The following is a 115343-nucleotide window of genomic DNA, read 5'->3' as shown; positions in this document are numbered from 1 at the left end:
CATCCACTCGGTGACGACGGCGTCGAACGCCTGGCCCTGCAGCGCGTCGACGAACGTGCCGACACTGCCGAAGCGGGCCGTCACGAAGCCTTGCTCGTCGAGATAGCGGCAGACTTCGTCGGCGCTCACGCTGTCGGCGTCGATCACGGCGACGAGCAGCCTGTCGCTTTCCGCGCGGCGCGGATAGATTTCGATCTTGTGAACGTCGTACGCGTTCTGGTAGAGCACGCCCGTGTGGCGCAGCACGCGCCAGCGGCCTTGCTGCTCGTACGCGACGAACTCGGGGCGCGCGCCGGAGTCGAGCAGGCCGCCGATCCATGCAGTGCACGGAATCTCGGCGATGCCCGCATACAGCACCGCGTCGCGCGCGCATGCGCCGACCATGCCGGGGTCGAGCGCCTGCGCGCCGAACAGCTGCGCGGCGGGCTCGCCGTAGGCTTCGGCGACTTTCTTGATTTGCGCGAGCGTCCAGGGACTGCTGCCGCGCAGTTTGCGATGCCCTTGCGAGAAACTCAGGTCGAGAATGCGACAGAGCTCGGTCGTCTGCTGACGCTTGCCGATGCCGTGTCGGGTCATCAGCTCGCGCACGCGCTCGGCGACCGCAAGGGAATCCGTGGTGATTGCTTCGTTGGCCATACTGCGGGAACGGATCGGTTCGAATAATTCAGAACGGAGCGCCGGATGGCGCACGGTACGGCATCGTTCGATGCCGTCGGATGAGGCGAGCCGACCGGCCACGCGTAGAAAGATAACTTTACCGCAAAACAAAGTTCGTCCTGCGCACTAGTGTGCGTTTTTCTGTGAAAGGTGTTTCCTCAAGTTACTGTGACGGGTTTTCGCCGATGGCGCTTTCGTCAGAACTACCGACATGACCACGACCTATCCGCTTTACAACACGCTCGCTCGCGCCGACGAGCCGTTTCCGTCGCAAGCCGACGTCGCGATCGCGGGCGCCGGCATCATGGGCTGCGCGGCCGCCTATTATCTCGGTTTGCGCGGGATAAAGGCGGTCGTGTTCGACAAATCCCGCATTGCGGGACAGCAGTCGACGCGCGCGTGGGGCTTCGTGCGCCAGCAGGGCCGCGAAGCCGCCGAAGTGCCGCTGATGATGGCCGGCATGCGCCTATGGGAAGGCCTCGAGCGCGAACTCGACGCCGATCTCGAATGGCGGCAGGGCGGCTGTCTCTATATCGCCGGCAACGACGACGATTGGGCGTCGTTCCAGCAATGGACGGACATCGCGCGCACGCACGGGCTCGACACGCGCACGCTCGCGCGCGCCGAGATCGACGCGCGCGTAAGCGGCCTCGCCGCGCCCGCGCTCGGCGGCCTCTACACGGCGAGCGACGGCCAGGCGGAGCCGCGCCGCGTCGCCGCCGCGTTCGCCGCGCGGGCGGCCGAAGCCGGCGCGCGCTTCTTCGAAGGCTGCGGCGTGACCGCGATCGATACGTCGGGCGGCTCGGTGACGGGCGTCGTCACCGAGCGCGGCGTCGTGAAGGCGCGGCGCGTGATCTGCGCAGCGGGCGCGACGAGCTTTCACCTGCTGGACGGCGTCGGCATCCGGCTGCCGCAGCAGGCGGTGCGCGGCACCTGCATGCGTACGAACGCGCTGCCCGCCGTGTCCGTGTCGACGATCTGGGGGCACGGCCTCGGCATCCGGCAGCGCGCGAACGGCGCGATCAATCTCGCGGACGACATGCAGGTCGACGTCGACGTGACGCTCGGCCATCTGCGCGGGCTGAGCCTGTTCCTGCCCGAGCTGTGGGCGCAGCGCGAGAAATTCCGCTTCCATCTGAACGGCGCGGCGTGGCGCGATCTGACGACGCGCGTCGCGGGCCGCGCATCGGCGATCGAGCCGCGCGATCCGAATCCGCAGCCGAATCCGGCTCATGCGCCGCGCGCGCTCGCGAAGCTGAAGGCGATCTTTCCGGCGCTGCGCGACGCGCAGATCGTCGAGGCGTGGGCCGGCCTGATCGACGTGCTGCCCGACGGCATTCCGGTGATCGACGCGCCGCGCACGCCGGACGGGCTCGCGGTCGCGACCGGGTTCTGCGGGCACGGCTTCGCGATGGGGCCGATCGTCGGCCGCCTGCTCGCCGAGTGGGTCGACACCGGCGCGACGTCGCTCGATCTGTCCGCGTTTCGCGCGGCGCGCTTCGTCGACGGCACGATGCGGCGGCCGACGAGCATGCTGTAGCGTCGGCGAGAGGAGCGCGCGCGACGGCCATCATGATAACGGCGGCGTCGCCGTCGGCGCGGCGCACGTCAAAGATCGTCAAACCTTGGGCGTTCGCACGCGGCGCACGCCGCGCGACGACGGTTTGCGCCGCGCGCGGCGGCGTTTCGCGGCGTAAAATCGCGACGCCCCGTTCTGGAGAAGATACTTGCCGTCGCCATCCGATCATCGCAAGTCGCTGCGCTTTCGGCTGCGCCGCGCGCGCGCGCCGTGGACGGCGCCGCGTGCGCGCACGCTGTTCACGCGGCCCGCCGCGTCGCCGCTGCGCACGCTGACGTTTCGCCTCGCGCTCGTCGTCGGCCTGTGCACGCTCGCGTTCCTCGTGCTGTATCTCGATCGCGACGGCCTGCGCGACTCGACGAAGAGCGTGCCGATGAGCATCGCGGATCTCGTCTATTTCACGATGGTCACGGTCGCGACGGTCGGCTACGGCGACATCGTGCCCGTCACCGCGCGCGCGCGGCTCATCGACGCGTTCTTCATCGTGCCGATCCGCATCGGCATCTGGTTCATTTTTCTCGGCACGGCTTATCAATTCGTGATTCAACGGGTCATCGAGGAGTTCCGCATGAAGCGCCTGCAAAAAAATCTGCGCGATCACATCGTGATTTGCGGCTACGGGCTGAGCGGCTCGATCGCCGTGCGCGAGCTGCTCGAAAGCGGTGTCGATCCGGCGACGCTGATCGTCATCGATTCGCAGGAGCAGGCGCTCGAGGCGGCCGCCGCGCTCGGCGTGACGGGGCTTTGCGGCGATCCCGCGCACGAGGACCTGCTGCAGCAGGCGCAGGTGCGCAGCGCGAAGGCGGTCATCATCTCGGTCACCGACGATCCGACCGCGATCCTGCTCACGCTGTCCGTGCGCAGCATCGCGCCGGATACGAAGATCGTCGTGCGGATTCAGGAGAACCTGTATCAGCGGCAATTGCGGCAGGCGGGCGCCGACGTGATCGTGTCGTCGACGAAGATCGGTGCGCTGTTGCTCGCCGATGCGGTCGCGAGCCGCTACATCGTGCCGTTCGTCAACGACATGCTGTCGACACGCGGCCGCGCGACGCTCGTCGAGCGGCCGGCCGCCGCGCACGAGATCGGCTGCATGTCGAACGAGGTGACGGGCGCGCTCGTCGTCGGGCTCGACCGCGCGGGCAAGATCCTGTCGTTCTACGAAGATTCGCCGTGCCGGATCGAGGCGGGCGATACGCTCGTCGTGATCCAGTCGACGCGCGCGATGGAGCGCGCGGGTATCGCCCCGACGGACTGAGCCCGGCGCTGCGGCACGCCGCGCCGCGCGCCCGGCGAACCGCCGATCAGCTCGCCGGCGCGGCCGCGAGCGGGCCGGGCGCCGGGCCCGGCCGCACCGCGATCGATTCGCGCACGAGCGCGGCGAGCTTGTCCGCGTCGTGCTCGGGAATCCAGTGCGTCGCGTGCGGCAGCACCTCGAGCCGATATGGCCCGCTCACGAAATCGCGCGCGAGCTCGGCGCCGCGCCGCGACAGCGCCGCATCCCGCGCGCCCCAGATATGCATGACGGGCACGGGCACCTTGCGGGTCAGGTAGCCGGGCGGCGTCAGCGCCATCGCGCGATACCAGTTGAGCGACGTCGTCAGCGCGCCCGTATCGACGATGTCGGCATAGACGGCGTCCACTTCGTCGCGCGTCATCCCGGTGCTCGCCAGCATTTTTCCGAACAGCCCGCGACAGCGCGTGACGAACAGTTCCGGCAGCTTCGGCAACTGGAACAGGCCCATGTAGTACGAGCGGAACAACTGGTCGCTGCTGAGCATCGAGCGCATGAACGCGCCCGAGTGCGGCACCGACACGGTCGTGAGCGTGCGCACGGCGGCCGGATGCCGGCCCGCCAGCGCCCACGCGACGGCCGCGCCCCAGTCGTGCCCGACGACGTGAACCGGGCCGCCGCCGAGCCGCTCGATCAGCGCGACCACGTCGCCGACGAGATGCTGCATCCGGTATGCGCCGACCCGGCGCGGGCGGGCGCCCGGCGAATAGCCGCGCTGGTTCGGCGCGACGGTGCGGTAGCCGTCGGCGTTGAGCGCGGCGGCGACGCGCGCCCAGCATTTCGCCGTCTGCGGCCAGCCGTGCAGCAGCACGATGATCTCGCCGTCGATCGGGCCCGTATCGACGACGTCGAAAGTCAATTCGTCGTGACTGAACGAAGTCACGCGGCGTGCATCATCCAAGGTCGGATCTCCTGAATTTTGACTTCGGTATCTTGTCTTCCACACGCGAGCGGCGCTCGCGACGCGCTCGAAGCGTCGGCCGTCGGCCGTCGGCCGTCAGCCGCCAGCCGGCGTGCTCGCGTGCGGCTGCCGTCATCGTGCGCCCGGCGGTCGGCGCAGGTGTGCGTCGCCGACGCACGAGTTGCAGAAAGTCTAGACGGCGATTGCCGGTTTGCCTATTCGATATTCGTGATGTGATTCATTGACGATCCGGAATTCGCTTGCGGGGGGCGCGTGGCGGCGTGCGCAACGCACGCGAGCGACGACGTCGCCGCAATTGGGGAAAGACCTCGAGCGCGAAGGGCGGGCGACGGGATTGAAGCCGTGTAGCATCTGAGCCGAACCGGATTCCACTACGATCATCCCATTCAGGACAGGAGAGCGGCATGAGCGAAGCAGACCGCGAGCGGGGCAAGGCGCGCCGCACGCAGGTGATGGGCGACGCGTTCGTCGAGCGCGCGATGAGCGATCTGGACGGCTTTTCGCGGCCGTTGCAGGAATGGCTGAACGAGCACGCGTGGGGCAGCACGTGGCAGCGCGGCGGCATCGACCTGAAGACGCGCAGCCTTTGCACGTGCGCGATGCTCGCGGCGCTCGGCCGCGGGCACGAGCTCAAGGGGCATATTCGCGGTGCGTTGAACAATGGCGCGAGCCTCGTCGAGATTCGCGAGGTGCTGCTGCACAGCGCGCTGTACGCGGGCGCGCCGGCGGCCGTCGAGGCGTTTCGCAACGCGCGCGAGGTGATCGACGCGCTCGGGCTCGACGTGCCCGACGATGGCGTGTGATGGCGTCGGGCGGTGTGTTGGCCGCGTGCGAGCCGGGTCCGAGGCCGGGCGGTGCGGCGAGGCGGCGCCGGCCGGGCGCGATCGCTGCGGTCGAGGCCGAACGCGCGCCGATCGACGTTCGTCGTCAATGCTGATGTTTCGGGGTTGGGCGTTCGGCGATTTGTCGATTCGGAGATGCGTGATTCCGGGTTTGGAGTTTGGAGCTCGGAGATTCAGGGGCTAGGGGGGCGAGGCGCCGAGGCGAATCGCCGAATCATTGAACCGACGCCGACGCATCGACGAAGCCGGGAACGCCGACGTCGACGACACGAAACGCGAAGTCGGATAGCAGCACCGAAACGCACATGGGAACTCGAAGTGCGCGAAGCCCCGAAGCCCCGAAGCCCCGAAGCCCCGAAGCCCCGAAGCCCCGAAGCCCCGAAGCCCCGAAGCCCCGAAGCCCCGAAGAAGCAAAGCCTCCGACTCCGAAGCCCCTTCGAGAGGACAAACGATGACGACAGCGGTTTTCGACGCGGCGCAGACGGCGCGCCTCACGCCGTTCGCCGAGCTGGTCGACGCATTGCGCACCGCGGCGCTCGACGCGGCCGACGGCCGGATCGCGAGCCCCGCGCGGCTCGTCGTGCCGCTCAACGAAGGCGGCGCGATGCTGTCGATGCCCGCGTCGGCGAGCGATCTCGCGATCCACAAGCTCGTGACCGTGTGTCCGCGCAATCGCGGCGGCGATTTGCCGACGATCCAGGGGCAGGTGAGCGTCTTCGAGCCGACGACGGGCGAGCCGCTCTTCGCGCTCGACGGCCCGACCGTCACGGGCCGCCGCACGGCCGCGGTCACGCTGCTCGCGATCCGCACGTTCCTGCGCGCCGCGCCGCGCGACGTGCTGCTCATCGGCACCGGCACGCAGGCCGCGCACCACGTCGACGCGCTCGCCGCGCTGTTTCCCGGCTTGCGCGTGCGCGTGAAGGCGCGAACGGCCGCGCAGGCCGCGGCGTTCTGCGCGCGTCTGCGAGCGGTGTTGCCGACGCTCGAGCCGTTCGAGCCGTCCGAGCCGCTCGACGGCGATACGTTGCCCGACACGCTCGACGCAGTCATCACGTCGACGACGAGCGCCACGCCCGTCTACGACGAGGCGGCGCGAGCGGGGAGGCTCGTCGTCGGCGTCGGCGCGTTCACGCCCGACGCGGCCGAGGTCGGCGCGCGGACGATCGCGGGCAGCGCGCTCTACGTCGACGATCCGGCGGGCGCGCGCCACGAAGCGGGCGACCTGATCGTCGCGGGCGTCGACTGGACGCGTGTGCGCTCGCTTGCCGACGCGCTGCGCGCAAAGGAGCAAACGTACGCGACCGCGTCCGCGACCGCATCAGCTTCGAAATCGACACCGACACCGACACCGACACCGACACCGAGCGAGCCGTTGCAAGGCACCCCGGTCTTCTTCAAGAGCGTCGGCTGCGCGGCCTGGGATCTCGCCGCGTGCCGCGTCGCGCTCATTTCACGCACTCGAGCGTGTACTTGAGCGCAGGCGCGATCAGGCGGCGCCACACGTCCCACGTGTGCGCGCCGTCGACGATCCGCAGCGCGGCCGGATTCTGCGCGCGCCGCAGGCTCGTGTAGAGCACGCTCGACTCGGCCTGGATCGACAGATCGTCGTCGCCGGCGGCGATGAACATCCGCAGCCGCAGTGGCTGCGCGAAGTAGCTGCGCCACAGCGCCGGGTAGTTGAGCTCGTGCCAGACCTTCGGGTCGAACTGCTTGTCGCCGAACACGCCGACGTAACGCGCGGCCGAGCCCGTGGGCGGCTCGTTCGCGTAGACGGCCGGGCTCAGCAGCATCGCGCCGCAGAAGCGCTCCGGCTCGAGGAACGCGAAACGCAGCGCGCCGAAGCCGCCCATCGACACGCCGCCGATCGCGCGTCCCGCGCGCTGGTTCGACACCGCGTAATGCGCTTCGACGTCGGGCATCAGATCGTCGAGAAACGCGCTCTGCATCTTTTCCTTGCGGTCGACGTACCAGTCGGTGCCGCCTTGCGGCATCACGATCACGACGGGCGGAATGTCCCGGCGCTCGATCAGCGCGTCGGCGGTGAGTTGCAGGCGGCCCTGCGTGATCCAGTCGTTCGCGTTGCCGGCGTTGCCGTGCAGCAGATACAGCACCGGATAGCGCGCGCCTTCCGGGTTGTAGCCCGCGGGCAGGTAGACGGTGTAGGACCAGTCACGGTGCAGCGCTTGCGAGCGGAACGTGCGGGTGACGATGCTGCTGGCGGGCGCCGCGTGCGCGGCGAGATGGAGCGCGGCGGCGAGCAGCGCGGCGAGAGGCAAGACGAATCGGCGCATGACGGCGTAATGGGAATGGGCGCCGATATGCTAGCAGCAGCGAATGACGGCCGTATGCGGATTTTCAGCGCCGCGGGCGGCGCAGCGGCAGCCGGGGCGGCCGCTGCGGGAGCCGCCATTGCCTGACGAACTCGGACGCCCGCGCGACGAGCGGCGCGTACAGCTTCGCGACGACGTACAGCAGGCCGACTGCGGCGGCGTCGGCGACGAGGCCGAGCGGCACGTTCAGATAACCGTCCGTCGCCGCGTACAGCAGCGAATCGACGAGCAGCGAGATGCCCGTGCCCGCGACGAAGCAGAGCAGGCCTTGGCGGCCGATCGTGCCGATCCACGGCATCGCCTGCGCGATCCGATGCATCCAGCCGAGGTGGACGAGCTTCGCGGCGAGCCACGCGATCGCGATGAAATTCGCGAGCCGCAGCACGCCGAGATTCTGCTTGATCGACGGATCGGCCGGGAACGGTTCGATGCGCAGCCGGTAGTACGCGCCGGCCGCGACCACCACGATCGCGGCCGCGGTCGCGAACCAGCCTACGGGCCGCCGCGCGAGCACCGGGTAGATCGGCTGGCAGCGCGCGACGATGCCGAGCAGGAACAGGAACTGCCATGCGAACGGATTGAAGTCCCAGGGCACGCCGTCGACGGTCGGCAGATAGCCGGCGATCTTGCGCGCCGCGAGCCACAGCGCGGCGCTGGCGGCGACGAGCAGCCACCACCAGCGGCTGCGCGCGACGGGCAGCGCGAGCGGCACGAGCAGCGCGAAGAACGCGTACATCGGCAACACCGACGCGAGATACGGCTGGCGCCGTAGCAGCAGGATGTCGCGCAGCGCGGCGAGCGGCGCGTGCATCAGCCCGTCGAGATCGTTGGTCGGCATGTTCGGCGCGTCGATCGCGAACGCGTTGAGCATCGCGGTGATGAAAAGCATCAGGCCGGCCGTGAACAGGAACGCGCGATAGATTTCGAACGCGCGCTTGATGAAACGCTGGCGCGCGGCGGACTCGGTGTGGCGCGCGGCGAGCGAGTTGTACGCGATCGCGGTCGCGAAGCCGCCGAGGAACACGAACACTTCGGCCGCGTCGCAGAGCGCGTAGGCGTGCAGCGTGACGCGCGACAGCATGCTGCCGCCGATATGGTCGACGACGATGATGAGCAGCACGAGACCGCGAAAAAAGTCGAGCTCGGCGTAACGTTGGGCTGGCGCGGCGTTCATGCGGCGTCGCGGGCGCGCGGCGACGCGCGGCGGACGCGGTGCGTGGCTCGAACGGCGAAAACGGGGGCGGACAAATGGCGCATGGTGGGGGGCGGCACGCTACATGATCGGATTCAGACAACGATGCTCGCGCATTGTGCCATCGATGGCGAGGGTTACGGGTTTACGCGAAGTTACGGACGAGTCTGACGAATTCCCGACACGGCAGTTGGCAATACGCAACGAAATGTAAAAAAGTGATGCACCAACATGGACGTTGCATTTTTTGCATGACAGTATTTCCCCCAGTGCAGCAATCCCGAGGCGTCGGCCGTACGAGGCGGGATGCGCCCGAGATGCCCCCCGAAATGAAACGCCCCGAAAGGGGGCGCCGAAACGTCACATGCGTCGTGGCGGCTTCGCATGTGCGAGGCCGCCGAACACAAGGTCTGGAGATATCGATAATGAAAAAGCAAGCCATTTCCGCCGCCGCACTGCTCGCGTTCGCCGCGCCGGTCTTCGCTCAAAGCAGTGTCACGCTGTACGGCGTGATCGACGAGGGCTTCAACTACACGAGCAACGTGAACGTCAACGGCATCGGCAAGAGCAACTACCAGCTCGCGAGCGGCTTCGCGCAAGGCAGCCGCTGGGGCCTGCGCGGCTCGGAAGACCTGGGCGGCGGCCTGAAGGCGATCTTCACGCTGGAAAACGGCTTCGACCTGAATAGCGGCAAGCTCGGCCAGGGCAGCCGGATGTTCGGCCGCCAGGCGTTCGTCGGCCTGTCGCACACGCAATTCGGCTCGCTGACGCTCGGCCGTCAGTACGATTCGGTCGTCGACTACCTCGCGCCGCTGACCGCGAACGGCAACTGGGGCGGCACGCTGTTCTCGCACCCGTTCGACAACGACAACACGGACAACTCCTTCCGTGTGAACAACACGATCAAGTATGCGAGCCCGGACTGGAACGGCCTGCAAGTCGGCGGCACGTACAGCTTCAGCAACGCGACCGGCTTCTCGAACAACCGTCAGTACAGCATCGGCGCCGCTTATACGCTGGGCGGCCTGCAACTCGCCGCCGCATATCTGCAGGCGAACAACCCGGGCAAGACGGCGGGCGGCGCGATCGCGGACAACGACGCGAACTTCACGGCCGATCGCCTGCGTATCTTCGGCGGCGGCGTCAACTACACGTTCGGCCCGGCGACGGTCGGCTTCGTGTACACGAAGGCGGACATCAAGAATCCGGTCTCGACGGTGTATCTGCCGTCGTCGACGTTCACGGGCCTCGGCCTGACCGCGACGAAGTTCCAGAACTTCGAAATCAACGGCAAGTACCAGCTGACGCCGGCGCTCTTCATCGGCGCGCAGTACGTGTATACGGACGGCAAGTTCGACGCGGCCGCGGGCACCGCGAAGCCGAAGTACCACACCGTCGGCCTGATGGCGGACTACAACCTGTCGAAGCGCACCGACGTCTATCTGCAGGGCGCATGGCAGAAGGTCGCGGGCGACAAGACGGGCACCATCGCGGACGGCGGCTATGTCGTCGGCACGGACGGCCCGTCGGCGTCGGCGAACCAGTTCGCGGTCCGCGCGGCGATCCGCCACAAGTTCTGATCGCACCGGCCGAGCGGGCGGCGCGCGATCGATCGACGTGCCGCCGCCGGCCGGTTCAAATTGGAGTTTTGCATTCAGCCGGCTCGTTCGGGCCGGCTGAACGGCTTTATCGATCAGGCGGGGACGGCTGCATCGCCTGATGCGTGGGTTTTGCTTTTGCGTGCGCGGCCGGCGCGAAACGGCCCGATGTGTGCCGTCGCGGGGGCGTTTCAATCGATGTTTCGCGACATCGCCGACGCTCGGGGCCGCCGAGCCTCACTTCGTTTTCCTCCATTTCCTCCTGATTGACGGCAGGCGCGTGCGCCATGCGGGACGCGCGTCGGCGGGCTGTCGCCTCGCCGTGTATCCGGCTGTTCGCTGACGCTCGAAGCGGCGTGCGACGACCGTAATACGACCCGCCCGTCGGGGCCTGCCTTGTCCATCTCGAGCGACTGCCGATCCAGTGCAGGCCGATTCGAGAATCGAGTGATTTGGCCGACGCGTCAGGTTTGCGTTTGCTGCGCGACGCAGATCAATCGCAGCGCGTATGCGCCGTTCATGTCCGCCTGCGAATTCGGATCGTGCGTATCGGAATTGAAATGCTCGCGTCGACTCGCTGCGCACAGCGGTCGATCTGTTGGTTCGACTCGAACGAGCGGCCGCCGACCGACGCACCGCGGCCGAACCGCCTATCCGCCTATCCACCTATCCACCTATCCACCTATCCGCCGCCGAGCTCAAGCCGCGCACGACTCGTTCTTGCCCGGATCATGCGCGAGAAATGCGATGAAGTCGCGCGTGTACTTGGGCAATTCGTCGAAGCTGCGCGCGCAGATCGTCAGCCGGCGGTGCGCCCACGGATCGGTGAGCTCGATCAGGCGGATCTGCATCGTCTGCTGCGCGCGCAGCGCCGCGTGGCGCGACACGATGCCGATCCCGACGCCGCGCTCGATCAGCCGGCAGATCGCGTCGAAGCTCTTCAACTGGACGCGGTAGTCGATCCGTTTGCCAAGCGCCTTCGCCTGCTCGGAGAGGTGGACCTGCAGCGCGCTGCCGTCCGTCATGCCGATGAAGTCCGCGTCGACGAGCTCGGCGAACGCGACCCGCTCGCGCGCGGCGAGCGGGTGGTCGACCGCCGCGACGGCGATCAGCCAGTCCTCGCGAAACGGCATCTGCTCGAGCCCGTCGAGCCCGACCGAATCGGCGACGATCCCGAAATCCGCGGTCTTGCCGCGGATCGCATGAACGATCTCCTGGCTCGACCGCTCCTCGACGCTCACCGACAGCTTCGGGTGACGCGGCAGGTATTCGGCGAGCGCGTCGGGCAGATATTCGCTGAGCGCGGCGGTGTTGCTGAGGAGGCGGATGTGGCCGCGCAGCCCGGCGCCGAACTGTTGCAGTTCGCCGCGCATATGGTCGATCTGTTGCAGGACGACGCGCGCATGGTGCTCGAGCGCGCGGCCGGCTTCGGTCGCGCGCGTGCCGCGCTTCGCGCGCTGCAAAAGCGGCACGCCGAGCTCTTCCTCCATGCCGCGGATGCGCTCGCTCGCGGATTGCAGCGTCATGTGCGCGCGCTCGGCGCCGCCCGTGATGCTGCCGGCCTCGCAGACGTGCAGGAAAAGTCGCAGATCGGTCAAGTCGAATCGCATGGAGCTTGCTTGCGTTGTCGTTGTAATGGCCGATACGGTAACAGGATTGCGGGGCGCCGCGTTCAGGCGGTGCCTGAGGCCCGCTTCGCCGGTTCCGCATTTTCGTGCGACGAATTGCCGCGCATCATGTCCACTCGTTCGTCGGCCCGGAGGCGCGCATGGGTAGCAACCCGTCTTGGCAGTTGGCGTTCAAGATCGCATTGCACATCTTCTTTCTCTGTTGCGGCATCGCTTTCGCGTTTTCGACGCTGAGCGTGCAGTACCTGTGACGCGCGTGACCGAGGCCGGCGCGGCGCGCGAATTCATCATGCGGCGCGCCGGGCCGCGGTTGTGCGAGCCGTCGAGCGGCGTGCCTGAAAACGCGATCGATCGGCGGAAATGGGCTTGGATCGCCTGTTTTTGCGCGCTGAACATGTATTTTTCGCTCGGCGTCAAAAGAGGGTTCGTGTCGCCGCGCCGGCGAATTATTTCGTTCGCCGTGAGACTCGATCGATTCAATTCCAGCATCGGCAATGCTCGCTGCGATTTTGTCATCATTCTTGCATCCGGTTACACGCGCTTCCGGCGATTTTTGAGATGCTCGAAAAATTCCATGACCGGAGTTGTCTCGAGCATGAGCAAGAGCGAGATCGACCGCAGTGTCGCGTGGCTGTCCGGCGTGGCGGCAGCGCTCGTGGTCGCGGGCTGCGCGACCACGTCGCCCGTCGCGCCCACCGATACGCTCGCCGGCGCGGCCGCGTCGTCGGCGAGCGCCGCGCAGGCGGCGTCCGCGCCGCAGCCCGGCGATGCGGCGCAGCATCAGGACACGGCAGCCGCGCCGGCGCCCGTCGTGACACGCTACGTCGTGAAGCGCGGCGATACGCTATCCGCGATCGCGCAAGCGAATGGGTGCACCGTGCGCGATCTGCAAACCTGGAATCGCCTCGGGCGCCGGACCCGGATCGCCATCGGACAAACGCTGCGGATCGCGCCGCCCGGCGCGGAAAACGCGGCCGCTTCGCAGGCGGCGAGCGGTGCCGATGCCGCGCGTGCGCCCGGCAATGCCGCCGACGCCGCTCGCGCAGCCGATGCGGCGAGCAGCGCGGGCGCGGCGCCCGCCGGCGGCGCGACCTCGGCCGGCGCGCCGCAGCCTGCTTCGGCGCCCGAAAGCGCCGCGGATCGCGCGGCGGACCGTCGCGTGGTCCAGGAAACGAAGCGCCACGCGCAGTCGATCGCGCTCGCGTGGCCGGCGAAGGGCGCGATCGTCGAAACCTTCCAGCCCGGCCGCAATCGCGGCATCCGGATTGCCGGACATGCGGGCGACCCCGTGCGCGCGGCGGCGTCCGGCCGCGTGATGTACGCGGGCACGGGCTTGAACGGCTACGGCACGCTGATCCTCGTCCAGCACAACGCGGATTTCCTGACCGCATATGCGCACAACCGCAAGGTGCTCGTGAAGACGGGCGACGTTGTTCAGCAGGGCGAACAGATCGCCGAAATGGGCACGGGCGACGGCGCGCGCGCGGGGATGCTGTTCGAAGTCCGGCGCGACGGCAAGCCGGTCAATCCGATGCAGTATCTGCCGGGCCGGCAGCAGGGATAGCGGCCGGGCACGCCGGGGGCAAGCGAACGGAAGTGGGGCGGCGAGCGGGCCGCGAGCGCGCGTCGCCGTACGCGTGGGCGAGCACGGGACGGCCACAATTTCACACGGATTCGTGCGACGAGAACTGATACGCTCGTGGGCCGCGAGATCGCGGGCGCGAGTGCCGCGCGGCCCGATCCGCTTCTGTTCAATCTTCTCGCTATCCGCTTATGAACCATTCTCCGTTGCGCCGTTCGCTGCTCGCCGCGGCCGTCTCTGTGCCGCTCGTCGGCGCATGCGCGCCGCTGCGCGGCGATTCGAACGGCGTTACCGCCGCCGAGCGGCAATTGCGCGAACTCGAGTCGACGTTCGACGGTCGCCTCGGCTTCGTCGCGCTCGATACCGCGACGGGTACGCGCATCGCGTATCGCGCCGACGAGCGCTTCCCGTTTTGCAGCACGTTCAAGACGATGCTGTCGGCCGCGATCCTCGCGCGCAGCGCGGGCGACGCCGAGTTGCTGCAGCGCCGGGTCCGTTACACGAAGCGCGACCTCGTCAACTATTCGCCGATCACCGAGAAGCATGTCGGCAAAGGCATGACCATCGCCGAGCTGTGCGCGGCGACGCTCCAGTACAGCGACAACACCGCGGCGAACCTGTTGATCGCGCTGCTCGGCGGTCCGCAGGCCGTCACCGCGTACGCGCGCTCGATCGGCGACACGACGTTCCGCCTCGATCGCCGCGAGACCGAGCTGAACACGGCGATTCCCGGCGACGAGCGCGACACGACGACGCCCGCCGCGATGGCCGCGAGCGTGCGTCGGCTGCTCGTCGGCGACGCGCTCGGCGCCGCGCAGCGCGCGCAGCTCGATGCGTGGATGCTCGGCAACAAGACGGGCGACGCGCGGATTCGCGCGGGCGTGCCGGCCGACTGGCGCGTCGCCGACAAGACCGGCACGGGCGACTACGGAACGGGCAACGACATCGGCGTCGCATATCCGCCGAACCGCGCGCCGATCGTGTTCGTCGTCTACACGACGATGCGCGAGAAGAACGCGCAGGCGCGCAGCGACGTGATCGCTTCGGCGGCGCGCATCGCCGCGCGGGCGTTTGCCTGACGGCGTCGCGGAGCAAGCCGTTTCGGCATGCTCGACGTGAACCGCCCGGCGGCCTGCGCGGCGCATGCGGCTGGGTGGTTGCGCCGGGCGGCGCGGGGCCGATGCGCCGGCGAATGTGCGGGGTGCGGGCGAATTCGGCGCTCGATGCATGGATCGGCGCGGCGTTGATGGCCGCGCGCCGTGGCGCTGCAGCGATGCAGTCCGCCGGACTGCGCGCGTCATGAGGCCGCCCGGTAGAGGCGTGGTAGATGCTGCGCGTGTGCTGCGGGCGGCGCGGGTCGGCATCGGCGCATGTCGAATGCGGGCGCGCCGCGCACCGGCCGCCGGTTCGCCGTCGACATCGAATCGACAATACGAAGCGCGAAGCGCGTTCGCCGCTTCGGGCGGACAGCGCGGCATGCTTGTCGCCCGTCTCGCGCTTCATGACGCTGACGCCGATAATCGTCTGTCATAACGGCGCGATGTCGACGCGATTTCCGCATGATTTCGACGTGAGTTCGGCGCGAACGATATGCGAGTCGGCGACGCGCGAATCGCTCCGATGAGGCTCGCCGCAATGGCCGCCTCGGCGGGCTCGGCGCGCACCGAGCCGTTTCGCCGGACGCGTCGCGCAACGGCATGCGGCGTCCATGCTCGCGCAACAGCCGCATTTCGCTTATCGTGACGGCTCGCCCGCAGGCATCGCTCGTCGAATCGCCCGCGCGTCTCCGAATCGCCGAGTTACTTCAGTCCAGCCGTCGACCGCCATGCGCCGCCTCCCGCCCTTGAATGCCCTGCAGATCTTCGCGACGGTCGCGCGCCATCGCAGCTTCACGCGTACAGCCGAAGCGCTGTGCGTGACGCAAGGGGCGATCAGCCGCCAGATCCAGTCGCTCGAAGCGCATTACGGCTTCCCGCTCTTCATGCGCCACGCGCGCGGGCTCACGTTGACGGCGGAGGGCGAGCAACTGCTGCCCGTCGTCGTCGAGAGCTTCGCGCGGATCGAGGACATTTCGTTGAGGCTCACGCGGCAGCGCACCGATCTCGCGCTGAAGGTGCCGACTTGCGTGATGCGCTGGGTGCTGCCGCGCATCATGCGCTTTCAGCGCGAGCATCCGGATTTGCACGTGCAGATGACGACGACATGGCGGCACGACGTCGATTTCAAGAGCGAGCCGTTCGACGCGGCGATCGTCTATGGGATGTCGCCCGGCCCGGACGTGACGGCCGTGCCGCTCTTCGACGAGCGGCTCACGCCCGTATGCTCGCCGGAGCTGCTGAAGGACAAGCCGCTCGCGGGCGTCGACGATCTCGCGGGCCACACGCTGCTGCATCCGACGCGCGATCATCGAGACTGGCGCCGCTGGCTGGACTATGCGGGCGTGACCGGCGTGGACCCGGACCGCGGGCCGAGCTTCGATTCGCTCGATCTCGCGACGAGCGCCGCGACGCAAGGCTTCGGCGTCGCGCTGGGCGACCTCACGCTGAGCGAAGAGGATCTCGCCGCACGGCGGCTCGCGATGCCGCTCGACATCGTGCAGAAGACGGGCGCGCGCTACTACTTCGTCTATCCGGACAGCGTCGCGCAACAGCAGAAGATCCAGCGTTTCAGCGCATGGCTCGACGCGAATCGCGACTGACGAGACAGGGTGTCGGGTTCGATGGCGGTCGTGTCGTTTGACCGATGGAGAACGTCGTGCGCCGAGTGCTGAACACCGAACACCGCATGCTGCCGCGTGCCGCAATCCGCGCAACGGCGAACACTCGTTTCGCGCGGGCCGCTACAGATACGACACGACGGCGACGATGCGCGACGTTTCGCCGGGCCGCCCCGCGGGCAGCGGAATCGCGCGCGACTGCTCGGTGAACTTCACCGTGCGCAGCGCGGCGCCGCTTTGAGGATCGACGAACGTGACGTCGCCTTTGGCCGGACGTGGGCAGGCGGGCTGCAGTTGCGCTTGCGCGCCGGCGCCGCTCGTGATCGAGAACGAGCACGGCGGCTCGACGATCATGCCGCTGAAGCGGATGATCCCCCCGGTCTGCTGGGCGTGGGCTGCGGAGGAAAGCGCAAACATCGACACGGCCAACAGGCTGGACGCAATGAGCGATGAACGTTGCATAGAGTGCTCCACGCGAATGGGCGCTGCGCAACGTTCCGAACGGCGTGCTGCGGATACGCTGCGAAGCTAATTGCGTAAACGGCAGTGCATGCGAAAACTTGATGCGGACGGATTAGAAGGTTGCGTCGACAACGAACGGCTCGGCATCGCTCGAACGACGCCGACGCTTTTAAGATAGAAGCGTCGCGCCGCGAATGCAAGGCGGCATGCGGGCGGGCCCGGGGGGCGTGGGTGCATCGGTGATGCGAGGGCCGCGATGGCGCGTCGGCGCGCTGCGTCGAACGGACGCATGCGGACGCGTCGTTAGCGGTGCGACGTATTGGGTGCGCGTTCGTGACAGAGACGGTTTCGCGCGATGCCGGTCGATCGGGTCACGGATCACGGACCACGGACCACGGCTGCCGCATCGGGCGTGACGGCGGCACGTTGCGCCGAGCGTCGTGTGCCGCGCCGCACGAGTCGGGAACGCATCAAGCGAGCATCGTCAACGTGCCGAACAACGCGAGATCCTCGTGCCTGGCGGAGTGCGGGCGACGGCGAATCACCTGAAGCAGACAATCGGCGAAGCAATGCGCGGCGTGCCGCCCGCGCACGAGCGCCGCCGAGGGTCGGCGCAACCCGCTCGCCCGTCAACCCGCTCGCCGATAGCCTTGCGTCGCGCGCAGCAACGTTCGCGTGTACTCGGAACCGACGCGCGCCGCGCGCACGTCCTCGATTCCGAGCTGTTCGACGAGCGCGCCGTCGCGCATCACCGCGACGCGGCTGCACAGGAACCCGACGACCGCGAGATTGTGGCTGACGAGCATCATCGTCAGCCCGCGTTCACGATGCAGCCGCTTCAGCAGATTCAGGATCTCCGCCTGCACCGATACGTCGAGCGCCGACGTCGGCTCGTCGAGCAGCAGCACGCGCGGCTCGACGATCAGCGCACGCGCGATCGCGACGCGCTGCCGCTGGCCGCCCGACAATTGATGCGGATAGCGAAAGCGGAACGCGGGGCCGAGCCCGACCTCGGCGAGCGCGCGCGCGATCCGCTCGTCCGCATCCGGCATCCGGTGGATCGCGAGCGGTTCGCGCAGCGTTTCGTCGACGGTGAAGCGCGGATGCAGCGATGCGTAGGGGTCCTGAAACACCATCTGCACGTCGCGGCGGAATGCGCGGTCGAGCTTGCCCTCGATCGGGCGCGCGTCGATCGACAGCGCGCCGCCCGCGAGCGGCACGAGGCCCGTCAGCGCGCGCAGCAGCGTCGATTTGCCGGAGCCGGATTCGCCGACGAGCCCGAACGCCTCGCCCGCGGCGACGGCGAGATTCGCGCCGCGCACCGCGTCCACGTGGCCGGTGCGGGTTGGAAAGCGGATCGACGCGTCGCGGATGTCGATCATCGGTGCGCCGCTCATCGTGCCGCCTCCGCAAGCCACGCGGGATCGCGCTCGAGCACCGGCAACTCGTCGGGCGGATTCACGAGCGGCGGCGTCGCGGCGAGCAGGCCGCGCGTATATGGATGCGACGCGCGGGCGAGATCGCGCGCCGCGCACGTCTCGACGACGCGCCCCGCGTACATCACCGCGACGCGATCGCAGAACGACGTGACGAGCTGCAGGTCGTGGCTGATGAACACGAGGCCCGTGCGATGGCGCGCGATCATGTCGTCGAGCACCGCGAGCACCTGCATCGACACCGCGACGTCGAGCGCGGACGTCGGCTCGTCGGCGACGAGCAGGCGCGGGCCCGTCGACACCATCATCGCGATCATCACGCGCTGGCCCATCCCGCCCGACAGCTCGTGCGGATACGCGTCGGCGACGCGCGCCGGATCGCGAATCTCGACCGACGCGAGCGTGCCGACGATCCGCTCGCGCAGCGCGCGGCCGCGCAGGCCGGGCTCGCGCAGCCGGAACGCCTCGGCCATTTGCTTGCCGACCGTCATCACGGGGTTCAGCGAATATTTAGGATCTTGAAGGATCATGCCCATCGCGCCGCCGCACAGCGTGCGCCGCTCGCGGGCGTTGAGCGCGAGCAGGTCGCGGCCGTCGAAGCGCAGCGCCTTCGCGCGCCATTGCGCGGCGGCGGGCAGCAGGCCGAGCAGCGCGCGGCCCGTCAGCGACTTGCCGGAGCCGGATTCGCCGACGACGCCGAGCCGCTCGCCCGGCGCGAGCGAAAGCGACAGGTCGCGCACGGCTTCGACGAGCGTGCCGTCGTGCGTGCGAAAGCCGATCCGAAGACCTTCGATTTCGCAGAGCGGCGGCGTGTTCGGAGAACCGGGGCGAGCGGACATGTCAGGCTCCATGGCGCGGATCGAAGACGTCGCGCAGACCGTCGCCGAGCAGGTTGAACGCGATGCTGACGATGAGGATCGCCGCGCCCGGCAGTGTCGCGACCCACCAGGCGTCGAGCAGCACGTTGCGGCCCGACGCGACCATGAAGCCCCATTCCGGGCTCGGCGGCTGCGCGCCCAGCCCGAGAAAGCCCAAGCCCGCGACGGTCAGGATGATGCCGGCCATGTCGAGCGTCGCGCGCACGATCACCGACGACAGGCAAAGGGGCGCCACGTAGCGCAGCACGATGCGCAGATCGGATGCGCCTTGCAGGCGCGCCGCGTGGATGAAGTCCGCGTTCGCGATGCGCAGCGTCTCCGCGCGCGCGAGCCGCGCGTACGCGGGCCACGCGGTGATCGAGATCGCGACGACCGCGTTGACGACGCTCGGCCCGAGCGCGGCCGCGAACGCGAGCGCGAGCACGATCTTCGGGAACGCGAGCGCGATGTCGGTGATCCGCATCAGCGCGCTGTCGACGAAGCCGCCGCAGTAGCCGGCGGTCGTGCCGATCGCGAGCCCGATCGGCACGACGATCGCGACGACGAGGATCGCGATGCCGAGCGTGACGCGCGAGCCGGCGACGAGGCGCGAGAGGATGTCGCGGCCGAGCTGATCGGTGCCGAGCCAGTGCGACGGCGAGCCGGGCGGCAGCAGCCGGTCGGCGAGCACCTGGCGTAGCGGATCGTGCGGCGCGACGAGCGGCGCGACGATCGCGATCGCGACGAGCGCGGCGAGGATCGCGAGCCCGAAGAGGTTCAGCGGATTGCCGGCAAAGCGGCGCCAACGGCGGTAGGCGAGGCCGAGCGTCGCCTGCCGGCGCGACGCCGGCGCGTCGGACAGGAGCCACGCGCGCAGCGTCGGCGCGGCGGGATTCGGCGTGGAGCGGTGGGGTGAAGCGTTCATGTGTGCGTGTTCGTGGCGGAAACGGTCGGATGCGCGCGGCGGGTCAGCGGGCGCGCGGGTCGAACACGCGGTAGAGCGCGTCCGTCAGCAGATTGATCGTGATGAACATGATCCCGATCACGAGCGTGCAGCCGAGCACCGCGTTCATGTCGGCGTTCAGCAGCGCGCCCGTCAGAGACGAGCCGATGCCGGGCCACGCGAACACGATCTCGGTGAGCACGGAGCCTTCGAGCAGGTTGCTGTACGTGAGCGCGATCACGGTCAGAAGCGGCACCGCGATGTTGCCGAACGCGTGCCGCCAGATCACGCGGCGCTCGGCGAGCCCCTTCGCGCGCGCGGTGACGATGTATTCCTGGCTCAGTTGATCGAGCATGAACGAGCGCGTCATCCGGCTCAGGTAGGCGACCGAGTAGTAGCCGAGGATCGCCGCGGGCAGCGCGATGTGCGACAGCGCGTTGCCGAACACGTCCCATTCGCCGGCGAGCGCCGAATCGATCAGCAGGCTGCCCGTGCGCGTGTCGACCATGCCGTCGTAGACGGGATCGAGCCGTCCCGGCCCCGCGACCCAGTGCAGCCGCGCGTAGAACAGCAGCAGCCCCATCAGCCCGAGCCAGAACACCGGCACCGAGCTGCCGATCAGCCCGACGAAGCGCGCGACATGATCGATCGGCCGGTTGTGCCTGACGGCCGCCGCGACGCCGAGCGGCACGCCGAGCGCGACGCCGATCAGCGTCGCGAGCGTCGCGAGCTCGAGCGTCGCGGGAAACACGCGCTTGATGTCGTCGAGCACCGGGTTCGAGGTCAGCAGCGACATGCCGAGATTGCCGTGCAGCACCTCGCGCACGTAGATCATGAACTGCGCGGCAAGCGGCTTGTCGAGCCCGAGCGCGATGCGCTCGGCCGCGTAGGCTTGCGCCGACGCGCGGTCGCCGAGCACGGCGAGCACCGGATCGATCGGCACCTTGCGGCCGATCACGAACGTGAGCGCGAGGAGCCCGGCGAACGTCACGGCGAGCGTGAGCGCCCAGCGCAGGACGCGCAGCGCCCAGCGCACGCCGGGCCGCCGCGCGGGCAGCGTGCGGAGCGCTTCGAGGGAGGAGGCGGGTGTCGACATGTCGTGGTTCCGGTGCGGCGTCACTGCTTCTTCAGATTACGATACGACACGAGGTCGCTGATCGGGCCGACTTCGAGGCCGCTCACGCCGGGCCGCGTCGCGACCTGCGCGACTTTCTCGAACAGGATCACGAACGGCGATTTCGCGAGCACCTCCTTCTGCATCGCCTGATACGACTGCGCGCGCTTCGCTGCGGACGGTTCCGCGAGCGCCGCGTCGGTTTGCGCGGTGAGCCGCGGGATGTTCCAGCCGTTGCGCCACGCGAGCATCTTGTAGCTGGACTGATCGGAATCGTCCGGGTTCCATGCGAAGCCTTGCGCGTTGCTGTGCGGATCGATGTAATCCGCAGACCAATCGCCGATGTAGATATCGTGCTGGCGCGCGCGGTACTTCGCGAGCGTCTGCTTGTTGTCGCCCGGAATCAACTGCACCTTGACGCCCGCCTGCGCGAAGTTCGCCTGAACGGCCTGCGCGATTTCGGTGTACGGATAGTCGTTGCGCACGTCCATCGTCACAGTGAAGCCGTTCGGCACGCCTGCCTTCGCGAGCAGCGCCTTCGCCTTCGCGACGTCGAGCCGGTACGGATTCGCGTTCAGCGTGCCGAGAAAGCCCTCCGGCATGAACGTCTGATGGACTTTGTACGTCGTCTTCACGACGTGGCTCTGGATTGCGCTGTAGTCGACGAGCCATTTCAGCGCTTCCTGCACGTCGGGTTTCGCGAGCGTCGGGTTCTTCGTGTTCAGGCCGAGGTACAGCAGCGTCGCTTGCGGCGACGGCGTCACCTTCGCCTTGCCGCTCTTCGCGACGGCCGCGAGATCGTCCGGGCTCAGGTCGCGTGCCGCGTCGACGTCGCCGCTTTCGAGCAGGAGCCGCTGGCTCGCCGCCTCCGGCACGTGCCGCAGCACGATCCGCTTCATCGCGAGCGGCAGCCGGTAGCCGTCGTAGCGCTGCAGCACGATGCTGTCGCCCGCCGTCCACTTGACGAGCCGGTACGCGCCCGAGCCGGCCTCGCGGGTCTTCAGCCAGCCGTTGCCGAAGTCGCTGCCCTGCTGGTGCGCGAGCAGCAGCTTCTTGTCGACGATCGACGCGAGCCACGAGCCGAGCACGTTCAGCACGAAGGTCGGCGCGTACTTGCGGTCGGTCGTCACGGACACCGTCACGTCGTCGAGCTTCTGCACGTTCGCGAGCGCGTTCGCCTTCGTGAGGCCGATGCCCGCGAGCACCGCGGCCGGCCCCTTGTCGAGCAGCACCGCGCGCCGGATCGACCAGGCGACGTCGTCGGCCGTCACCGGATTGCCCGAGTGGAACTTGAGGCCGGCGCGCAGCTTGAACGTGAACGTGAGGCCGTCCGGGCTCACGGTCCACGACTGGGCGGCGTCGCCGTTGAACTTCGACGGATCGGCGAGATCGACCCGCACGAGCCGGTCGTATGTGTTCGCGACGTATTCCTGCGGCACCAGCTCGTAGATTTCGCCCGGGTCGAGCGAGATGAATTCGTCGAGCAGCGTGGCCATCACGAACATGTCCTTCGGGGGCGCAGCGCGCGCGTCGAGCGCCGGGACGGCGGCGAACGCGCAGGCAGCGGCGAGCGCCACGGCGAGCTTGGGCATCGAGAGTTTCATACGCGCTCCATGGGGCAGGGATTCGAGGTGAGGGCGGCGGCTCCGGCGCGGGGGCGGGCCGCGTCGCGCGCCGCATGCGCTTCGCATGTATCGCATGTATCGCATGTATCGCGGGCGGGCGTCACATCAACCGCCACGGCGCGCTCGCGTCGTCATGGATCAGCGGCAGCGCGCGCGAGCCCGGCAGCTCGTCATGCCACCACTCGCTCGCGATGTGCGTGAAGCCCGCCGCGTGCATCACGCCGAGCAGCAGCAGCCGGTTGCGTTGCACGGGCTCGGGCAGGCCGTCGTGAAAGTGGTTCGACGCGGCGACCATCTCGTCGAAGCCCGTGCCCATGTCGAGCGCGGCGCCGTTCGCGTCGACGAGCGTCAGGTCGAGCGCGGCGCCGCGGCTGTGGTTCGAGCCGCGGCCGCGATCGGCGACGAAGTTCGGATCGGGCAGGAAGTCCCACAGCACCTGCTGCGCGCGCGGCGGCCGGTACGCGTCGAAGATTCGCAGCCGCAGGCCGATCTGCGCGGCGACCGCGACCGCGCGGCGCAGCGCGGCTTCGGCCGGCTCGAGCAGCAGGCAGTGCGAGCGCCGGTAGATCGGCTTGCCGGTGAGGTTGCGGCAGGTCGCGTAGACGAGATCGATGTCGACGCCGTGCGTGTCCGGCGTGATCTCGACGAGGCGATGGGCGGAGGTCTTCACGGGCGGCGTCTCCGGCGGCTTCAAGATTCGAATTGATCGAGCGCGCGCTGCAGTTCGCGGTTGCGCGCGACGCGCGCGTCGATTGCATCGCCGAGCCGGTCGACGACCGCGCTGATCAGCAGGTTGAACAGGCACGTGAGCGGCGCGAGCGAATCCCAGAACTGGCCGACGTCGGTTTTCACCTGAAGCAGATCGCACGGCAGCTCGCGCGCCCACGGGCAGTAGACGTCGGTGACGAGCGCGAAGCGCACGCCGCGCGCGGCGGCGGCCTCGCAATAGCGCCGCGCGATCCGCGAATACGCGCGCGTGTCGGTGACGATGCAGTACCGATCGGCGAATTCGGAGTTCAGCGAATCGACGTACGAGCCCGACATGCCGTCCGAATAGAACACGCGCGGGCGCAGGTATTCGAGATAGCTGTGGAAGGCGTTGCTGATCCCGCGCGTCGACTGGATGCCGAGGATGAACACCGCGTCGGCCCGCGCGACGCGATCGGCGACCTGCGCGAACGCCGGCGTGCGCGCGAGCCGGTACGCATGGCGGATCGCGTCGAGCTCGCGCGCGAGCGCGTCGTCGAGCGGGGCGTGCGCGCCGTCCGGCGCCGCGCGCGCGCTTGCCGGCGCGAACGCGCCCGTCACGCGGCGGTATTCGTCGAGGCGGTCGGTGATCATCCACGAGCGCTCGGCCGTGCCGCGCAGCTCGCGCTTCAGGTCGTCGAGGTTGCGGTAGCCGACGCTGCGCAGGAAGCGTCCGACCGAGATGCCGCTCGTGCCGGCCTGGCGGGCGATCTGGTCCGCGGTTTCGAGGCCGAGCCGCTCGAGGTTCGCGAGCATGTAGCTCGCGATGCGTTTCGCCGTGGGCGTGAGCTCGGCAAAACGTGCTTCGACGGTCTGGACGAAGGCGGGGGGCATGGATGCGCTGTTAATTAGCTGTCGAAATTGATAGACATGACATTTATCTAACAAAAACAAAATAACGCGCGCCACATCAAAAAATCTATCGAATCCGTATATTCATAGTGCTCTATTATCGGCGACCCGAATCCGACGCGATGAATCGCCATGCGAAGTATTGCGCAGATGATTTTGTTCGTGTCTCATTTCTATTGCATTACTGAACATTACATTGAAATTAAAATCATCGCCCGTTTAATCGTTTTTCCGTGAAGGAATAAGCGGAGCGGCGATGCCGGTTCGGCGCGGTGAACAATTGGCCATGGGCGCGCGCCGCGCCGGATTGGGCCGCTGCGGCGACAAGGCCGGTCGTCGCATGGCCCGGCATGCGTGCGAAGAGAGCGAGGCGGCGCAATTGCGCCGCCAATAAATAAAAAGGAGAAAACCGATGATCCATATTGGCAGGAAGAATAAATTGAAAATCGAGGAGAAACCGAATGGCCCGGCGTAAAAATTCGAAAACGATGAAGCGCGCCGGGTCGAAGCTGCTGGTCCCGGTGGTCGTCGCGGCCGCCGCGGCCGTTGCCCGCCCAGGTTGGGCGCAGGCCGAGCCATACGAGGACCCGGGCCGGCGCGGCGATCCGGCGAGCTGGCGCACGCCGGAATTCACGAAGGAATGGGGGCTCGGCGCGATGCACGCAGAGTACGCGTACGCGGCCGGCTACACCGGCGCGAACGTCTCGATCGGCGTGCTGGACTCCGGCTATTACGCGCAGCATCCGGAGCTGCCCGGCAGCCGGTTCGTTCCCGTGACGGCGGCGGGCGTCTCCGGCGTGCTGAACCCGAGCAACAACAGCCACGGCACGCTCGTGAGCGGCGTCGTCGGCGGGGCGCGCGACGGCGTCGGCATGCAAGGCGTCGCGCCGGACGCGACGGTGTACGTCGGCAACACGAACGCGACGGACGGCTTCCGGTTCGGCGTGTCCGATCCGAAGTTCCCCGCGTCGGACGCGAAGTACTTCGCCGACGTCTACGACGCGCTCGCCGCGAAGGGCGTGCGCATCATCAGCAACAGCTGGGGCTCGCAGCCGGTCGACGAGAATTACGGCACGCTCGCGAACGTCACCGACGCATACAAGCTGCACGAGGCGGTGCGCACCGCCACCGGCCAGGGAACGTGGCTCGACGCGGCGGCGAAGGTGTCGCGCGACGGCGTGATCAACAACTTCAGCTCGGGCAACACCGGCTACGGGAACGCGAGCCTGCGCGGCGCGTATGCGTACTTCCATCCGGAGCTCGAAGGGCGCTGGATGACGACGACGGGCTACGACGAGTTGAGCGGCCAGGTCTACAACCAGTGCGGGATAGCGAAATGGTGGTGCGTGATGGCGCCGACGGGCGTGCCGTCGACGACGTACACGGGCGGCGCGGCGGCGCCGACGGGCGCGACCTATGCGAACTTCAACGGCACGTCGGCGGCCGCGCCGCACGCGTCGGCGGCGCTCGCGCTGATCATGGAGCGGTTTCCGTACATGACGGGCGAGCAGGCGCTGTCCGTGCTGTTTACGACCGCGCAGAACATGGAGCCGGACCCGAGCCGGCCGGACTACACGAACAACGGGCTGTTCTCGACCGTGCATCCGGCGAAGCCGGGCGCGTCGAACGTGCCGAACGGGTTCGGCGGCTGGGGGCTGGTCGACTTGAAGAAGGCGATGAACGGGCCGGGCCAGTTGCTCGGCACGTTCAATGCGGCGCTGCCGTCGGGCGTCGCGGACGTGTGGTCGAACGACATCTCCGACGTCGCGCTCGCCGCGCGCAAGCTGGAGGACGACGCCGAACATCGGGCATGGCTCGACACGCTGAAGACGAAGGGGTGGGAGCGCGGGCTGCCCGCCGGCGCGAGCGATGGCGAGAGGATCGACTATGCGCTCGGGGTCGCGCGCGAGGCGGCGTATCAGGCGCGTGAGTATCAGGGCAGCCTCGTGAAGTCGGGCGGCGGCACGCTGACGCTCGCGGGCGCGAACACCTATCGCGGGCACACGACCGTCGACGGCGGCGAATTGAGGATCGACGGATCGATCGCGGCGGGCGCCGTCGTCAATCCGGCGGGCCGGCTCACGGTGAACGGCCGCGCGGCCGACATCGCGGTCAACGGCGGCGTCGCGACGATCGCGGGGACGAGCGCGAACCTGTCGGTGGACCGGCAGGGGCAGGCGGCCGTGACGGGCACGACGGCGGACGTGCGCGTCGCGAGCGGCTTTGCGTCGCTCGGCGGCACGAGCGGCAATGTCGCGGTGGGCGCGCTCGGCGTCGCGGCGATCACGGGCCGCACCGCCGACGTGTCGGTCGACGGCGGCCGGGCGTCGCTCGACGGCGCGAGCGGCGACGTGTCGGTCGGCAACGGCGGGATCGTGAACGGCAACGGCACGGTGCGCACGCTCACGGCCGCGGCCAACGGCACTGTCGCGCCCGGCCATTCGGTCGGTGTGCTGACGGTGTCGGGCGACGCGCGCTTCGCGCCGGGCTCGACCTATGCGGTCGAGGTGGCGCCGGGCGGCGCGAGCGACCGGATCGTCGCGGGCGGCCGCGCGCGGATCGACGGCGGCGCGGTGACGCTCGCGCTCGAGAACGCGCCGCCTGCGCTCACGCCGGAGCAGTCGCGCTCGGTGCTCGGGCGTCGCTTCGAGATCCTGAATGCGGCGGGCGGCGTCGAAGGCCGTTTCGACGCGCCGGGCCGCTATCTGTTCGTCGATCCGGTGCTGGCTTATGGGCCGACGAGCGTAAGCCTCACGATCGATCGCAATGCGACGCCGTTCGCGAGCGTCGCGCGCACCGCCAACGAGCGCAGCGTCGCCGCCGCGCTCGAGACGGTGAATCCGGGCAGCGCCGTCTACAACAGCGTGCTGCTCGCGGCGTCGGCGCAAGCGCCGCAGGCGACGTTCGCGCAACTGACGGGCGAGATCTACCCGGCCGCCTATGCGGCGCTCATCAACGAGAGCCGACAGGTGCGCGACGCGGCGCTCGACCGGCTGTGGACGGTGCGGGGCGCGCCGGCTCGCCCGGGTGCGTGGGCGCGCCTGCTCGGCTCGTGGGGCAGCGCGAGCGGCAGCGGCGACGTCAACGGCTATACGAGCTCGACGGGCGGCTTCCTCGCCGGCGCGGACGCGGCGCTGCGCGACGGCGTGCGCGCGGGCGGCTTCGCCGGCTACGGTCACACCGGCGTGAACCTGAGGAATCAGCCGTCGTCCGCGTCGTTCGACAGCTTCCACGTCGGCGCGTATGCGGGCTGGCAGCCGGGCGCATTCGGCGTGCGCGTCGGCGCGGCGCACGCGTGGCACCGCGGCGGCGTCGACCGCGCCGTGCAATACGGCGCGGCGGCCGAGAGCGAGACGACGACGCTCAACGCCGAGTCGACGCAAGTGTTCGGCGAAGCCGGCTACCGATTCGCGCTCGGCGCCGCCGGGACGCTCGAGCCTTTCTTCGGCCTCGCGTACGTGCATCTGAAGAATCAGGGGACGACCGAAACCGGCGGCGCGGCGGCGCTGCGCGTTCTGGAAGGCAATCACGACGTGACGTTCTCGACGCTCGGCGTGCGCGGCGAGACGCGCGTCGGCCTGACGCCGCGGCTGCAACTGACGCTGCAAGGCAGTGCCGGATGGCAGCACGCGCTGACGGGCGGCCAGCCGGTCGGCTCGCTCGCGTTTGTGACGGGAAGCAGCGCGTTCTCCGTGTCGAGCGTGCCGGTCGCGAAGGATGCGGCGGTGCTGAACCTCGGCGCGGGGCTCGAGCTCGGCAAGAACGGGCTGCTGCGCATCGGTTACGCCGGGTCGCTCGCGAGCCGTCAATCGGAGCATGCGGTGCAAGGCAGCCTGCACTGGAAGTTCTGACGCGCGCGGCGCGGGGGACGGCCGGCCCGCGTTCCGCGCGTCGTGCATCAGGCATCAGGCATCAGGCATCAGGCGGCGCGTGCGCGGCAGCTTCGGCGGCGCGCGCGTCGCATCGAGCCGTCATCGACATTCACGGAGACACGATGGACATTTCAACTCCGCCGCGCGCGCCGCACGCGTGGCAGGACATCACGATCGTCGACGATCTGCTGCCGCCGCGCGAGCACGCGGAGATCTACCGGTTTCTGTCGACGGGCGAGTGGCGTCACGGCTGGCGCTCGCACGGCGGCGCGGATACGCAGCCTTTCTGGAACCGGCATTTCGCGGGTGCGACGGACCCCGCGCAGCCGCATGTCGGGCCGGGTGCCGCCGACGAGCTGGCGCGCGCCGCGCCGCCGCTGCACGCGTGCTGGCGGCGGCTCGCGCAGACGCACCTGAAGCAGCACGCGCTGCGGAGCTGCTACGCGAACGGTCTGCCGTACGGCGCCGACGGTTCGGTGCATGCGGATTCGCTCGCCGCAGGCGCGTGCACGGCGGTCTATTATCCGCACGAGCATTGGAACCCCGATTGGGGCGGCGAGACGGTCCTCTTCAACAAGGACCGCAGCGACATCCTGAGCGCCGTGTATCCGAAGCCGAACCGGCTGCTGATCTTTCCGGGCTTCGTCTATCACGTCGCGCGGGGCGTGTCGCGCGCATGTCCGACGATGCGCATCACGCTGATGTTCAAGACGCAGTGGCTGCCGCCGCGCACGTGACGCGCGCGCGCGGGTTTCGCGGCGCGGCGGCGAACGCATGCGCCGCCGCGAGCGGGCCGCGGTTTCCCGGCAGGACTGACACGCGGGGCGATGCGATGCCGGATGTCGAGACCGGCGACGATCGCGACGTCGTGACGTCGTGACGTCGTGACGGAGCGCGGCAACGCGGGCATACGGGCATACGGCCGCACGGGCATGCGCGCGCGCCGACGTCGCTACTTCTTCAGCGTCTGATACGACACGAGATCGTTGATCGGCCCGATCTCCGGCCCGGTGACGCCCGGCCGCGTCGCGACCTGCACGACCTTCTCGAACATGATCACGAACGGCGAATTCGCGAGCACCGCCTTCTGCAGCGCCTGATATTCCTGCGCGCGCTTCGCGGTCGACGGCTCGGCGAGCGCGGCGTCGGTCTTCGCGGTCAGCTCCGGCACGTCCCAGCCGTTGCGCCATGCGAGCAGCTTGTGCGTTGCGTTGTCCGAATTGTCGGGATTCCAGGCGAAGCCGCGCGCGTTGCTGTTCGGGTCCATGTAATCCGGCGACCATTCGCCGATGAAGATGTCGTGCTGGCGCGCGCGGTACTTGCCGATCGCCTGCTTCGCGTCGCCCGGGATCAGCTTCACCTTGATTCCGCCCTGCGCGAAATTCGCCTGCAGCGCCTGCGCGATCTCGACGTACGGGTAATCGTTCGGCATGTCCATCGACACCGCGAAGCCGTTCGGCAGCCCGGCCTTCGCGAGCAGCGCCTTCGCCTTCGCGACGTTCTGCCTGTACGGATTCGCGTTCAGCGCGCCGAGGAAGCCGTCCGGCAGGAAGGTCTGATGCACCTTGTACGTCGTCCTGACGATGCCGCGCTGGATGCCGTCGTAATCGACGAGCCACTTCATCGCCTCCTGCACCTCGGGCTTCGCGAGATTCGGATTCCTCGTGTTCAGGCTCAGATACAGCAGCGCGGACACGGGCCATGACGCAACCTTGATCTTGCCCGCCTTCGACAGCGCGTCGAGGCTGTCGGGGCTCAGGTTGCGCGCGGCGTCGACGTCGCCGTTCTCGAGCAGCAGGCGCTGCGCGGACGCTTCGGGCACGTGCCGCAGCACGATGCGCTTCATCGGATAAGGCGTGCGATAGCCGTCGAAGCGTTGCAGCACGAGGCTCTCGTTCGGCGTCCACTTGACGAGCCGGTACGGGCCCGAGCCCGCGTCCGCGTTCTTCAGCCACGCATTGCCGAAGTCGCCGTTCTTCTCGTGCGCGAGCAGCAGCTTCTTGTCGACGATCGACGCCGGATCGGCGCTCAGCACGTTCAGCACGAAGCTCGGCGCGTACTTGCGCTCGGTCTGGATCGATACGGTCATGTCGTCGATCTTCTTCACCTTCTGCGCGACGTTGTCCTTCGTGAGGCCGAGGTCCGCGAGCACGCCGGCCGGGCCCTTGTCGAGCAGCACCGTGCGCTGCAGCGACCACGCGACGTCGTCGGCCGTCACCGGATTGCCCGAGTGGAACTTCAGGCCGGCGCGCAGCTTGAACGTGTAGGTGGTGCCGTCGGCGCCGACGCTCCACGACTGCGCGATCTTGCCTTCGAACTTCGACGGATCGCGCAGATCGACGCGCACGAGCCGTTCATATGCATTCGCGACGTATTCGGACGGCACGAGCTCGTAGATCTCGCTCGGATCGAGCGTCGTGAACTCGCCGAGCTGCGTCGCGATCACGAAGATGCCGGGCGGGGTGGCGGCGTGCGCGCAGAACGCGGGGGCCAGCGCGACGAGCGCGGCGCTCGCCGCGAGCTTGGACAGCAAGTGCTTCATCGAGACTCCGTCGGTAAGGGTGTCGAGCCCGATTCTCTCATTGTCGGGCGTGTTTCAGAAACCTCGGCGGCCGGGATGCCGCGGAGCGGCAACCGCCGCCGCGCGGCCGTCCGAATATTACAAACTTAAAGGGAATCAGATTAATTCATCGGTTCAGGTTAACAAGTCATTTAATTTTTTTTATTATTTGTATTTAACTTGCATGGCGGGATGTCGATTTAAATAAAGTCGAATCGATATTCCGTGGCATTCATTTTTTTGTTAAGACGATCGAAGAGGTGAACATGACGAACCTGTCCCGACGCAAGATGCTCGCCAATACGGCCGGCGCGCTCGCCGCAGCCGGCATCGCGGTTTCCGCGAAGGCCGCTTCGTTCGGCAATCCGGACAGCCCGCCCGAGGGCGCGGTGAATGCGCGCAATTCGCAGAGCCTGACCGATCCCGGGCCGAAAAATCCGGCGCTGATGAAGGAATTTCCGTCTATTCAGAATCCGCCGGCCACCGATATCAACGGAATGCCGATTTTCTGGGCGTCATTCAATAATTCGCACAAGCGAATTCAGAACGGCGGCTGGGCGCGCGAAGTCACGCAGGACGATTTCGCGATTTCCGAAACGATCTCCGGCGTCAACATGCGGCTCACGCGCGGCGGCATTCGCGAGATGCACTGGCACCAGCAGGCCGAATGGGCGTTCATGCTCGACGGCCGCTGCCGGATCACCGTGCTCGACGAGGAAGGGCGACCGTCCGTGCAGGACGTGAAGGCGGGCGACCTCTGGTATTTCCCGCCCGGGCTGCCGCACTCGCTGCAGGGGCTCGGCGTAGACGGCGCCGAATTCCTGCTCGCGTTCGACAACGGGCGCGCGTCCGAATTCAACACGCTGCTGGTGACGGACTGGATCGCCCACACGCCGCCCGACGTGCTCGCGCTGAACTTCGGCGTGCCCGCCGGTGCGTTCTCGAACATTCCGCTCGACGACCTGTGGATCTTCCAGGGCGACGATCCGGGGCCGCTTGCCGACGCGCAGCGGGCGTCGGCTTCGTCGCGCGGCGCGCCGAGGCATCCGTTCATCTTCTCGATGGGCGACATGAAGCCGAACGTGCAGACGCGCGGCGGCGAGGTGCGGATCGTCGACAGCGCGAACTTCGACGTGTCGAGGACGATCGCCGCCGCGCTCGTCACGGTGAAGCCGGGCGGCATGCGCGAGTTGCACTGGCATCCGAACGCGGACGAGTGGCAGTACTACATCCGGGGCGAGGCGCGGATGACGGTGTTCGACACGGGCCCGAAGGCGCAGACGGCCGATTTCCGCGCGGGCGACGTCGGCTATGTGAAGAAGAGCCTCGGCCACTACGTGCAGAACACGGGCGCGACCGATCTCGTGTTCCTCGAGATCTTCAAGGCCGACCGCTACGCGGAAGTGTCGTTGTCCGACTGGCTCGCGCACACGCCGCCGAAGCTCGTCGAGGCGCATCTGAACGTCGCGCCCGACGTGATCGCGCGCTTTCCGCGCAACCGGCCGGACGTGGTGCCGGCGTAAGCGCGGCGCCGGCCGCGCCGCGCGGTCGTGGGGCGGGCGGGTCTCGTGGCCCGCCGCGCCGCGCATTCCGAACGCTTCCAAGCGCTTCGGAATGCTTCAGAACGCTTCAGAACTCGAACGGACAAACACCATGCTTTTCTCCACCACGATGAGCAAATCCGCAGGCGAATTCGCGCTGGCCGGCGAGGCGAGCTCGCGCACCGTCCGCGCGGCGCGCGACGCGCTCGAAGGGCGCCGCAAGGGCGTCGCGGCCGCGCTGCCGTTCGTCGGCCCGGCCGTGATCGCGTCGATTGGCTATATGGACCCCGGCAACTTCGCGACGAACATCCAGGCGGGCGCCGCATACGGCTACGAACTGCTGTGGGTCGTGCTGGCCGCGAACGTGATCGCGATGCTGTTCCAGGCGATGTCGGCGAAGCTCGGCATCGTGACGGGCCACAACCTCGCCGAGCTGTGCCGCGAGCAGTTTCCGCAGCCCGTCGTCTGGGGCATGTGGGCGGCGTCGGAAATCGCCGCGATGGCGACCGACCTCGCCGAATTCCTCGGCGGCGCGCTCGCGTTCGGCCTGCTGTTCCATCTGCCGCTCGTCGTCGGCATGGGCGCGACGGCCGTGCTGACCTGCGCGATCCTCACGCTCGAGAAGCGCGGCTTCAGGCCGCTCGAGGCCGCGATCGCGGCGCTGGTCGGCGTGATCGGCGCGAGCTATCTCGGCGAGCTGCTGATCGCGCCGCAGGACTGGCACGCGGCCGCCTACCATCTCGTCACGCCGCAATTGCGGGACGGCGCGGCGCTCACGCTCGCGGTCGGCATCATCGGCGCGACGATCATGCCGCACACGCTCTATCTGCACTCGAGCCTCACGCAGCGGCGCACGACGCCGCGCGACGATCGCGAGCGCCGGCTGCTGCTGCGTTTCTCGAACCGCGAGGTGGCGCTCGCGCTCGGCGCGGCCGGCTTCGTGAACATCGCGATGGTGATGATGGCGTCGTCGGCGTTCCACGAGACGATGCCGGGCATGGCCGATATCGGCGACGCGTATCACACGCTGATTCCGCTGCTCGGGCCGGCGGCGGGCGCGCTCTTTCTCGTCGCGCTCTTCGCGTCCGGCGTGTCGAGCTCGGTCGTCGGCACGCTCGCGGGGCAGGTCGTGATGCAGGGCTTCCTGCGACGCCAGGTGCCGATCTGGGTGCGGCGCGTCGTGACGATCGCGCCCGCGTTCGCGATCGTCGCGCTCGGTTGCGACGTCACGCGCGCGATGGTGATGAGCCAGGTCGTGCTGAGCCTCGTGCTGCCGCTGCCGATGGTCGCGCTGCTGCTGCTGTCGAGCCGGCGCGCGGTGCTCGGCGACTACGCGCTGCGCATGCCGATGCGGGTCGCGGCGAGCGTGGCGGCCGCGACGATCGTCGCGCTGAACGTGTATCTGATCTGGGCGGCGTGCCATTGACGCGGCATCGCGTGTCGATCGGGGCAATCGGCGCGGGCGCGATGTCCGATGTCGGCTCCCGATTGCTTCTCGCAGTAGTCCCAATGATCAAAGCATCGTTATCGATGAATTCTTGTTTATCGACTAATCATGGATAAAACGCGTCGTATGCGCGATCGACTCTGATTCTATGGCATCATCGATCGCCGATGTCCGATCGACGCCGAATCGATGAAATCGGCCGAAAAGCGGCCGAAACTGCGGCCTCGGCGATGCATCGATTTCACTCTATTTATTTATAAGATGGCCCAATGACAAAATTCAAAAAGCGGATTCTGCTATGCGCATTATTCGGCGTGCTGAGTTCCGTGGTCGCACAGGCGGCGCCGATCGGCGGTGAAGCGGACGAATACTCGCCCGCGACCGTATGGACGCCCCCGAAGGGAGGCGATTTCTCGGGCTGGCGAACCTGCAACGGCAATCAGGCCTGCCTGATCGACTATCTGAAGAAATCGGGCGCGAGCCGGCAGGCGATCGCATTTCTCGAGGCCGACAACGACGGCGGATATCTGAGTTCGTTCAAGGAAATGGGGCGTGTCGATTTGGGCGTGGTCACCTATCCGGGGCGGGCGAACACGAACGAAGCGTACGTGCTGCTGAACGGCGTGCCGCCGCTCGTCACGACCGAGTTGATCGACTCGGTCGATATCAGTCGTGCGCGGGGCTACAGCGCACTCAAGAAGAAGTATCGCGCGCTCGAGATGCGGGGCGCCGGCGCGCGCTTCGTCTCGGCGGCCGATACGCGCGGGCACGGGCAGCGTTTCGTGTTCGCCTACGAGCTCGTGGACGGCTGTCACGCGTGCGGCACCCAGCATGTCGCCCATGTCGCGTTCGATTTCGATCGGGCAGGCCGGTTCAAGGGCACGAAGCTGATCAAGCTGACTCGCGACGCTCGTTGAGCAACGCGCGAGCGTCGCCGTGATCGGCAGGCGCCGATTCGATCGGCACCGCGTCCGGGCGGCGCATCGCCGCCGTCACGTCAGCCGGTGGCTCCCCCCGGCGCGCATTTCGTCCGGCAGCGGCAGGCCGGCCAATTCGAGCAGCGAGCGCTCGATCTGCCGCGTCAGCGCATCGAGCGCGAGATGGTTCGGCCCGTCGCCGAACGGATCGGCGATCTCGCCTGCGATCGCGTCGAGCGCGATCAGCGTATACGACACGAAAACCGAGACGAACGGCGTCGCGATGCCGATCGAATCGACGAGCCCGAACGGCAGCATCACGCAGTACGCGTAGACGGTCCGGTGCAGCAGCACGTGATACGGAAACGGGATCGGCGTGGACGCGATTCGCTCGCAGCCCGCGAGTTTCGCGCCGAGCTCGTTGAGTTGCGCGTCGAGCATCCACAGCTGCGTGTCGGTCAGCGCGCCGCGACGATGCCGGTCGGCGAGCCGGCCGCGCAGCGCGTGCAGGATCGCGTTCGGGCGGAACTGCGCGGCGAGCGTCGGCGCGATCCAGTCGGCGGGCAGGCGGCGGCGCAGGTCGTCCGCCGGATCGGTGCCGCGCAACTGATGCTTGAGCGCGTGCACGAAGCCCGCGGCGGCGCGCGCGAACGCGGCGCCGTCGGCCGTCGCGTCGTAGCCGATCGCCTGCGACGTCAGCGCGCGCGCCGCCGTCAGCACGCCGCCCCACAGCTTGCGCGCCTCCCAGTAGCGGTCGTAGCTCGCGTTGTTGCGGAACGCGGCGAAGATCGCGAGCGCGAGGCCGGCGAGCGTGAACGGCGTCGGATTGAGCGGCACCTTCTCGCCGAGAATGCGCCCGTCCGTCAGCAGCGCGACGACGCTCACGGCGCTCATCAGCGCGAGCTGCGGCAGTATCGATGGGAGCACCGAACCGTTCCAGACGAACAGCATCCGGAACCAGTGCTCGCGCGGCCTGACGATCATGCGGAGCCCGCGTTACGCCGCCCGCGGCGCGTCGGCCGTGCACCGGTGCATCAGCACCGGAATCGACTTCGACGTCGGCGTGTTGCAGACGTCCCCGACGCTGTCGAGCGGCACGAGCGGATTCGTCTCCGGGTAGTACGCGCCGAGACAGCCGCGCGGAATGTCGTACGCGACGAGCAGGAAGCCTTCGACGCGCCGCTCGATGCCGTCGTCCCACACCGTCTCGAGATCGACGCGCTCGCCCGCCTCGAAGCCGAGCATCGCGAGATCGTCGGGGTTCGCGAACACCACGCGCCGCTGCCCGAACACGCCGCGATAGCGGTCGTCGAGCGCGTAGATCGTCGTGTTGTACTGATCGTGCGAGCGCGTCGTCATCAGCGTCATCAGCCGCTTGCCGTGGCGCGCGCGGGCGCGCTGGATCGGCGTGTCGGCGGGCAGCGCGTGGGCGATGAAGTTCGCGCGGCCGCTCGGCGTGAGCCATTCGCGCTCGCGCGACGCGATCCGCAGATGGAAGCCGCCTGGCCGCGCGATCCGCGCGTTGTAGCCGTCGAAGCCTTCGATGCTCGCCTCGATCGCGTCGCGGATCTTCGCGTAGTCGTTCATGTAGCCGAGCCAGTCGATCTTGTCGCCGCCGAAGAGCGCGTGCCCGAGCCGCGCGACGATCGCGATCTCCGACAGCAGGTTCGGCGACGCCGGTTGATTCATCCCGTACGACACGTGGACCATGGACATCGAATCCTCGACGCTCACGCCCTGCGCGACGCCGTTCTGCCGATCGATCTCGGTGCGGCCGAGCGTCGGCAGGATCAGCGCTTCGCGGCCGTGCACGAGGTGACTGCGGTTGAGTTTCGTCGTGACGTGGACGGTCAGGCCGCAATTGCGCAGGCCTTGCCAGGTGCGCGGCGTGTCGGGCGTGGCCATCGCGAAATTGCCGCCGAGGCCGATGAACACGTTGACGCGGCCGTCGAGCATCGCCTCGATCGTCTCGACGACGTCGTAGCCGTGGCCGCGCGGCGGCGCGAAATCGAACGTGCGGCCGAGCCGGTCGAGAAACGCGTCGGACGGCTTCTCCTCGATGCCGACCGTGCGGTTGCCCTGCACGTTCGAGTGCCCGCGCACGGGGCAAAGGCCCGCGCCCGGACGGCCGATGTTGCCGCGCATCAGCATCAGGTTCGACAGCATGTGCACGGTCGCGACCGAGTGCTTGTGCTGCGTGATGCCCATGCCCCACGTCGCGATCACGCGCTCGCCGCGCACGTAGATTTGCGCGAGCGCGTCGATCTGCTCGCGCGGCACGCCGCTTTGCGCGACGAGCGCGGCCCAGTTTTCCGCGCGCAGATCGGCCGCGAACGCGTCGAAGCCCGCCGTGTGCGCGGCGATGAACGCGACGTCGAGCACGCGCGCGTCGCCGTGCTCGCGGGCCGCGTCGTCGAGCTCGAGCACGCGCTTGGCGACGCCCTTGAGCAGCGCGAAGTCGCCGCCGACCTGCGGCTGCACGAACGTCGACGCGATCGGCGTGCTCGACAGCGTCAGCATCTCGGCCGGATGCTGCGGGCTCGCGAAGCGCTCGAGCCCGCGCTCCTTCAGCGGGTTGACCGATACGATCGTCGCGCCGCGCTTCGCGCACGCGCGCAGCTCGCCCATCATCCGAGGGTGGTTCGTCGCCGGATTCTGGCCGAAGATCAGCAGCGTGTCGGCCAGCTCGAAATCGTCGAGCGTGACGGTGCCCTTGCCGACGCCGACCGTGGCCGGCAGCCCGCGGCTCGTCGCCTCGTGGCACATGTTCGAGCAGTCGGGGAAGTTGTTCGTGCCGTAGTAGCGCACGAGCAGCTGGTACAGGAACGCGGCCTCGTTGCTCGCGCGTCCCGACGTGTAGAACGCCGCGCGGTTCGGATCGTCGAGCGCGCGCAGGCGTTTCGCGATCAGCTCGAACGCGGCGTCCCATGCGATCGGCACGTAGCGGTCGCTGGCGGCGTCGTATACCATCGGATCGGTGAGGCGGCCGTGCTGCTCGAGTTCGTAATCGGATTGATCGAGGAGCGACGTGACCGTGTGCTCGGCGAAGAACGCGGGCGTCACGCGCTTCGCGGTCGCCTCCGCGGCCACCGCCTTCACGCCGTTCTCGCAGAACTCGAACGTCGACGCATGCTCGCGGTCGGGCCATGCGCAGCCGGGGCAGTCGAAGCCGTCCGGCTGGTTCTGACGCAGCAGCGCGCGGTAGTTGCCGCCCGGCACCTTTTCCTTGAACAGGTTGATCGCGACGTACTTGAGCGCGCCCCAGCCGCCCGCCGGGTGGGCGTACGGCGCGATGCGCGCGTCTGGTTCCTTGATTTTCATGTCTTCGAGAGTCCGAGCGCCGGTTGGGGACGGCGACGGAACGAAGCGTACGCGCACGGCGGCGCGGCCCGGGAGCACACCTCCCCGGAAAGAAAAAGAATACAGTTCGCAATTCTGGTGCGTTGCGTCAATAAACTGTACTCTTTCATATCGACAAATGAATGAACGGGGCGAGCGGTGAAGCGCTACGAACAACTGGCGGACGACATCGACGCGATGATCCGGCGCGGCGTCTACCGGCCGGGCGAGCGGATTGCGTCGGTGCGGCAGGCGAGCCGCCAGCACCGGCTGAGCGTCACGACCGTCGTGCGCGCGTATCTGGTGCTCGAGAGCCGCGGCGCGATCGAAAGCCGGCCGCAGTCCGGCTACTTCGTGCGTGCGCGGCAGGAGGCGCCGGAGCTGGAGCTGCATGCGTCGGCGCCCGTCGCGGTGCCGTCGGCCGTCGACGTGAGCCGGCTCGTGCTGTCGACGTTGCGCTCGATCGCGCGCGACGACGCGGTGCCGCTCGGCTCGCCGTACCCGGACGCGACGCCGTTTCCCGCGCAGCGCATCGCGCGGCACGCGCACGCGATCGCGCGGCGGCGTACGCGCTGGGGCGTGATCGACGATTTGCCGCCCGGCAATCCGGAGCTGATCCGGCAGATCGCGCGCCGCTACCTGGAAGGCGGCGTCGCGGTCGATCCGGACGAGATCGTCGTGACGATCGGCGCGACCGAGGCGATCAATCTGTGCCTGCAGGCGGTCGCGAAGCCGGGCGACACGATCGCGGTCGAATCGCCGACGTTCTACGCGATGCTGCACGCGATCGAGCGGCTCGGGATGCGCGCGATCGAGGTCGCGACGCATCCGGGCGAGGGCATCGACCTCGACGCGCTCGCGCGGATTCTCGCGCGCGAGCGCGTCGCCGCGTGCATGGTGATGCCGAATTTCCAGAATCCGCTCGGCTTCCTGATGCCGGACGAGCGCAAGCGCGCGCTCGTCGAGCTGCTCGCGCGGCACGACGTGCCGGCGATCGAGAACGATGTCTATCACGAGCTGTATTACGGCGCCGCGCGGCCGAGCACGCTGAAGGCGTTCGATTCGCGCGGGCTCGTGCTGCATTGCGCGTCGTTCTCGAAGAGCCTGTCGCCTGCGTACCGGATCGGCTGGGCGATGCCGGGGCGCTACCGCGATCGCGTCGAGAAGCTCAAGTTCCTGAACACGCTCGCGACGCCCGCGATCGACCAGCTCGCGATCGCCGAATATCTGAAGCACGATGGCTACGACCATCATCTGCGGCGGATTCGCAAGCTCTATGCGCAGCAGGCGAGCATGATGGCGGCGATGGTGCGGCGCTTCTTTCCGGACGGCACGCGGCTGTCGCAGCCGCGCGGCGGCTACGTGCTGTGGGTCGAGCTGCCGCACGACGTCGATGCGATGGAGCTGTACCGGCTCGCGCTCGCGCAGAAGATCACGCTCGGGCCGGGGCACATGTTCTCGACGACGCTCGCGTACCGGCATTGCATCCGGTTGAACTACAGCTATCCGTGGTCGCCGCAGATCGAGGCGGCCGTGAAGACGCTCGGCAGGCTGGCCGCGGTGTGTGCGAAGCGATGACGGCCGAGGCGGCGATGACGGATGCGATGGGCGACGAACGCGACGTGCGCGGTGAACGCGGTGAACTCGTTGAATGCGTTGAATGCGTTGAATGCGGTGAATACGGCGAGAGCGGTAAGCGGGGCGAACGTCCGGCAGGCGATGAACGCTCGACGTCGCCGAACGGCGACGACGGCCTCGATCCGGCGATCGTCGCGGTGCTGCTGCAATTGCGCGAAGCGGCCGACGACGCGCGCGGCGCGCCGTGGTCGCTCGCGAAGCTCGGCAAGCGCGCACGCGTGCCGATGAGCGTGCTGCGACGCACGTTGACGCAGCTCGACGCGTCAGGCCTCACCGAGACGACAATGCGCGACGACGGCACGGGGCGCGCGGCGCTGACCGCGCAGGGGCGCGAGTTGTGCGATGCGCTTTTCGGCGGCGGCACGGCGGCGCGCGGCGACGGCTGACGCGGCTGTGGGTGGCTCGCATGAGCGAAGGAGGGCGCGCGGCCGTCACGAAGCGCCGACGCACGCGCGATGCGGTTCGCGCGATGAAACGAGACCGGCGAAGCAGGGCCGGCGATATAAGGCCAGTGATACAAGGCCAGTGATACAAGCCCGGCGATACAAAAGAGAGCGGGGCGGCCGACAGCCCGCCCCGCCGTCACGCTGCCGCGGCTACGCGGCTCACCACCGCACGGTGATCCCCGCCATCAACGAATGATCGTAGATCTGATCGTTGAGCCCGCGCCGATAGCCGACGTCGAGATCGAGCCAGTCGCGCGGCGTGTAGATCGCGCCCGCGATCACGTACGCCGGATTCGCGCTGGCGCCGCGTTCGGAATTGCGCGAGATGCCGATGTCGATGCCGAGCCGCAGCTTGTCCGTCGCGCGATAGATGATCGCGCCGGACGCCTGCCAGATCGACGTGAGGTTGTCCTGCCGATTCGACTGGTACATGAGGCCCGCGTTGGCGAGCAACTGCACGCGCGCGATGTCGTACTGCGCGAGCAGCGTCGCGCCGGCGTTGACGCGGCCGTTGCCGAGTCCGCGCGCGTCGTGGCCGGCCGGCATCGTGAAGCGAGGTTTCACCGCGATGCTGAACGGCCCATGTTCGAGCACGCGCCACTTCGCGCCGATCTCGACGTCGCCGAAGCCGGAGCCCTGCTCGTCGGAGCGCGTCTGCACGTGCGTGTACGGCGCCTGCACGTACAGGTCGACGCGCTCGCCGAAGCCGCGCGTGAGCGTCGTGTTCCATAGCTGCTGGCGGCCGATGTCGGGCTGCTTCGACGTGCGCTCGACGTTCAGTTCGTACTGCCAGTTGCCGTCGCCCTGCGTGTTCGTGTCGTCGGACGTGAACGGGTGGTCGGCGTGCGCGCCGGCGGGCGTGAAGAGGGCGCCCGCGGCCGCGAGCGGAAGTATTCTTTTCATATCGTCACCTTCGATGAAACGAGCGGCCGGCGCGCGCGGCGCGCGGCCGGATGCAGCGTGGAGGCGTCGCGTCAGAACCACTGCTTGTAGCGACGGACGTAGAGCGTCTTCACGATCTGCGCGAGCGCGATGTAACCGGCCATCGTCGCGACGAGCCACAGCCAGTAGTCGCCGGGCAGGCGGATGAAGCCAAGCGCTTGCCCGAACGACGAGAACGGCAGCCAGCAGCCGATCGCGATCGCGGTCGTCGTCGACAGCAGCACGGGCAGCGATGCGGTGCTCTGCAGGAAAGGAATCTTCTGCGTGCGCAGCAGATGGACGACGAGCGTTTGCGACACGAGGCTCTCGACGAACCAGCCGGAGTTCATCACGAGCTGGCCGGCGGCGCCGCCTTGCGCGTGGTAGAGCGCGCCCGCGCCGAACACGGTCCACATCAGCACGTACGTCGTGATGTCGAACACGGAGGACGTCGGTCCGACCCACAGCATGAAGCGGCCGATGTTCTTCGCTTCCCACTTGCGCGGCTTCTTCAGGAACTCGGGGTCCATCTTGTCCCACGGCAGCAGCATCTGCGACGTGTCGTAGATGAGGTTCAGCACGAGCATCTGCACGGCGAGCATCGGCTCCCACGGCAGGAACGCGCTCGCGACGAGCACCGAGAACACGTTGCCGAAGTTCGAGCTCGCGGTCATGTTCAGGTACTTGAGGATGTTGCCGAACGTCTCGCGGCCCTTGATCACGCCTTCCTCGAGCACCATCAGGCTCTTCTCGAGCAGGATGATGTCGGCGGTTTCCTTCGCGATGTCCGCGCCGCTGTCAACCGAGATGCCGACGTCGGCGTCGCGCAGCGCGGGCGCGTCGTTGATCCCGTCGCCGAGGAAGCCGACCGTGTGGCCGTTCGCCTGCAGCGCCTTCACGATGCGCGCCTTCTGCAGCGGCGTGAGCTTCGCGAACACTGTCGTGCGCTCGACCGCCTTTTCGAGCGCCGCGTCGTCGAGCGCCTCGATTTCGGCGCCGACGAGCGGCTTGCCGGGCTCGAGGCCGACTTGCCGGCACACGTTCAGCGTGACGGTCGGGTTGTCGCCCGTCAGCACCTTCACGGCGACGCCGTTCTCGCGCAGCGCGGCGAGCGCAGGCGCCGCCGATTCCTTCGGCGGATCGAGGAAGGTCAGGAAGCCGCGCACGACGAGGTCGCGCTCGTCGGCCGTCCGGTATTGCTCGCGTTCGTCGCCGCGCGCAATCGCGCGGGTCGCGACGATCAGCACGCGGAACCCGTCTTCGTTGTACGCGCTCGCCTGCGCGAGCAGCCGCTTGCGTTCGACGAAATCGAGCGGGCGCACGCCTTGGTCGTCCTGAACATGCGTCGACACCGCGAGCATTTCCTCGACCGCGCCCTTGCAGACGAGCAGGTGCGTGCCGCGCGGATCTTCGACGACGACGGACAGGCGCCGCCGCACGAAATCGAACGGCAGCTCGTCGATCTTGCGATAGCCCTGCGGCTTGATCCAGTCGCCGAGCTGGTTCGCGCGATTGACGATCGCGATGTCGATCAGGTTCTTCTGGCCGCTCTGATGGAAGCTGTTCAGCCAGCCGAGACGCAGCACGTCCTCGTTCTTGCGGCCGGATGCGTCGAGGTGATGCTCGAGGATGATCTTGTCCTGCGTGAGCGTGCCCGTCTTGTCCGTGCAGAGCACGTCCATCGCGCCGAAGTTCTGGACGGAGTTCAGCCGCTTGACGACGACCTTGCGCCGCGCCATCGCGACCGCGCCGCGCGCGAGGTTCGCGCTCACGATCATCGGCAGCATCTCGGGCGTCAAGCCCACCGCGACGGCGAGCGCGAACGTGAGCGCGCTCAGCCAGTCGCCTTTCGTGAAGCCGTTGATCATGAAGACGACAGGCACCATCACGAGCATGAAGCGGATCAGCAGCCAGCTGACGCTGGATACGCCGCGATCGAAGCTCGTCTCGATCCGCTTGTGGCTGACGACGTTCTTCGCGAGCGCGCCGAAATACGTATCGGCGCCCGTCGCGACGACGACCGCGGTCGCGGTGCCGCTCACGACGTTGGTGCCCATGAAGCACACGTTCGCGAGATCGAGCAGCGAGCCGTCGTGTGCGGCGTGCTCGGCGCGGGACGCGCCGCCGCCGGGGCCGCTCGCCGGTTCGGCGGATTTCTGCGCGACGGCGCCGAGGGTGTCGTATTTCTCGACGGGCAGCGATTCGCCCGTCAGCACGGCCTGGCTGATGAAGAGGTCGCGAGACGAGATGAGCCGCACGTCGGCGGGGATCATGTCGCCGGCGGAAAGATGCACGATGTCGCCGACGACGACGTCGCGCATCGGCACGTCGTGCTTGATCGGCCCATTCGCATCGTCGGTGCGGCGCTGCACGGTCGCGGTGGTGCGGACCATCGCCTTCAGTTTTTCGGCCGCGCGCAGCGAGCGGAATTCCTGCACGAAGCGCAGCAGCACGCTGATCGTGATCATCGACAGCAGGATCGTGATCTTGACGTAGTCGCGATCGTCCGGCTCGGCGAAGTAGACGTCGGTGAGGAAGCTGATCGCGGCGAGCACGAGCAGCACGTAGACGAACGGATTGTTGAACGAGCTCAACAGCTGCCGGGTCCAGTGCGGCGGCTTGTCGTGTGCGATTTCGTTCGGGCCGTCGCACAGCAGGCGGTCCTTCGCATCGGCGGTCGTGAGGCCGCGCTCGCTCGTGCGCAGATTGGCGAGCGTGTCGGCGAGCGGTCGAGCGGATTCGTATTCGATGCGCATTGGGCGGCGATCGTCGCCGTCGCCCCGCGCGCCGTAATGGAGGAATCCGCGTTGCTTGTTTTTTGAAGGAGTGCGTCGTGTCATCGGTCGCTCCGTGTGCCGCGCGCGGCGGGCGGGGAGCGCCGGCGTCATCGAGGGCCGAGCGTCTCCCGCCGCCTCGCGTCGCGCGCGTTCGGCTGAGTGAGTGGGAAATCGGGATCGCTCGCCGGCGCAGCCGACGCGACGCGCGCGTCGCGCGGCATGACGCCGGCGAGCGGTAATCGGCTACTGTCGTCTGCTTCCATCTGGACTCCTGTCGATCGTGGGCCGGACGCGAGGCGGCGTCCGGGAGGAGGACTGCGCACGGCGGGCGCATGCGAAATCGGCGCGCACACGCACGCGGCGGCGGCGCGCGAGCGCATGCGCCCGCGTGCACGGCGCAGGCCGTACATCGTGCGAACGAGCGTGCACGACGCGCGCATGGCGGCGCATGCGTCGTTCGTTCGGAAAATTCGTGGCGGGAAGATCGGGCCGAGACGGCCGGAAAGACGCCGCATCCTGCTGGCCGGGATGCGGCAGAAGCGTTGGGGGCTCTGCGCGAATGCCTCAGTCAGCAGTCAAGCCGGTGCAGGACCGACTACAACTCGCATCGGTGTTCACGGAACACTCCAAGTATCAAGACGGGGGCGATGGTAAAGGGTCGGCGTACGAAGCGTCAAGCTTTTTACAGCGCGCTTACGCGACTTGCGCGCATATTCGCGGGCGGTGCGATGTGCGATTCGTGCCGGGCGACGGCGGCCATGCGTGGCCGCAAGCGCGAGCGGCCGCCCGTTCGGGCGGCCGCCGCATGCGCGCGTGAGTGCGGCGCTCGCCTATTTCGTTGCGGACGCAACCACTACGCCCGCATCGGCGATGCCCGCGCCCGGCGCGCGCGCGAGGCAGGATGTCGTCGATGGCGACGGCCGTGCGGTGCCTGCGAGCTTCTGGGCGATCTGGGCGGGCGTCAGGTTCGGATTCGCCGACAGCATCAGCGATGCGATGCCTGCGATCTGCGGCGCGGCGAGGCTCGTGCCGCTGTGCGTGCCGTACGCGTCGGTGGTCGGAACCGTCGTGCCCGCATTGGTCGTCGACAGGATGTTCGAGCCCGGCGCGCTCAGCGTGATGTCCGTGCCGAAGTTGCTGTACCACGCGCGCTGGCCCGTGCTGTCGGTCGCGCCGACCGCGATCACGCCCTGGCAGTTCGCCGGGCGATCGAGCGTCGTCGCTTGGCCGTCGTTGCCGGCCGAGACGACGACGCTCACGCCTTTCGCGATCACGTCGTTGATCGCTTGCTGGAACGTGTCGCCGCACGTGCCGGTGCCGCCGAGGCTCAGGTTGATCACCTTCGCGGGCGTCAGGTTCGTCGGCGCGCCGGCGACGGGCAGGCCCGCCGCCCAGCGCATCGCGTCGGCGATGTCGCTCGTCGCGCCGCCGCACTTGCCGAGCACGCGCACGGGCAGGATCTTGCCGTACCAGTTGACGCCCGCGATGCCGATGCCGTTGTTCGCGGCGGCGCCGATGATGCCGGCGACCTGCGTGCCGTGCCAACTGCTGTTCGACGGCCCGCTCGCGCATTGATAGAACGGGCTCGACGGATCGGTCAGCTCCTGCTGCGTGACCCAGTCGCCCGGATCGGTCGCGTCCGGGCCGCGGCCGTGGCCGTTGTTGCCGGTGTTGATGTCGGTGATGAAGTCATAGCCGGGCAGCAGGTTCGCGATGAGGTCCGGATGCGGGCGATAGCCGGTGTCGAGCACCGCGGTGACGATGCCCGGCGAGCCGGTCGTCACGTTCCATGCGTTCGGCAGATCGATGCCGGCCGTCGGATCGAAGTAGTTCCATTGCTGCGCGTAGTCCGGATCGTTCGCCACCGTGCGGGCGAACACACGCCGGTCGGGTTCCGCGTACGCAACGTCGGGGTCGGCCGCGAACGTTTGCGCGAGTGCGCTGGCCGTATCCGCGTTCATCTTTTGTCCGAGTGCGAGCAGCGTGGCGCCGCCCGACATCGTCCGCTCGACCTGCACGGCGCTCGTCGGCGCGACGTTTTGCGCATAGGCGCGAGCGGCGCCGCTCTTCGTGTTCCATTGCGACATCACGCGCTGGATCACCGCATCCAGTCGCGTCGCGCCGTTCGTCGCGGCCATGATGCGCGCGCCCGATCCCGCCGTCGCCGCCGCGTCCTGCAGCTTGACGATCAGGTGGTCGACGGGCGCGTCCTGCGAAACGGCGCTGGAGGCGAGCTGCGCGCTTGCGGCTGTCGATGCGGCTTGCGTGACGGGGCAAGCGGCTGTCGATGTCGACGAAGTCGCGGATTGCGACGAACCCGATGAGGGGGCAGGTGTCGGCGCCGGAGCCGGCGTCGGCTGTGCGGCTGCCGAAGGGGTGCTGCTTCCGCCCCCGCCGCCTCCGCCGCCGCAACCGGCGAGCGGAACGAGGAAGGACATGGAGAGAATGCCGGCCACTGCGCGGGCCTGGCCAAACCGCGTCTTGTCAGGATTGCTACGTTTGTTGTACATGGTGCCTCTCCACCCGTGGGTTCGAAACCGCATGCGCGGTCAACGCGGTCAAGGCCATGGCGCGGGAGGTCGCTGAGCATCCTCGTCCTCGTTGCATCCCCGTACATCGCCAGGTCTTGTCCTGAATCCGTCGGGCTCGTGCGCGCCCGATCGGAGTTACTGGTGTGAGTAACGGCTGCGTTTAACAATTCTTGATAGTCTTTCGGAAAATATAGTCGCTTGCCGCACAAAATCACGAGCATTTTTGGTGTACGAAGCGGCCTGGTTCGAGATTATTTTTTGAGATAAGCGGGGGAAACGGAGAACGACCGTATAAAACGGCCAATCGGATGCGCGCTCGGCGCATATTCGGCATGCGGGCGCGTCATCGAGCGGAAAGGCGAGGCCGCCGCGCGTCGGGGCTCGAAGTTTTTGATCGCATTACGATCGCATTTCTTCCGGCTTTTCCCCGCGAAAAGCATGTGCGTTCGTTTCAAACGGATTGCCGCCGCATGCGCGTGCCGGCTCGGCCGCGGGCGCATTCGGTGGATGCGCGCGAACTTGCTGGAGCGCGCGGGAATATCGACGGGGCGGGCGTTGCGCGACTCGACGCTCGCGAAGCGCCGATGCCGTTTCTGATTCCGACGAACCGTGGAGGGGCGTCGGCTATTCGCGCGACGTCGCGACGAAGATAGCAGGCGAATTCGAGCGGCCGATGAAACGCACCGGGCTCGTCGTCAACGCAATTTCGTTCTCGTCGCGGAACCGCATTTCGCTCGTGCGGAACCACACGAGCGACCGTTGGAGCCGCAGCAATGACGAATACGCATGAGCGGCAGAAGCGGGCGGCGCGGCCGAGCGAAATGTTTCCTCCCGGCGGGCATTCGCTTTCGCACGCGCAGGGATTCGGGCATCGAGGATTTCAGCGATCTCGCGGCAAGACCTTCGCGACGGCGGCGGGCACGTGCGGCGCGCGTGCGTTGCGCAAGTCGAGCGAAGGCAAACGTATGAGTATGACGATCGTCGGCGTGGGGGGGGCGCGCCGAACCGTCCAGGAGCGGGGCGATCGAGCGCGAGCGTTCGCGATGGCCGGGCGCCGTCGTGCGGCGCGTTCGTGAATGAAAAGCGTTTCTTCGGCGTATGGATGGCCGCACGTGCGCCGCGTATCCACGATAACGATGCGGGCACGATATGTCGGAACGTTTCCGCGTGCAAAACGTTCCTCGATTCGGCAATCACGCGGCGGCGGGCATAGGGGGAGCGGAAAAGCGCCGTGGCAAACACCTCATTCAGACGATTCCGCCAAGCTGGCCGAATTCGTGAACTGAACCATTCGTTGTCGGCGCTGAAATGCGCGCGCTCTTCAGGAGTCCGGGCAATCGTACGAATGACTGGCATCGGCGCGCGCGGAGGCGGTCGGTGCGATGCGCCGGCGCGTCGAACCGACCGCGCGGCCGATCGAGCGTCAACGGAACAGCCGCGCCGCGCCGCGGCGCGGCTTCCGCCATCGATTCCGGCAGCCTCCGAACGCCGTTTGCGCCGCGCCGTTCGTTCAAGTCATCGGCGCGCGCCTCCGTGATCGCGCCACGCCTTATTGCTGCGTACTCCAGATAGTCCGCAGGCCGCAACGCCGCATTGAGAAACAATTTTTTGCGAAAACTGAAAAAGCCGCCGGAACCCGCATTGCAAGGGAGTGCAAAACGATTCGATGAACTATAAAGGGATTGTTCAATTGGCGGCGAACGCGTACATTTCGGAGCCGCGCCGTAGTTTGAGAAATATCAACACTCGTTTTCCCGAACCCGACGCTTGAGAGAAGGAACGATGAATAACGACACCAATCCCCACGCGCGTCGCCCGAGCGACGCGGTCGAGCCCATGGGTGGGGGGCTCACCCGACGCCAATGGCTGCAGCGCTCGCTCGCGCTGAGCGCCTTGGGCCTTGCGGGATCGCTCACGCTGCGCGCGCTCGCCGATGCGCCGAGCGCCGCGCCGCTCGACGCGTTCATGACGCTGTCCGAGGCGCTGACCGGCAAGACCGGCCTGAACCGCGCAGTCGGCGAACGGCTGCTGCACGCGTTGCAGAAGGGCTCGTTCGAACTCGGCGACGGGCTGCCGAAGCTCGCCGGCGCGCTCGCCGCGAATACGCTCACGCCCGATCAGGAAGCCCTCGCGCTGCGCATTCTCGAAGCGTGGTATCTCGGCATCGTCGACAACGTCGTGATCACCTATGAAGAAGCGCTGATGTTCGGCGTCGTGTCGGACACGCTCGTGATCCGCTCGTACTGCCCCAACAAACCCGGCTTCTGGGCCGACAAACCGATCGAGAGGCAAGCCTGATGTCCGATACACAACAAGCCGACGTCGTCGTCGTGGGCTCGGGCGTCGCGGGTGCGATCGTCGCGCATCAGCTTGCGAAGGCGGGCAAGTCGGTGATCCTGCTCGAGGCCGGCCCGCGCATGCCGCGCTGGGAAATCGTCGAGCGCTTTCGCAACCAGCCGGACAAGATGGACTTCATGGCGCCGTATCCGTCGAGCCCGTGGGCGCCGCATCCGGAATACGGCCCGCCGAACGACTACCTGGTGTTGAAGGGCGAGCACAAGTTCAACTCGCAGTACATCCGCGCGGTGGGCGGCACGACGTGGCACTGGGCCGCGTCCGCGTGGCGCTTCATCCCGAACGACTTCAAGATGAAGACCGTCTACGGCGTCGGCCGCGACTGGCCGATCCGGTACGACGATCTCGAGCACTACTACCAGCGCGCCGAGGAAGAGCTGGGCGTCTGGGGCCCCGGCCCCGAGGAAGACCTGTTCTCGCCGCGCAAAGAGGCGTACCCGATGCCGCCGCTGCCGTTGTCCTACAACGAGCTCACGATCAAGACCGCGCTCAACAACCACGACCCGAAATTCCACGTGGTGACCGAGCCGGTCGCGCGCAACAGCCGCCCGTACGACGGCCGTCCGACCTGCTGCGGCAACAACAACTGCATGCCGATCTGTCCGATCGGCGCGATGTACAACGGCATCGTTCACGTCGAGAAGGCCGAGCAGGCGGGCGCGAAGCTCGTCGAGAACGCGGTCGTCCACAAGCTCGAGGTCGGCCCGCAGAAGAAGATCGTCGCCGCGCTCTACAAGGACCCGAAGGGCGTCGAGCACCGCGTCGAGGGCAAGTACTTCGTGCTCGCCGCGAACGGCATCGAGACGCCGAAGCTGATGCTGATGTCGACGAGCCACGATTTCCCGAACGGCGTGGGCAACAGCTCCGACATGGTCGGCCGCAACCTGATGGACCATCCGGGCACCGGCGTGTCTTTCTACGCGAGCGAGAAGCTGTGGCCGGGGCGCGGCCCGCAGGAGATGACGTCGCTGATCGGTTTCCGCGACGGCCCGTTCCGCGCGACCGAGGCGGCGAAGAAGATCCACCTGTCGAACCTGTCGCGCATCGATCAGGAAACGCAGAAGATCTTCAAGGCCGGCAAGCTGCTGAAGCCCGCCGAGCTCGACGCGCAGATCCGCGACCGCTCCGCGCGCTACGTGCAGTTCGACTGCTTCCACGAAATCCTGCCGCAACCGGAGAACCGCATCGTGCCGAGCAAGACGGCGACCGATGCGATCGGCATCCCGCGCCCGGAAATCACCTATGCGATCGACGACTACGTGAAGCGCGGCGCGGTGCACACGCGCGAGGTCTACGCGACCGCGGCGAAAGTGCTGGGCGGCACCGACGTCGTGTTCAACGACGAATTCGCGCCGAACAACCACATCACGGGCGCGACGATCATGGGCGCCGATCCGCGCGATTCGGTCGTCGACAAGGACTGCCGCACGTTCGACCATCCGAACTTGTTCGTGTCGAGCAGCGCGACGATGCCGACGGTCGGCACGGTGAACGTGACGCTGACGATCGCGGCGCTCGCGCTGCGGATCTCGGACCAGTTGAAGAAGGAAATCTGATGCTGAAACGAACGCTTTCCTTCATGCTGGCCGGCTGCCTCGCGTTGCCCGGCCTGTCGAGCGCGGCGGACGCCGGCGCTGCCGCCGCGCCTGCCGCTGCGGCTTCGTCCTCGCCGGCCGCTGCCGCCGCATCTGCGACGTCGGCGACATCCGCGCCTTCCGCCGACGCCGCGCTCGTCGAGCGCGGCCGCTATCTGGCCGTCGCGGGCGACTGCATGGCGTGCCACACCGCGAAGGGCGGCAAGCCGTTCGCGGGCGGCTTGCCGATGCGCGCGCCCGTCCTCGGCACGATCTACACGACCAACATCACGCCCGACAAGGAAACGGGCATCGGCGACTGGACGTTCGCGGATTTCGAGCGCGCGGTGCGTCACGGCGTCGCGAAGAGCGGCGACAACCTGTATCCGGCGATGCCTTACGTGTCGTACGCGAAGGTCAGCGACGACGACGTGAAGGCGCTCTACGCGTACTTCATGCACGGCGTCGAGCCGGTCAGGCAGCCTGCGCGCAAGAACGAGATCCCGTGGTATCTGAGCATGCGCTGGCCGCTCAAGATCTGGAACCTGCTGTTCCTGAAGGACGGCGCGTACCAGCCGAAGCCGGAGCGCGGCGTCGAATGGAACCGCGGCGCGTATCTCGTGCAGGGCCTCGCGCACTGCGGCACGTGCCACACGCCGCGCGGCGTCGCGCTGCAGGAGAAATCGCTCGACGAGACGGGCGGCAGCTTCCTCGCGGGCTCGGTGCTCTCGGGCTGGGACGGCTACAACATCACGTCGGACGCGAACGCGGGGATCGGCGGCTGGACGCAGCAGCAGCTCGTGCAGTACCTGCGCACGGGCAGCGTGCCGGGTCTCGCGCAGGCGGCGGGGCCGATGGCCGAGGCGGTCGAGCACAGCTTCTCGCAGATGACCGACGCGGACATCGGCGCGATCGCGACGTACGCCCGCACGGTGCCCGCCGTCGCCGACGGCAGCGCGAAGGCGCGCGCCGCATGGGGCAAGCCGGCCGAGGACGGAATCCGGCTGCGCGGGGTCGCGCTCGCGTCGACGGGCGTCGATCCCGCGCGTCTGTATCTCGGCAACTGCGCGAGCTGCCACCAGATGCAGGGCAAGGGCACGCCGGACGGCTACTATCCGCCGCTCTTCCACAATTCGACGGTCGGCGCGCCGAACCCGACGAATCTCGTGCAGGTGATCCTGAACGGCGTCGCGCGCAAGGCGGGCAAGGAAGACGTCGGCATGCCGGCGTTCCGCCACGAGTTGTCGGACGCGCAGATCGCCGCGCTCACGAACTATCTGACCGGGCAGTTCGGCAATCCGGCGGCGAAGGTGAGCGAACAGGACGTTGCGAAGCTGCGCGCCGCGCAGTAACGTACGGGTCGGGTTATCCGGCGATCGAGGAGGACGGCATCGCACCGGGCGGCCGTCCGGTGGCAGGTCGCAGTCGACAGGGAGGCGGCGCGCGGCGCGCGCCGTGGGCCGCCTCGGTTCGCAACCGGCTCGTGCGCGACGCGTCGTCGCAGCGCGCGCGACGCCCGCTTCCCGCTCCGCACGACGATGAGACAAACTTTCCTTGCGCGTCAAAAAGACGCTCTGCTGCTGCTTTCCCGCATTCTGATCGTCATCCTGTTCGTGATTTTCGGCTGGGAGAAACTGCTGAATTTCTCGGGCACGGCCCAGTTCATGGCTTCCGAGGGCACGCCGCTGCCCTCGATCGCGGCGGTCGTCGCGATCGTGATGGAGTTCTTCGTCGGCATCGCGATCCTGATCGGCTTCTACACGCGGCCGCTCGCGCTGCTGCTCGGCCTCTACACGATCGGCACCGCGTTCATCGGCCATCACTATTGGTCGATGGCCGCCGCCGAGCAGATGAACATGATGATCCATTTCTACAAGAACATCGCGATCACGGGCGGCTTGTTCGCTCTGTGCGCGGCTGGCCCCGGACGCTATTCGCTCGATCGCGGTTGAGCGGCGTGCCGGACGTGTGTTGAACCTGAGAGAAGACAACAGGCGGAGAACAATGGTTTTTCATTCGAAGAAAATGATGGCCGCGCTCGTCGCGGCCGGGCCCGCGCTCGCTTGCGCGCAGACGAGCGTCACGCTGTACGGCCGCGTCGACGGCGGCGTCGAATACCTGAATCACATCGCGAATCCCTCGGGCGGCAGCTCGTCGCGCTGGAGCGCCGAGAGCGGCGACTGGGGCACGAGCATGTTCGGCCTGAAGGGCGTCGAGGATCTGGGCGGCGGCACGTCGGCGATCTTCAACCTGGAGACCGCGTTCCAGGTGATGAACGGCACGACGGGCGGCGGCCGGATGTGGTCGCGGCGCGCGTACGTCGGCTTGACGAACGACACGTGGGGCAAGCTGCAGGCGGGCCGCAATCTCTTCATCGACAGCGACGGCGTGTGGGAATTCGATCCGTTCGTCCAGCAGGCGTTCTCGTCGGCGTCGCTCGTGCGCGGGCGCAACTGGCAGCAGACGAGCAACAACGTCGAGTATCACAGCCCGGTGTTCGGCGGCTTCGACGTGCAGGCGCAGTACGCGTTCGGCAACCAGTCGCGCGGCTTCAATTACGGCGCGCAGGGCGACTTCGGCCGCTCGGACGGCGTGATGATCTCGTATCACTCGCCGATGCTCGACGTGCGCGGCATGTACGACGAACTGCGCGACAGCAACGGCCGCATGAGCAATATCTTCTCGAGCTCGCGCGAGTATTTCATCGGCGCGAACGTGAAGGTGCAGAAGTTCAAGATCCAGGGCGCCTATACGCATTATGCGGCACCCGACACGCCGGCGGGCCTTGCGGATCGCGCCGATCACTTCTGGCTCGGCGCGACCTATCAGGCCACGGCGCAGTGGGCGGTGACGGGCGGCGGCTACTACGTGCGCGTTCGCGGCGGCGACGGCAGCGACGCGGCGCACGATCCGTCCGGCCACGCGATCCTGTACGCGCTCGGGACGACTTACAACCTGTCGAAGCGGACCTTCCTGTACGGCACGGTCGCTTACATGCGCAACGGCGGGAATTCGAACTTCTCGCTGCTCGCGACGCCGCGCGACGCGACGCCGAACACGAGCCCGCTCGCGGGTGAATCGCAGACGGGCGCGTACGTCGGGATGATGCATACCTTCTGACCCACGTCGCGCGTTGCGGGACACGAGGCTTCGGCTCATCGGTCGAAGCCCGTTGTTCCGCGCTTTCCGCCAATGATGGCGGCGCGCCCGCCGATTGTCGACGATTCGGCTTCCCGCATCCGTCGGTCGTCCGGAGCCGGCCGAAAGCGGCGGGCCGTTGTCTTGCGCTGCCGCCGAACATCGCCGACCCCTCTCGAGGGGCTTTGCCGCGAATCCCGGTGAACAGGCGATGAACCCATTACATCAGACATGAGACGGCCGCGCGCAGGTGCGTACGAACGAACCGACTCGTCCATCCCGTGACGAATTTCATTCGCGCTCCCGACGATCGCGCGCTGCGGCCCGCGCATCGCGCTTGAGCATGATGCGGCCGGCCGGACATTAGAGAAAAACACTGATTGCCGGCCGAATTCGGTCGAAGCAAAGTTGTACATACAACTTCGGCGGCATGAAATCGCCGCGCCGAAGCGATTCGTAATCCCCCTGAAACCCGACGGACAGCTTGCGCGCGCGCTTCACGGCGACGGCGCGCTGCGCCCGCGCACATCGAGGAAATCGCAGATGCTCTTTCAAGGCTTCGGCCCGCTGCTGTGGGCCGGCACGCTCGAGACGATCAAGCTCGCCGTGTTTTCGCTCGCCGCGTCGCTCGCGCTCGGGCTCGCCGGCGCGGCGGCCAAGCTGTCGCGCAATCGCATGCTGGCGGGCATCGGCACGTTCTATACGACGTTGATCCGCGCGGTGCCCGATCTCGTGCTGATGCTGCTGCTGTTCTACGGCATCCAGATCCTGCTGAACGACGCGACCGACATGCTCGGCGTCGACCAGATCGACATCGATCCGTTCGTCGCCGGCATCGTCACGCTCGGCTTCATCTACGGCGCGTACTTCACCGAGACGTTTCGCGGCGCGTTTCTCGCGGTGCCGCGCGGCCAGCTCGAAGCGGGCTTCGCATACGGAATGAGTTCGTGGCGCGTGTTCGCACGAATCATGTTCCCGCAGATGATGCGCTTCGCGTTGCCCGGCATCGGCAACAACTGGCAGGTGCTCGTGAAGGCCACTGCGCTCGTGTCGATCATCGGCCTGGCCGACGTCGTGAAAGCCGCGCAGGACGCGGGCAAGAGCACGCTGAACTTCTTTTTCTTCACGCTCGCGGCGGGCGCGATCTATCTCGCGATCACGACGCTGTCGAACCTCGTGTTGATGTACCTCGAAAAACGCTATTCGGCGGGTGTGCGGAGGCTGGCGCTGTGATTCAGATCATCGGTCAATATTGGCAGAACTACCTGTTCAGCGACGGCTACCGCATGAGCGGCCTCGCGATCACGCTGTGGCTGCTCGTCGTGTCGATCGGGCTCGGCTTCGGTCTCGCGGTGCCGCTCGCGATCGCGCGCGCGTCGAGCAACCGCGCGCTGTCGGGCGCGGTCTGGCTCTATACGTACGTGTTTCGCGGCACGCCGCTCTACGTGCAACTGCTGCTCTGCTACACGGGCATCTACAGCCTGAGCGTCGTGCACGATCATGCGTGGCTCGACAGCTTCTTCAGAAGCGCGATGAACTGCACGCTGCTCGCGTTCACGCTGAACGAATGCGCGTACGCGACCGAGATCTTCGCGGGCGCGATCAAATCGACGTCGCCTGGCGAGATCGAGGCGGGGCTTGCATACGGGATGTCGCCGTTCAAGCTGTATACGCGGGTGATCCTGCCCTCGGCGCTGCGCCGCGCGCTGCCGAGCTACAGCAACGAAGTGATCCTGATGCTGCATGCGACGACGCTCGCGTTCACGGCGACGGTGCCCGACATCCTCAAGGTCACGCGCGACGTCAATTCGGCCACCTACGCATCGTTTCAGGCGTACGGCATCGCGGCCGCGCTGTACGCGATCGTCGTGTTCGCGCTCATCTGGCTGTTCCGCCGGATGGAGGCGCGCTGGCTCGCGTTCCTGAAGCCCCAAGGGCATTGATGCGCGACGCGGCGCGCAGCGGCATCGAGCAACGAAATTCCACGACGATCAAGGACGACGGCGAATGTACAAGCTCACGGTAGACGACCTGCACAAGAAGTTCGGCGACAACGAGGTGCTGAAGGGAATCTCGCTGCAGGCGAAGGCGGGCGACGTGATCAGCATCATCGGCTCGAGCGGCTCGGGAAAGAGCACGTTCCTGCGCTGCATCAACTTTCTCGAGCAGCCGTGCGCGGGCACGATCACGCTCGGCGACGAATCGATTCGCGTGACGCGCGACAGGCGCGGCGCGCCGAAGATCGGCGATCCGAAGCAATTGCAGCGGATGCGCGTGAAGCTTTCGATGGTGTTCCAGCACTTCAATCTGTGGGCGCACATGACCGTGCTCGAGAACGTGATCGAGGCGCCCGTCAGCGTGCTCGGCCTGCCGCGCGCCGAGGCCGAGGCGCGGGCGCGCGAGTATTTGCGGAAGGTGGGGCTCGCGCCGAGCGTCGAGGCGAAATATCCGTCGCATCTGTCGGGCGGGCAGCAGCAGCGCGTCGCGATCGCGCGCGCGCTCGCGATGGAGCCCGAAGTGATGCTGTTCGACGAGCCGACGTCGGCGCTCGATCCGGAACTCGTCGGCGAAGTGCTGAAGGTGATGCAGGCGCTCGCGGAAGAAGGGCGCACGATGATCGTCGTCACGCACGAGATGGGCTTCGCGCGCAACGTGTCGAATCATGTGATCTTCCTGCACCAGGGGCGGATCGAGGAAGAGGGGCATCCGCAGGACGTGCTCGTCAATCCGAAGAGCGAGCGGCTGGCGCCGTTCCTGTCCGGCCGGCTCAAGTAGGCGGCCGGCAAGCCGTGCGGGCGCGTCGCGATTGCGCGAGCGCCCGCGCGGCGCATCGATTTACTCGCCGCTCGTCCACTCGACGTTCGCGCCGACCGAGCGAAGATTCTCGACGAAGTGCGGATGCGCGCGGCGGATCGGCTGCGCGTTCAGGATCTCCGAGCGCCCGTCGATGCTAGCCGCGACCATCAGCAGCGCGATCGCGACGCGGATGATGTACGGGCTCTCGACGCGCGCCGGGCTGAGCGGCAGCCCGCCGAACGTGATCAGCCGATGCGGATCGGACAGGAACACGTGCGCGCCGAACTTCGACAACTCGCCCGTCCAGCCCATCGCGCCGTCGTAGACCTTGTTCCAGAACATCACGCTGCCTTGCGCCTGCACGCCGAGCGCGATGAAGATCGGCAGCAGGTCGACGGGCAGGTAAGGCCACGGCGCGGCCTCGACCTTCGTCAGGATGTTGCGCGTGAACGGCTGCTTCACCTTCAGCGGACCGTCGCGCAGCGCGTGCGACCAGCCGTTTTCGTGCGTGACCTGCACGCCGAACTTCGCGAAGGTCCGGTCGATCAGCGGGAACTGCTCGGGCGAGCCGTTGCGCACGGCGATGTCGCCGCCCGTGATCGCGCCGAGCGCGAGGAACGTCGCGATCTCGTGGAAGTCTTCGTTGAAGCGGTACTCGCCGCCCGCGAGCGCGCGGCCGCCCTGAACGCTCAGATGCGACGTGCCGATGCCTTCGATCGGCACGCCGAGCATCGCGAGGAACCGGCAGAACTCCTGCACGTGCGGCTCCGACGCTGCGTTGACGAGCGTCGACGTGCCGTTCGCCGACGCCGCGCACAGCACGAAGTTCTCGGTCGTCGTGACGGACGCGTAGTCGAACCAGTGATGATTCGGCGTGAGCGGGCCGTCGGCGCGCACGATCAGCGAATCGGACGTGCGCTCGATCCGTGCGCCGAAGCGCTCGAACACCTCGACGTGCGGGTCGATCTCGCGCACGCCGAGCGTGCAGCCCTTCACGTCGTTCTCGAGCCGCGCGACGCCGAAGCGCGCGAGCAGCGGCGGCACCAGCATGATCGACGAGCGCATTTCCTCCGGCAGCCGGTGGACGGCCGGATCGAACGCCGTTGCGCGGTGATGCAGGTCGAGCACGCCCGTGGCGTAGTCGATCGACACGTCGCTGCCGAGCGTGCGGAAGATGTCGAGGATTTTGCGGACGTCGGTGATGTCCGGCACGCCGACGAGCCGCAGCGGCCGATCGGTGAGGAGCGTCGCGCACAGGATGGGCAAGACGGCGTTCTTGTTGGCGGACGGCGTGATTTCTCCGCGAAGCGGGGCGCCGCCGTGAACGATCAGGTTCGACATGTTCGGATGCAGGTGGGTGTAATGACGCGCAAGGTCGTTATCATGCCACCGTTCGCGGGGATTTCGCAGATTCGTTGCGCGGCGCAGCGCGGCGCGGCGGCGCGACGGGCGCGCGACGTCGGACGCGGGCGGGTTCGGCCGGGCGAAGCAAGAGAAGGCGCTTCACACGAATCGCGCGAAGGGCGATCATCGGATGGCGCGACGCACAGGCGATCGTGCCCCTTTCAAGCGAGGCGACGCATGCCAACCGACGAACCCCCGATTTACGAAGGCGGCTGCACGTGCGGCGCGGTGCGCTACCGGATGACGTCCCGGCCGCTCATCGTGCATTGCTGCCATTGCCGCTGGTGTCAGCGGGAAACCGGCACCGCGTTCGCGCTGAACGCGCTGATCGAATCGGACCGCTTGCTGCTGCTGCGCGGCGAAGTCGACATCGTCGATACGCCGTCGAACAGCGGCAAGGGCCAGAAGATCGCGCGCTGTCCGCATTGCCGCATCGCGGTGTGGAGTCATTACGCGGGCGGCGGCGGCGCGGTGAGCTTCGTTCGCGTCGGCACGCTCGACGATCCCGACCGCCTGCCGCCCGACATTCATATCTTCACGTCGTCGAAAGAGCCGTGGGTGGTCTTGCCGCCCGACGCGCGCGCCGTGCCCGAATACTATGCGTCCGACGAAGTGTGGTCGGCCGAGAGCCTCGAGCGGCGCGCCGTGCTGCGCGCGAGGCGGGATCGCGGCGCGCAGTAGCGGCGGCCACGGCGCTCGCCGCCCGCGTGTTCGGCGCGGCATGCTCGGCGCGCGGCGCGCAATGCTCGCGACATGCGTGGATTGGCGCGCCGATGCGTCGACGTGCCGCTGCGCGATCGACATGCGCGAACACGAGGCGTTGCGTCTACGCAGATTCCCGAAACAGGAGAAGGGTTGCTCATGCAGAAAATCATTCGCTTCGCCGCCGCGCTGAAACTGCTGTCCTCGCTCGTCGCGGCGCCCGCATTCGCACAATACGATCCGGGCGCGACGGCGGATCTCGGGCGGGGCATGATCGTGAACGACGACCTCGGCGGCAATCTCGGGGGCGGCTCGCAGGTGCCCGGGCGCGATGCGCGCGGCGGCGCCGATCGCGCGCGTTCCGCTTCGCCGCATGCGGCGCCCGCGGCGTTGACGTTCGCCGAGACGGCCGCCGTCCACCGGCAGGTGCAGGCCGATATCGTGAACTTCCTCGCGCACGGCGACGCGTCCAGGCGCGACGAGGCGAAGCGCGTGGTCGAGCAGGGCGAATTGCTCGAGGCGTTCGAGCGCGTGGCGTCGCGCCGCGCGTTCGATCGCCGCAATCTGGGCGACGTGTTCGCCGCGTATGTCGTGATGTCGTGGGAGGTCGTCAACGGAGAGGACGCGCGCGGACGGCAAGCGGGCGTCGATGCGCTGCGCGCGAAGTCGAGCGCGACGCTGGTTCGTGACGACCGCATTCGCGCGATGTCGGACGCCGACAAGCAGCGGCTCGCCGAGACGCTTGCCTATTTGGCGATGATCGCCGTCACGGCGCAGAACGACTTGCGCCGCAGCGGCAACGCGCCCGCGCTCGAACAGTTGCGTGACGGCGTGCGGCAGTCGACGCGCAAGATGATCGGCATCGACGTGAAAGGGCTGCGGCTGACGGAAAACGGGCTGACTCGATGAAGGCGTCGCGCATGCGGATCGGTCGGCGCGCGAGGGGGCGGGGCGGTGCGAGGGAGCGGTAAACGCGCAACACGCCGGCGCGACTTCCGCCGCGCCGGCGTGTTCGGCGCATGCCGGCGTCGCCGGCAGGTCAGGCGTTACAGGCAGCTATTGATGTCGCTCGCGGCAGCGCCGCCCGCGGCGCCGCTGCCCGCGCGAAAGCCGACCCAGGTCTTCGCGTTGCCCGAGGGCGCGGGGCGCACGACCGCGGCTGCGCCGTTCGGCGGCTGCTGGCCCGGCACGTAGACGTCAGCGGCGAGACCGTTCGCGAGCACTTCCTGCGTGACGACCTGCTGCTGCGCCTTGTCGGCCCAGGTCTTCGCGATGCAGGTTGCGACGTCCTGCGCAGGCTTCTGGCTCTGTCCCACGTTTTGGACATCGGTGCTCGCGGCGCTGGCCGAAGTTGCCACCGAAGCTGCCATGATCAATGCGATGAACGGTGAGTATTTCACGTTATCTCCCTCTGGTCGTGATTCGTGAATCGGGTTTCAACGGGTACTACGATCCAGTCTGAGTGCGCATCGTCGGCGATGTTCCGACGATTCGGAAACAAGATGTTAAGGAGCTTGCCAATCGCAATCGGGTGCGTTGCGCACGTCGCGAGAGTGCCGCAGCGAGATTGCTGCGGCGCACACACACGCGCGACGACCCGGCGTCGCCGAGGCCGCGCGCGTGCTTGCGGACGAATGGGATGAATGGATTGGTGCTGCGAAGGAGTGAAGCGGGGAATTCTGTGCGACCCGTCGCGCCGGATGCGGCGCGCTTTTGAAACCGTCAGCCTGCGCCGCGCGGCTCTGCGGCCGCTTGGCGCAGGGTGCATGCTAACGGTGGCCCCGTCGCGTTCGTATTCGTTGAGTTCATGATGGCAAAGGATGCGCTCGATGACTGTTAAGCACGTTCAAATCGACGGCAAAAGATTGTCATAGATTGTTTGGCGCGCGCCGCTCGTTTGACGGGGCAAGCGGCCCTCATTGAACAGACGATGCTTTCAACTCACGGGACCGACGCTTTGGACAGCGAAAGTCGATCTCCGAGCAGTCTTCCCGTCTGACAGGCGGAACGTCCGCCGGCGCTCCCGTTTCATCTTGCCGCCGTTTCGCCTTCGGGCGAACGGTGCGCATCGCGATCATGTCGCTTGCGCATCTCGTGTCGGTGCGTGTCGATGCAGGTGTGTTCGCGGGCATCCGCCGTCTCGTGCAGCGCCGCGCCGCGTCACGTGCGATGCGGTACGGCGCGCTTCGTCCGCACCGCGCGTGTCGGTCGATCGAATCGACGTGGCCGAATCAACAGAGCCGCATCGACTAAGCGGTATCAATAAAGCCGCGTGCGATTACGCTCCTCGAGTTCTCGCTCATATTGCTCGGCGTCGAATCCGGCGGGAGCGAGCTTCTTCAGGATCGCGCCCGGCGACGGCAGTTCCGCGCGCGGCACGTGTCGCGACGCATCCCACAGCTGCGAGCGCAGGAATGCCTTCGAGCAATGGAAATAGACGGCCTCGATGTCGACGACGATCGCCGCCTTCGCCGGCTTGCCGTCGACTGCGAACGACGCGAGCAGCTCGGGGGCGATCGACACCTTCGCGCGGCCGTTCACGCGCAGCGTCTCGCCTATGCCCGGCACGACGAACAGCACGCCGATGCGTCCGTTCGCGACGATGTTGCGCAGCGTGTCGACGCGGTTGTTGCCGGGGCGATCGGGGATCGCGAGCGTGTGCGGGTCGAGCACGCGGACGAAGCCGGGGCGATCGCCGCGCGGCGAGCAGTCGAGGCCGTCCGGGCCCGACGACGCAAGCACGATGAACGGCGATTTCGCGACGAACGCGCGGTAGTCGTCGCTCAAATGCGGGATTTCCTTCCAAAGAGAGCGGTCGCTCGGCTTGCCGTAGTGCGCTTCGAGTTGTTCGAGGGTCGTGAGAAGCATCGTTGATCCTGTGTGATCCGGCCGATGGGTTCGTCATTATGCGGGCCGCGCGGGATTCCTGTCTTCGGTGTCGAGGTGCTCGGCCGGCATTCGGTGCGATCGGGCGCGCATCGGCGGGCGCGGGCTCGACGGCGAGCCCGTCGATCGGCCGGCGCGGCTTGCCCGAACGCCGCCGCGCGCCTGGCGCGATCGCCGCGCGGCGACTGCGCCGATCGCGCCGATCGCGCCGATCGCGCCGATTGCGCACCGCCGCGTTCTCGCGCATATCGGGTCAGTTCGAATCGAACGTGTATGCGCCGTCCTTGCCGCGCGATTCGTTCGCGTGCCGGACGCAGCGCGCGACCACGTTAATCGCGCGGCCGAGCGGCATGCCGACGAGGATGCCCCAGACCGCGAACGACGCGATGACGAAGGCGTTCGTCACGGCCCACGGCTTCGCGGCCGCGTAATGCATGTAGGTTTCGGCGGCGAAGGTGAGCATCAGCGTCGCGGCGCTCTTCACTCGAGGCGCCGATGCGCGGCGTCGCCCGGCGGCGAGGCGAAAGCGAATCGATAAACGGAATGCGCCAGATTCGCCGTCCGCGCGCGGCCGATCAGAGCCGCTTGCGTCGCAGGCGCGGAGGATGCGCCGGCATGACCGCCCCGGCCTCGGCGCGCAGCTCGTCGGCCTCGTTCGCGGTTCGAACCTTGCGCTGCGCGCAACGCAGGCATGCGTCCGCCCGGGCTTGCAGCGCCTGAATGACCGGCGGCGTCAAATCGACTCCGCCGAGCCGATTTTTCCAATCGTCGACTTCGCGCGCCCGGGCGCGAAGCCAGATCGACCGTTCATCCGGGGTTTTGCTCGACACCCCGGTTTTGACGATGCGCTTGCGTAGTGTCTCGATCTGATTCTCAAGTTCGTGTTTCATCGCGCGCCAGCCGGATTCGCAGCGGGGAATTATCCGCCGATGCGATCGCCGGCGCCATGTGCCATGCGCGAGCGCGCCGCTCAGCCCGTCTTGCGCGCCGGCGCGAAGCGCCGCCTCACGAACGCGGCCGGATGCGCGCGGCGGAAGCGTTCGCGCTTGTGCTCGTCGTCGAAGTGGCGCAGCGCCGGCTTCACGAGATCGCTGCGCGACACGATGCCGACGAGCCGCATCGTGTCGGGATCGGTGACCACGGGCAGGCGCTCGAGCCGATGCACGGCGAGCCGCGTCGCGACGAGGCGGCACGTTTCGTCGGCGAGCGAGAAAGGCGGGGCGCGGCGCGGCAGCAGGTCGGCCACCGGCAGGTCGGGTACTCGTGCGTCGGCCACCCGCATGTCGGTCACCCGCATGTCGGCTACCCGCATGTCGGCCATCGGCTCTCGCTTCGCTCGCCCGTCACTCGCCCGCATTTCGCCGCCGTTTGCATCGCCCGCGTGCGCGTCGCCGCCGCGATCGAGCGTCGCGCGATCGAGCAGGCCGATCAGCACGCCGTCGCGCACGACCGGATAGGCGCGGTGCGCCTGCGTCGCGCCGAAATACCGCGCGCGCACGACGCCGACACTCAGGTCCGCGTCGATCGTGACGACGTCGCGCGTCATCACTTCGTCGACGTAATGACGCTCGAGTGGATCGACGCCGTATTCGCGATAAATGTGATAGCCGCGCCGCGCGATCTTCTCGGTCATGATCGAGCGCTTCATCACGACGGTCGCGAAGCCGTGCGCGACGAGCGTCGCCGCGAGGAGCGGCAGCAGCGCGTTCGCATCGTGCGTGAGGCCGAGCGCGAAGACGATCGCGGTGAGCGGCGCGCCGAGCGTGGCGCCGAGCGTCGCGGCCATGCACACGAGCGGCCATAGCGCCGGCTCGCCGCCCGGCAGCACGGGCCCGAGCAGCGTGCCGAGCCCCGCGCCCAGCATCAGCAGCGGCGCGAGCACGCCGCCCGAGGTCCCCGAGCCGAGCGCGATCACCCAGATCACGGCCTTGACGACGAGGATCGCGAGCGCGAACTGCAGCGCGATATTGCCGTGAAGCAGATCGCCGATCACGTCGTAGCCGACGCCGAGCGCACGCGGCTCGATCAGCCCGCCGATCCCGACCGCGAGGCCGCCGATCGCGGGCCACCACATCCAGTGGACGGGCAGCTTGCCGAACCAGTCCTCGGTTTTGTAGAGCGCGACGGACAGAGCGCATGCGAGCGCGCCCGACAGCAGCCCGGCCGCCGCGCACGAGCCGAGCGCTGCGGCCGACGGCGGCGCGGTCACGAGCGGAAACAGCGGCCCGACGCCGAAGAACGCGGCCCGCGCGAAGCCCGCGACCGCGCAGGCGAGCGCGACGGGCAGGAAGCTGCGCGGCCGCCATTCGAACAGCAGCAGCTCGACGGCGAGCAGCACGGCGGCCACGGGCGTGCCGAACACGGCGGTCATCCCGGCCGTCGCGCCCGCGACGAGCAGCGTCTTGCGCTCGGCCGCCGTCACCTTCACGAACTGCGCGATCAGCGAGCCGATCGCGCCGCCCGTCATGATGATCGGGCCTTCGGCGCCGAACGGCCCGCCGCTGCCGATCACGATGCCGGACGCGAGCGGCTTGAGCACCGCGACCTTCGGCGACATTCGGCTCTTGCCGAACAGGATCGCCTCGATCGCTTCGGGAATGCCGTGGCCGCGGATCTTCTCCGAGCCGAATCGCGCGATCAGCCCGACGACGACGCCGCCCGCGACCGGCACCGCGGCCGCCCACGGCCCGAGCGTGTTCAGCGCGGGCGAGCGGTCGGCGAACGAGAGCCGCTGGAAGAAGAACAGGTTCGTGAACAGATGGATGAGGCTCAGCAGCGCGAACGCGGCGAACGTGCTGAGCACGCCGATCGCGAGCGCGAGGAGCGCGATGCGCGGCAGTCTTGCGTTCGTCGCGAAATCGCGTTTATGTGGATCGGCGATGCTCATGATGTCGGCGGAGATTGCGTTGATTGTCGGATCAGTAATCGATTTGCGGCACCTGGAACGCGCCGCGCAGCGATTTCAGCTCGGCTCGGTGCAGCTCCGCGAGCCGGGCCAGCACGCGCTCGCCCGCCGGCTCCAGATGCACTTCCACTTGCCGCCGGTCGGTTTCGCTCGTCTTGCGCCGCACGAGGCCGAGCGCCTCGCAGCGCGTGACGAGCGCGACGACGCCGTGATGCTGCGCCTGCAGCCGCTCGGCGAGCTCGCCGACCGTCGCCCAGTCGCGCTCCGGATAGCCCTTGATGTGCAGCAGCAGCAGGTATTGCAGCGGCGTGATGCCCTCGCTTTGCGCGGCCCGCTCGGAGAAGCGCTCGAAGCGCCGCATCTGGTAGCGGAATTCGGAAAGCTGGGCAAAATCCGCCTTGCGCAGCTCGCGTGCCGGTTTCGTCATCGACGCTCCAACGTGATCGGAAAGTGCGAAAATACATCATGTTGTGATGTATTTGGGCGGTGTCCGGCGCGTTCGTGCTCATGGTGTCGAGTCCCGTCTCGGTTTTCTTCGCTTCGGCTCTCTGCGCTTACGCGGCGAGCCGCTCCTGAGATTGCCGGTAGAGCCCGGCGATCAGGTCCGCCTGCGTGACGATGCCGGCGAGCTTCTGCTCGGCGTCGACGACCGGAATGTGGTGGTGGCCGTGATCGGCGAAGAGCGGCACGAGCTCGGCGATCGGCGTGGTCGTGCGCGCCGTGCGCACGCGCGCGCTCATCACCGCGCGCGCGACGAACGCCGGGCCGACGAGCGAGCGCGGCAGCCGCGCGGACAGGTGGCGCAACAGGCCCGGCGTCGCGTGCGGCGCGGCCTTCGACAAGTCCGCGCGCGTGACGATGCCGACGACGCGCGCATCCGCGTCGACCACGGGCAGCGCCTTGATCCGGTGCCGCTCGAGCAGCGTCAGCGCGGCGGGCAGCGGCGTGTCGGGCGCGATGCTGATCGGGTGGCGCGACATGATGTCGGCGCACGACAGTTCGTCGAACGTGCGCGCATACGCGCGCAGCTCGGTTTCGCGCAACAGCGATTCGAGGTCTTCCGGCGCGACGTCGAGCCATTCGCCGCGGCTTTTCAGCGCCGCTTCGAGATCGGCGCGCACGAAGCGCGCGTGCAGCGGGGGCGCGGCGGCGTGCGCGTTCGTCTCGGGCTGCTTGCGCGCGCCGCCGTGCGGATAGCGGTGGCCGGTGAGCGCGTGATAGACGAGCGCCGCGCCGAGCAGCGCCGTCGATTGCAGCGCGATCGGCTCGACGACGAAGCGAAAGCCGAGCGCATGCACGGCCGGGCCGCCGACGACCGCCGTCAGCGCGACCGCGCCCGACGGCGGATGCACGCAGCGCAGCGCGAACATCGCGCCGATCGCGCACGCGATCGCGAGCGACGCGGCGAGCACGGGATCGGCGATCCACCGCGCGCACGCGACGCCGACCATTGCCGCGACGAGGTTGCCGCCGATCAGCGACCACGGCTGCGCGAGCGGGCTCGCCGGCACCGCGAACAGCAGCACGGCGGAGGCGCCCATCGGCGCGACGAGGAGCGGCATGTCGCCCGGGATGCCCGGCAGCGCGCGCATCGTCACGCCGACGCAGCCGATCCCGGCGAGCGCGCCCGCGCACGAACGCAGGCGCTCGCGCCAGCCGAGCGTCACGGGAATCGGGACGAAGCGCAGGAGCCACTGAAAGAGACGATGACGAAACGCGTGGGACGAAGACAAGGTCGGAGTGCCGTAACGTAAATGGAGGGTGCGCCGATCGGTCGCGCGACGAACGCGAAATTATATGTCATTGTGATATAAATTGCCGACCCCGACGATGGCGGGGCCGGCCGTCGGTGTTTCAGGATGCGGAAAATGGGCGCGAGCGAGCGCGCCGGCGCGCATCGGCGTACAATTCGCCCGAACTGATCTCGACGAATCACGACATTTGCCGCCCGCGATGCCCGCACCTAGCCTGTCTCATGGCCCGCGCATCCGGTCGATCAGCCGTCCCCGGCCGCGCTCGGCGGCGCCAGCCGCGTCTCGCCGGCCATCGTTTCCCATTCATTCCCGAAGCCAATCCCCATGGACATGCTCGATAACATGCGCCTGTTCGTGCGCGTCGTCGAAGCCGGAAGTTTCACCGCGGTCGCGAAGGAAATCGACGCGACCACCGCCCAGGTGTCGCGCGCCGTCTCGAACCTCGAAGCGCACGTGCAGACGCGCCTGCTGCACCGGACGACCCGCCATCTCGGGTTGACGGAAAGCGGTCAGCGCTACTTCGAACGAGCGAAATCGATTCTCGCCGAGATCGACTACGCGAACGCCGAGGCGCGCAACGCGCTGCTGCGGCCGAGCGGCAAGCTGCGGATTCACGCGATGACCGGGCTCGGGCAGAGCCACGTGGTGTCGTCCATCGTGCGTTATCAGGAAGACAACCCGGACGTGTCGGTCGAGCTCACGCTCGCACAGCGGATGCCGAACCTCGTCGAGGAGGGCTACGACGTGTCGATCGTGTCGGCGTCGCACTTGCCCGATTCGGGCTACGTCGCGCAGACCTGCGGGACGAGCTGCAGCGTGCTCGTCGCGTCGCGGGAGTATCTCGCGCGGCACGGCACGCCGACGACGCCCGAGGATCTCGCGAAGCACGTGTGCCTGCGGCTCGATACGCCGGCGTCGCCGGGCGGCGAATGGCGGCTCGAGCGCGACGACGGCGACGAGACCGTGTACGCGTTGCCGCCCGCGCCGTTCCAGGCGAACGTGCCGGATGCGCTGTCGGTGGCCGTGCGCGCGGGGCGCGGGATCGGCTCGATCGCGCTGTACACGGCGCTCGACGACATCCGCGCAGGGCGGCTCGTGCGCGTGCTGCCGAACTATCGGCTCGACACGCTGAGCGTGTACGCGGTCTATGCGACGCGCCGCTATCTCGATGCGAAGATCCGCACGTTCCTCGATCACCTGCGCACGACGCTCGCGCCCGCGCTCGAGAACGATTTGAAGGAACTCAATCGGCTGAACGGCGCGGCGGCGGGGAAGAAGCTGCGCGAAGTCGCGTAGCCGTTGCCGCGGCGGTGAGCGTATCGCGCATCATGCGCCGCGCGCCGGATGACGCGCGGCGCGGTCAATCCGATCGAGACGACTAGGCGATCGAGCCGGGCGGCGACGTGCAGGGACGTGCGGCTCGTTTGCCGTCGCGCACGGAAGGCCGGCACGGTGCTTCGAGCCGCTCGTGGCAGCGAGCGGCTCGAAGCACGCTCGAAGCACGCTCGAAGCACGCTCGAAGCACGCTCGAAGCACGCTCGAAGCACGCTCGAAGCACGCTCGAAGCACGCTCGAAGCACGCTCGAAGCACGCTCGAAGCACGCTCGAAGCACGCTCGAAGCACGCTCGAAGCACGCTCGAAGCACGCTCGAAGCACGCTCGAAGCACGCTCGAAGCACGCTCGAAGCACGCTCGAAGCACGCTCGAAGCACGCAGGCGCGATGGCCGCTCTATCCGCCGCCGATTCTTTCCGGCAACACGAACCGCGGCGCGTAAGGGCGCGCGACACGCGATGTAAATCCAAGCTTGCCCGCCGCCATCCGGGATCGGCGCGAAGCTTCCCGCGGAACGCCCGAGCCGGCGACGCGTGTCAGTGCGTGACCGACAGGAACAGATAGGCGGCGAACAGCGACAGGTGCACGACGCCGTGCAGGACGGTCGTGCGCCCCATGCTCAGCGTCAGCGTGCTGACGAGCAGCGTGAGCGACAGCAGCACCGTCTCCATGCCGCCGATGCCGAGCGTGAGCGGGTCGCCCGTCCAGATGAACACGGCGGCGACGGTCGGAATCGTCAGGCCGATGCTCGCGAGCGCGGAGCCGAGCGCGAGGTTCATGCTCGTCTGCAGCCGGTTCGCGCGCGCCGCGCCGACCGCGGCGAGCCCTTCCGGCAGCAGCACCAGCGCGGCGATCACGATGCCGACCGCCGCTTCGGGCGCGCCGAGCCTGAACACGGTGCGCTCGACCGCGGGTGACAGGAGCTTCGCGAGCAGCACGACCGAGACGAGGCTCACGAACAGGAACACGATGCTCATGAGCGCGGTGCGGCCGCTCGGCGGCACCGCATGGATGGATTCGTCGGCACTGCCGTCGATCAGGAAGTAGTCGCGGTGGCGCACCGTCTGCACGAACACGAACATGCCGTACAGCACCAGCGACGACACGCCGGCGAACGCGAGCTGCGACGTCGACAGCCGCGGGCCGGGCGCGGCGCTCAGGTAGTTCGGCATCACGAGCGAGAGCACCGACAGCGACGCGAGCACCGCGAGCGCCTTGGTCGCGCCGCGGCCCTGGAAATCCTGCTCGCCGTGCTTCCAGCCGCCGACGAGCAGGCACAGCCCGACGATCCCGTTGCAGACGATCATCACCGCGGCGAACACCGTGTCGCGCGCGAGGCCCGATTTCTCGGGGCCGCTCGACAACATCACGGACACGATCAGCGCGACCTCGATCACGGTGACGGCGATCGCGAGCACGAGCGTGCCGAACGGCTCGCCGACGCGGTGCGCGACGACTTCGGCGTGGTGAACGGCGGAGAACACGGCGCCCGCGAGCGCGGCGGCGACGAATGCGATCGCGAAGCCTTCGGCCGGCACGACGCGCGACAGCGCGAGCACCAGCCAGGCGGCGAGCGGGGCGATGAGCGTCCAGCGCGGGAGGGCGGGCGAAGAGATCGGCATGGCGGGTCCTTGGTCGTGGCGGGGCGCGAGCAGGGATTCTAACAGGCGGTCCGGCACCGAAATCCGGCGTGCGGGCCGTGCGGCGCTTCGGCGAGCGGCCGGCGGACAGGCAAAAGAAGCGCCGCCGTCATGCCGCCGATGCTTGCGCGGACGGTAAAAGTGCCTTGCGGAACGGCCCGCGAATACTTCTTTATTGTCGACCGACTGGTCGGTTTATAATTCGCGCTCGACAACGCAGAACGACATCACTCCATTGGAGGAGCGACCCCAATGACTCGACCGTCCCACCCGGCCGGCGCACTCGAGCCGATCGAGACCGCGAGCCGCGACGAGCTGCAGGCGCTGCAGCTGTCGCGGCTCAAGTGGTCGTTGCGCCACGCGTACGACAACGTCGGGCACTATCGCCGCAGCTTCGACGCGGCGGGCGTGCATCCGGACGACCTGACGACGCTCGCCGATCTCGCGAAATTTCCATTCTCGACGAAGGCAGACTTGCGCGACAACTATCCGTTCGGCCTGTTCGCCGTGCCGCGCGAGCAGGTGGTGCGCGTGCACGCGTCGAGCGGCACGACGGGCAAGCCGACGGTTGTCGGCTACACCGCGCGCGACATCGACATGTGGGCGAACGTGACCGCGCGCTCGATCCGCGCGGCGGGCGGCCGGCCCGGCGACACGCTGCACAATGCGTTCGGCTACGGGCTCTTCACGGGCGGGCTCGGCATTCATTACGGCGCGGAGCGGCTCGGCTGCATGGTCGTGCCGATGTCGGGCGGGCAGACGGAGAAGCAGGTGCAGCTCATTCGCGATTTCGAGCCGCGAATCATCCTCGTCACGCCGTCGTACATGCTGAACCTGCTCGACGAAATGGCGCGGCAGGGGATGGACCCCGCCAAGTCGTCGCTGGCGATCGGCGTGTTCGGCGCGGAGCCGTGGACGCAGGCGCTGCGCGACGAGGTCGAGGCGCGCGCGGGCATCGACGCGCTCGACATCTACGGGCTGTCCGAGGTGATCGGGCCGGGCGTCGCGTGCGAGTGCATCGACACGAAGGACGGGCCGACCGTCTGGGAAGACCACTTCTATCCGGAGATCGTCGATCCGGCGACGGGCGAGGTGTTGCCCGACGGCAGCGAGGGCGAGCTCGTGTTCACGTCGCTCACGAAGGAAGCGCTGCCCGTGATCCGCTACCGGACGCGCGACCTGACCGCGCTCCTGCCGCCGACCGCGCGCGCGATGCGCCGGCTCGCGCGGATCACGGGCCGCTCGGACGACATGCTGATCATCCGCGGCGTCAACGTGTTTCCGAGCCAGATCGAGGAGCTCGTCGTCGCGCTGCCGCAACTGTCCGGCCGCTACCAGCTGACCGTCTCGCGCGACGGGCACATGGACCGGCTCGACGTCGCGGTCGAGCTGCGCGCCGACGCGCTGGCGGGCGCGTCGGAGGGCGCGCGCGGCGACGCCCGGGCGGCGCTCGCGCACGAGCTGCGGCACCGGATCAAGACGATGGTCGGCGTGTCGGCGGGCGTCGCGGTGCTGCCGGCGGGCGGGATTTCGACGACCGCGACGGGCAAGGCGAGGCGCGTGATCGACACGCGCGGGAAGGCGGCGTGAGTGGCGCGTGACGGCAACGGGTGACGTCGGCACGCAAAGTCGACGCGTAAAGTCGACTCATAAAGGCGGCGTGCAAGGGTGATGCACGAAGCCGACACGCAAAGGGGATGCGTAAAGGCGACGCGCAAAGGGTAAAGTCGACACGCAAAGGCAACACGCAACACGCAACACGCAACGGCGGCGGGAATGCCGAGGCCGTCGGTGCGGCTCGGCCGCCGTGCGTGCCGTCGGCCGCGGCTCGGCGCGGCGAGCATGCTCTACAATGGCGCGGCCGCGCGAGCGGCGCCCCATAACCCTTCTTCGTTCTTCCCGCTTCCCGATGATCGTCGACCGCCTGATCTCCGAAATCCTGTTCGGCTTCACCGGCCTCATGGGCATCATCAATCCGTTCGGCATCGCGTTCCTGTTCCTCGAGCGCACCGAGTCGCTGACCGAGGCGCAGCGCGCGGCGCTCGCGCGCAAGGTGGCGATCAACGCGTTCATGGTGCTGCTCGCCGCGTTCTTCGTCGGCACGCCGATCCTGCATTTCTTCGGAATCTCGCTCGAGGCGCTGCGCATCGGCGGCGGCCTTGCCGTGGCGGTGGCCGGCTGGCAGATGCTCAACGAGCCCGACGTGCCGAGCGGAGGCGATTCTGCGGCGAAGCCCGTCGAGCCGCGCAACGCGATGGCGCGCGCGTTCTTCCCGCTGACGATTCCGCTGACGACGGGCCCCGGCTCGATCGCGACCGCGATCGCGCTGAACGCGAACCGCACGCACAAGCTGTCGGAGTTCCTGCTGTCGAGCATCGTGTCGGTCGCGGTGTCGGCGCTCGCGGCGCTCGTGATCTGGCTCACGTACAGCCGCGCCGCGTTCCTCGCGCGCTACCTCGGCACCGAAGGGACGAAGGTCGCGATGCGCGTGTCGGCGTTCCTGCTGCTGTGCGTCGGCGTGCAGATCATGCTGACGGGATTTTCGGAATTCTTGCAGCCGATCGCCGACCAGATGAAGTGACGGCATCGATCAATGCGGCGCGCGGCCGGCGCGGCCGCGCGGGAAACGGCGTGACGGCCGGTCGGCGCGCGTACGAAAGGCCGTGACGGGCAGCCAGACTCGGCCGCGCATCAAGGCGCGTTGCGCGGCCGGTGCGAGCGCGCGTGCGACTCACGCAACGCGCGGCCGGTTCGGCCGCGCTTGGGACGGCGCTTAGCGCGCGGCCGCGAGCATCGGATACGTGAACAGGCCGAAATGCGCGAGATTGAGCCCGACGTGCGCGAGCACCGCGGCTTGCAGTCCGCCCAAGCGATACGCGATTCCGTAGCCGATGCCCGCGACGGTCGCGAGCGCGACCCACTGCCAGCCGCCCGCGGCGTGCGCGGCGCCGAACAGCAGCGCGGCCGCGACGAGCGCGACCGCGCCCGACGCCGGTACGCGATTCGCGAGAAGGCGGCTCAGCCCGCCTTGCAGATAGCCGCGGAACAGCGCCTCTTCGGCGAAGCAGACGAGCAGCAGATTGTTCGCGAACCAGAGCCATGCCGATTCGGGCCACTTCGGCGCCCAGCCGACGAGGCCGACGCCGAGCGCGAACACGAGGCAGACCGCCGACGTCGCGATCGCCGCGACGATGCCGGTGCGCCATGCGCGCGCGCGATCGTCGATCGGCTGCAGCCACGGCAGCGCCCACAGCAGCCAGAAGCCGACGAGCGGCTTGTCGAGATTCAGGTACATCGAGAACGGCACGGCGTCGGGCGTGTAGCGCACGGGGCCGATCACGCGCGGGTTGTGAAAGCCCGGCAGCCAGTGAAGCATCAGCGCGATCGCGAGCACGACGAAGACGGCGTGTCCCGCGACGCGAACGGCCGCGTGGCGCCGCGGCGCGGCCGCGTATGCGGCGGCTGCGAGGAGCGCGATCGGAGCGAGCGCGACGGGCGCCATCAGGCCGGTCGCGAACGCGCCCGCATAGCCGAGCGCGCCGAAACCGAGGCTTGCCGCGCGCAGCTTAGGAAACCAGACGGCCGCGAGCGCGGCGATAAAGAGTGCGGCCCACGGAGCCGCGAGCCAGAAGGTGTTGCCAGACATGAATAGAACCACGAATGATCTGATGAAAGGCCGCACATCATAACGCGATTGGAATCGCGGGCCGCCCGCGCGGCTTCGTTCGACGCGCCGTTTGTCCGAGCAACTGCCGTCGACGCCGCGCGCGGGCGACCGGCGACGGCGCCGCGACGCTGATTTGAGGCGCATCGAGATCACGGCTGCCGAGGCGACCGTATCGCCGCGCGGCGCGGCGCGAGTGCGACGGCGGACGCCGAGTGTGCGCGGGCCGTCTCCGTTGCCGCTGCCGTTGCCGCCGCTGGCGTCGGCGAGAGCCTCGCGACACGGCGTGTTGCGATTGCGTGGTGGCTCGCGGCGGCGGCGATATTCTGGATGCGATGCGATGCGATGCGATGCAGCGCGGTGCGGTGCGGTGTGGCGCGGTTCGCGCGCGCGCCGCGCCGCGTATCGAGGAGGGAGCGATGAACGAGATTGTGCGGGAATCCGTGCTGACCTGCCCGCACTGCGGCTTCGCGCGGCGCGAGACGATGCCCGAGGACGTCTGCCTGTTCTATTACGCATGCGGCGCGTGCGGCGCGCTGCTGCGTCCGAAGCCGGGCGACTGCTGCGTGTTCTGCTCGTACGGCTCGGTGCGTTGCCCGTCGATGCAAAGACGATCGCAAGCCGAGGGGCCGGATCGGGCGTGACGTCGGGCGGCGCGGACACTGACGTCAGCGCCGCCGCCGCGGTCCGGCTCGACCCTGCGCGCGACGTTGCCCGAATGCCGGCGCGGACGACGCGCTGCACGACACGGCGCACGCGAAGGCGAGCGCCGCGCGTGCGGGCAGTGTCTGCGTGCGTGCGCGCCGCGCGAGCGCGGAATCGCTCACGCCGCGGGCTTTTCCCCGACGACGAACTCGAACGACGCGACGCCGTCGACGCCGCCCGTCACGCGGTCGCCCGGCTGCAGCGCGGCGACGCCCGCCGGCGTGCCGGTGAAGATCAGGTCGCCCGCGCGCAGCTCGACCGCGCGCGACGCGTACGCGATGACGTCCGGAATCGGCCAGATCATGTCGGCGAGATCGCCCTGCTGGCGCGTTTCGCCGTTGACCGCGAGCCAGATCCGTCCGCGCAGCGGATGGCCGATCGACGCGACCGGAAGGAGCGCCGTCAACGGGCCCGATGCGTCGAAGCCCTTCGCCCAGTCCCACGGGCGGCCGGCTTTCTTCGCCTGCGCCTGCAGATCGCGCCGCGTCAGGTCGACGCCGACGCCGTAGCCCCACACGTGATCGAGCGCCGCGTCGGCGGCGATCGCGCGGCCGCCGCGGCCGATCGCGATCACGAGCTCGATCTCGTGGTGCAGGTCGGACGTGAGCGTCGGATACGGCACCGTGCCGCTCGCGGGCACGATCGCATCGGCCGGCTTCGTGAAGAAGAACGGCGGCTCGCGGTTCGGATCGGCGCCCATCTCGCGCGCATGGTCCGCATAGTTGCGGCCGACGCAGAACACGCGGCGCACCGGAAAGCGCGCGGCGGAGCCGGCGACTTCGACGGACGGAGCGGCGGGCGGCGCGAAAACGTAATCGGTCATCTTCTGGTCTCGGAAAAGGGTTCGGAAAGCGAAAGCGCTAGCAGCGGCCTTCGCGGGCGGGACGTCCGCTCGTGCGTCGCGGCGGGCGTCGTCGACCCGTCGACGATACCAATGCGGCGCGCACGCCGATGCGACGGATGTGTCGCGTTCATGGACAAAACTACGACGCGCGCGGTTTCGCGGCCCTCCGCGCCACGCTTTTCGCCGCGCCGGCCGCGCCAGCCGCGCCGTTCGCTTCGCGGTACTCCTTCGGCGACACCCCGACGCACGCGCGAAACCGCCGCGAGAAATAGCCTTCGTCGCGAAACCCGACCGCGTGCGCGATGTCGGCGATCCGCCGCGTCGTGTGCGCGAGCAGCGACTGCGCGAGCGCGATCCGCCGCTCGGTGACGAGATCGGTGAACGTGCTGCCCGTTTCCTTGCGGATCAGGTGCGCGAGGTAGTTCGGCGACAGGAACGCCGCGCGGGCGGTGCCCGCGAGCGTCAGCTCGTCGTTCGTCAGGTTCGCGCGCACGTGGCGCAGCACGCGCGCGAACGCGTCGCGGCGGCCCGCGCGGTGCGCGCCGCTTAGCGCGAGTTTCGTGAGCGGGCCCGCGTACTGCGTGCAGACGAGCCCGATCAGTTGCAGCAGATAGCCGCGCAGCAGCGGCACCGAGCCGAACGTGCGCGCGCGGTCGGCCTCGAGCATGCGCTGCGCGAGGCGGCGCGCGTCGTCGAACGCCGCGCCCGTCAGGATGAAGTCGAGGTGCTCCTGGAAGCGGAACGGCGCGAGCTCGGGCGCGCGCTGCGCGGATACGTCTTCGAGATCGAGCGGGTCGACGTCGAGATCGGCGCGCAGGAACGTCTGCGAAAAATTGATCACGACGAAGTGCGCGCCCGGCGGATGCGCAATCAGGTGCTCGCGGTACGGCAGCACGAACGCGAGCGCACCGCGCGGGAACGCCCGCGTGAGCCCGCCGATCTGCTGCTCGGTGTCGCCGCCGAGGTTGAACTGGATCTGGAAGTAAGCATGCCGGTGCGGCTCGGTGATCGCCTGGCGCGTGGCCTCGTCGCGGATGTAGAAGTCGAGGCGGTCGCTGCGCTCGGGCATCGCGTACGTGCGCGGCTTGGCTGGGGTGGGCGGCATGGGCGGTCGGGGCTGTCGTGATGCGGATGGTGCGGTCGGCCGCGCGCGGCGGCGCGGCGGGCAATCGTCGAATTGTCGCAAAAAAGGGCCGCGGGGGGAGCGGCATGGGCCGGCCGCGTGTTTGGGCGCGCGGCGGCGGGCGCGCTCGCAGCTTGCTTGCATCGGCGTCGCGTCGGCGCGGGATGACGCGCAGGAACGCCCGCCATCCGATCCCGAAACGGTTCCACCGCGTTTTCCAGCACGTGCAACGCCCGCGAAGCCGCGTATCGTTGTGAGTGGTTGTGAGTGCGTCCCGCAAACAACGGAATAAAACAAGCGCGGTGATCGTTCTCGTACACATGGGGCGCCGTCCGCCGCGGCGTGCGCGCGACGCCCGGACCCGACTGGCGCGCCGCCCGGAGGCGGAAATGAAATCGACGCGGATACTTTCGGTCGTATGCGCGCTGCTCGCGCTGATGCTGTCCGCGGGCTGCGCGTCGTCGGACGACATGTCGCCGTCCGGCCATGCGGCGCCGGCGAGCGGCTACGGCCGAGGCAGTGGCGGCGGCTATTGAACGACGGCGCCGCGCGTGAGCTTCGAAACGGACGTCGTCGGCTGGCTGCCGCAACTGCGGCGCTATGCGCGCGCGCTGACGGGCGACCCCGCATGGGCCGACGACCTGGTGCAGGACACCGCCGAGCGAGCGCTCGAGCGGATGCGCGCGTTTCGCCCCGACAGCAACCTGCGCGCGTGGCTGCTGACGATCCTGCGCCATTTGTACATCGACCAGTTGCGCGCGCGCCGCGAATTCGCCGTCGACGACGACGAGGGCCCGTGGCGCACGCTCGAGGCGCCGGCGGGCCAGGTGGACGCGCTCGTGCTGCGCGACGTGCAGCGGATGCTGTACCGGCTGCCGCTCGAGCAGCGCGAGGTGCTGCTGCTCGTCTGCGTCGAGGAGCTGAGCTATCAGGAGGCGTCGGCGGTGCTCGGCTTGCCGGTCGGCACGGTGATGTCGCGGCTCTCGCGCGCACGCGAGCGCATGCGCGCGCTGCTGACCGACGCGCCGCTTCGACGGCCGGTGTCTTTCACAACGATGGGACATCATCGATGAGCGACGATTTCGATTCCACCGTCGCGCCGGATTCCGACGAGCCGGGGCTCTTCTCGCTGTCGGCGTTCGTCGATGGCGAGCTGCACGAGGCGGAGCGCCGCGCGGTTGCCGAACGGCTCGTGGGCGATTCGCGTGCGGCCGGCGTCGTGTCGCACTATCGCGCGCAGCGTGCGGCGCTGCGCGCGCTATTCGCCGATCCCGTCGCGCAGACGAGCGGCCCGTGCATCGTGCTGCGCGTGCGCACGCCGTGGTGGCGGCGCGCCGCGCTCGCGGGCGGCGCGCTGGCGGCGGGCGTCGCGCTCGGCTGGCTGGGCGGCGCGTTCGCGCCCGAGCTCGCGCCGCAGTTCGCATTACCGTTCGCCGCGCCCGCGGCCGCGCAGACTGCGTTCGCGCGCCAGGCGAATCTCGCCTACGCGGTCTACGCGCCCGAAGCGCGGCACCCGGTCGAAATCGCGGCCGGCCGCGACGGCGCGCTCGGCGCATGGCTGTCGGCGCGCGTGGGCCGGCGGATCGCCGCGCCGTCGCTCGACGAATACGGCTTCGCGCTGCTCGGCGGCCGGCTGCTGCCCGGCACGGCCGGCCCCGCCGCGCAGTTCATGTACGAAAGCCCCGCGGGCGGGCGGCTCGCGCTCTACGTCAGCGCGTCCGCGCAGCGCGAGACGGCGGTCCGGCTGCTGCGCGACGGCGAGCGGCGCACGTTCTACTGGGTCAGCGACCGCACCGCGTATGCGCTCTCGGGCCAGATCGCCGAGGACCGGCTGCGCGCGATCGCGGTCGACGTCTGCGGCGAGCTCGGCGGCCATCCGGAGCAATGGCGGTAGGCGCGAACCGGGGCCGGCGTCGATGCCGGGAAGAGTCGATCATGGGTGCCGCCGGTTCATGCGCGAAAGTCGTCGCGATGCTCGTGTGCACGGTGATCACGGCGCTCACGGCGAGTGCGGCGCTCACGGCGAGTGCGGCGAGTGCGGCGAGTGCGGCGGGCACGCCCGCGAACGCGGTTGCGACCGCGACCGTGGCCTCGGCCGATTCGGCAGCCGCCGAGCCGGCCGGCGCGCTCGACGCGTCGCGGCGCGCGGTGCCGCGCTACCGGCTCGAACCGCAACGCTCCGGGCTCACGTTTCGCGTCGACAACTTCTGGCACGCGCACCTGACGATGCGTTTCACGCGAATGCGCGCGGAACTGATCGGCGGCGACGACGATCTCGTCGCGAGCCGCGTCGACGTGACGGTCGATGCGGCGAGCCTCGGCGCGAACGTGCCGTTCGTCGCCGCGCTCGTGAAGGGCTCGGCGATGCTCGACGTCGCCCGCTATCCGGAGATCCGCTTCGTCGGCACGCGTTTCGAGCGCACGGGCGCGACGACGGGCCTTTTGTCCGGCGAGCTGACGATCCGCGCGACGACGCGGCCGATCACGCTCGCCGTCCGGTTCGCGGCCGAACCGCGGAGCGGAGATTGGCGCGGCGGCGAGCGCGGCGACGTGCGGCACGCGGGGCGGCGCGAAGCCGCTTCGCCGGGCACGAACAGGCGCGACGCCGGCGCGCGCGAAGCCGATTCGCCCGACGCGAACGTGCGCGACGCCGATTCCCGCAGCGCCGTTCATGGCGGCGCGAATCCGTACGGCGGCGAGCGGCCCGACCCGGTTGCGCGCGGCGCCGGCGCCGATCCGCGCGACAGGTTTTCGCGCGACGCGCCGGGCGCTGCGCGCACGCTCGCGTTCGTCGCCGACGGCCACTTCAGCCGGTCCGCATTCGGGCTGTCGCGCTGGCTGCCCGCCGTCGGCGACGACGTGCGGATGCGGATCGACGCCGAATTCGTCAGCGAGCGCGCGAATCCGTAGCCGGCGCGCCCGTTTTTTTCGTTGGAGGAGAGTCATCATGATGAAGATTTTGCTGATCGCGATCGCATGCGCGGTGCCCGCCTTGGCGCTCGCGGAGCCGCCGAAGGCGGCGAACGGGATGGTCGTCGACGACGACGGCATGACGCTCTACACGTTCGACCGGGACACGATGCCCGGCAAGAGCGCGTGCACGGGCGGCTGCGCGGCGAACTGGCCGGCCGCGCTCGCCGACGCGTACGACAAGCCGGGCGGCGACCTAGGCCTCATCGCCGCGGCGGGCGGCAAGCTCCAGTGGACATACAAGGGGCATCCGCTGTATCGCTTCTCGGGCGACAGGAAGCCGGGGCAGCACAACGGCGACGGCTTCGGCGGCATGTGGCACGCCGCGAGGCCGTGACGGGCGAGGGCGGGTGAGGGCGGGTGAGGGCGGGCCGCGACGGATGAGCGCCGATCGGGTGCGTCGGCGTCGGCCGTTCGCGCATGCGTGCGGCCGACGCGTTCGAAATCGCCGCCAACCCCGCCAACCCACCGGGAATGGCCGATCGTGTCGGTTGCGGCGGCCGGGAACGATCGTGAAGGCGGTATCGGCCAGGCCCCGGCCATGATGCGCGCGATGCGCGCCGGTGTTGCTTCGCGTGTGCGGCCGACGCGCTCGCTCGATCGCGCGACGCGAACCGGTGGCGCGCACAGGGCGGCCTCGCTTGCGTCACGAGCGCGATGCCCGCAAGTGTGCCCACGGGAGGCGTGTTCGGCCGACGATCGGGTTGCCGCGTCGAAGCGATTCTTGCGCGAGCGGTCGGACCCGAAAACGATCTAGACCGAGGGCGGCGCGCGTTCTGTGCGGATGGCCATCGGCGCCGCGAGCGCCTGCAGCCGGACACGGCGCACGGCAAGCGGCCGGGAGGGAGCGATGAGCGACGCAGGTTGGATGTCCGTTCATGGAGCTCGATTCGCCGCTCGCATAATCTCCTATATTCCCGTGTTACCCGTTTATCGACTAGCTGCTTAATGAATCAATTTCCGTGAGACGGCGCGCGAAATCGGATTGATAAAGTAGTTGAAAACCATGATGCCGATTCTCTTGCAATTCAGTTTTTGCTGCTTATTCTTCGTAGGCATGAGCTGTTTTTCAGACGAGAAGAAACGATCGGCTCGCCTTATCCGTGCGGCGCTTACCGGGGGATTTCGCACGCTGAATAATGACTGACGCAACGCGTGTCAATTCACGAAATTTGATGAGGGCAAGCCGCGTATGTCGATGCGCCGGGGAACGCCTGGTCCGGCCAATTTAGAGGTGTAGCCGGTTCGGCGCCATGGGCGGGAATCCAATTTTTCCATTCGTACAGACTCCGCCGAATTCGATATGGGCGCGTCCGCGGCGCGATTCGCATCGCGAGTCGAAGCGCCGGTTCGCCGGCGCTTTGCGGCTTGCTTGACGCCGGCGAACCGGACAGCGCCGAGCGGTTTCTCATCGCTCGCGCTCCAGACGTTCGGCCGTCCGTTTCCGCCGCGTGTATTTCAAACGGAACCGGGCTGAATGGTTTTTTCGTGCGATAGCTTCATTGCGCCGCCGCGGATTCGAGATGGGCAGCACTACTCGTTAAAAGGCTATTCCGGCGGACATCTCTGTCTGCTTCGGTGACGGGGATTTCCATCGCAAGGATTCAGTTTGATCGATTTACTCGCACTCAATGATTCGGTTTTCCCGTCATGTCGATCGGCTGATCGCCTATCGGGCCGGGCGTCAGTCCTCCTGAAAAAAATCGGCCCCGCAACTCCAGCGGCAATTCATTTGCGGAGGTGAGCGATGAGTACTCCATGGCTTCCACCCTATTTGGGCTCGTGGGACGATCTGGTCAAGGCGCTGCTTCATAATCCGTCCCTCGGCGGCGGGCATCCGCACCATTTGCGCGCGCACCTCGCCGCGCGAGCGTCGGAGCCGCCGCCGACCCCGTGGTTTGCCGCCGACCCCGAACCGAATCCCTGGTCGCCCGCAACGTCCTTTCTCATCTCGGCGATCGGTCTGAACCAGGTCGCGCGCCAAATGCCGGAAGGGCAGCCTCGCCGCGATCTGTCCAGAAGCGTCGACGTCGCCATCGCCGATTTCATCGACGATTGGTGCGGCACGCGGCCTCCCGGCCACCCCTGGCCGTGGCCGGGACCGAACCCGCTGACGGCGACCCTGGTGTCGGAGCTTGGCGTCGCCGCGCAATCGTTCGACGGCGCGATGCGGGAGGAGGTGCTTCAAGTCGCCGGGCGGATCGTTCAGAAGTCGTTTGCGCCCGAAGCAGCCGGCCAGTGACGATGCGACAAAGCGGCCTTCGCGGCTGCTTTGTCGATCGCAAGTGTTTCGGCGCGCGCTCCGAAGGGAAAATGGCGCGGGCGTCGTCGCGCTCGCGTCTCGACCGCCGTTCATCGATCTCGGATCGTCGGAGCGACGGGCTTGTCCTGCGCGATCGCATCGCCGTGCCCGACGATCATCCGCGCGAGCGTCATTGCGTCGACGAATCCGCAAGCCGGGCCGTGGCCGCGCTCGGCGCGAGCCGCTCGCGCGCGGCGAAATGAAAACGGATTCCGGCGTTGCGACGGTGCGTTCGCCGAGTGAGGGGCTGCCGGCCGCCTGAAGCCGGCGATCGCACGGGTCGAACCAGAACCACGGCGGCTGCTCGAGACGCGCCGGGCGCCCGCCCGCACGCCGACGATCGCCATGACGCGCTCGCTCGTCACGTGTTCACGCTTCAACCGGAATGCGGCCTGCGTCGATCCGCGGCGGATGGGGGCGCGGCTGATCGCGCATCGGCGCGCCGAGCGGGCGCGGTAGCCGTCGCGAACGTCGATGCGAGGCTGCGTCGGGCATTCGATCGCATGGCTCATCGCGGGGCCGTCGGCGGGGGGCACGCGCTCGCGCGTGCGGCGCCCGTCGCTCGTACGCGTTGGCGTCGGCCCCGTAAATCGCCTGCCTGATGCGACGAGCGAGGCGGCCGTATCGGCGCGACGCGCATCGGGATCGGCCGGCCATCGCGACGAATCAAGCGACGAATCAAGCGACGAATCAAGCGACGAATCAAGGATCACGAATGCCCGCCGCCGCCGCCGGAAAGTGGCGGCGGCCCCACAGATCGCGCGGCCATGCTAACTGTCCGATTACAAGCTTGTATATAATAATCATTCTCATTTACAAAACCGCATCCCGGCGCGACGGTCCGGGGGGATCACGTCCATGCCGGCCAACACTCTGCCTTTGCAGCGAGAGATCGCTGCGCTCTACACGGGCCATCGCGGCTGGCTGCACGGCTGGCTGACGAAGAAGCTCGGCTGCGGCGATCGCGCGGCCGATCTCGTTCACGACACGTTCATCCGCCTCCTCGCGCGCGACGAGCCAATCGACGCGGCCGAGCCGCGCGCGTTCCTGACGACGGTCGCGCAGCGCGTGCTGTACAACCACTGGCGGCGCGAGCGGCTCGAGCGCGCGTATCTCGATGCGCTCGCGCAGTTGCCGCAGGAGGTCGCGCCGTCGCCGGAGACGCGCGCGATCCTGTTCGAGACGCTCGTCGAGATCGAGCGGATGCTCGACGGGCTGCCCGCCGCGGTCAGGCGCGCGTTCCTGCTCGCGCAGCTCGACGGGATGACGCATGCGCAGATCGCGGCCGAGCTGCGCGTGTCGCTCGCGACCGTCAAGCGCTACCTCGTGAAGGCGGGCGCGCAGTGCTATTTCGCGATCGCCGCATGAGCGGGGCGCAGCGCTCGTGCGGCTCGCCCGCGGTGCCCGCGCCCGTCGCGCGCCGCGCGGTGCAATGGTGGGTCGAGCTCGGCTCCGGGCATGCGACCGACGCAACGCGCGCGCGCCTGGCGCGCTGGCGCGCGGAAGATCCGGCGCACGACGCCGCGTGGCGCCACATCGAATCCGTCAACGGACGGCTCGGCCGCGTCGCAGACGCGCTGAGCGCGCAGGCCGCCCGGGCCGCGCTGTTGCCGCCGCGCTCGCGCGAGCGGCGCGCGGCGGTCAAGGCGCTCGCGGTGCTGCTGTTCGCGGGCGGCGCCGCATGGATGGCCGATGTCGACGCGCCGTGGCGCGCGTGGGGCGCCGACGTGCGCACGGCGATCGGCGAGCGGCGCACGATCACGCTCGCGGACGGCACGACAGTCGTCCTGAACACCGCCAGCGCGATCGACGTCCGCTTCGACGACGCAACCCGCCGCGTGCGCCTGTTGCGTGGCGAGATCATGGTGACGAGCGGCGACGACGCGGCGCGCGCCGTCGCCCGTCCGCTCGTGATCGCGACCGCGCACGGCGACGTGCGGCCGGTCGGCACGCGCTTTTCGGTGCGCGAGCGCGGCGACGCGACGCGCGTCGACGTGTTCGAGGGCGCGGTGCGGATCGCGCCGCTGCGCGCGGCGGGCGACGCGCCATGGGTCACGGCCGGGCACGGCGCGGATTTCACGCGCGACGCGCTCGCCGGGCCGCCGCGCGCGATCGGCGGCGGCGCGGGCGCGTGGGCCGACGGGATTCTCGTCGCGTCGAACCTGCGCCTCGCCGATCTGCTCGCCGAGATCGACCGCTACCGCGCGGGCCGCGTGCGCTGCGACGCGGCGGTCGCGAACCTGCGCGTGTCGGGCACGTATCCGCTCGACGATACCGACCGCATCCTCGACACGTTGCGCGAGACGCTGCCCGTCGACGTCGAATACGTGACCCGCTACTGGGTGACGGTCGTCGCGGCGCGCGAATGAGCGCTTGCGAGCGCTTCGGACAAAAAAATCTCGCCGGGCCTGAGCCGTTTTCGATGTTCGCGTGACATGGGAAGTGAAGGCTGCATTCCACCCATCGTCAACGAGTCATCGATCATGGATTCATTCTGCAATCGCCAATATCGCCAATATCGCCAATATCGCCAATATCGCCAATATCGCCAATATCGCCAATATCGCCAGGCGCGCGGCGGCGCGTTTGCCGCCCCGGCGCTCGTGCCGGCCGAACCGGCTGAACCCGCTGAACCCGCTGAACCGGCGGCGCACGCCGCGCGTCCGTCTCGTGCGCATGGCCGCGCGCATGCGGCGCAGCGAAGCGAGCAGCGGCGGAGCGAGGCGCCCGCGCCGCAGTTCGCGCCCCGTCGCATCGTCAAGAGCGTCGCCGCCGCCGCGCTGTTCGCGGCGTTCGCCGCGCCCGCCGCATCGAAGGCCGCCGAGCCGGCCGCCGCGATGCGCGCGTACGACATCCCGGCCGGCCCGCTCGACGCCGCGCTGACCCGCTTCGGCCGCGAGGCGGGCATTCTGTTGTCGTTCCCCGGCGAGCTGGCGGCCGGCTTGCAAAGCCCCGGCCTGCACGGCCGCGCCGACACGGCGGCGGCGCTCGACCGGCTGCTGACGGGCACGGGCCTTGTGGCCGTGACGCAGCCGAGCGGCGGCTATACGCTCGTCAAGCTGTCCGCCGCGCCGGCCGCGCCGGGCGCGGGCGCCGCGCTCGCGGCCGACACGACGCTGCCCACCGTCTCGGTGCGCGCGAGCGGCCTGCACGCGGACAGCTACCGGCCGCCGCGCGAGGCCGCGGGCCTGCGCAGCGACGCGCCGCTCGCCGAGGTGCCGCAGGCCGTCAACATCGTGCCGCAGCAGGTGCTGCGCGACCAGCGCCCGCGCAACCTCGACGACGCGCTCGCGAACGTGAGCGGCATCACGCAGGGCAACACGCTCGGCAGCACGCAGGACACGGTCATGAAGCGCGGCTTCGGCGACAACCGCGACGGCTCGGTGATGCGCAACGGAATGCCGATCGTGCAGGGGCGCTCGCTGAACGCGACGACGGACAGCGTCGAAGTGCTGAAGGGGCCGGCGTCGCTGCTGTACGGGATCATGGACCCGGGCGGCGTGATCAACGTCGTCACGAAGCAGCCGCAGCTCGCGCGCTACAACGCGATCTCGGTGCTCGGCTCGACCTACGGGCACGGCAGGAACGGCGGCGAAGTCACGTTCGACTCGACGGGCGCGATCGGCGATTCGCGGCTCGCGTACCGCCTGATCGTCGATCAGACGAACGAACAGTACTGGCGCAACTACGGCGAGCATCGCGAGACGCTCGTCGCGCCGTCGCTCGCGTGGTACGGCCGCGATACGCAGGTGGTGCTGTCGTACGAGTACCGGCGCTTCCTGATGCCGTTCGACCGGGGCACCGCGCTCGATCCGCGCACCGGCGAGCCGCTCGCGATTCCCGCGCGGCGGCGCCTCGACGAGCCGTTCAACGACATGCGCGGCGAATCGAATCTTGCGCAACTAACGGTCGACCATCGGCTCGCGCCCGACTGGAAGGTGCACCTCGGCTACAGCTACAACCGCGAGACCTACGATGCGAACCAGATTCGCATCACGGCGATCGATCCGCTCAAGGGCACGCTCACGCGCAGCAACGACGCGACGCACGGCTCGCGCAGCACCGACAGCTACGGGATCGCGTACGTCGACGGCCGCGTCACGCTCGCCGGGATGCGGCACGACGTGCAGTTCGGCGTCGACAGCGAATACCGGCGGGTCTATCGCGCGGACATGCTGCGCCAGTCGATCAAGACGCCGTTCAGCTATCTGAATCCGACGTACGGGCTGATTCCGCCGTCGACGACCGTCTCGGCGTCCGACAGCGATCAGAGCGACACGCTGCACACCGCGTCGCTGTTCTTTCAGGACAGCGTTCACCTGACCGACAAGTGGATTCTCGTCGGCGGCGCGCGCTTCGTGCGCTACAGCCAGATCGCGGGACGCGGCCGGCCGTTCCGGGTCAACACGAACCTGAGCGGCACGAAGTGGCTGCCGCGCGCGGGCATCGTCTACAAATGGAACGACGCGCTGTCGCTGTACGGCAGCTACACGCAGTCGCTCAAGCCGACCTCGAAGATCGCGCCGATGACGGGCGGCTACGTGATCGACGGCTCGACCGCGCCCGAGGAGGGCGCGTCGTGGGAGCTCGGCGCGAAGCTCGACATGCCGAGCGGCCTGACGGGCACGCTCGCGTTCTTCAACATCGACAAGAAGAACGTGCTCGTGTCGCAGTACAACGACGCGACGAGCCAGACCGACTGGCGCACGTCCGGCCGCGCGCGCTCGCGCGGGATCGAGCTCGACGTGTCGGGGCGGATCGGCGAGCGCTGGAACGTGATCGCGAGCTATGCGTACATCGACGCGAAGACGACCGAAGACCCGCTCTACGCGGGCAACCGGCTGTGGAACGTCGCGCGGCACACGGCCTCGCTCGCGGCCGTCTACGACGTGGGCACGGTGTTCGGCGGCGACGATCTGCGGATCGGCGCGGCGGGGCGCTACGTCGGCGCGCGGCCGGGCGATTCGGCGAACAGCTTCACGCTGCCCGCGTACGCGACCGCCGATGCGTTCGCGACCTACGACACGCGGATCGGCAAGCAGAAGCTGCAGTTCCAGCTCAACGTGAAGAATCTGTTCAACCGGACTTACTACCCGTCGAGCGTGAACCGCTACTTCGTGTCGATCGGCGACGCGCGGCAGGTGTCGCTGCTGACGACGCTGCAGTTCTGAGCGGCGGCGTTTTCCATCGCGGATTTTTTGAATCGATGAAGCGCGCTTCGTGCCGTGCGGCGCACGGCGCGGGCGCGCGGGAGAAACCGATGAAGCAACGATTCGATCGTGTGGCGCAGGCGCGCCGCCGCGTGCTGCGCGGCCTCGGCGGCGCAGTGCTCGCATATGGCCTTGCGGGCGCGGCGACGCCTGTCGTCGCGCAGCCGGCCATGCAACCGGCCATGCAGTTGACCGCGCAACCGGCCACGCAGTTGGTCACGCAGTCAGCCGCGGCCGCGGCGACGCCCGCGTCCGCCGGGCAGCCGCAGCGCGCGCCCGGCGGCTCGCCGAAGCCCGCTGCCGGCAAGCGCGTCGCGATGCTCGTCCAGCTCGGCGGGCCCAATCTGAAGACGGACGAGCGGGCGAAGGCGCATCTGGAATCGCGCGGCTACGCGGTGCGATTCGTCGACGAAGCGCAGCCCGTCGACGCCGCGGCCGACGCCGATCTCGTGATCGTGTCGTCGAGCGTGTCGAGCAAGCGCGTCGCGTGCGGCTGGCGCACGCTCGCGAAGCCGCTGCTGACGTGGGAGAACGATCTGCTCGACGATTTCGCGATGACGGGCAAGCGCCACGACGTCGATTTCGGCGAGACGGGCAAGGCGCGCTATCTGTGGCTCGTGAATGCGCCGCATCCGATCGCGGCGGGGCTGCCCGCGGGCACGACGAACGTCTACGGCCGGCAGGCGTCGATGAGCTGGGGCAAGCCCGGGCTCGGCGCGAGCATCGTCGCGACCGTCTACGGCGAGCCGGACAAGGCGGCGATCTTCGCCTACGAGAAAGGCGCGACGATGGATTACGAATCGCTCGCGCCCGCGCGGCGCGTGATGTTCTTCCTGAACAACGACACGTTCGGCAATCTGTCGCCGGAGGGCGTCGCGCTGTTCGACGCGGCGATCGACTGGGCGGCGGGCTTGCGCTGAGCGGCGGCTCTGGAGGCGGAGCGCGGCAGCCGACGACTCGGCGTCCGGCGGCTCCGCGTCCGGCAATTCGACACCCGGCAACTCGCCATCCGACGACTCAGCATCCGGCAATTCGGCAACTCGCCGTCCCGCAACTCGTCATCCGGCAACTCGCCATCAGCGGACGTCGCGCCCGCCGCTTCACGCGTGGCCCGCCTCGCGCGCGAGGCGTCCGCGCCCGAATGCGGACCCGAGCACGAGCACCGCGAACACGAGCGCGCCGCTCGCCACCTGCTGCCAGTAGAAATTCCACCCGATGAGGAGCAGCCCGTTCGCGACGAAGCTGACGAGCAGCACGCCGACCAGCGTGCCGACGACGTTCGGCCGGCGCGTCGCGGATAGCGTCGCGCCGATGAACGTCGCGCCGATCGCGTTCAGCAGATACGCGTTGCCCGCTTGCGGCGCGTACGACTTGACCGTCGACGACAACACGAGCCCGGCGGTGCCGTAGATCAGCGCGCTCGCGACGAACGCGCCCGCCGCGAGCGCGCCGACGCGCAGCCCCGAGTAGCGCGCGACGCCCGGTTGCGCGCCGAGCGCGCGTGCCTGCCGGCCGAGCGTCGAATGCTCGAGTGCGAGATGCAGCGCGATCGCGAGCGCGGCGACGATCCACAGCGGCAGCGCGACGCCGAACCAGACGCCGTGCGCGAGCGCGTCGAACGCGGGCGGCGGAGCGGCGCTCAGCAGGTAGATCGGCTGTCCGCCGCCCGTCGCGAGCTGCTGGATCGTCTGGCCGATGAAGAGCGTGCCGAGCGTCGCGAGAAACGGCGCGATCCCGAGCCGCGTGACGAGCAGCGCATTGCCCGCGCCCACCGCGAGCGCCGCGCCGAGGCCCGCGAGCGCGGCGGGTGCGAAGCCCGCGCGATGCGCGAGCGCCGCGACGAACGCGAGGCTCGCGACGTCGATCGCGGTGCCGAGCGACAGATCGATCGCGCGGATCGACAGCGCGAGCGTCATCCCGAGCGCGGCGATCGCGAGGAGGGCGAAGTTGTTGACGAGCACGCGCTCGACGTTCGCGAGCGTCGCGAAGCCGGGCGCCGCGACCGCGAAGAACGCGAGAACGGCGACCAGCGCGCCGACGGCGGCGAAGCGTTGCAGGCGATCGAATGCGTCATGCATCGAAGGGACCCTCCGACTGGCGCCGGCGCAGCAGCGCGACGGCCGCGACGACGAAGAGAATCAGCGCGCCCTCGACGCCGCTTACCCAATAGCTCGACACGTTGTTCAACTGAAAGCCGTTCGCGAGCACGCCGACGAACAGGACGGCGACGAGCGTGCCGGGGATCGTCGGCACGAGCCGTCGCGAGAACGCCACGCCGAGCAGCACCGCGGCGACGACGGGCAGCAGGTAGTCGCCCGCGCCGGGCGCGCTGCCGCTCAGGAGCGCCGACGACGCGAGCGCGGCGAGCGCGGCGGACAGGCCGCTTGCGAGATAGCTCGACGCGACGTGGCGGCGCGCGTCGACGCCCGCGGCGAGCGCCGCCGCGCGATGCGCGCCGACCGCGTGCAGCCGCAGCCCGTAGCGGGTTCGGTGAACGAGCACGCCGAGCGCGGCCGCGACGCCGACGAGCGCGTAAGCCAGCCACGCCGCGCCGAACGGGCCCGCGCCGACGAGCGCGCCGAGCAGCGGGCTCGCCGACGGCACCGGCGTGTTCTCGGTCAGCACGAGCTCGAGGCCCGCGCAGACGTTCATCGTCGTCAGCGTCGCGAGGAGCGGCAGGATTCGCAGCCACGCGACCGCCCACGCGTTCACCGCGCCGACCGTGACGCCCGTCGCGCAGGTCGCGGCGATCGCGAACGCGTCGCCGTGCCCGTCGCGCGTGAGGACTGCGAACACCGCCGCGCACAGGCCGAGATTGGCCGCGATCGACAGGTCGAGCCCGCCTTTGACCGCGTCCGCGCCGCCGCCGATCATCACGATCGTCAGGCCGAACGCGAGCAGGCCGGTGACGGTGCTTTGCTGCAGCACGTTGCCGAGGTTCGCGAATGTCAGGAAGAGCGGCGAGCCGATCGAAAAGCCCGCGAATACGAAAGCGAGCGCAAGCCATGCGCCGCCGCGAAGGAGGGCGCGGCGGTCGAGCGCATGGCCGAGGGCGCGGCCGCGCGCGTGCGGGCGTTGCGCGGCCGCCGCGTCATTCGCGCGCCGCGTCGTCGTGGCCGGGCGGCCGAGATCGAATGCGCCGCGGCTCATGCCGCCGCCTCCGCGGCGGGCGGCGCCGGCTTCTCGTCGCGCGACGCGTCGGCGGCGGCCGCCGCATCGTGCGCGCCGGCATCGCCTTGCCGCGGCTCGCGCGCGAGCGTCGCCCACGCGAGCACGTCCTGCGTCGTCGTTTGCGCGGACGCGCGCGCCGCGACGATCTCGCCGCGCGCCATCACGTACACGCGATCGGTCACGTCGAGCAGCTCGGTCAGGTCGCTCGAAAACAGCAGCACGGCGGCGCCCGAGCGCGCGAGCTCGTCGATCAGCCGGTAGATCTGGGCCTTTGCGCCGACGTCGACGCCGACCGTCGGCTCGTCGAGCAGATAGACCGACGACGCGCGCCCGAGCCACTTCGCGAGCGCGACCTTCTGCTGGTTGCCGCCCGACAGGAAGCGCACCGGCCAGTCGGCGCGCGCGGGGCGGATGTCGAGCCGGCGGATCAGCGCGTCGGCGGCGTCGGCTTCGCGGCGGCCGCGCATGAAGCCGAAGCGCGACACGCGCGGCAGGCTCGCGAGCACGACGTTCTCGCGCACCGACAACGCGAGCGCGACGCCGTGCGCGACGCGGTTCTCCGGCACGAGCGCGATGCCGTGCGCGACCGCGTCGCGCGGCCGGCGCACGCGCACGGGACGGCCGTCGAGCGCGACGCCGCCGCGCACGCCGCGCGCGAGGCCGAAGAGCGCGCGGATCACGTCCTTGCCGCCCGAGCCGAGCACGCCCGTCAGGCCGACGACCTCGCCGCGCCGCACCGCAAACGACAGCGGGCCGAAGCGGCCGGGCAGCGCGAGGTCGCGCACGTCGAGCGCGACCTCGCCCGGCGTGCGCGGCGCGGCCCGCTCGCGGCGCGGCGTCGCGCCGCGAGCGGTAGCATCGGTAGCATCGGTAGCATCGGTAGCATCGGTAGCATCGGTAGCATCGGTAGCATCGGCGGCATCGCCGTCGGCGTTTTGCGGCGCGCCGATCATCGCGGCGACGAGCGCATCGCGCGACGCGTCGCGCGCGTCGAGATGCGCGACGTCGACGCCGTCGCGCAGCACGGTCACCCGATCGCACACGCGCGCGATCTCGTTCAGGTAATGCGACACGTAGAGGATCGTGTGGCCGCCGGCGCGCAGCCGCTCGATCGTCTGCAGCAGCCGGTCGACCTCGCTCGACACGAGCGCGGCGGTCGGCTCGTCGAACACGAGGATCTCGTGGCGTCCGATCAGCGCGCTCGTGATCTGCACGATCTGCTGCTCCGCGACGGAGAGCTCGCCGATCAGGCGATCGGGCGGCAGATCGACGCCGAACTGCTCGTGCAGCACCGCGCGGCAGTCGCGCCGCATCCGGCCGACGTCGAGCGGCAGCAGGCGGGCGAGCCGCGACGCGCCGCCGAGCGTCGGCGGGCGCGGGAAGAACAGCGCCTCGGCGACCGTAAACGTCGCGGGCAGCAGGCGTTCCTGATGGATGAAGCCGATGCGGGCGGGCCGCTCGCGAGCGGAGCCGGCCGCCGCGGCGGAGAGCGTCGCCAGCGGCGCGCCGCCGACCGCGATCTCGCCTTCGTCCGGCGCGTGGAGGCCCGCGAGCATCTTGATGAGCGTCGATTTGCCCGCGCCGTTCTGGCCGATCAGCCCGTGCACGGTGCCGCGCGTCACCGCGAGCGACGCGCCGCGCAGCGCGGCGACGCCGTTGAAGCGCTTGACGACGCGCCGCACGTCGAGCGCGAGCGGCGCGCCGGCGTCACTCTTCGCGCGTGCGGCGCCCGCGTCGGCCGTGGCTGTCGACGCGGCGGATACAGCGGATACGGCGGATACGGCGGGAAGCGCCGCCGTCATCGCCGCGCGACCTCGGCGTCGGCGGACGCCTGCCCGAGCGTGCGCGGCGCGCCGCCCGCGTTGTCCTTGGTGACGAGCACCGACGGCACGAACGTATACGCCGGCAGCGACCGGTCGCCCGCCAGATAGCGCGCGACGTTGCGCACGGCGGTTCGCCCGATCAACGCCGGCTGCTGCGCGACGACGGCCGCCGCGCTCGATTTCGGATTCTTCACGAGCGCGACCGCCTCGGGGCTGCCGTCCACGGCGTACGTGCGGATCTCGCCGCGGCCGGCCGCGTCGACGGCCTGCGTCGCGCCGACCTGCGGGATGTCCCACGCGGCCCAGATCGCCGCGATCGAGCCCTTCGGATACTTCTGCAGCAACTGGCTGATCTGCGCATACGCGTTCTGCGCGGTGTTCGGGATCACGTCGCGCAGTTCGGGCTCGATGATCTTCACCTTCGGATACCACTTCAGCACGGCCTTCAGCTGGTCGTAACGGATCGCGCAGACGGGCACGCCGTAGAAGCCGTTGAAGACGAGGATGTTGCCTTCGCCGCGAATGTCGTTGACGAGCTTGAGCGCGAGCTGCGAACCGATCACGAAGTTGTCCGATGTGACGACGTTCAGGCTCGATGGCGACGCGGTGTCGATCGTGAAGAGCGGTATGCCCGCCTGCCGGATCTTCTTGAGCCACGGTTCGAGCACGGACGCGGTGCCGAGCTGCTCGATGATCGCGTCGGGCTTCTGCGCGATCAGCGTCTGGATCTGCGCGATCTGGCGGCTGTCGTTGCGGCCGGCGTCGAGCGCGATCGGTGTGCCGCCGAGGCGCTTCACTTCGTCGACGGCGCCCTGGTACGCCTGCAAGTCCCAGTAATGATCGGTGCCGGCTACCGTGATGCCGATCCGCTTGCCGGCGAGCGGCGGCGCGCGATCGGGCTGCTCGGGCGCAGCGGCGCGAACGGAGGCGGCGGCCAGACCGAGCGCGAGCGCGGCGGCGAACAGCGTGGACAGCAGGCGGGCGAGGGGCGGGAGCGGGCGTGACATGGTGCGTGAGCGTTCGGTGCGGACGTTGAGACGAACGAACGATTCTGTGCAACGGCGGCGGCGAAGGGAACGATGGATTCGTGCTTTGGTTATGGGATTGCGGCAAATGCGCGGGCCGCACAAGCAAAGATGCGGGGCGGGAATCGACGCGGACGGCGAACCCGCGACAAAGCGGACGCTTTCGGCGTTCGGCTCTCGGTGTTAACCCTCGACCGTCATCCGGATTTTGTCAGGGTAATGAAAACCGATGCCGGAGCAATACTGAATGAATTGTCCGGCGATCCGATAAATCAAAATGGAATGAATGAAAGCGAATGGGAAAATGGCGTCGCGCGAATAAGATCCGATGAAAGGAAGCCGCCGAAGCCTTGGCCGGAGCGGCGCGGAACAGGCGCGGAACAGGCGCGCTCGCTTCTGGAAAACCCGAATGAGCGGCGTGAGCGTGGCGCCTTTTGGCAAGAGAATCATGCGCTCGGATTCTTCGGTTCATTCGCAAACGATTGTATTTGATCGAATCGGGAAAACCATCGATTTATTATCGAAGGACTTAACCTAATTTTTAGATTCGGCATGCCGGCGTGCGCGAGCCGCGTGATAAGCTCGATCGACAGAAAACAATGAGGCGACGAAACGGGGGGCTCGCGATGGAACACGATATCCGGCCACTGAGGGCCACCAAGCGGCACGGCGCGGCGGCCGTGCTTGCGGCGGCTGCGCGCCCGGGCGCCGCGCACGGCGCCGAGGGTTTCGCCGGCATCCTGATCGAAGTGTTCGCGCGCGTCGCCGCGGCGCTCGCGCTAGGAATTTTCGCGTATGCGGCGTACATGCAGTGGCGGCTCGATCCGTCGCGGATCACGCTGATCCTGCTCGCGGTCTCGACGACGCTGACGGTCGGCTTGTCGCTGTTCGCCGAGCCGCCGAAACAGCGGGACTGGAGCCCGGTCGCGCTGTTCTTTTCGCTCGGCGGCACGTTCTACTATCTCGTCTTCCAGTTGAGCGCGAGCCACCAGTTGATCCCGGAGACGATCGGCGCGGCGATCCAGCTGTTCGGCCTGTTCTGGCAACTGTTCGCGAAGGCGTCGCTGAGAAAATCGTTCGGCATCCTGCCCGCGAACCGCGGCGTCGTGTCGCGCGGCGCATACCGGTTCGTTCGGCACCCGATGTATCTCGGGTACCTGATCATCGATACGGGCTTCCTGTTGACGAACTTCAGCGTGCGCAACCTGATCGCGGTCGCGCTGCAGATCGGCTTGCAGGTCGGCCGAATTCATCGCGAGGAGCGGGTCCTGTCGGAGGACGCCGCGTATCGCGCTTACCGGCGTTCGGTCCGCTATCGGGTGATCCCGGGCATCTTCTGATGCGCGCAGGCGCGCATCGGCCGGCCCGATCGCGCCGATCGCGCCGATCGACATCGCGCGGTTTCATCTTTTCGCCGGCCGCGCGCCGGGCCGGCGCTCGCTATCCGAATCGAAACGCCGCGCCCGCGCGTTGCCGGTTCGCGCGCGACGCGTTCGGACACCTACCAGAAATGCTAGGTTCGCGCCGCGGGCGATGTGACCTAGTATTCGTACTGGCTTCACGGACTGGCGGGGCGCGCTCCGGCGGGCCGGCGCCGCCAGCCGCCATGACCTGGCCCGCCTCGGGAGATGCGACATGGCTTACAAGAATCTCGTCAATCAAAGTGGATTGCCGCTCAGCATCGAACTGGTGACCCGTCAGGGCTCCGATCCCAGCCAATCCGGCGCGACGATCACCGTATCGCTGGCTGCCAACGGAAAGCAGACGGTCGAATACGGCAACAGTCAGAATCCGTACCTGAACGGGCTCGTCATCACGTCGGCGGCGAACGGCGCGTTCTCGAACGGCGCGCAGATCGTGACGGCGCGCGGCAGCACCTGGGACAACGTGCTGAACACCAACAACACGCTGACGTTCAGCGGGTCGGGTGGGCTGAACGTCGTCGGCTCCAATACGTGACGGCGCGGCGCTAGCGATCGGCCCGCCTGGCGCCGCACGGGCGCCGGGCGGGCATGCGCGGCGCGCACGCCGCAGCGCCTGCGCGCGTCACGCCGCCTTTTCCTTTTCTTCTTCTCGCTTGCCGGCCCCCGCGCCGATCTGCCATACGTACGGCGGCTCGGTTCCGTTGACGGCACGGTCTCCGACGATCCGCGCCTTGTAGACGAGCGGATTGTGCGACGCGACCGTGCGCGCGTTGCGCCAATGACGATCGAGCGCCTTCGCCGAGCTGATCGCCGACGCGCCGAGCGCGTCGAACAGATGCGTCGCCGCGCGCAGCACCAGCTCCGACACGACCAGTTGCCCTTGCGCCGATTCGATCTCGGCCGCTACGTTCGCATCGTGCTCGGCGGCGGCGTCGCCGCCGAAGCGGGCCTCGTATGCGCGTTGCGACGGCTGCGCGGCGCGCAGCGCGACCGCCTCGGCCGCATACGCCCACGCCGAGATCTCGCCGACGACCTGCAGGATCTGCGCATCGTCGCTCACGCGCGGCGCGTTGCCGTGGCTGTAGATCCGCTTGCGTTCGCGCACGAGCGCGCTCGCGTCGCGCTCGACCGCGCGGCCGATGCCCGCGAGCGTCGCGAGATGGAACAGCTGATAGAACGCGGTCTGATACTTGAAGCGCCGCGCGAAGTCGGTCACGTGCGCTTCGTCGACGTGCGCGTCGACGAAGCGCGTCGTGCCGCTGCCCGTCGTCGCCTGGCCGAAGCCGTCCCAGTCGTCGTCGCGGATCACGCCGGCCTGATGCGTGGCGACCGCGGCGATCACCGGGCTGCCGTCGTCGGCGCGCTGCGCGTAGACGTCGATCCAGTCGGCGAAGATCGCCCCGGTGCTGTAGTACTTCGCGCCGTTGACGATCCAGCGGCCGTCGCGTTTCGACACCCGCGTCTTCACTTCGCCGAGCGCGACGTCGCCGACCTCGGTCCACGCGTTGCCGACGAGCTGGCCGCTCGCGAAGCGGTCGAACCATGCCTGCGGCGCGGGGCCGGGCGGCGCATTCAGCGCGTCCTCGACGAACGCGAAGTGGCCGCGCAGCGCCTGCGGCAGATTCGAGTCGGCGGCGGCGAGCTCGATCAGCAAGCGAAAGAGCTGCGGAATCGACGCGCCGGCGCCGCCCGCCTGCACGGGCACGCGCACCGCGCCGAATCCGGCTTCCTTCAGCCAGCGAATCGGCTCGTGCGGCAGCGTGCGCGTGCGGTCGCGCTCGATCGCGCCTGCGGCGATGCGCGCGAAGATCGGGCGGAAGCGGGCCGCGAGCGTTTCGTAGTCGGTGCCGGTCGAGAGCGGATGATCGGGAAGTGTCTGGGGCATGGCTGGGTCCTCGGGTGAATGATCGAAAAGGAGATTCGACGGATGTGGGGCGGCTTGCGTGTTGTACGTCGCCCGGGCGAGAAATCGGGCGCGGCGGGGCGGCATCGGGCGGTTCGGCGATCCGGCTTTCGCGCATCCGGGCGTTGCCGTCGTTGAGGGCGCAGACGCGCGGACGATCGACGGCGAATGCACATGCATCGTTCGCCGTAGGGCGCTTGCCATGTGCGGCGCATCGCGATGTGTGGCGATGCGCCGCACGAATCGCGTATCGCGTATCGCAGATGACGCCGCCGAAATGCCGGATGCGGCGGTAAGCGACGCTCGACCCATGCGGATCGCGCGATGTCATGGCGGCATCGCGAAGAAGTCGGGACCGCCACGGCAGCCGCCCCGGATGTCGCGAACACATCGCGGTGCCGTCGCGCCGAACGTCGAACGTCGAACGTCGAACGTCGAACGCCGAACGTCGACCACCGACCACCGAACACCGACCACCGAACACCGACCACCGAACACCGACCACCGAACACCGAACACCGCGCGGCGACATCGCCTACGCCGCTTCGCGCGCGATCTCGCGATCGCCTTCGACATCGATATCGACGTCGCGCGCGGTCGGTTCGAAGCGAATCGCGGCCAGAAACACGATCGGCACGAACGCCGCGATCGACACGATCCAGAACATCCCGGTGCCGAGGCGCGCGTTGAGAATCGGCAGCACGAAGAGCGCGAACGCGCTGCCGATACCGGTCAGCGAGCGCCCGAAGCCGAGCCCCGTGCCGCGAATCGACGTCGGATACGACAACGCCGGATAGATCATCATCTGCGCGCCGGGGCCGAAGCCTTCGGCGAAGAGCCACAGCCCGAGCATCAGCACCGCGACGCCGATCCCGAGCGCGGTCTGCGGATGGCCGAGCAGCGCGAGCGCGACGAGCGCGACGACTTGCAGCGCGAAGCCGGCGATCGCGACGCGCCGCGACGGCTGTCGGTACGCGAGCCGCATCCCGAGCAGCCCGCCTGTCAGCGCGAACAGCACGTTGAGCGCGAGCGTCGCGGCGATCGTCTCGAACACGCCCGCGCCGAGGAACTGCGACAGGATCGTCGGCAGGAAGAACGCGATCGCCGTGTATTCGAACGGAATGCACAGATTCATCGCGCTCGCGACGAGCGTGCGCGGCAGATACGGCTGCCTGAACAGCTCGCGGAAGCTGACGCGCGGCTGCGTCGGCGCGGGGCGCGCGTCGTCGTCGGCCGCATGCGCGCGGATTCCGTACGATTCGCGCAGGATGCGCGCGGCGTCGCTCAGCTTGCCCTGATTCGCGGCCCACAGCGGCGATTCGTTCATGTAGCGGCTGCGCACCATGATGATGACGAGCGCCGGCACCGCGCCGAAGATCAGCGACGCGCGCCACAGCCAGCCCGCGTGCTCGGCGGGCAGCAGGAAATACAGCCCGAACACGATCAGGAAGCATACGGACGACGCCGCGTACCACATCGGGCACCACGCGGCGAGCCGCGACGCCTTGTTGCCGCGCCCGCTGAACTTCGAGAACTCGGAGAGGAACGCCATCGCGACCGGCAGATCGATGCCGACGCCGAGCCCCATCACGAAGCGCGCGGCGATCAGCACCCACACGTTCGGCGCGAGCCCGGCGGCGATCGCCGCGACGACGAAGAACAGCATGTCGGCCATGAACACCTGATAGCGGCCGATCTTGTCGGTGAACCAGCCGCCGATCAGGCTGCCGAGAATCGTGCCGATCATGATCGATGAGCTGACGAGCCCGCTCAGCGCGGGCGTCAGCGCGAATTCGCGAGTCACGTCCTGGATGCCGTACGACAGCGTCGTCAGATCGTACGCGTCGAGGAACACGCCGCCGAGCGCGAGCAGGACGATCACGCGCGCATGGCCGGAGCGCGAGCCCGACGAGTTGATGAGGCGCGAGACGTCGCTCGCGGAACGGATCGGCGTCGAGATCGGCGCGTCGAGATCGAGTGTGCTCAAGGGATGCTCTTCGGTCGGGGCGGTTCGGACGGGAAGTCGCAGTTATACGAAGCAGGCCCGCAAAACACAAAGAAGCAGTTTGCGATTCGTTATGAAGCGCAAGGCGATAAGCAATCGACGCGGCCGGGCGGCAAGCGAGGGGGAGCGGGGAAGCGGCCGTGGTTCGAGGCCGGAGATCGGGGAGAAGCCGCGCGCGGGCGGTTCGCGCGGCGCGACGTCGGATGGGCGCGCGGCGCGGCGGTCGCCCAGCGCATCGCTTCGTGCATCGGCTCGCGACGGCGTGCGGCGACGCGCCGTGCGGTGCGGTACGCCGCACGCGCCAGGCGGTTCAGCGCTGCAACCGCGGAAAGATGCACGGATGCATCTTCACGTACAGGGTTTGATTGACGCACGGGCGTCCGGCGTAGTCGACGACCTCGTTCGCCGGGCGTCGCGATTCGCGTTTCACGCCGCCGTCGTCGCCGGGCTTCGACGATGCGACGGATGGCCCCGCTTCGCCGGACCGGAGATCCTGGCGAAGCGGGGCGCAGGCTGCCAGCGCGATGCCGAACGCGACTGCGATGATCGGCGCTTTCATGATGTTCCTCTTGTCGTATGTCGTTCGATTCGAATTCGGCGCTCGCTGCGAGGCGATCGCGTCGGCGCCGGTTCGGGCCGCCGGGTGCGCGAATCGCCGGATGCGGAGCGCGTCGTTCGATGTGCTCACATGTTGCGCGGGCGACGCTGCGCGGACGTGATCCGAACATGACAAAGTTGTCGGCGAAGCGAGGCGAGACGCGTTCGACGTGAGCGATGCGGATGCATCGGAGAACCAAGCAAAGCGCTTTCGGCGAAGGCCAGGCGAACGCGACGCCGGGCCTTCGCCGAAGACGCAAGCGCAAACGCGAACGCAAGTGAACATGAAAGCGAAAGCGCCGCCGATCGCTTCGCGTCGCCGCCGATCGACACGCGCGGCGCGCATCCGCAAGCCGCGCCCTTGCCACGTGTGCGCGCAAAAAAATGCCGGACAGGGGGAGACTGTCCGGCATAAGTGCGACGGCACCTGCTGGTGCCAATGCGCCTCGCGTGCTCGAGGGGGGGAACCAAGCGCCTCGGTCCAATCTCGTCTGATCGGCGATCTTGGAATACAGATGCTAAAGGATCGACACAGCGCCACGCTGACGCGAACGTGAAATTTTCGTCATGCGCGCGCGTCGCGCACGCTCGATTCCGAGCACGGCGCGGATGACGAATTTGTCATCTCGCGCTCATGGCCGCGTACCGTTCGGCGTTCAAAGTGGAGGCTACTGTCGCACGACAGTGATCAACTCGATGGAGAACGAACGATGAACACGACAAAACTCATGACATGGGCCGCCGCCGCGGCACTGACGACGCTGGCCGTCGCGCCCGCCGCATTCGCGCAAGGCAAGACGCGCGCCGAAGTCCGGCAGGAGCTGATCCGCGCGCAGCACGAAGGCATCGTGCCCGCGGGGAAGAACGACTATCCGCCGAGCCCGGCGCTCGTCGAGCGCAACAAGCAGTTGCATGCGATCTCGGTTCACGGCGGCAAGACGAACGTGGCGCTCGATCAGCATGACCGCACGGTTGCGCGCTGATGCGCGGACCATCGACGCGTGCGCGGCCCGCGTCGCGCGGGCCACGCACCCCGCGCACCCGATAGCGGCCGTAGGGGCCGAAGTGGGGGCCGCAGGGGCCGCGCGCTGCGCCGCGTCGCGCGACGCAGCCGGTCAGGCCGCGTGCGCGGGGAACGTGAGCCAGAACGTGGTGCGCACGTGCGGCTCGCTGTCGACGCCGCACGCGCCGCCGTGGTTGTCCATGATCGAGCGGACGATCGCGAGGCCGAGCCCCGTGCCCGACGCCGAATTGTGCCGCGCCGGATCGACGCGGTAGAACCGCTCGAAGATCCGCTCGCGATGCTGCGGCTCGATCCCGCGGCCCGTATCCGAAACGCTGATCGTCGTCGCACCGCCCGCCTGCCGGCATTCGATCGTGATCGTCGAGCCGCGCGGCGCGTGATTGAGCGCATTGCTGATCAGGTTGCTGAGCGCGCGGTGATAGAGGAGCGCGTCCGCCTGCACGGCCGCTTGCCCGCGCACGACGATATTCACCTCCGCGTCCTCCGCCATCGGCTCGTAGTAGCCGGCGACGCGCTCGGCCTCCGCGGCCGCGTCGAGCGTGCGGATCGCCAGATGGCTCTCGGCGTTGTCCGAGCGCGCGAGGAACAGCATGTCCTCGATCATCCGCGACAGGCGCTGATATTCGTCGATGCTCGATTCGATCACGTCGCGATATTCGTCGGCCGTGCGCGGCTTCGATAGCGCGACCTGCGCTTCGGCGAGCAGATTCGTGAGCGGCGTGCGCATGTCGTGCGCGAGATTCGACGAGAACTGGCTCAGGCGTACGAACGATTCGTCGAGCCGCTTGAGCATGCCGTTGAACGCATGCTCCATCTCCTTGAGCTCGCCCGACGTGTGGAGCTCCGGCAGCGGATGCGCGAGCCGGCTCGACGACATCTGCTCGGCGCGCGAGACGAGCCGGCGCAGCGGGCTCAGGCCGAGCATCGCGATGCCGTACGCGAGCGCCGCGGTCAGCGCGACGGCGAGCACCTCGATCACCACCACCGTGTACGCATACGCGCGCAGCAGCGCGTGATCGTTCCTGCCGTCGTACTGGACGACGATGCGCGCCGTCCGGTTGGCGTCGCGAAGCGGCGCGTCGCCCGCGAGATAGCTGTAAGTCGTGCCGGCGTGCGTCGCGCTCGCCGGCACGCGCGCTTGCGGCGCGCCGAGCGCGGGCTGCGTCGCGACGAAGCCGCGCGTCGCGAACAGCATCCGACCGTCTGCGCCGTAGATCGCCAGATCCAGATTCTGATGGCCGTGCAGCTGATCGATCCACAGATCCGACTTGCGCGGAATTTCGTCGACGCTTCGCACGTTCACGAGATGCGTGCGCATCGCCGCGAGCGTCGCCGACATTTCGTACGACGACATGCCGGCCAGCCGATTGTGCAGCGCGCTGTAGAGCGCGATGCCGCTCAGCGCGAGCGTCGCCGCGGTCGACAGGATGATGAGCGCCGTCAGGCGCGCGCGCAGCGTACGGGGCAACAGGCGCTTGATCATCGGCTCGGCGCGCTCCGCACTTCGAGCACGTAGCCCATCCCGCGCACCGTATGGATCAGCTTGGGCTCGTATGCGTCGTCGATTTTCGAGCGCAGCCGGCGGATCGCCGCGTCGACGACGTTCGTGTCGCTGTTGAAATTCATGTCCCACACCTGCGACGCGATCGTCGCACGGGGCAGGATCTCGCCTTCGCGGCGCATCAACAGCCACAGCAGCGCGAATTCCTTCGCGGTCAGCAGCACGACGTCGCCCTGGCGGGTCGCCTTGCGCCGCGTGAGGTCGAGCTCGAGATCGGCGATCTTGAGGATCGTCGATTCGCGCCCCTGCCCGCGGCGCAGGATCGAGCGCACGCGCGCGACGAGCTCGACGAAATCGAACGGCTTGACGACGTAATCGTCGGCGCCCAGCTCGAGCCCCTTCACGCGGTCGCCGACGTCGTCGCGCGCGGTGAGGAACAGCACGGGCGTCGAGTGCTCGCGGCGCAGCCGCTCGAGCACGGTCCAGCCGTCGTGGCCCGGCAGCATCACGTCGAGGATGATCAGGTCGTACTCCTCGGTTTCGGCCTGATGCAGGCCCGTCACGCCGTCATCGACCCAGTCCGCGATGAAGCCCGCTTCGGTCAGCCCCTTGCGCAGATACATGCCCGTCTTCGGCTCGTCTTCCACTATCAGTATTCGCATCTGGTTTCACCTCGATGATTCGCGCCGCCGGCGCAGGACGGCCGCGGGCGCGAGCTTCGCGAGCCGCCCGGCGAACCGCTCGCCGAGCGCGGCGCGCAGCGACGCCGAGTGCGCCACCCGATAGAGTACCGGCAAAACGAGCAGCGTCAGCGCGGTCGACGACAGGATGCCGCCGATCACGACGGTGGCGAGCGGCCGCTGGACCTCCGCGCCGGTGCCGGTGGCGAACGCCATCGGCAGGAAGCCGAGCGACGCGACGAGCGCGGTCATCAGCACCGGCCGCAGGCGCGTGAGCGCGCCTTCGCGCACCGCGGCGTCGAGCGGCATGCCTTCGTCGCGCAGATTGCGGATGAACGAGATCATCACGAGGCCGTTGAGCACGGCGACGCCCGACAGCGCGATGAAGCCGACCGCGGCCGTGATCGACAGCGGAATGCCGCGCAGCCACAGCGACACGACGCCGCCCGTGAGCGCGAACGGAATGCCGGTGAACACGAGCAGGCCGTCCTTCGCGTTGTTGAACATCACGAACAGCAGCACGAACACCATCGCGAGCGCGAGCGGCACGACGATCTTCAGCCGCTCGCTCGCGCTTTGCAACTGTTCGAACTGGCCGCCCCACGACAGCCAGTAGCCGGCCGGCACCTGGACATCCGCTGCGATCTGCTCGCGCGCGTCGGCGACGAACGAGCCGACGTCGCGCTCGCGCACGTTTGCGCTGACGACGACGCGGCGCTTGCCGTTTTCGCGGCTGATCTGGTTCGGCCCCGGCGACAGGTCGACCGTCGCGAGCTCGGCGAGCGGCACGTACGGCGCCTGGACGACCGGGCCGCTCGCGCCCGCCGAAGCCGGGAACGGCAGCGCGATCGGCAGCCGCTTGATCGCCTCGACGTCGGTGCGCAGCTCGTCCGGCAGCCGCACGACGATGTCGAAGCGGCGATCGCCCTGGAACAGCAGGCCCGCCTTGCGGCCGCCCACCGCCGCGGCGACCGCGTCCTGCACGTCGCCCACCGTCACGCCGTAGCGCGCGAGCTTGTCGCGATCGAGGTTGACGGTCAGCACGGGCAGGCCGGTCGTCTGCTCGACTTTCACCTCGGAGGCGCCCGGCACCTTTTGCAGCGCGGCCGCGATCCGCTCGCCGGTCGCGTTGAGCGTCGCCATGTCGTCGCCGAAGATCTTGACCGCGACGTCGCTGCGCACGCCTGAGATCAGCTCGTTGAAGCGCAGCTGGATCGGCTGCGAGAACTCGTACGCGTTGCCGGGCAGCCCGGCAAGCGCGGCCTCGATTTCCTGGCGCAGCGCGTCGCGCGACTTGCGCGGATTCGGCCATTGGTCGACGGGCTTCAGCATGATGTAGCCGTCGGACATGTTCGGCGGCATCGGATCGGCGGCGATCTCCGCCGTGCCGGTGCGCGCGAACACGCGTTCGATCTCGGGAAAGCGCGCCTTGAGCGTCTTCTCGATCGAGCGCTGCATCTCGATCGACTGCGTGAGGCTCGTGCCCGGAATGCGCAGCGCGGACACCGCGAGATCGCCTTCGTTCAGGCTCGGAATGAACTCGCTGCCGAGCCGCGTCACGAGCACGAGCGTCAACGCGACGATGGCGGCCGCGCCCGCGAGCACCTGCCTCGGCCGCGCGACGAACGCGTCGAGCGCGGGCGCGTACAGGCGCTTCGCGGCGCTCATCAGCCGGTTTTCCTTTTCCTCGACGCGCCGGCCGATGAACAGCGCGACCGCCGCGGGAATGAACGTGACGGTGAGCGCCATCGCGGCCGCGAGCGCCATCACGACGGTGATCGCCATCGGATGGAACATCTTCCCCTCGACGCCCGTGAGCGCGAAGATCGGCAGATAGACGACCATGATGATCAGTTGCCCGAAGATCAGCGCGCGGCGCGCTTCCTGCGACGCGGCGAACACCTCGGCGAAGCGCTCGTCGCGCGTGAGCGGGCGGCCGGCCGCGTGTTGCGCGTGCGCGAGCCGGCGTATGCAGTTCTCGACGATCACGACCGCGCCGTCGACGATGATGCCGAAATCGAGCGCGCCGAGGCTCATCAGGTTCGCGCTGACCTTCGCGTTGACCATTCCGGTGAACGTCATCAGCATCGACAGCGGAATCACGAGCGCGGTGATCACCGCCGCGCGGATGTTGCCGAGGAACAGGAACAGGATCGCGATCACGAGCACCGCGCCTTCGAGCAGGTTCTTCTTGACCGTCTGCACGGCCTTCTCGACGAGCACCGTGCGGTCGTAGACGGGGATCGCGCGCACGCCGGCGGGCAGCGTGCGGTTCACGTCGACCATCTTCGCGGCGACGGCCTTCGCGACCGTGCGGCTGTTCTCGCCCATCAGCATGAACACGGTGCCGAGCACGACTTCCTCGCCGTTGGCCGTCGCGGCGCCCGTGCGCAGCTCGCGGCCGATGTCGACGGCGCCGACGTCCTTCATCCGCACCGGCACGCCGCCGACGTTCGTGAGCACGATGTTCGCGATGTCGTCGACCGAGCGCGCCTGGCCCGGCACGCGCACGAGATACTGCTCGCCGCGCTTTTCGATGTAGCCCGCGCCCACGTTGTCGTTGTTGCGCTCGAGCGCGCGCACGACGTCGGCGAGCGTGAGCCCGTACGACATCAGCTTCGTCGGATTCGGCGCGACGCGGTATTCCTTCACGTATCCGCCGATCGAGTTCACCTCGGTCACGCCCGGCACGTTGCGCAACTGCGGCCGCACGACCCAGTCCTGCAACTCGCGCAGATCGGCGCTCGTGTAGCGCGTGCCGTCCGGCTTGCGCGCGTCGGCGTCGGCTTCGACGGTCCACAGGTAGATTTCGCCGAGGCCCGTCGAGGTCGGCCCCATCGCGGGCGCGACGCCGGGCGGCAGCTTGTCCTTCGCCTCCTGAATGCGCTCGTTGACGAGCTGGCGCGCGAAGTAGATGTCGGTGCCGTCCTTGAAGATCACGGTGACCTGCGACAGCCCGTAGCGCGAGATCGAGCGCGTCTGCTCGAGATTCGGCAGGCCGGCCATCGCGGTCTCGACCGGATAGGTGATCCGCTGCTCGGCTTCGAGCGGCGAATAGCCGGGCGCGGACGTGTTGATCTGCACCTGGACGTTCGTGATGTCGGGCACCGCGTCGATCGGCAGCTTCTGGTAACTGTAGACGCCGAGCGACGCGACCGCGACGATCGCGAGCATCACGAGCCAGCGGTGCGCGATCGCAAAGCGGATCAGGCGCTCAAACATGGTGACAGTCCTCTGGAATGCGAAAAAAAGCGCTGCGCGCCGGCGCGGGGCGGAGCGCGGCGCGTGCGGCGCGTCAGTGCTCGTCGGCAACGCCCTTGCCGAGCTCCGCCTTCAGCACGAAGCTGTTCGCGGCGGCGTAGATCTGGCCGGGCGCGAGGCCCTTGACGACCTCGACGCTCCCGGCGTCGCGCCGGCCCGTCTCGACCGACTGCGCGACGAAGCCCTTCGGCGTGCGCACGAACACGGCGGGCGCGCCGTCGATGTCCTGCAGCGCGTCGCTCGCGACAGCGACCGGCACGTTTTGCGTGCCCGCGTCGACGGTCACGTTGACGAACATTCCGGGCCGCCACGCGCCGTCGGGGTTCGGCAGCACGACGCGCGCGGGCGCGGTGCGGGTCTGCTCGCCGAGCAGCGCGCCGACGTACGCGATCGGCCCGCTCGATTTCGACTCGAACGCGGCCGCGTTGACGCTCGCGTGGCGGCCGACGCGCACGTCGTTCAGGCGTTGCGCGGGCACGGCCATCTCGGCCCAGACCGAGGACAGATCGGACACGACGAATACGTTCGCGTCGGCGGCGATCGCCTCGCCGGGCGCGATGTGCTTCTCGACGATCGTGCCCGCGAACGGCGCGCGCAGCTCGTAGCGGTTGAGCGCGCCGGACGCGGCGCTCGCGTTCAGCGCGGCGAGCTTCTGCCGCGCGTTCGCCGCGGCGATCTCCGCCTCGCGCAACTGCACCTGCGCCAGCAAATAGTCCTGCTCGGCGGAGATCCGCTCTTCCCACAAGGTCTTTTCTCGCGCGTACGACGTGCGGGCCGCCTCCAGCCGGCGCTCGGCCGTCATCAGCTCGCTGCGGCGGTCGGCGAGATCCGTGCTCGCGATCACGGCGAGCACCTGCCCCGCTTTGACGTTCTCGCCGATCGACACGGCGACCCGCTCGACGATCCCCGCGACGCGCGGCACGACGTGCGCGGTGCGGTCCTCGTTGAACTTGATCTCGCCCGGCAACTGGAAGCTCGCGACCACCTGCGCGGGGCCCGCGCGCGCGACCCCGATCTTCGCCGCGCCGATCTGCTCGTCGCTCAGCGCGATCGCGCCGTCGGCGCGCGAGAACGGGAACGACGCGCGCCGCGCGCCGATCTTCACGTCGATCGATGCGTCGAATACGTGAGGCTTCGCGATCGCCTGCGCCGACGTGTATTTCGCGCCCGCTTCCGAGAACTGCAGCGCGACGCGGCTGCCGTCGTAGCGGGTCAGCGTGCCGGAGACGCTCGCGCCTTTCGGCGCGGGCTTGCCGTCGGCGAACGGGTAGACGACGAGGCGCGCGTCGTCGGGCTTTTCCGACAGCACGATTTCGACCGACAGCGCGCCTTGCGCGAGCACCGTGCCGCCGTGCTGGCCGGCCGCGCCCGATGCGGGAGCGGCGGCGGCTCCGGCCGGCGTGGACGACGTGGACGGCGCGCGCGCGAGCGCCAGTGCGATGGCGAGAGCGCCGGCCGCGGCCGCCCCGGCGAGGATCAATTGCTTGCGTTGCATGGCGAGTTCTTCAGTGAAATGGGTTCAGCGAAGTTGGGCGAGGGGGCGGGACGCGTCGCGCGACGGCGCGCCGACGAGGCGATCGATGTCCGCGTACGACTGGTGCGCGTCGGCGAGCGCCAGCACGTAGCGCGACTGCGCGTCGAACAGCGTGCGCTGTGCGTCGAGCACGTCGAGGAAGCTGAACTTGCCGAGCTGGTAGCCGCGCGACATCGCGTCGAGCGATTGCCGCGCGGCCGGCAGCACGTCGGCCTTCAGCCGCCGCGCTTCGTTCGTCGAGCGCTCGAAGTTCGCGTAGGCCTGCGTGAGATCGAGCCGCAGGCGCGCGCGCTCGGCGTCGAAATCGGCGCTCGCCTTCGCGGCCTTGTGGACCGCTTCGAGAATCGCGCCCTTGTTCGTATCGAACAGCGGCAGCGGAATGGATATGCCGACGACTGCTTGATTGTCCGGCGCGCCGCCCGTGACGACGCGCTTGACGCCCGCGCTCACGGTGATGTCCGGCACGCGCTTCGCGCGCTCGATCGCGATCTGCGCGTTCGTGCGCAGCATGGCGGCCTTCGCCGCGCGAGAGAGCGGCGCGTCGTCGAGCCGTCCGAGCAATTGCGGCAACGGCTCGACGGTGGGCAGCGCATCGAGGTCGCCCGACGCGGCGCGCTCGCGCACGAGGGCGCTGCCCGTCACGTTGGCGAGCCGCGCGAGCGCCGCCGTCACGCGCGTCTGCGCGTTCGACAGCTCGATCTGCGCGGCCGTCTGCGCGACGCGCGCCTTCGTCGCCTCGACGGGCGACACCTTGCCGGCTCGCGCGCGCTTGTCCGCCATGTCGGCCGAGCGCGCGGCGATCGCCGCGGATTCCTCGGCGACCTGCAACTGACGCTGCGCGGCGAGCAGGCCGTAGAACGCGCTCGTCACATCGGCGCGCAGCGCGCTCGCGCGGCCGTCGAGCGACGCGAGCGCGAACTCGCGGCCGTACGATGCGGCGTCGACGCGCGAGCGCCGCTTGCCGCCCAGCTCGATCGTCTGGTTGACGAGGCCGGTCGTCGTCCGCTCCTGCCGCTCGAAGCCTTCCTGCAGGAGCGACACGCTTGGATTCGGCCGCGCGCCCGCCTGGACGAGCGCGCCGACGGACGCATCGGCGTCGGATTGCGCGCTCTTGAGCAGCGGGTTGTTCGCCGCGGCGAGGTTCAGCGCGTCGTCGAGCGACAGCGCGGGCGGGGCGGCGGCGGACTCGGCGGTGGACGCGGGCGGCGTCGGCGCGGAAGGCGCGCCGGCGTCGGCGGGCATGGCGGCCGGCCGGCCGGGCGCGACGGCGGGCGGTGCGGACTGCGCTTGCGCCTGCACCGCCGACGCCGCGATCGCGGCCGACACGAGTGCGGCGAAGATACGCTTGGGCATGGGTGATCGAGTTTGGGTGAAACGCGATCGATGCTACGGGGCGTGCCGCAATGCAAACATGAGGCGAACATGACATTTTTGTCACGTTCGCGCGGGAGGGGGGCGATCGGTGCGGCGGGGTTTGTCGGCGTGCGGAGTGCGGAGTGCGGAGTGCGTGTCGAGGGCCGATGCGGCAGATGCGGCAGATGCGGTGGAACGCATCTGCCGAGCCGGACATGGCGGATGTGTCGCGACGGCGCGCGGACGCGCGCTGGAGTCGAACGCCGTGACGCCGTGACGCCGTGACGCCGTGACGCCGTGACGCCGTGACGCCGTAATGCCGTAATGCCGTGATGCCGTAATGCAGTGACGCCGGATCGCCGCTCAGTCGCTCGACCGCTCAGCCGCCGCTGACGGCCGAATGCGCGCCGGCGGCGGTTTCGATATCGACGGGACGCGGGTTCGCGCCCGGCGCGCCGTCGTTGCGTTGCGAGAGTTTCGCGCCGGCCGCGCAGTCGCGCGCACAGGCGGGCGACTGCGCGTCGCGCTGCGGTTGTTGCGGCTGCTGCGGCGTTTCGGCGCGAATCGGCTTGCGCTCCTTGAACACGCGCTCGGGCATTCCGTGCGCGAACGCGGATGAGGCGGCGACGGCGAAAAGCGCCGCGACGGCCATGGATGTTGCTCGTTTCATCGAATGTCTCGCTTGGTGGTCGCCGCCGGAACGGCGGACCCGGCCAGTGTGACGACGGCGCGGTGCGTGGCGATGACCGCGCGGTGACAAGTCTGTCAGGAACCGGGCGAGCCGCGGCATTCAGGCGGCTTCCCGCGGCAGAGGAGCGACGTCGGACGTCGTCGTCATGCGGTCGTCATGCGTTTCGGCGTTGATCCGCGCGGCGCGCGCCGCGCCGATCGGCGGAGCATTGCGTCAGTACACGCGCATCGCATGCAATGCAATCGCGGCGACGCATGCAAACCGCCGCGGCGAATCATCGATCGAACGAAAACCGGGATTCGACACCCGTTCGGCGACAGGCGGGCGCGCCGCTCGCCTGCGCCCGCATCGGTCGGTCGCCGCCGAATCAGCAGCCTTCGCGGCAGTCGGCGACGCCGCATGCGATGAGATTTCCGGCGACTTCGCGCAGCAGGTGTTGCGTGAGCGCGCCGGCGCCGCCTTGGGCGAGACGGAGCAATTCGATCAGATCTTGCGCGGCGAGGCTCATGTTGGTCTCCTTCGCTGCGGCGCTTCTCGAGCGCCGCCGCAAAACATGAAATTCTCTTTGTTGTGACCCAAGTATCGTCCACGGGCCGCACCGATCCAATCAGCCGACGACGAACTTCGCGTCATCCGCTGCAGCGGTTTGTCGGCGTTTTCCTACGCAATCCTCAGCGGAAATCGGCGGTATGGAGCGGGGTGACGGAAGGGGGCGGCGAGATCATGGGGCGCACGCGGCGCGTGGCGTTCCCGTTCGATCCGTCGCGGTTTTGTCTGCCGCGCGGCGAGCGGTTCGGCGCGCGCCGGGGCGGCTCGCTCGGTTGAACGGCGGGCATCGATTGCCGGCGCGGCGAGCGTCTGATTCGAGCCGGCATGCAGGCACGCCGGCACGCCGCATCGTGCCCGTGAACGGGGCGGTAAACGTGCCCGCGAAGTGCCCGCGAAGTGCCCGCGAACGCATCGATCCCACGCAGCGCGCGATCAGCCCGAAATCGGCCGGAAATCGGCCCAAAGCGTCGTTCGCCGCCCGGCGGCTACGCCTTGTAGCCGATGTTGCGCAGCAGCGCCTTTCGCCAGCTCACATCCTCGTCGTTTTCGACGCCGAGCGGCGCAAAGCCGTCGACGACGCCGAGGATGCTGCGTCCTTGATCGGTCTGCGCGACGACGACCTCGGTCGGATTCGCGGTCGCGCAGAAAATCCGGCAGACCTCGGGCACGGCCTTGATCGCGTTCAGCACGTTGACCGGATAGAAGCCCTCGCCGAGAAACACGAGAAAGCAGTGGCCCGAGCCGATCGCGGTCGCGTTCCGGCACGCAAGCTCGGTCAGCTCGCCGTCGGTGCCGGAGCGGCGCACGAGGCGCTTGCCGGACGCCTCGCAAAACGCGAGGCCGAACCGAATGCCCGGCACGGTGCCGACGAGCGCCTCGTGGATGTCCTCCACCGATTTGATGAAATGCGTCTGACCGAGAATGAAGTTCGTCGTCTCGGGCTTGTCGATCGCAACGGTAAGCAATTGCAGCATGTCGCACCTCGTCTCGTGGCGACGCGAATGCACCGGCGCGCGAGCGCCGCAGGCCCGGTCGCTTTCGGGCCGCTTTCCAGCTTAGTACGCGGCTCGCGGCGGCGAAAGCGCGGTGCCGGCCGGCGCCGTCACCTATCCTTGATGTAGGTCGAGCCGCCGGCGCGCGGGCGGGGAAGGGGGAACGATCATGGACGTGCGGCAGGGTTTCGTCGACTGCGTGGGACGCACGCCGCTCATCCGCCTGGCGAAGCTCAGCGCGGAGACGGGCTGCGACATTCTCGGCAAGGCCGAATTCATGAACCCGGGCGGATCGGTCAAGGATCGCGCGGCGCGCTACATCATCGAAGACGCCGAGCGGCGCGGCGCGCTGAAGCCGGGCGGCACCGTCGTCGAGGGCACGGCCGGCAACACCGGCATCGGGCTCGCGCATCTTTGCGCGGCGCGCGGCTACCGCTGCGTGATCGTGATTCCCGAGACGCAGTCGCCGGAAAAGATGGCGCTGCTGCGCACGCTCGGCGCGGACGTGCGCTCCGTGCCGGCCGCGCCGTACAAGGACCCGAACAACTATCAGAAGATCGCCGGGCGGCTCGCCGCCGAGCTGGACAACGCGATTTGGGCCAACCAGTTCGACAACCTCGTCAATCGGCAGGCGCACTACGAGACGACCGGCCCGGAAATCTGGCGCGATACGGCGGGCACGGTCGATGCGTTCGTCTGCGCGACGGGAACGGGCGGCACGCTCGCGGGCGTGAGCCGCTATCTGAAGGAGCGCGATCCCGAGATCCGCATCGTGCTCGCGGACCCGTGCGGAAGCGGGCTCTACAGCTACGTGAAGACGGGCGAGATCAAGGTCGAGGGCAACTCGATCACGGAAGGCATCGGATCGAGCCGCGTGACGGCCAATCTGGAAGGCGCGCCGATCGACGACGCGGTGCGCATCGACGATCCGGCGTGCGTGGCGATGGTCTACCGGCTGTTGCGCGAAGAGGGGCTGTACGTCGGCGGATCGAGCGGAATCAACGTCGCGGCGGCCGTCTGGCTCGCACGGCAGATGGGGCCGGGGCATACGATCGTGACGCTGCTGTGCGATCGCGGCGACATTTACCGCACGCGGCTCTTCAACCGCGAGTGGCTGCGCGAAAGAGGGCTCGAGCCGTCGTAGGTGCGGCGCCGCCGCATTGTTCGGACGAGCGAGCGCGACCTATTCTAGAGACATCCTGCCAACCGGCGGCGATCAACGTTTGTTAGACGGAGGTGTGCCATGTCGATGTCCGTCACTTTGCAGGACTGCCTGCGCCAGAAGGCTTCGCGATACGAAGTCATCCATCATCCTTACAGCCACTCGAACATGGAGGCGGCCGCGGCGGCGCACATTCCAGGCGACCGTCTCGCGAAGACCGTGCTGCTCGAAGACGCACAGGGCTACGTCGCGGCCGTGCTGCCGACCACGCACGCGGTGCGGCTTTCGGAACTCTGGGCGAAGACCGGACGCCATCTCGTGCTCGCGAAGGAAGTCGAACTGCGCGAACTGTTCAAGGACTGCGACGTGGGCGCGCTGCCGCCCGTGTGCATGGCCTACGGGATGCAGACGTTCCTCGACGAGAGCCTCGCGCAGCAGCCGGACGTGTATTTCGAGGCCGGCGACCATGAAGAGCTGGTCCACATGGATCGCGACGAGTTCCTCTCGCTGATGGACAAGGCGGAACGGGCGAGCTTCTCGCACAAGATTCAGGGCGTGGTTTCGTGAACGACTTGGCCGGCCTCGGCCCTCGGGCCGAGGCCGAGCAGCGGGCGCGGGGCGACGGGCTCGGAGGGGCCCGTCGCCCCGTTCGATTTGACTGGCGTCGCACCCGCGGGAGCAGCGCTCCGCAAGCATCGGCGGGAAGCGTCAGCCGCCGGAAATCCTCGGGAGATTATTGTCGGTCGGCCCGCTCGGGCAGCGCGCGCCTCGTCATTCTTCGCGCGCTCGATTGCCTAAGCGAGCACTGGTTCACGAGCCTCGCGCATGCCCAGGTGCTTATCGCAGCCCGGCGCCTGGACTACAACGAGTCAAGGCGACACGGCGCACTGGATGGATTGCCTTTCGCCTGCAGCGTGCGCGGCGAAACTTCCGGCAACGGCGGATGCGCCTGCCGCTTTCCGGGAGCTGGTTTGAAGGGACTTTGCTAGACGCCCGTTGGCCTTACCGAGGGGGCAGGTCAGTATCGTCCCTCGACATCACTCCAGGTAGTTCGGTCCTGCCCCTCGTTGCGGCAAATCGCGACGGGATAATGGTTTCTTGTCCGTTCAAATGCCGCTCTTGGGATCAAACGTTACCGGCAGATGGACGAGGCGTCTGGCGCACCATAACAGGCTATGTTCGGCTGGCGGTAGTGTTCCCTCAACCGAACTTGAACAGCACCCCGTGGCCGCCCCGCGGATACTCCCATTCGATGTTTTGATGGTCGCTGCACAGGATGCGGCAGCTTCCGCATTCGAGGCAGCCGTCGGTGATCAGCGTCACCGAGCCGTTGCCCTCGGCCTTGTAGCACGACGCCGGACAGACGAACGTGCAGCTCTTCAGACCGCATTCGTTCAGGCAGACGTCAGCATCCTTGATCCGGATGTGAGGCCGGCCCGCGTCGACGCGGTAGCGGTTCTGGAACAGCTTCTCCTCGACGTTGACTGTCACGGTGCTCATCGAAATGCCCTCCAAAGTTTGTATGCGTCGCCGACGAGGCCGGCGAGCGAACGGCTCTTGCGGAAGCTCGACATGATCGACCGCTCCTTGCTCTTCTTGTCGACGCCGTCGACGGTGATCATCGTGCGCGCGGCGTTCGCGACGAGATCCGGATAGGTCGTGAAGAACTGCGGATTGCGGTGCAGCGTGTTCGGCATGTCGCGGTACTTGCGCAGATCCTTCATCACGAAGCTCGCGTCGAGCTTCGACTTGTACGCCTTCAGCTCGCCCGCACGATAGCCGCGGCCGGCCGCCTTCGCGGCGATGACCGTCTCGGCGGCGACGCGATCGCTTCGCGCAACGAGCTGCCCCCGCCGGTGACGGATCTCACGGCGCTCACGCTTGTCGAGGCACGACCGCGTGCATCGTGCGACGGAGATGCGCGCGGGCGCGGCGTTGCTCGACCGCGTGAGCGCCGATGCGCAGCCGCAACGCTTCGAGCAGTGGCTGCTCGTCTGCGCGTGCGACTACGCCGCGGGGGCATGGCGGCGCGGGTCATGACGCCGCCGACCACCCGAAGGCGGGGTGGTGGCGCCGCGCGCTCGCGGCCTATGTGGTGGTGCAGGCGCCCGCGTCATCCCGCGCGTCGCTCGACGCGCGCCCGAGCGATTGCGCGGGCGGTCGCGATCGAGCGCGGGAACGGTTGAGCGGGTCGGCGTCGCGCGCGTGTCGTCCCCGTCGTCGATCGTGCGACGGCCGCCGAGCCCGCGCGCCACCGTCGATTGTCGCAATCCGTTCAAATCGTCCAAAGCGCGTCTCGATACCGACAACGCGCGCCGTCCGGCGTGCCGCTGCGCACGGTGTTCATGCGGTTCCGGCGCGTGGTATGGAACTTGCGGCTATCCCGTTGCCCGATCCCGTAAGGAGCCCGACATGTCCGCATCGCTGAAAGCCAAGATCGCCGAAGTGTTCGACGAGCCGGGTTGCGACAAGAACCAGGGCAAGAGCGAGAAGCAGCGCAAGAAGGGCTGCACGAAGCAGCTGTCGCCCGGCGCAGCCGGGGGCGGCTGCGCGTTCGACGGCGCGAAGATCGCGCTGCAGCCGATCGTCGACGTCGCCCATTTCGTGCACGGCCCGATCGCGTGCGAAGGCAACTCGTGGGACAACCGGCACTCGGCCTCGTCCGGATCGCAGCTCTACCGCACGGGCTTCACGACCGACATCAACGAGCTCGACGTCGTCTACGGCGGCGAGAAGCGGCTCTTCAAGAGCGTGCGCGAGATCATCGAGAAATACGATCCGCCGGCTGTGTTCGTCTATCAAACCTGCGTGACCGCGCTGATCGGCGATGACATCGAGGCCGTCTGCAAGCGCGCGTCCGAGAAGTTCGGCAAGCCGGTGATCCCGGTCAACTCGCCCGGCTTCGCCGGGCCGAAGAACCTTGGCAACAAGCTCGGCGGCGAGGCGATCCTCGACTACGTGATCGGCACGCGCGAGCCCGCGTACACGACGCCGTACGACATCAACATCATCGGCGAGTACAACCTGTCGGGCGAGCTGTGGCAGACGAAGCCGCTCCTCGACGCGCTCGGCGTCCGGGTCCTGTCGTGCATCTCCGGCGACGGCCGCTACAACGAGATCGCCGCCTCGCACCGCGCGAAGGTCAACATGATGGTGTGCTCGAAGTCGATGATCAACATCGCGACGAAGATGCAGCAGCGCTACGGCATTCCGTATTTTGAAGGTTCGTTCTACGGCATCGGCGACATGAGCGACACGCTGCGGCAGATCGCGAAGCTGCTCGTGCAGCAGGGCGCGCACGCCGGCCTGATCGATCGCACCGAGCGCCTGATCGAGGCCGAGGAAGCGCGTGCGTGGAAGCGTATCGCGCACTACAAGGCGCGCCTCACCGGCAAGCGCGTGCTGTTGATCACGGGCGGCGTGAAGTCGTGGTCGGTCGTCGCCGCGCTGCAGGAGGCGGGGATGGAGATCGTCGGCACCAGCATCAAGAAGAGCACGAAGGAAGACAAGGAAAAAATCAAGGAGATCATGGGCGACGACGCGCACATGATCGACGACATGACGCCGCGCGAGATGTACGCGATGCTGCGCGACGCGAAGGCCAACATCATGCTGTCGGGCGGCCGCTCGCAGTTCGTCGCGCTGAAGGCGCGGATGCCGTGGCTCGACATCAACCAGGAGCGCCACTGACTTGAGACGTTTCTTGTAGCCATCGGTCCTGCCTTCATCGCACCGGGCAGTCCGTGGCAAAACGGGTTCGTCGAGAGCTTCAACGGCAAGCTGCGTGACGAATTGCTGAACCGGGAATGGTTCCGCAGCCGCGCCGAGGCCATTCGCCTATTCCGACAAGGAAACGGAATGGGCACGCCGTGTCGTAAGAGCCGCGCAGGCGAGTGGTGGCGAAGCAGTCTCCGTTGACGGGACGATGGTCGACAAACCGATAGTCCTTAAAGCACTTGAAATTGTCTCATCTGCCGATCGATAGGCCATGCCATCAAATTGGGGGGGCGTCATGGGCATCTGCGGACACGAGGCAGAGAAACGTATTTACTAGTCTCAGACCACCGCCTGCTTCTATCCGGTTTTCCTCAGAGGGGGGGCGCGATCGCCGAAACGGCGATCACTCTTTTATTTCGAGATGTTGGTCAGCATCAACTCAACATGCAAGTGCATCGACCACCGTCGTCGTATCTCGAGGACGCATTCAATATGATATGTACTGCGACAACTTGTGATGAATTTGATGTGTGTACTGACGAAATATCGTGGGAGACACGTCGTGACATTAAGGTTAGGCCAATCCACGGGAATCATGGGCACGAGCTTTGGCAAAAATTATTTGGAATTGCCTGGAGAATTCTGGCCCTCTCACGCGCCTACCGGGTGTTTCGCATGCCAGTCAGTCGCGGATTGGAATGCGTTGGATGCGTTCACCAATTCTGCTTCAGAAAATGGTGCACCGATCAACTGAAAAACCAGCGGCATCGCGTCTGCAGAAAATCCGCAGGGCAAGACCACGGAAGGCAAACTGGCCATATTGAATGGGCATGTGAATCGATGGATGTCCGCAATAAGTTCGTCGTCAATTCTAGACATGCGTTCGATCGTCGGAACGCCAGCCGGCAATACAGGCAGCGCGACGAAATCGACTTGACTGAACAACGCCAGCAGCCTGCCTCGGAACTCCTGACGGCGCAACAGCAATCGTTGGTACTGCGTGCCCGGCAGTGCGCGTCCTTGCTCAATCAGCGTCGCGAGACTCGGACTGTATTCGCTTCTGCGAGATGGGTAGGTCGTATCGTGTGCGACTGCCGCTTGTACCGCGCATACCGGAAACCAGTCCCAGATCATTTCTTCGACATTTGGCAGCGCAACCTCCACGATCGTCGCGCCGAGGTCAGAGAGCGTCGCAATGGCATCGGAGATCGCCAGGGACATCACGTTGCTGAGGCGCGCGCCGAGCCACGACGTGTCGAC

98 protein-coding genes and 5 pseudogenes (2 of these 103 running past the window's edge) are annotated in these 115343 nt (G+C 68.4%); 51 read left to right on the top strand and 52 right to left on the bottom strand.

All coding sequences use genetic code 11. The annotated features are described in order from the left end of the window. Positions 1 to 636, bottom strand: partial view of a helix-turn-helix domain-containing protein gene (locus tag WS78_RS25025; protein WP_038744145.1) — the 5' portion only. 219 nt of this gene lie to the left of the window's left edge; only the first 636 of its 855 coding nucleotides appear in the window; it begins with the start codon at positions 634 to 636; its stop codon lies off the left edge, out of view. 232 nt (positions 637 to 868) lie between these two features. Between WS78_RS25025 and WS78_RS25020 the strand changes: the two genes are divergently transcribed. Together WS78_RS25020 and WS78_RS25015 are read left to right on the top strand one after the other, a co-directional pair. Beyond that, on the top strand, positions 869 to 2197 hold the full coding sequence (locus tag WS78_RS25020) for an NAD(P)/FAD-dependent oxidoreductase (RefSeq protein WP_059582481.1): 1329 nt from the start codon (positions 869 to 871) through the stop codon (positions 2195 to 2197). 187 nt (positions 2198 to 2384) lie between these two features. Next, positions 2385 to 3494, top strand: coding sequence for a potassium channel family protein (locus WS78_RS25015; RefSeq protein WP_038744149.1), 1110 nt, complete (start codon positions 2385 to 2387; stop codon positions 3492 to 3494). A 46-nt stretch (positions 3495 to 3540) separates the two neighbouring features. On the opposite strand, the gene WS78_RS25010 is transcribed toward WS78_RS25015, so the two are convergent. Continuing rightward, positions 3541 to 4431 (bottom strand): alpha/beta fold hydrolase, encoded by an 891-nt coding sequence (locus tag WS78_RS25010; protein WP_038744152.1) that lies wholly within the window; start codon positions 4429 to 4431, stop codon positions 3541 to 3543. A 425-nt stretch (positions 4432 to 4856) separates the two neighbouring features. On the opposite strand from WS78_RS25010, the gene WS78_RS25000 reads away from it, so the two are divergent. Together WS78_RS25000 and WS78_RS24995 are read left to right on the top strand one after the other, a co-directional pair. Continuing rightward, positions 4857 to 5255 carry a carboxymuconolactone decarboxylase family protein gene (locus WS78_RS25000; RefSeq protein ID WP_038744153.1) on the top strand — a complete coding sequence of 133 codons (399 nt, stop codon included), beginning with the start codon at positions 4857 to 4859 and terminating at the stop codon, positions 5253 to 5255. Positions 5256 to 5745: 490 nt separating this feature from the next. Further along, entirely contained in the window at positions 5746 to 6768 is a 1023-nt protein-coding gene (locus WS78_RS24995; RefSeq protein ID WP_059582477.1) for a delta(1)-pyrroline-2-carboxylate reductase family protein, read from the top strand. On the opposite strand, the gene WS78_RS24990 is transcribed toward WS78_RS24995, so the two are convergent. Next, positions 6740 to 7585 carry an alpha/beta hydrolase gene (locus WS78_RS24990; RefSeq protein WP_038746957.1) on the bottom strand — a complete coding sequence of 282 codons (846 nt, stop codon included), beginning with the start codon at positions 7583 to 7585 and terminating at the stop codon, positions 6740 to 6742. The two genes, WS78_RS24995 and WS78_RS24990, sit on opposite strands and share 29 nt — an antisense overlap. A 64-nt stretch (positions 7586 to 7649) precedes the next feature. Beyond that, complete coding sequence (locus tag WS78_RS24985) at positions 7650 to 8798, bottom strand: OpgC domain-containing protein (protein ID WP_038746955.1); 1149 nt, start codon at positions 8796 to 8798, stop codon at positions 7650 to 7652. Positions 8799 to 9241: 443 nt separating this feature from the next. On the opposite strand from WS78_RS24985, the gene WS78_RS24970 reads away from it, so the two are divergent. After that, positions 9242 to 10396, top strand: a complete 1155-nt coding sequence (locus WS78_RS24970; RefSeq protein WP_038746952.1) for a porin — start codon at positions 9242 to 9244, stop codon at positions 10394 to 10396. Positions 10397 to 11112: 716 nt separating this feature from the next. Here WS78_RS24970 and WS78_RS24965 read toward each other — a convergent pair. Together WS78_RS24965 and WS78_RS36295 are read right to left on the bottom strand one after the other, a co-directional pair. Continuing rightward, complete coding sequence (locus tag WS78_RS24965; protein ID WP_059582472.1) at positions 11113 to 12024, bottom strand: LysR substrate-binding domain-containing protein; 912 nt, start codon at positions 12022 to 12024, stop codon at positions 11113 to 11115. 189 nt (positions 12025 to 12213) lie between these two features. Then, positions 12214 to 12561 (bottom strand): hypothetical protein, encoded by a 348-nt coding sequence (locus WS78_RS36295; protein ID WP_156437559.1) that lies wholly within the window; start codon positions 12559 to 12561, stop codon positions 12214 to 12216. 55 nt (positions 12562 to 12616) lie between these two features. On the opposite strand from WS78_RS36295, the gene WS78_RS24960 reads away from it, so the two are divergent. From WS78_RS24960 to WS78_RS24945, 3 genes are all read left to right on the top strand, one after another. Further along, positions 12617 to 13606 (top strand): peptidoglycan DD-metalloendopeptidase family protein, encoded by a 990-nt coding sequence (locus WS78_RS24960; RefSeq protein ID WP_442854951.1) that lies wholly within the window; start codon positions 12617 to 12619, stop codon positions 13604 to 13606. Between the two features lie 209 nt (positions 13607 to 13815). Beyond that, positions 13816 to 14703, top strand: a complete 888-nt coding sequence (gene blaPEN-bpc / locus WS78_RS24955; RefSeq protein ID WP_038746943.1) for a PEN family class A beta-lactamase, Bpc-type — start codon at positions 13816 to 13818, stop codon at positions 14701 to 14703. A gap of 746 nt (positions 14704 to 15449) precedes the next feature. Beyond that, positions 15450 to 16322, top strand: coding sequence for a LysR substrate-binding domain-containing protein (locus WS78_RS24945; RefSeq protein ID WP_059582464.1), 873 nt, complete (start codon positions 15450 to 15452; stop codon positions 16320 to 16322). 141 nt (positions 16323 to 16463) lie between these two features. On the opposite strand, the gene WS78_RS24940 is transcribed toward WS78_RS24945, so the two are convergent. From WS78_RS24940 to WS78_RS37795, 9 genes are all read right to left on the bottom strand, one after another. Then, positions 16464 to 16802, bottom strand: coding sequence for a type 1 fimbrial protein (locus WS78_RS24940; protein ID WP_059582461.1), 339 nt, complete (start codon positions 16800 to 16802; stop codon positions 16464 to 16466). Positions 16803 to 17431: 629 nt separating this feature from the next. Next, positions 17432 to 18199, bottom strand: coding sequence for an ABC transporter ATP-binding protein (locus WS78_RS24930; RefSeq protein WP_186448620.1), 768 nt, complete (start codon positions 18197 to 18199; stop codon positions 17432 to 17434). Continuing rightward, positions 18196 to 19077, bottom strand: a complete 882-nt coding sequence (locus WS78_RS24925) for an ABC transporter ATP-binding protein (protein ID WP_038746931.1) — start codon at positions 19075 to 19077, stop codon at positions 18196 to 18198. Before WS78_RS24925 ends, WS78_RS24930 begins: the two co-directional genes overlap by 4 nt. 1 nt (position 19078) lies before the next feature. After that, a complete protein-coding gene (gene nikC / locus WS78_RS24920) occupies positions 19079 to 20020 on the bottom strand; it encodes a nickel transporter permease (RefSeq protein WP_038746928.1) in 942 nt (313 codons plus the stop codon). Positions 20021 to 20063: 43 nt separating this feature from the next. After that, the gene (locus WS78_RS24915; RefSeq protein WP_059582567.1) at positions 20064 to 21134 is read right to left on the bottom strand and encodes an ABC transporter permease; all 1071 of its coding nucleotides are present in this window, start codon (positions 21132 to 21134) and stop codon (positions 20064 to 20066) included. A gap of 20 nt (positions 21135 to 21154) precedes the next feature. Continuing rightward, positions 21155 to 22756, bottom strand: coding sequence for an ABC transporter substrate-binding protein (locus WS78_RS24910; protein WP_059582460.1), 1602 nt, complete (start codon positions 22754 to 22756; stop codon positions 21155 to 21157). Positions 22757 to 22877: 121 nt separating this feature from the next. Next, positions 22878 to 23447 carry a D-alanyl-D-alanine dipeptidase gene (ddpX, locus tag WS78_RS24905; protein ID WP_059582564.1) on the bottom strand — a complete coding sequence of 190 codons (570 nt, stop codon included), beginning with the start codon at positions 23445 to 23447 and terminating at the stop codon, positions 22878 to 22880. Positions 23448 to 23467: 20 nt separating this feature from the next. Beyond that, on the bottom strand, positions 23468 to 24358 hold the full coding sequence (sapR, locus tag WS78_RS24900) for a sap1 transcriptional regulator SapR (RefSeq protein WP_059582455.1): 891 nt from the start codon (positions 24356 to 24358) through the stop codon (positions 23468 to 23470). Positions 24359 to 24584: 226 nt separating this feature from the next. Beyond that, positions 24585 to 25010 (bottom strand): hypothetical protein, encoded by a 426-nt coding sequence (locus tag WS78_RS37795; protein WP_226377339.1) that lies wholly within the window; start codon positions 25008 to 25010, stop codon positions 24585 to 24587. Here WS78_RS37795 and WS78_RS24895 point away from each other — a divergent pair. Further along, complete coding sequence (locus tag WS78_RS24895) at positions 24898 to 28227, top strand: autotransporter domain-containing protein (protein ID WP_226377320.1); 3330 nt, start codon at positions 24898 to 24900, stop codon at positions 28225 to 28227. The genes WS78_RS37795 and WS78_RS24895 overlap by 113 nt on opposite strands. Before the next feature lie 143 nt (positions 28228 to 28370). Beyond that, positions 28371 to 28985, top strand: coding sequence for a 2OG-Fe(II) oxygenase (locus WS78_RS24890; protein ID WP_059582446.1), 615 nt, complete (start codon positions 28371 to 28373; stop codon positions 28983 to 28985). A 215-nt stretch (positions 28986 to 29200) separates the two neighbouring features. Here WS78_RS24890 and WS78_RS24885 read toward each other — a convergent pair whose 3' ends face one another. Then, a complete protein-coding gene (locus WS78_RS24885; protein ID WP_038746912.1) occupies positions 29201 to 30790 on the bottom strand; it encodes an ABC transporter substrate-binding protein in 1590 nt (529 codons plus the stop codon). A 284-nt stretch (positions 30791 to 31074) separates the two neighbouring features. Here WS78_RS24885 and WS78_RS24875 point away from each other — a divergent pair, with 284 nt between their 5' ends. The 3 genes from WS78_RS24875 (at position 31075) to WS78_RS24865 (ending at position 34713) form a co-directional block, all read left to right on the top strand. After that, complete coding sequence (locus WS78_RS24875; protein WP_038746910.1) at positions 31075 to 32331, top strand: oxalate decarboxylase family bicupin; 1257 nt, start codon at positions 31075 to 31077, stop codon at positions 32329 to 32331. Between the two features lie 130 nt (positions 32332 to 32461). Further along, complete coding sequence (locus tag WS78_RS24870; protein ID WP_197419462.1) at positions 32462 to 33775, top strand: Nramp family divalent metal transporter; 1314 nt, start codon at positions 32462 to 32464, stop codon at positions 33773 to 33775. 290 nt (positions 33776 to 34065) lie between these two features. After that, positions 34066 to 34713, top strand: a complete 648-nt coding sequence (locus WS78_RS24865) for a hypothetical protein (RefSeq protein WP_059582438.1) — start codon at positions 34066 to 34068, stop codon at positions 34711 to 34713. 75 nt (positions 34714 to 34788) lie between these two features. Here WS78_RS24865 and WS78_RS24860 read toward each other — a convergent pair whose 3' ends face one another. Together WS78_RS24860 and WS78_RS24855 are read right to left on the bottom strand one after the other, a co-directional pair. Next, positions 34789 to 35697 (bottom strand): bestrophin family protein, encoded by a 909-nt coding sequence (locus tag WS78_RS24860; RefSeq protein ID WP_059582434.1) that lies wholly within the window; start codon positions 35695 to 35697, stop codon positions 34789 to 34791. Between the two features lie 12 nt (positions 35698 to 35709). Further along, complete coding sequence (locus tag WS78_RS24855) at positions 35710 to 38034, bottom strand: FdhF/YdeP family oxidoreductase (RefSeq protein ID WP_059582429.1); 2325 nt, start codon at positions 38032 to 38034, stop codon at positions 35710 to 35712. Between the two features lie 177 nt (positions 38035 to 38211). On the opposite strand from WS78_RS24855, the gene WS78_RS24850 reads away from it, so the two are divergent. Then, the gene (locus tag WS78_RS24850; protein WP_038746896.1) at positions 38212 to 39630 is read left to right on the top strand and encodes an aminotransferase-like domain-containing protein; all 1419 of its coding nucleotides are present in this window, start codon (positions 38212 to 38214) and stop codon (positions 39628 to 39630) included. A gap of 14 nt (positions 39631 to 39644) precedes the next feature. Further along, positions 39645 to 40076: a DNA-binding protein gene (locus tag WS78_RS24845; RefSeq protein WP_226377306.1), complete on the top strand. Its 432-nt coding sequence runs from the start codon at positions 39645 to 39647 to the stop codon at positions 40074 to 40076. A gap of 219 nt (positions 40077 to 40295) precedes the next feature. On the opposite strand, the gene WS78_RS24840 is transcribed toward WS78_RS24845, so the two are convergent. The 4 genes from WS78_RS24840 to WS78_RS37265 all read right to left on the bottom strand — a co-directional run bounded on the left by WS78_RS24840 (position 40296) and on the right by WS78_RS37265 (position 47969). Continuing rightward, positions 40296 to 41039, bottom strand: coding sequence for a transporter (locus WS78_RS24840; protein WP_059582426.1), 744 nt, complete (start codon positions 41037 to 41039; stop codon positions 40296 to 40298). Between the two features lie 71 nt (positions 41040 to 41110). Continuing rightward, the gene (mgtA, locus tag WS78_RS24835) at positions 41111 to 43897 is read right to left on the bottom strand and encodes a magnesium-translocating P-type ATPase (RefSeq protein WP_059582421.1); all 2787 of its coding nucleotides are present in this window, start codon (positions 43895 to 43897) and stop codon (positions 41111 to 41113) included. 767 nt (positions 43898 to 44664) lie between these two features. Continuing rightward, positions 44665 to 46272, bottom strand: a complete 1608-nt coding sequence (locus WS78_RS24830) for a S8 family peptidase (RefSeq protein ID WP_081989496.1) — start codon at positions 46270 to 46272, stop codon at positions 44665 to 44667. A 1340-nt stretch (positions 46273 to 47612) separates the two neighbouring features. Beyond that, positions 47613 to 47969 carry a hypothetical protein gene (locus WS78_RS37265; protein WP_059582417.1) on the bottom strand — a complete coding sequence of 119 codons (357 nt, stop codon included), beginning with the start codon at positions 47967 to 47969 and terminating at the stop codon, positions 47613 to 47615. Positions 47970 to 48147: 178 nt separating this feature from the next. Between WS78_RS37265 and WS78_RS24810 the strand changes: the two genes are divergently transcribed. The 8 genes from WS78_RS24810 (at position 48148) to WS78_RS24770 (ending at position 56207) form a co-directional block, all read left to right on the top strand. Continuing rightward, a complete protein-coding gene (locus WS78_RS24810) occupies positions 48148 to 48663 on the top strand; it encodes a sugar dehydrogenase complex small subunit (RefSeq protein WP_038746880.1) in 516 nt (171 codons plus the stop codon). Beyond that, positions 48663 to 50276 carry a GMC family oxidoreductase gene (locus WS78_RS24805; protein ID WP_038746878.1) on the top strand — a complete coding sequence of 538 codons (1614 nt, stop codon included), beginning with the start codon at positions 48663 to 48665 and terminating at the stop codon, positions 50274 to 50276. Before WS78_RS24810 ends, WS78_RS24805 begins: the two co-directional genes overlap by 1 nt. Beyond that, positions 50276 to 51646, top strand: a complete 1371-nt coding sequence (locus WS78_RS24800) for a cytochrome c (RefSeq protein WP_059582413.1) — start codon at positions 50276 to 50278, stop codon at positions 51644 to 51646. Before WS78_RS24805 ends, WS78_RS24800 begins: the two co-directional genes overlap by 1 nt. A 186-nt stretch (positions 51647 to 51832) precedes the next feature. After that, a complete protein-coding gene (locus tag WS78_RS24795) occupies positions 51833 to 52246 on the top strand; it encodes a DoxX family protein (RefSeq protein WP_038746872.1) in 414 nt (137 codons plus the stop codon). A 52-nt stretch (positions 52247 to 52298) separates the two neighbouring features. Further along, entirely contained in the window at positions 52299 to 53414 is a 1116-nt protein-coding gene (locus WS78_RS24790) for a porin (RefSeq protein WP_059582409.1), read from the top strand. Positions 53415 to 53975: 561 nt separating this feature from the next. Next, complete coding sequence (locus tag WS78_RS24780) at positions 53976 to 54665, top strand: ABC transporter permease (protein WP_038746867.1); 690 nt, start codon at positions 53976 to 53978, stop codon at positions 54663 to 54665. Then, the gene (locus WS78_RS24775; protein ID WP_038746864.1) at positions 54662 to 55375 is read left to right on the top strand and encodes an ABC transporter permease; all 714 of its coding nucleotides are present in this window, start codon (positions 54662 to 54664) and stop codon (positions 55373 to 55375) included. Before WS78_RS24780 ends, WS78_RS24775 begins: the two co-directional genes overlap by 4 nt. A gap of 64 nt (positions 55376 to 55439) precedes the next feature. Beyond that, entirely contained in the window at positions 55440 to 56207 is a 768-nt protein-coding gene (locus WS78_RS24770) for an ABC transporter ATP-binding protein (protein WP_059582404.1), read from the top strand. A 60-nt stretch (positions 56208 to 56267) separates the two neighbouring features. On the opposite strand, the gene WS78_RS24765 is transcribed toward WS78_RS24770, so the two are convergent. Further along, complete coding sequence (locus tag WS78_RS24765) at positions 56268 to 57569, bottom strand: UDP-N-acetylglucosamine 1-carboxyvinyltransferase (protein ID WP_038746860.1); 1302 nt, start codon at positions 57567 to 57569, stop codon at positions 56268 to 56270. A gap of 240 nt (positions 57570 to 57809) precedes the next feature. On the opposite strand from WS78_RS24765, the gene WS78_RS24760 reads away from it, so the two are divergent. Both WS78_RS24760 and WS78_RS24755 read left to right on the top strand, forming a co-directional pair. Further along, the gene (locus tag WS78_RS24760) at positions 57810 to 58313 is read left to right on the top strand and encodes a GFA family protein (RefSeq protein ID WP_059582398.1); all 504 of its coding nucleotides are present in this window, start codon (positions 57810 to 57812) and stop codon (positions 58311 to 58313) included. A gap of 180 nt (positions 58314 to 58493) precedes the next feature. Then, entirely contained in the window at positions 58494 to 59243 is a 750-nt protein-coding gene (locus WS78_RS24755) for a DUF6683 family protein (protein ID WP_059582394.1), read from the top strand. 137 nt (positions 59244 to 59380) lie between these two features. Here WS78_RS24755 and WS78_RS24750 read toward each other — a convergent pair whose 3' ends face one another. The 8 genes and pseudogenes from WS78_RS24750 to WS78_RS37790 all read right to left on the bottom strand — a co-directional run bounded on the left by WS78_RS24750 (position 59381) and on the right by WS78_RS37790 (position 66182). Next, a complete protein-coding gene (locus WS78_RS24750; protein WP_317135480.1) occupies positions 59381 to 59650 on the bottom strand; it encodes a hypothetical protein in 270 nt (89 codons plus the stop codon). Between the two features lie 943 nt (positions 59651 to 60593). Beyond that, the gene (locus WS78_RS24730; RefSeq protein ID WP_059582384.1) at positions 60594 to 61202 is read right to left on the bottom strand and encodes a pyridoxamine 5'-phosphate oxidase family protein; all 609 of its coding nucleotides are present in this window, start codon (positions 61200 to 61202) and stop codon (positions 60594 to 60596) included. 271 nt (positions 61203 to 61473) lie between these two features. Further along, complete coding sequence (locus tag WS78_RS24725) at positions 61474 to 61704, bottom strand: hypothetical protein (RefSeq protein ID WP_394335895.1); 231 nt, start codon at positions 61702 to 61704, stop codon at positions 61474 to 61476. Between the two features lie 91 nt (positions 61705 to 61795). Further along, on the bottom strand, positions 61796 to 62110 hold the full coding sequence (locus WS78_RS24720) for a hypothetical protein (RefSeq protein ID WP_038746840.1): 315 nt from the start codon (positions 62108 to 62110) through the stop codon (positions 61796 to 61798). Positions 62111 to 62190: 80 nt separating this feature from the next. Next, a complete protein-coding gene (locus WS78_RS24715) occupies positions 62191 to 64107 on the bottom strand; it encodes a chloride channel protein (RefSeq protein ID WP_059582380.1) in 1917 nt (638 codons plus the stop codon). Positions 64108 to 64138: 31 nt separating this feature from the next. Then, complete coding sequence (locus WS78_RS24710) at positions 64139 to 64552, bottom strand: MarR family winged helix-turn-helix transcriptional regulator (RefSeq protein WP_038746834.1); 414 nt, start codon at positions 64550 to 64552, stop codon at positions 64139 to 64141. Positions 64553 to 64679: 127 nt separating this feature from the next. After that, positions 64680 to 65858, bottom strand: a complete 1179-nt coding sequence (locus tag WS78_RS24705) for an HPP family protein (RefSeq protein WP_059582376.1) — start codon at positions 65856 to 65858, stop codon at positions 64680 to 64682. Positions 65859 to 65918: 60 nt separating this feature from the next. After that, positions 65919 to 66182 (bottom strand): annotated as a pseudogene (locus tag WS78_RS37790) (hypothetical protein). Positions 66183 to 66203: 21 nt separating this feature from the next. On the opposite strand from WS78_RS37790, the gene WS78_RS24695 reads away from it, so the two are divergent. After that, entirely contained in the window at positions 66204 to 67175 is a 972-nt protein-coding gene (locus WS78_RS24695) for a LysR family transcriptional regulator (RefSeq protein WP_038746831.1), read from the top strand. Positions 67176 to 67749: 574 nt separating this feature from the next. Here the strand turns inward: WS78_RS24695 and WS78_RS24685 are convergent. Next, complete coding sequence (locus WS78_RS24685; RefSeq protein WP_038746828.1) at positions 67750 to 68835, bottom strand: calcium:proton antiporter; 1086 nt, start codon at positions 68833 to 68835, stop codon at positions 67750 to 67752. A 270-nt stretch (positions 68836 to 69105) separates the two neighbouring features. Between WS78_RS24685 and paaK the strand changes: the two genes are divergently transcribed. Together paaK and WS78_RS24675 are read left to right on the top strand one after the other, a co-directional pair. Next, the gene (paaK, locus tag WS78_RS24680) at positions 69106 to 70443 is read left to right on the top strand and encodes a phenylacetate--CoA ligase PaaK (RefSeq protein WP_038746825.1); all 1338 of its coding nucleotides are present in this window, start codon (positions 69106 to 69108) and stop codon (positions 70441 to 70443) included. Between the two features lie 319 nt (positions 70444 to 70762). Then, positions 70763 to 71434 (top strand): MarC family protein, encoded by a 672-nt coding sequence (locus WS78_RS24675; protein WP_038746822.1) that lies wholly within the window; start codon positions 70763 to 70765, stop codon positions 71432 to 71434. Between the two features lie 192 nt (positions 71435 to 71626). Here WS78_RS24675 and WS78_RS24670 read toward each other — a convergent pair whose 3' ends face one another. Continuing rightward, the gene (locus tag WS78_RS24670) at positions 71627 to 72535 is read right to left on the bottom strand and encodes a CPBP family glutamic-type intramembrane protease (protein ID WP_317135635.1); all 909 of its coding nucleotides are present in this window, start codon (positions 72533 to 72535) and stop codon (positions 71627 to 71629) included. Positions 72536 to 72936: 401 nt separating this feature from the next. Between WS78_RS24670 and WS78_RS24665 the strand changes: the two genes are divergently transcribed. Then, positions 72937 to 73161, top strand: coding sequence for a GDCCVxC domain-containing (seleno)protein (locus WS78_RS24665; protein ID WP_038746973.1), 225 nt, complete (start codon positions 72937 to 72939; stop codon positions 73159 to 73161). A 179-nt stretch (positions 73162 to 73340) separates the two neighbouring features. On the opposite strand, the gene WS78_RS24660 is transcribed toward WS78_RS24665, so the two are convergent. Then, positions 73341 to 74045: a fumarylacetoacetate hydrolase family protein gene (locus WS78_RS24660; protein ID WP_038746816.1), complete on the bottom strand. Its 705-nt coding sequence runs from the start codon at positions 74043 to 74045 to the stop codon at positions 73341 to 73343. Between the two features lie 160 nt (positions 74046 to 74205). Further along, the gene (locus WS78_RS24655) at positions 74206 to 75135 is read right to left on the bottom strand and encodes a helix-turn-helix transcriptional regulator (protein WP_059582366.1); all 930 of its coding nucleotides are present in this window, start codon (positions 75133 to 75135) and stop codon (positions 74206 to 74208) included. Between the two features lie 443 nt (positions 75136 to 75578). On the opposite strand from WS78_RS24655, the gene WS78_RS37260 reads away from it, so the two are divergent. The 10 genes from WS78_RS37260 (at position 75579) to WS78_RS24600 (ending at position 86591) form a co-directional block, all read left to right on the top strand. Next, a complete protein-coding gene (locus WS78_RS37260) occupies positions 75579 to 75725 on the top strand; it encodes a hypothetical protein (protein WP_060820438.1) in 147 nt (48 codons plus the stop codon). 15 nt (positions 75726 to 75740) lie between these two features. Continuing rightward, positions 75741 to 76262 (top strand): sigma-70 family RNA polymerase sigma factor, encoded by a 522-nt coding sequence (locus WS78_RS24645; protein WP_059582359.1) that lies wholly within the window; start codon positions 75741 to 75743, stop codon positions 76260 to 76262. Then, complete coding sequence (locus WS78_RS24640) at positions 76259 to 77083, top strand: anti-sigma factor family protein (protein ID WP_059582355.1); 825 nt, start codon at positions 76259 to 76261, stop codon at positions 77081 to 77083. The genes WS78_RS24645 and WS78_RS24640 overlap by 4 nt, the downstream gene beginning before the upstream one ends. 41 nt (positions 77084 to 77124) lie before the next feature. Then, on the top strand, positions 77125 to 78099 hold the full coding sequence (locus tag WS78_RS24635) for a YceI family protein (RefSeq protein WP_059582350.1): 975 nt from the start codon (positions 77125 to 77127) through the stop codon (positions 78097 to 78099). A gap of 37 nt (positions 78100 to 78136) precedes the next feature. Further along, on the top strand, positions 78137 to 78496 hold the full coding sequence (locus tag WS78_RS24630) for a COG4315 family predicted lipoprotein (RefSeq protein WP_059582346.1): 360 nt from the start codon (positions 78137 to 78139) through the stop codon (positions 78494 to 78496). A gap of 1410 nt (positions 78497 to 79906) precedes the next feature. Next, on the top strand, positions 79907 to 80401 hold the full coding sequence (locus WS78_RS24625; RefSeq protein WP_156432303.1) for a hypothetical protein: 495 nt from the start codon (positions 79907 to 79909) through the stop codon (positions 80399 to 80401). A gap of 918 nt (positions 80402 to 81319) precedes the next feature. Then, positions 81320 to 81829, top strand: coding sequence for a sigma-70 family RNA polymerase sigma factor (locus WS78_RS24615; protein WP_038746793.1), 510 nt, complete (start codon positions 81320 to 81322; stop codon positions 81827 to 81829). Next, positions 81826 to 82830, top strand: a complete 1005-nt coding sequence (locus WS78_RS24610) for a FecR domain-containing protein (RefSeq protein ID WP_038746790.1) — start codon at positions 81826 to 81828, stop codon at positions 82828 to 82830. Before WS78_RS24615 ends, WS78_RS24610 begins: the two co-directional genes overlap by 4 nt. Positions 82831 to 82896: 66 nt before the next feature. Next, positions 82897 to 85632 carry a TonB-dependent siderophore receptor gene (locus WS78_RS24605; RefSeq protein ID WP_059582340.1) on the top strand — a complete coding sequence of 912 codons (2736 nt, stop codon included), beginning with the start codon at positions 82897 to 82899 and terminating at the stop codon, positions 85630 to 85632. An 89-nt stretch (positions 85633 to 85721) separates the two neighbouring features. Next, positions 85722 to 86591, top strand: a complete 870-nt coding sequence (locus tag WS78_RS24600) for a hypothetical protein (RefSeq protein ID WP_059582560.1) — start codon at positions 85722 to 85724, stop codon at positions 86589 to 86591. A gap of 180 nt (positions 86592 to 86771) precedes the next feature. Here the strand turns inward: WS78_RS24600 and WS78_RS24595 are convergent, their stop codons facing one another. The 4 genes from WS78_RS24595 to WS78_RS24580 are packed head-to-tail and all read right to left on the bottom strand — an operon-like array spanning position 86772 to position 91672. Next, on the bottom strand, positions 86772 to 87749 hold the full coding sequence (locus WS78_RS24595) for an ABC transporter permease (protein WP_059582336.1): 978 nt from the start codon (positions 87747 to 87749) through the stop codon (positions 86772 to 86774). Then, a complete protein-coding gene (locus WS78_RS24590; protein ID WP_059582333.1) occupies positions 87742 to 88821 on the bottom strand; it encodes an ABC transporter permease in 1080 nt (359 codons plus the stop codon). The genes WS78_RS24595 and WS78_RS24590 overlap by 8 nt, the downstream gene beginning before the upstream one ends. Beyond that, a complete protein-coding gene (locus WS78_RS24585) occupies positions 88818 to 90644 on the bottom strand; it encodes a sugar ABC transporter ATP-binding protein (RefSeq protein WP_059582329.1) in 1827 nt (608 codons plus the stop codon). The genes WS78_RS24590 and WS78_RS24585 overlap by 4 nt, the downstream gene beginning before the upstream one ends. Beyond that, positions 90641 to 91672: a sugar ABC transporter substrate-binding protein gene (locus tag WS78_RS24580; RefSeq protein WP_052145016.1), complete on the bottom strand. Its 1032-nt coding sequence runs from the start codon at positions 91670 to 91672 to the stop codon at positions 90641 to 90643. Before WS78_RS24580 ends, WS78_RS24585 begins: the two co-directional genes overlap by 4 nt. Before the next feature lie 72 nt (positions 91673 to 91744). Between WS78_RS24580 and WS78_RS36280 the strand changes: the two genes are divergently transcribed. From WS78_RS36280 to WS78_RS24565, 3 genes are all read left to right on the top strand, one after another. Further along, complete coding sequence (locus WS78_RS36280; protein WP_156437557.1) at positions 91745 to 92182, top strand: hypothetical protein; 438 nt, start codon at positions 91745 to 91747, stop codon at positions 92180 to 92182. 134 nt (positions 92183 to 92316) lie between these two features. Beyond that, positions 92317 to 93030 (top strand): methyltransferase family protein, encoded by a 714-nt coding sequence (locus tag WS78_RS24570; protein WP_059582322.1) that lies wholly within the window; start codon positions 92317 to 92319, stop codon positions 93028 to 93030. A gap of 295 nt (positions 93031 to 93325) precedes the next feature. Next, positions 93326 to 93649, top strand: a complete 324-nt coding sequence (locus tag WS78_RS24565; protein ID WP_059582318.1) for a hypothetical protein — start codon at positions 93326 to 93328, stop codon at positions 93647 to 93649. An 87-nt stretch (positions 93650 to 93736) separates the two neighbouring features. On the opposite strand, the gene WS78_RS24560 is transcribed toward WS78_RS24565, so the two are convergent. From WS78_RS24560 to WS78_RS24550, 3 genes are all read right to left on the bottom strand, one after another. Next, positions 93737 to 94999: an acyl-CoA dehydrogenase family protein gene (locus WS78_RS24560; RefSeq protein WP_059582313.1), complete on the bottom strand. Its 1263-nt coding sequence runs from the start codon at positions 94997 to 94999 to the stop codon at positions 93737 to 93739. A 553-nt stretch (positions 95000 to 95552) separates the two neighbouring features. Further along, positions 95553 to 97004: an MFS transporter gene (locus tag WS78_RS24555; RefSeq protein ID WP_059582309.1), complete on the bottom strand. Its 1452-nt coding sequence runs from the start codon at positions 97002 to 97004 to the stop codon at positions 95553 to 95555. A 328-nt stretch (positions 97005 to 97332) separates the two neighbouring features. Beyond that, a complete protein-coding gene (locus WS78_RS24550) occupies positions 97333 to 97581 on the bottom strand; it encodes a hypothetical protein (protein WP_059582556.1) in 249 nt (82 codons plus the stop codon). A gap of 748 nt (positions 97582 to 98329) precedes the next feature. Between WS78_RS24550 and WS78_RS24545 the strand changes: the two genes are divergently transcribed. Beyond that, positions 98330 to 98602, top strand: a complete 273-nt coding sequence (locus tag WS78_RS24545; protein ID WP_059582306.1) for a DUF4148 domain-containing protein — start codon at positions 98330 to 98332, stop codon at positions 98600 to 98602. 132 nt (positions 98603 to 98734) lie between these two features. Here WS78_RS24545 and irlS read toward each other — a convergent pair whose 3' ends face one another. From irlS to WS78_RS24515, 6 genes are all read right to left on the bottom strand, one after another. Next, positions 98735 to 100126 carry a heavy metal sensor histidine kinase IrlS gene (gene irlS / locus WS78_RS24540; RefSeq protein ID WP_059582302.1) on the bottom strand — a complete coding sequence of 464 codons (1392 nt, stop codon included), beginning with the start codon at positions 100124 to 100126 and terminating at the stop codon, positions 98735 to 98737. Then, the gene (gene irlR / locus WS78_RS24535) at positions 100123 to 100806 is read right to left on the bottom strand and encodes a heavy metal response regulator transcription factor IrlR (RefSeq protein WP_038744864.1); all 684 of its coding nucleotides are present in this window, start codon (positions 100804 to 100806) and stop codon (positions 100123 to 100125) included. Before irlR ends, irlS begins: the two co-directional genes overlap by 4 nt. 6 nt (positions 100807 to 100812) lie before the next feature. After that, positions 100813 to 104046: an efflux RND transporter permease subunit gene (locus tag WS78_RS24530; RefSeq protein ID WP_059582299.1), complete on the bottom strand. Its 3234-nt coding sequence runs from the start codon at positions 104044 to 104046 to the stop codon at positions 100813 to 100815. A gap of 73 nt (positions 104047 to 104119) precedes the next feature. Continuing rightward, positions 104120 to 105580, bottom strand: a complete 1461-nt coding sequence (locus WS78_RS24525) for an efflux RND transporter periplasmic adaptor subunit (RefSeq protein ID WP_059582293.1) — start codon at positions 105578 to 105580, stop codon at positions 104120 to 104122. Positions 105581 to 105604: 24 nt separating this feature from the next. Then, the gene (locus WS78_RS24520; RefSeq protein WP_059582290.1) at positions 105605 to 106972 is read right to left on the bottom strand and encodes a TolC family protein; all 1368 of its coding nucleotides are present in this window, start codon (positions 106970 to 106972) and stop codon (positions 105605 to 105607) included. Positions 106973 to 107351: 379 nt separating this feature from the next. Next, the gene (locus tag WS78_RS24515; protein WP_059582286.1) at positions 107352 to 107642 is read right to left on the bottom strand and encodes a hypothetical protein; all 291 of its coding nucleotides are present in this window, start codon (positions 107640 to 107642) and stop codon (positions 107352 to 107354) included. A 166-nt stretch (positions 107643 to 107808) separates the two neighbouring features. Between WS78_RS24515 and WS78_RS37255 the strand changes: the two genes are divergently transcribed. Both WS78_RS37255 and WS78_RS38395 read left to right on the top strand, forming a co-directional pair. After that, positions 107809 to 108237, top strand: coding sequence for a hypothetical protein (locus tag WS78_RS37255; protein WP_197419464.1), 429 nt, complete (start codon positions 107809 to 107811; stop codon positions 108235 to 108237). A gap of 143 nt (positions 108238 to 108380) precedes the next feature. After that, positions 108381 to 108488, top strand: a pseudogene (locus WS78_RS38395) (signal peptidase I); the annotation flags it as partial. Between the two features lie 209 nt (positions 108489 to 108697). On the opposite strand, the gene WS78_RS24505 reads toward WS78_RS38395, so the two are convergent. Continuing rightward, positions 108698 to 109186, bottom strand: a complete 489-nt coding sequence (locus WS78_RS24505) for an adenosine-specific kinase (protein ID WP_081989383.1) — start codon at positions 109184 to 109186, stop codon at positions 108698 to 108700. Between the two features lie 187 nt (positions 109187 to 109373). On the opposite strand from WS78_RS24505, the gene WS78_RS24500 reads away from it, so the two are divergent. From WS78_RS24500 to WS78_RS37785, 3 genes and pseudogenes are all read left to right on the top strand, one after another. Next, positions 109374 to 110348 (top strand): cysteine synthase A, encoded by a 975-nt coding sequence (locus WS78_RS24500; protein WP_038744869.1) that lies wholly within the window; start codon positions 109374 to 109376, stop codon positions 110346 to 110348. A gap of 99 nt (positions 110349 to 110447) precedes the next feature. Next, complete coding sequence (locus WS78_RS24495; RefSeq protein WP_038744870.1) at positions 110448 to 110933, top strand: aminoacyl-tRNA deacylase; 486 nt, start codon at positions 110448 to 110450, stop codon at positions 110931 to 110933. A gap of 221 nt (positions 110934 to 111154) precedes the next feature. Beyond that, positions 111155 to 111341, top strand: a pseudogene (locus tag WS78_RS37785) (integrase core domain-containing protein); the annotation flags it as partial. Positions 111342 to 111566: 225 nt separating this feature from the next. Here WS78_RS37785 and WS78_RS24485 read toward each other — a convergent pair. Continuing rightward, on the bottom strand, positions 111567 to 111866 hold the full coding sequence (locus WS78_RS24485; RefSeq protein WP_038744928.1) for a ferredoxin family protein: 300 nt from the start codon (positions 111864 to 111866) through the stop codon (positions 111567 to 111569). Beyond that, positions 111863 to 112192: pseudogene (locus WS78_RS24480) on the bottom strand (FAD-dependent oxidoreductase); the annotation flags it as partial. The pseudogene WS78_RS24480 and the gene WS78_RS24485, both read right to left, overlap by 4 nt. Positions 112193 to 112247: 55 nt before the next feature. Between WS78_RS24480 and WS78_RS36275 the strand changes: the two are divergent. The 3 genes and pseudogenes from WS78_RS36275 to WS78_RS36270 form a co-directional block, all read left to right on the top strand. Continuing rightward, on the top strand, positions 112248 to 112406 hold the full coding sequence (locus tag WS78_RS36275) for a hypothetical protein (protein ID WP_156437556.1): 159 nt from the start codon (positions 112248 to 112250) through the stop codon (positions 112404 to 112406). A gap of 372 nt (positions 112407 to 112778) precedes the next feature. Then, entirely contained in the window at positions 112779 to 114056 is a 1278-nt protein-coding gene (gene nifE, locus WS78_RS24475; protein WP_226377305.1) for a nitrogenase iron-molybdenum cofactor biosynthesis protein NifE, read from the top strand. A gap of 30 nt (positions 114057 to 114086) precedes the next feature. Further along, positions 114087 to 114197, top strand: a pseudogene (locus WS78_RS36270) (integrase core domain-containing protein); the annotation flags it as partial. A 537-nt stretch (positions 114198 to 114734) separates the two neighbouring features. Here WS78_RS36270 and WS78_RS24465 read toward each other — a convergent pair. Continuing rightward, on the bottom strand, positions 114735 to 115343 hold the final stretch of the coding sequence (locus WS78_RS24465) for an amidase (protein WP_038744872.1). It continues 780 nt past the right edge of the window; 609 of the gene's 1389 nt are visible here — the last part of the coding sequence; its start codon lies off the right edge, out of view — the gene reads right to left on this strand; its stop codon occupies positions 114735 to 114737.

The sequence above is a fragment of the Burkholderia savannae genome (assembly GCF_001524445.2).
Classification (GTDB): Bacteria; Pseudomonadota; Gammaproteobacteria; order Burkholderiales; family Burkholderiaceae; genus Burkholderia; species Burkholderia savannae.
Note: the sequence above shows the minus strand (reverse complement) of the source record. Positions and strands in the feature narration are given on the sequence as shown.

Coding starts and splice junctions, on each gene's coding strand:
- WS78_RS25020 (WP_059582481.1), top strand. CDS start 869: ATGACCACGACCTATCCGCTTTACAACACGCTCGCTCGCGCCGACGAG.
- WS78_RS25000 (WP_038744153.1), top strand. CDS start 4,857: ATGAGCGAAGCAGACCGCGAGCGGGGCAAGGCGCGCCGCACGCAGGTG.
- WS78_RS24995 (WP_059582477.1), top strand. CDS start 5,746: ATGACGACAGCGGTTTTCGACGCGGCGCAGACGGCGCGCCTCACGCCG.
- WS78_RS24990 (WP_038746957.1), bottom strand. CDS start 7,585: ATGCGCCGATTCGTCTTGCCTCTCGCCGCGCTGCTCGCCGCCGCGCTC.
- WS78_RS24985 (WP_038746955.1), bottom strand. CDS start 8,798: ATGAACGCCGCGCCAGCCCAACGTTACGCCGAGCTCGACTTTTTTCGC.
- WS78_RS24970 (WP_038746952.1), top strand. CDS start 9,242: ATGAAAAAGCAAGCCATTTCCGCCGCCGCACTGCTCGCGTTCGCCGCG.
- WS78_RS24965 (WP_059582472.1), bottom strand. CDS start 12,024: ATGCGATTCGACTTGACCGATCTGCGACTTTTCCTGCACGTCTGCGAG.
- WS78_RS36295 (WP_156437559.1), bottom strand. CDS start 12,561: ATGATGACAAAATCGCAGCGAGCATTGCCGATGCTGGAATTGAATCGA.
- WS78_RS24960 (WP_442854951.1), top strand. CDS start 12,617: ATGACCGGAGTTGTCTCGAGCATGAGCAAGAGCGAGATCGACCGCAGT.
- blaPEN-bpc (WP_038746943.1), top strand. CDS start 13,816: ATGAACCATTCTCCGTTGCGCCGTTCGCTGCTCGCCGCGGCCGTCTCT.
- WS78_RS24945 (WP_059582464.1), top strand. CDS start 15,450: ATGCGCCGCCTCCCGCCCTTGAATGCCCTGCAGATCTTCGCGACGGTC.
- WS78_RS24940 (WP_059582461.1), bottom strand. CDS start 16,802: ATGCAACGTTCATCGCTCATTGCGTCCAGCCTGTTGGCCGTGTCGATG.
- WS78_RS24930 (WP_186448620.1), bottom strand. CDS start 18,199: ATGAGCGGCGCACCGATGATCGACATCCGCGACGCGTCGATCCGCTTT.
- WS78_RS24925 (WP_038746931.1), bottom strand. CDS start 19,077: ATGTCCGCTCGCCCCGGTTCTCCGAACACGCCGCCGCTCTGCGAAATC.
- nikC (WP_038746928.1), bottom strand. CDS start 20,020: ATGAACGCTTCACCCCACCGCTCCACGCCGAATCCCGCCGCGCCGACG.
- WS78_RS24915 (WP_059582567.1), bottom strand. CDS start 21,134: ATGTCGACACCCGCCTCCTCCCTCGAAGCGCTCCGCACGCTGCCCGCG.
- WS78_RS24910 (WP_059582460.1), bottom strand. CDS start 22,756: ATGAAACTCTCGATGCCCAAGCTCGCCGTGGCGCTCGCCGCTGCCTGC.
- sapR (WP_059582455.1), bottom strand. CDS start 24,358: ATGCCCCCCGCCTTCGTCCAGACCGTCGAAGCACGTTTTGCCGAGCTC.
- WS78_RS24890 (WP_059582446.1), top strand. CDS start 28,371: ATGGACATTTCAACTCCGCCGCGCGCGCCGCACGCGTGGCAGGACATC.
- WS78_RS24885 (WP_038746912.1), bottom strand. CDS start 30,790: ATGAAGCACTTGCTGTCCAAGCTCGCGGCGAGCGCCGCGCTCGTCGCG.
- WS78_RS24875 (WP_038746910.1), top strand. CDS start 31,075: ATGACGAACCTGTCCCGACGCAAGATGCTCGCCAATACGGCCGGCGCG.
- WS78_RS24870 (WP_197419462.1), top strand. CDS start 32,462: ATGCTTTTCTCCACCACGATGAGCAAATCCGCAGGCGAATTCGCGCTG.
- WS78_RS24865 (WP_059582438.1), top strand. CDS start 34,066: ATGACAAAATTCAAAAAGCGGATTCTGCTATGCGCATTATTCGGCGTG.
- WS78_RS24860 (WP_059582434.1), bottom strand. CDS start 35,697: ATGATCGTCAGGCCGCGCGAGCACTGGTTCCGGATGCTGTTCGTCTGG.
- WS78_RS24855 (WP_059582429.1), bottom strand. CDS start 38,034: ATGAAAATCAAGGAACCAGACGCGCGCATCGCGCCGTACGCCCACCCG.
- WS78_RS24845 (WP_226377306.1), top strand. CDS start 39,645: ATGACGGATGCGATGGGCGACGAACGCGACGTGCGCGGTGAACGCGGT.
- WS78_RS24840 (WP_059582426.1), bottom strand. CDS start 41,039: ATGAAAAGAATACTTCCGCTCGCGGCCGCGGGCGCCCTCTTCACGCCC.
- mgtA (WP_059582421.1), bottom strand. CDS start 43,897: ATGACACGACGCACTCCTTCAAAAAACAAGCAACGCGGATTCCTCCAT.
- WS78_RS24830 (WP_081989496.1), bottom strand. CDS start 46,272: ATGTCCTTCCTCGTTCCGCTCGCCGGTTGCGGCGGCGGAGGCGGCGGG.
- WS78_RS24810 (WP_038746880.1), top strand. CDS start 48,148: ATGAATAACGACACCAATCCCCACGCGCGTCGCCCGAGCGACGCGGTC.
- WS78_RS24805 (WP_038746878.1), top strand. CDS start 48,663: ATGTCCGATACACAACAAGCCGACGTCGTCGTCGTGGGCTCGGGCGTC.
- WS78_RS24800 (WP_059582413.1), top strand. CDS start 50,276: ATGCTGAAACGAACGCTTTCCTTCATGCTGGCCGGCTGCCTCGCGTTG.
- WS78_RS24795 (WP_038746872.1), top strand. CDS start 51,833: ATGAGACAAACTTTCCTTGCGCGTCAAAAAGACGCTCTGCTGCTGCTT.
- WS78_RS24790 (WP_059582409.1), top strand. CDS start 52,299: ATGGTTTTTCATTCGAAGAAAATGATGGCCGCGCTCGTCGCGGCCGGG.
- WS78_RS24780 (WP_038746867.1), top strand. CDS start 53,976: ATGCTCTTTCAAGGCTTCGGCCCGCTGCTGTGGGCCGGCACGCTCGAG.
- WS78_RS24770 (WP_059582404.1), top strand. CDS start 55,440: ATGTACAAGCTCACGGTAGACGACCTGCACAAGAAGTTCGGCGACAAC.
- WS78_RS24765 (WP_038746860.1), bottom strand. CDS start 57,569: ATGTCGAACCTGATCGTTCACGGCGGCGCCCCGCTTCGCGGAGAAATC.
- WS78_RS24760 (WP_059582398.1), top strand. CDS start 57,810: ATGCCAACCGACGAACCCCCGATTTACGAAGGCGGCTGCACGTGCGGC.
- WS78_RS24755 (WP_059582394.1), top strand. CDS start 58,494: ATGCAGAAAATCATTCGCTTCGCCGCCGCGCTGAAACTGCTGTCCTCG.
- WS78_RS24730 (WP_059582384.1), bottom strand. CDS start 61,202: ATGCTTCTCACGACCCTCGAACAACTCGAAGCGCACTACGGCAAGCCG.
- WS78_RS24720 (WP_038746840.1), bottom strand. CDS start 62,110: ATGAAACACGAACTTGAGAATCAGATCGAGACACTACGCAAGCGCATC.
- WS78_RS24715 (WP_059582380.1), bottom strand. CDS start 64,107: ATGAGCATCGCCGATCCACATAAACGCGATTTCGCGACGAACGCAAGA.
- WS78_RS24710 (WP_038746834.1), bottom strand. CDS start 64,552: ATGACGAAACCGGCACGCGAGCTGCGCAAGGCGGATTTTGCCCAGCTT.
- WS78_RS24695 (WP_038746831.1), top strand. CDS start 66,204: ATGGACATGCTCGATAACATGCGCCTGTTCGTGCGCGTCGTCGAAGCC.
- WS78_RS24685 (WP_038746828.1), bottom strand. CDS start 68,835: ATGCCGATCTCTTCGCCCGCCCTCCCGCGCTGGACGCTCATCGCCCCG.
- paaK (WP_038746825.1), top strand. CDS start 69,106: ATGACTCGACCGTCCCACCCGGCCGGCGCACTCGAGCCGATCGAGACC.
- WS78_RS24675 (WP_038746822.1), top strand. CDS start 70,763: ATGATCGTCGACCGCCTGATCTCCGAAATCCTGTTCGGCTTCACCGGC.
- WS78_RS24665 (WP_038746973.1), top strand. CDS start 72,937: ATGAACGAGATTGTGCGGGAATCCGTGCTGACCTGCCCGCACTGCGGC.
- WS78_RS24660 (WP_038746816.1), bottom strand. CDS start 74,045: ATGACCGATTACGTTTTCGCGCCGCCCGCCGCTCCGTCCGTCGAAGTC.
- WS78_RS24655 (WP_059582366.1), bottom strand. CDS start 75,135: ATGCCCGAGCGCAGCGACCGCCTCGACTTCTACATCCGCGACGAGGCC.
- WS78_RS37260 (WP_060820438.1), top strand. CDS start 75,579: ATGAAATCGACGCGGATACTTTCGGTCGTATGCGCGCTGCTCGCGCTG.
- WS78_RS24640 (WP_059582355.1), top strand. CDS start 76,259: ATGAGCGACGATTTCGATTCCACCGTCGCGCCGGATTCCGACGAGCCG.
- WS78_RS24635 (WP_059582350.1), top strand. CDS start 77,125: ATGGGTGCCGCCGGTTCATGCGCGAAAGTCGTCGCGATGCTCGTGTGC.
- WS78_RS24630 (WP_059582346.1), top strand. CDS start 78,137: ATGATGAAGATTTTGCTGATCGCGATCGCATGCGCGGTGCCCGCCTTG.
- WS78_RS24625 (WP_156432303.1), top strand. CDS start 79,907: ATGAGTACTCCATGGCTTCCACCCTATTTGGGCTCGTGGGACGATCTG.
- WS78_RS24615 (WP_038746793.1), top strand. CDS start 81,320: ATGCCGGCCAACACTCTGCCTTTGCAGCGAGAGATCGCTGCGCTCTAC.
- WS78_RS24610 (WP_038746790.1), top strand. CDS start 81,826: ATGAGCGGGGCGCAGCGCTCGTGCGGCTCGCCCGCGGTGCCCGCGCCC.
- WS78_RS24605 (WP_059582340.1), top strand. CDS start 82,897: ATGGGAAGTGAAGGCTGCATTCCACCCATCGTCAACGAGTCATCGATC.
- WS78_RS24600 (WP_059582560.1), top strand. CDS start 85,722: ATGAAGCAACGATTCGATCGTGTGGCGCAGGCGCGCCGCCGCGTGCTG.
- WS78_RS24595 (WP_059582336.1), bottom strand. CDS start 87,749: ATGCATGACGCATTCGATCGCCTGCAACGCTTCGCCGCCGTCGGCGCG.
- WS78_RS24590 (WP_059582333.1), bottom strand. CDS start 88,821: ATGAGCCGCGGCGCATTCGATCTCGGCCGCCCGGCCACGACGACGCGG.
- WS78_RS24585 (WP_059582329.1), bottom strand. CDS start 90,644: ATGACGGCGGCGCTTCCCGCCGTATCCGCCGTATCCGCTGTATCCGCC.
- WS78_RS24580 (WP_052145016.1), bottom strand. CDS start 91,672: ATGTCACGCCCGCTCCCGCCCCTCGCCCGCCTGCTGTCCACGCTGTTC.
- WS78_RS36280 (WP_156437557.1), top strand. CDS start 91,745: ATGGATTCGTGCTTTGGTTATGGGATTGCGGCAAATGCGCGGGCCGCA.
- WS78_RS24570 (WP_059582322.1), top strand. CDS start 92,317: ATGGAACACGATATCCGGCCACTGAGGGCCACCAAGCGGCACGGCGCG.
- WS78_RS24565 (WP_059582318.1), top strand. CDS start 93,326: ATGGCTTACAAGAATCTCGTCAATCAAAGTGGATTGCCGCTCAGCATC.
- WS78_RS24560 (WP_059582313.1), bottom strand. CDS start 94,999: ATGCCCCAGACACTTCCCGATCATCCGCTCTCGACCGGCACCGACTAC.
- WS78_RS24550 (WP_059582556.1), bottom strand. CDS start 97,581: ATGAAAGCGCCGATCATCGCAGTCGCGTTCGGCATCGCGCTGGCAGCC.
- WS78_RS24545 (WP_059582306.1), top strand. CDS start 98,330: ATGAACACGACAAAACTCATGACATGGGCCGCCGCCGCGGCACTGACG.
- irlS (WP_059582302.1), bottom strand. CDS start 100,126: ATGATCAAGCGCCTGTTGCCCCGTACGCTGCGCGCGCGCCTGACGGCG.
- irlR (WP_038744864.1), bottom strand. CDS start 100,806: ATGCGAATACTGATAGTGGAAGACGAGCCGAAGACGGGCATGTATCTG.
- WS78_RS24530 (WP_059582299.1), bottom strand. CDS start 104,046: ATGTTTGAGCGCCTGATCCGCTTTGCGATCGCGCACCGCTGGCTCGTG.
- WS78_RS24525 (WP_059582293.1), bottom strand. CDS start 105,580: ATGCAACGCAAGCAATTGATCCTCGCCGGGGCGGCCGCGGCCGGCGCT.
- WS78_RS24520 (WP_059582290.1), bottom strand. CDS start 106,972: ATGCCCAAGCGTATCTTCGCCGCACTCGTGTCGGCCGCGATCGCGGCG.
- WS78_RS24515 (WP_059582286.1), bottom strand. CDS start 107,642: ATGAAACGAGCAACATCCATGGCCGTCGCGGCGCTTTTCGCCGTCGCC.
- WS78_RS37255 (WP_197419464.1), top strand. CDS start 107,809: ATGCGGTCGTCATGCGTTTCGGCGTTGATCCGCGCGGCGCGCGCCGCG.
- WS78_RS24505 (WP_081989383.1), bottom strand. CDS start 109,186: ATGCTGCAATTGCTTACCGTTGCGATCGACAAGCCCGAGACGACGAAC.
- WS78_RS24500 (WP_038744869.1), top strand. CDS start 109,374: ATGGACGTGCGGCAGGGTTTCGTCGACTGCGTGGGACGCACGCCGCTC.
- WS78_RS24495 (WP_038744870.1), top strand. CDS start 110,448: ATGTCGATGTCCGTCACTTTGCAGGACTGCCTGCGCCAGAAGGCTTCG.
- WS78_RS24485 (WP_038744928.1), bottom strand. CDS start 111,866: ATGAGCACCGTGACAGTCAACGTCGAGGAGAAGCTGTTCCAGAACCGC.
- nifE (WP_226377305.1), top strand. CDS start 112,779: ATGTCCGCATCGCTGAAAGCCAAGATCGCCGAAGTGTTCGACGAGCCG.